Source organism: Pseudomonas sp. PWP3-1b2 (assembly GCF_049896045.1).
Lineage (GTDB): Bacteria > Pseudomonadota > Gammaproteobacteria > Pseudomonadales > Pseudomonadaceae > Aquipseudomonas > Aquipseudomonas antarctica_B.
This window is the reverse complement of record NZ_JAFCTN010000002.1, coordinates 154351-253714: the sequence shown is the minus strand read 5'-3', so window position 1 is coordinate 253714 and position 99364 is coordinate 154351. Positions and strand designations below refer to the sequence as shown.

Annotated in this window: 96 protein-coding genes, 8 tRNA genes, 1 pseudogene and 1 riboswitch; of the genes and pseudogenes, 79 read left to right on the top strand and 26 right to left on the bottom strand. The window is 60.3% G+C overall.

Translation table 11 applies throughout. The features are described 5' to 3' along the window. Positions 1-474 precede the first annotated feature (474 nt). The 8 genes from ACP7A2_RS02430 (at position 475) to ACP7A2_RS02395 (ending at position 8092) form a co-directional block, all read left to right on the top strand. Positions 475-1686 carry a YeeE/YedE family protein gene (locus ACP7A2_RS02430; protein ID WP_426132937.1) on the top strand — a complete coding sequence of 404 codons (1212 nt, stop codon included), beginning with the start codon at positions 475-477 and terminating at the stop codon, positions 1684-1686. Between the two features lie 31 nt (positions 1687-1717). Next, on the top strand, positions 1718-2593 hold the full coding sequence (locus tag ACP7A2_RS02425; protein WP_426132936.1) for a LysR family transcriptional regulator: 876 nt from the start codon (positions 1718-1720) through the stop codon (positions 2591-2593). 110 nt (positions 2594-2703) lie between these two features. Beyond that, positions 2704-3129: a VOC family protein gene (locus tag ACP7A2_RS02420; RefSeq protein WP_426132935.1), complete on the top strand. Its 426-nt coding sequence runs from the start codon at positions 2704-2706 to the stop codon at positions 3127-3129. A gap of 101 nt (positions 3130-3230) precedes the next feature. Beyond that, the gene (gene pxpB / locus ACP7A2_RS02415) at positions 3231-3998 is read left to right on the top strand and encodes a 5-oxoprolinase subunit PxpB (RefSeq protein ID WP_426132934.1); all 768 of its coding nucleotides are present in this window, start codon (positions 3231-3233) and stop codon (positions 3996-3998) included. After that, positions 3995-4933 (top strand): biotin-dependent carboxyltransferase family protein, encoded by a 939-nt coding sequence (locus ACP7A2_RS02410; RefSeq protein ID WP_426132933.1) that lies wholly within the window; start codon positions 3995-3997, stop codon positions 4931-4933. The genes pxpB and ACP7A2_RS02410 overlap by 4 nt, the downstream gene beginning before the upstream one ends. A 173-nt stretch (positions 4934-5106) precedes the next feature. Beyond that, the gene (locus ACP7A2_RS02405) at positions 5107-6447 is read left to right on the top strand and encodes an MFS transporter (RefSeq protein WP_426132932.1); all 1341 of its coding nucleotides are present in this window, start codon (positions 5107-5109) and stop codon (positions 6445-6447) included. Between the two features lie 114 nt (positions 6448-6561). Then, positions 6562-7104 (top strand): cysteine hydrolase family protein, encoded by a 543-nt coding sequence (locus ACP7A2_RS02400; protein ID WP_348058205.1) that lies wholly within the window; start codon positions 6562-6564, stop codon positions 7102-7104. A gap of 4 nt (positions 7105-7108) precedes the next feature. Beyond that, a complete protein-coding gene (locus tag ACP7A2_RS02395; protein WP_426132931.1) occupies positions 7109-8092 on the top strand; it encodes a GlxA family transcriptional regulator in 984 nt (327 codons plus the stop codon). Here the strand turns inward: ACP7A2_RS02395 and ACP7A2_RS02390 are convergent. Together ACP7A2_RS02390 and ACP7A2_RS02385 are read right to left on the bottom strand one after the other, a co-directional pair. Beyond that, a complete protein-coding gene (locus ACP7A2_RS02390) occupies positions 8063-8230 on the bottom strand; it encodes a DUF2986 domain-containing protein (protein WP_426132930.1) in 168 nt (55 codons plus the stop codon). The genes ACP7A2_RS02395 and ACP7A2_RS02390 overlap by 30 nt on opposite strands. A 65-nt stretch (positions 8231-8295) precedes the next feature. After that, positions 8296-9495, bottom strand: a complete 1200-nt coding sequence (locus ACP7A2_RS02385; RefSeq protein WP_426132929.1) for an MFS transporter — start codon at positions 9493-9495, stop codon at positions 8296-8298. 115 nt (positions 9496-9610) lie between these two features. On the opposite strand from ACP7A2_RS02385, the gene ACP7A2_RS02380 reads away from it, so the two are divergent. Next, entirely contained in the window at positions 9611-10537 is a 927-nt protein-coding gene (locus ACP7A2_RS02380) for a LysR family transcriptional regulator (RefSeq protein WP_426132928.1), read from the top strand. 249 nt (positions 10538-10786) lie between these two features. Here ACP7A2_RS02380 and ACP7A2_RS02375 read toward each other — a convergent pair whose 3' ends face one another. Then, complete coding sequence (locus ACP7A2_RS02375; RefSeq protein WP_426132927.1) at positions 10787-11815, bottom strand: alpha/beta hydrolase family protein; 1029 nt, start codon at positions 11813-11815, stop codon at positions 10787-10789. A gap of 163 nt (positions 11816-11978) precedes the next feature. Between ACP7A2_RS02375 and ACP7A2_RS02370 the strand changes: the two genes are divergently transcribed. Next, positions 11979-12392, top strand: a complete 414-nt coding sequence (locus ACP7A2_RS02370) for a DoxX family protein (protein ID WP_426132926.1) — start codon at positions 11979-11981, stop codon at positions 12390-12392. A gap of 91 nt (positions 12393-12483) precedes the next feature. On the opposite strand, the gene ACP7A2_RS02365 is transcribed toward ACP7A2_RS02370, so the two are convergent. Continuing rightward, complete coding sequence (locus ACP7A2_RS02365; protein WP_426132925.1) at positions 12484-12822, bottom strand: hypothetical protein; 339 nt, start codon at positions 12820-12822, stop codon at positions 12484-12486. 123 nt (positions 12823-12945) lie between these two features. Between ACP7A2_RS02365 and msrA the strand changes: the two genes are divergently transcribed. From msrA to ACP7A2_RS02350, 3 genes are all read left to right on the top strand, one after another. Further along, positions 12946-13452 (top strand): peptide-methionine (S)-S-oxide reductase MsrA, encoded by a 507-nt coding sequence (gene msrA / locus ACP7A2_RS02360; RefSeq protein WP_426132924.1) that lies wholly within the window; start codon positions 12946-12948, stop codon positions 13450-13452. A 174-nt stretch (positions 13453-13626) separates the two neighbouring features. Beyond that, the gene (locus ACP7A2_RS02355) at positions 13627-14160 is read left to right on the top strand and encodes a GNAT family N-acetyltransferase (RefSeq protein WP_426132923.1); all 534 of its coding nucleotides are present in this window, start codon (positions 13627-13629) and stop codon (positions 14158-14160) included. Then, entirely contained in the window at positions 14160-14819 is a 660-nt protein-coding gene (locus ACP7A2_RS02350) for a hypothetical protein (protein ID WP_426132922.1), read from the top strand. The genes ACP7A2_RS02355 and ACP7A2_RS02350 overlap by 1 nt, the downstream gene beginning before the upstream one ends. Positions 14820-15096: 277 nt before the next feature. Here the strand turns inward: ACP7A2_RS02350 and ACP7A2_RS02345 are convergent, their stop codons facing one another. From ACP7A2_RS02345 to ACP7A2_RS02330, 4 genes are all read right to left on the bottom strand, one after another. Continuing rightward, entirely contained in the window at positions 15097-15348 is a 252-nt protein-coding gene (locus tag ACP7A2_RS02345; RefSeq protein ID WP_426132921.1) for a DUF6124 family protein, read from the bottom strand. A 322-nt stretch (positions 15349-15670) separates the two neighbouring features. Continuing rightward, complete coding sequence (locus ACP7A2_RS02340) at positions 15671-16921, bottom strand: flavin-containing monooxygenase (protein ID WP_426132920.1); 1251 nt, start codon at positions 16919-16921, stop codon at positions 15671-15673. Between the two features lie 150 nt (positions 16922-17071). After that, positions 17072-17512: a type II 3-dehydroquinate dehydratase gene (locus ACP7A2_RS02335; RefSeq protein ID WP_426132919.1), complete on the bottom strand. Its 441-nt coding sequence runs from the start codon at positions 17510-17512 to the stop codon at positions 17072-17074. A gap of 17 nt (positions 17513-17529) precedes the next feature. Continuing rightward, entirely contained in the window at positions 17530-17952 is a 423-nt protein-coding gene (locus ACP7A2_RS02330) for a RidA family protein (protein WP_426132918.1), read from the bottom strand. Between the two features lie 187 nt (positions 17953-18139). On the opposite strand from ACP7A2_RS02330, the gene ACP7A2_RS02325 reads away from it, so the two are divergent. From ACP7A2_RS02325 to argE, 10 genes are all read left to right on the top strand, one after another. Next, complete coding sequence (locus tag ACP7A2_RS02325) at positions 18140-19291, top strand: MFS transporter (RefSeq protein WP_426132917.1); 1152 nt, start codon at positions 18140-18142, stop codon at positions 19289-19291. A gap of 39 nt (positions 19292-19330) precedes the next feature. Further along, complete coding sequence (locus tag ACP7A2_RS02320) at positions 19331-20593, top strand: MASE1 domain-containing protein (RefSeq protein WP_426132916.1); 1263 nt, start codon at positions 19331-19333, stop codon at positions 20591-20593. 46 nt (positions 20594-20639) lie between these two features. Next, positions 20640-21989, top strand: coding sequence for a hypothetical protein (locus ACP7A2_RS02315; protein WP_426132915.1), 1350 nt, complete (start codon positions 20640-20642; stop codon positions 21987-21989). A gap of 248 nt (positions 21990-22237) precedes the next feature. Then, a complete protein-coding gene (locus ACP7A2_RS02310) occupies positions 22238-23212 on the top strand; it encodes a LysR family transcriptional regulator (protein WP_426132914.1) in 975 nt (324 codons plus the stop codon). A 319-nt stretch (positions 23213-23531) separates the two neighbouring features. Then, complete coding sequence (locus tag ACP7A2_RS02305; protein WP_426132913.1) at positions 23532-25049, top strand: amino acid ABC transporter permease/ATP-binding protein; 1518 nt, start codon at positions 23532-23534, stop codon at positions 25047-25049. Positions 25050-25074: 25 nt separating this feature from the next. Continuing rightward, complete coding sequence (locus ACP7A2_RS02300; protein ID WP_426132912.1) at positions 25075-25947, top strand: phytanoyl-CoA dioxygenase family protein; 873 nt, start codon at positions 25075-25077, stop codon at positions 25945-25947. A gap of 44 nt (positions 25948-25991) precedes the next feature. Next, a complete protein-coding gene (locus ACP7A2_RS02295) occupies positions 25992-26822 on the top strand; it encodes an ABC transporter substrate-binding protein (RefSeq protein WP_426132911.1) in 831 nt (276 codons plus the stop codon). Positions 26823-26876: 54 nt separating this feature from the next. Beyond that, a complete protein-coding gene (locus ACP7A2_RS02290) occupies positions 26877-27608 on the top strand; it encodes a class II aldolase and adducin N-terminal domain-containing protein (protein ID WP_426132910.1) in 732 nt (243 codons plus the stop codon). Positions 27609-27617: 9 nt separating this feature from the next. Beyond that, positions 27618-28295 (top strand): DUF1028 domain-containing protein, encoded by a 678-nt coding sequence (locus tag ACP7A2_RS02285; protein ID WP_426132909.1) that lies wholly within the window; start codon positions 27618-27620, stop codon positions 28293-28295. Beyond that, positions 28292-29443, top strand: coding sequence for an acetylornithine deacetylase (gene argE, locus ACP7A2_RS02280; RefSeq protein WP_426132908.1), 1152 nt, complete (start codon positions 28292-28294; stop codon positions 29441-29443). The genes ACP7A2_RS02285 and argE overlap by 4 nt, the downstream gene beginning before the upstream one ends. Before the next feature lie 158 nt (positions 29444-29601). Here the strand turns inward: argE and ACP7A2_RS02275 are convergent, their stop codons facing one another. Continuing rightward, on the bottom strand, positions 29602-30528 hold the full coding sequence (locus tag ACP7A2_RS02275) for a LysR family transcriptional regulator (protein ID WP_426132906.1): 927 nt from the start codon (positions 30526-30528) through the stop codon (positions 29602-29604). A gap of 145 nt (positions 30529-30673) precedes the next feature. On the opposite strand from ACP7A2_RS02275, the gene ACP7A2_RS02270 reads away from it, so the two are divergent. The 3 genes from ACP7A2_RS02270 to ACP7A2_RS02260 all read left to right on the top strand — a co-directional run bounded on the left by ACP7A2_RS02270 (position 30674) and on the right by ACP7A2_RS02260 (position 32734). Next, positions 30674-31684, top strand: coding sequence for a zinc-dependent alcohol dehydrogenase family protein (locus ACP7A2_RS02270; RefSeq protein ID WP_426132944.1), 1011 nt, complete (start codon positions 30674-30676; stop codon positions 31682-31684). A 364-nt stretch (positions 31685-32048) separates the two neighbouring features. Continuing rightward, a complete protein-coding gene (locus ACP7A2_RS02265) occupies positions 32049-32351 on the top strand; it encodes a type II toxin-antitoxin system RelE/ParE family toxin (RefSeq protein WP_426132905.1) in 303 nt (100 codons plus the stop codon). 2 nt (positions 32352-32353) lie between these two features. After that, positions 32354-32734, top strand: a complete 381-nt coding sequence (locus tag ACP7A2_RS02260; protein WP_426132943.1) for an addiction module antidote protein — start codon at positions 32354-32356, stop codon at positions 32732-32734. 215 nt (positions 32735-32949) lie between these two features. On the opposite strand, the gene gudD is transcribed toward ACP7A2_RS02260, so the two are convergent. Together gudD and ACP7A2_RS02250 are read right to left on the bottom strand one after the other, a co-directional pair. Next, entirely contained in the window at positions 32950-34284 is a 1335-nt protein-coding gene (gene gudD / locus ACP7A2_RS02255) for a glucarate dehydratase (RefSeq protein WP_426132904.1), read from the bottom strand. A 19-nt stretch (positions 34285-34303) separates the two neighbouring features. Further along, positions 34304-35665, bottom strand: coding sequence for an MFS transporter (locus ACP7A2_RS02250; protein ID WP_426132903.1), 1362 nt, complete (start codon positions 35663-35665; stop codon positions 34304-34306). A 338-nt stretch (positions 35666-36003) separates the two neighbouring features. On the opposite strand from ACP7A2_RS02250, the gene ACP7A2_RS02245 reads away from it, so the two are divergent. The 8 genes from ACP7A2_RS02245 to ACP7A2_RS02210 all read left to right on the top strand — a co-directional run bounded on the left by ACP7A2_RS02245 (position 36004) and on the right by ACP7A2_RS02210 (position 43831). Continuing rightward, a complete protein-coding gene (locus ACP7A2_RS02245) occupies positions 36004-36714 on the top strand; it encodes a FadR/GntR family transcriptional regulator (RefSeq protein WP_426132902.1) in 711 nt (236 codons plus the stop codon). A gap of 24 nt (positions 36715-36738) precedes the next feature. After that, positions 36739-37434 (top strand): tRNA (adenine(22)-N(1))-methyltransferase, encoded by a 696-nt coding sequence (locus ACP7A2_RS02240; RefSeq protein ID WP_426132901.1) that lies wholly within the window; start codon positions 36739-36741, stop codon positions 37432-37434. A 101-nt stretch (positions 37435-37535) separates the two neighbouring features. Further along, entirely contained in the window at positions 37536-38762 is a 1227-nt protein-coding gene (locus ACP7A2_RS02235) for a DUF1444 family protein (protein ID WP_426132900.1), read from the top strand. 266 nt (positions 38763-39028) lie between these two features. Further along, entirely contained in the window at positions 39029-39601 is a 573-nt protein-coding gene (locus ACP7A2_RS02230; protein WP_426132899.1) for an ATP phosphoribosyltransferase regulatory subunit, read from the top strand. Between the two features lie 76 nt (positions 39602-39677). Beyond that, positions 39678-39977 (top strand): DUF3144 domain-containing protein, encoded by a 300-nt coding sequence (locus ACP7A2_RS02225; RefSeq protein WP_426132898.1) that lies wholly within the window; start codon positions 39678-39680, stop codon positions 39975-39977. 256 nt (positions 39978-40233) lie between these two features. Continuing rightward, the gene (locus tag ACP7A2_RS02220; RefSeq protein ID WP_426132897.1) at positions 40234-42291 is read left to right on the top strand and encodes a methyl-accepting chemotaxis protein; all 2058 of its coding nucleotides are present in this window, start codon (positions 40234-40236) and stop codon (positions 42289-42291) included. Positions 42292-42614: 323 nt separating this feature from the next. Next, entirely contained in the window at positions 42615-43241 is a 627-nt protein-coding gene (locus tag ACP7A2_RS02215; protein ID WP_426132896.1) for a glutathione S-transferase family protein, read from the top strand. Between the two features lie 158 nt (positions 43242-43399). Continuing rightward, positions 43400-43831 carry a GNAT family N-acetyltransferase gene (locus ACP7A2_RS02210; RefSeq protein ID WP_426132895.1) on the top strand — a complete coding sequence of 144 codons (432 nt, stop codon included), beginning with the start codon at positions 43400-43402 and terminating at the stop codon, positions 43829-43831. Positions 43832-43924: 93 nt separating this feature from the next. Here the strand turns inward: ACP7A2_RS02210 and ACP7A2_RS02205 are convergent, their stop codons facing one another. Then, a complete protein-coding gene (locus ACP7A2_RS02205; protein ID WP_426132894.1) occupies positions 43925-44287 on the bottom strand; it encodes a hypothetical protein in 363 nt (120 codons plus the stop codon). 219 nt (positions 44288-44506) lie between these two features. Beyond that, positions 44507-44947: a hotdog fold domain-containing protein gene (locus ACP7A2_RS02200; RefSeq protein ID WP_426132893.1), complete on the bottom strand. Its 441-nt coding sequence runs from the start codon at positions 44945-44947 to the stop codon at positions 44507-44509. Between the two features lie 137 nt (positions 44948-45084). Here ACP7A2_RS02200 and ACP7A2_RS02195 point away from each other — a divergent pair, with 137 nt between their 5' ends. Together ACP7A2_RS02195 and ACP7A2_RS02190 are read left to right on the top strand one after the other, a co-directional pair. Next, positions 45085-45702: a TetR/AcrR family transcriptional regulator gene (locus tag ACP7A2_RS02195; RefSeq protein ID WP_426132892.1), complete on the top strand. Its 618-nt coding sequence runs from the start codon at positions 45085-45087 to the stop codon at positions 45700-45702. A 105-nt stretch (positions 45703-45807) separates the two neighbouring features. Further along, on the top strand, positions 45808-46671 hold the full coding sequence (locus tag ACP7A2_RS02190) for a hypothetical protein (RefSeq protein WP_426132891.1): 864 nt from the start codon (positions 45808-45810) through the stop codon (positions 46669-46671). 247 nt (positions 46672-46918) lie between these two features. Here ACP7A2_RS02190 and ACP7A2_RS02185 read toward each other — a convergent pair whose 3' ends face one another. From ACP7A2_RS02185 to ACP7A2_RS02170, 4 genes are all read right to left on the bottom strand, one after another. Next, positions 46919-47614, bottom strand: coding sequence for a DUF1963 domain-containing protein (locus ACP7A2_RS02185; protein WP_426132890.1), 696 nt, complete (start codon positions 47612-47614; stop codon positions 46919-46921). Then, positions 47611-47892: a hypothetical protein gene (locus tag ACP7A2_RS02180; RefSeq protein ID WP_426132889.1), complete on the bottom strand. Its 282-nt coding sequence runs from the start codon at positions 47890-47892 to the stop codon at positions 47611-47613. Before ACP7A2_RS02180 ends, ACP7A2_RS02185 begins: the two co-directional genes overlap by 4 nt. Before the next feature lie 207 nt (positions 47893-48099). After that, positions 48100-48510, bottom strand: coding sequence for an ASCH domain-containing protein (locus tag ACP7A2_RS02175; protein WP_426132888.1), 411 nt, complete (start codon positions 48508-48510; stop codon positions 48100-48102). A 285-nt stretch (positions 48511-48795) separates the two neighbouring features. Next, positions 48796-49275 carry a DUF6882 domain-containing protein gene (locus tag ACP7A2_RS02170; RefSeq protein ID WP_426132887.1) on the bottom strand — a complete coding sequence of 160 codons (480 nt, stop codon included), beginning with the start codon at positions 49273-49275 and terminating at the stop codon, positions 48796-48798. 268 nt (positions 49276-49543) lie between these two features. On the opposite strand from ACP7A2_RS02170, the gene ACP7A2_RS02165 reads away from it, so the two are divergent. Then, positions 49544-49777: a hypothetical protein gene (locus tag ACP7A2_RS02165; RefSeq protein ID WP_426132886.1), complete on the top strand. Its 234-nt coding sequence runs from the start codon at positions 49544-49546 to the stop codon at positions 49775-49777. Between the two features lie 3 nt (positions 49778-49780). On the opposite strand, the gene ACP7A2_RS02160 is transcribed toward ACP7A2_RS02165, so the two are convergent. Next, entirely contained in the window at positions 49781-50020 is a 240-nt protein-coding gene (locus ACP7A2_RS02160; protein ID WP_426132885.1) for a DUF6124 family protein, read from the bottom strand. 442 nt (positions 50021-50462) lie between these two features. On the opposite strand from ACP7A2_RS02160, the gene ACP7A2_RS02155 reads away from it, so the two are divergent. The 6 genes from ACP7A2_RS02155 (at position 50463) to ACP7A2_RS02130 (ending at position 54234) form a co-directional block, all read left to right on the top strand. Then, positions 50463-51035, top strand: coding sequence for a nucleotidyltransferase family protein (locus tag ACP7A2_RS02155; RefSeq protein ID WP_426132884.1), 573 nt, complete (start codon positions 50463-50465; stop codon positions 51033-51035). 96 nt (positions 51036-51131) lie between these two features. Next, complete coding sequence (tspO, locus tag ACP7A2_RS02150; RefSeq protein WP_426132883.1) at positions 51132-51572, top strand: tryptophan-rich sensory protein TspO; 441 nt, start codon at positions 51132-51134, stop codon at positions 51570-51572. Then, positions 51572-52540 carry an alpha/beta hydrolase fold domain-containing protein gene (locus ACP7A2_RS02145; protein WP_426132882.1) on the top strand — a complete coding sequence of 323 codons (969 nt, stop codon included), beginning with the start codon at positions 51572-51574 and terminating at the stop codon, positions 52538-52540. Before tspO ends, ACP7A2_RS02145 begins: the two co-directional genes overlap by 1 nt. Positions 52541-52974: 434 nt before the next feature. Further along, a complete protein-coding gene (locus ACP7A2_RS02140; protein WP_426132881.1) occupies positions 52975-53442 on the top strand; it encodes a DUF1203 domain-containing protein in 468 nt (155 codons plus the stop codon). A 73-nt stretch (positions 53443-53515) separates the two neighbouring features. Beyond that, positions 53516-53740: a hypothetical protein gene (locus tag ACP7A2_RS02135; RefSeq protein ID WP_426132880.1), complete on the top strand. Its 225-nt coding sequence runs from the start codon at positions 53516-53518 to the stop codon at positions 53738-53740. After that, positions 53737-54234: a GNAT family N-acetyltransferase gene (locus ACP7A2_RS02130; protein ID WP_426132879.1), complete on the top strand. Its 498-nt coding sequence runs from the start codon at positions 53737-53739 to the stop codon at positions 54232-54234. Before ACP7A2_RS02135 ends, ACP7A2_RS02130 begins: the two co-directional genes overlap by 4 nt. A gap of 49 nt (positions 54235-54283) precedes the next feature. Here ACP7A2_RS02130 and ACP7A2_RS02125 read toward each other — a convergent pair. From ACP7A2_RS02125 to ACP7A2_RS02115, 3 genes and pseudogenes are all read right to left on the bottom strand, one after another. Next, positions 54284-54955 (bottom strand): annotated as a pseudogene (locus tag ACP7A2_RS02125) (ABC transporter ATP-binding protein); the annotation flags it as partial. 89 nt (positions 54956-55044) lie between these two features. Then, entirely contained in the window at positions 55045-56049 is a 1005-nt protein-coding gene (locus ACP7A2_RS02120; protein WP_348060989.1) for an iron ABC transporter permease, read from the bottom strand. Continuing rightward, positions 56046-57056: an ABC transporter substrate-binding protein gene (locus tag ACP7A2_RS02115; RefSeq protein ID WP_426132878.1), complete on the bottom strand. Its 1011-nt coding sequence runs from the start codon at positions 57054-57056 to the stop codon at positions 56046-56048. Before ACP7A2_RS02115 ends, ACP7A2_RS02120 begins: the two co-directional genes overlap by 4 nt. Before the next feature lie 112 nt (positions 57057-57168). Further along, positions 57169-57362: riboswitch (cobalamin riboswitch) on the bottom strand. A gap of 118 nt (positions 57363-57480) precedes the next feature. Here ACP7A2_RS02115 and ACP7A2_RS02110 point away from each other — a divergent pair. From ACP7A2_RS02110 to ACP7A2_RS02100, 3 genes are read left to right on the top strand one after another with little or no spacing between them, the layout of a single operon-like run. Continuing rightward, entirely contained in the window at positions 57481-57915 is a 435-nt protein-coding gene (locus ACP7A2_RS02110) for a hypothetical protein (RefSeq protein ID WP_426132877.1), read from the top strand. Next, positions 57912-59390 (top strand): RAD55 family ATPase, encoded by a 1479-nt coding sequence (locus tag ACP7A2_RS02105; RefSeq protein ID WP_426132876.1) that lies wholly within the window; start codon positions 57912-57914, stop codon positions 59388-59390. The genes ACP7A2_RS02110 and ACP7A2_RS02105 overlap by 4 nt, the downstream gene beginning before the upstream one ends. A gap of 9 nt (positions 59391-59399) precedes the next feature. Then, positions 59400-60416, top strand: a complete 1017-nt coding sequence (locus tag ACP7A2_RS02100) for a sensor histidine kinase (RefSeq protein ID WP_426132875.1) — start codon at positions 59400-59402, stop codon at positions 60414-60416. A gap of 288 nt (positions 60417-60704) precedes the next feature. On the opposite strand, the gene ACP7A2_RS02095 is transcribed toward ACP7A2_RS02100, so the two are convergent. Next, positions 60705-62087: an aldehyde dehydrogenase family protein gene (locus ACP7A2_RS02095; RefSeq protein WP_426132874.1), complete on the bottom strand. Its 1383-nt coding sequence runs from the start codon at positions 62085-62087 to the stop codon at positions 60705-60707. A gap of 104 nt (positions 62088-62191) precedes the next feature. Between ACP7A2_RS02095 and ptrR the strand changes: the two genes are divergently transcribed. Continuing rightward, the gene (gene ptrR, locus ACP7A2_RS02090; RefSeq protein WP_426132873.1) at positions 62192-63064 is read left to right on the top strand and encodes a putrescine utilization regulator PtrR; all 873 of its coding nucleotides are present in this window, start codon (positions 62192-62194) and stop codon (positions 63062-63064) included. A 105-nt stretch (positions 63065-63169) separates the two neighbouring features. Here ptrR and ACP7A2_RS02085 read toward each other — a convergent pair whose 3' ends face one another. Both ACP7A2_RS02085 and ACP7A2_RS02080 read right to left on the bottom strand, forming a co-directional pair. Then, positions 63170-63379 (bottom strand): hypothetical protein, encoded by a 210-nt coding sequence (locus ACP7A2_RS02085; RefSeq protein WP_426132872.1) that lies wholly within the window; start codon positions 63377-63379, stop codon positions 63170-63172. Positions 63380-63694: 315 nt separating this feature from the next. Then, positions 63695-64891, bottom strand: a complete 1197-nt coding sequence (locus ACP7A2_RS02080) for an amino acid aminotransferase (protein ID WP_426132871.1) — start codon at positions 64889-64891, stop codon at positions 63695-63697. A 341-nt stretch (positions 64892-65232) separates the two neighbouring features. On the opposite strand from ACP7A2_RS02080, the gene uvrB reads away from it, so the two are divergent. From uvrB to ACP7A2_RS02020, 12 genes are all read left to right on the top strand, one after another. Beyond that, entirely contained in the window at positions 65233-67248 is a 2016-nt protein-coding gene (gene uvrB, locus ACP7A2_RS02075; RefSeq protein ID WP_426132870.1) for an excinuclease ABC subunit UvrB, read from the top strand. A gap of 206 nt (positions 67249-67454) precedes the next feature. Then, positions 67455-68936, top strand: a complete 1482-nt coding sequence (gltX, locus tag ACP7A2_RS02070; protein ID WP_426132869.1) for a glutamate--tRNA ligase — start codon at positions 67455-67457, stop codon at positions 68934-68936. 147 nt (positions 68937-69083) lie between these two features. Beyond that, a tRNA-Ala gene (locus ACP7A2_RS02065) sits at positions 69084-69159 on the top strand. A 78-nt stretch (positions 69160-69237) separates the two neighbouring features. After that, positions 69238-69313, top strand: a tRNA-Glu gene (locus ACP7A2_RS02060). Positions 69314-69363: 50 nt separating this feature from the next. After that, a tRNA-Ala gene (locus ACP7A2_RS02055) sits at positions 69364-69439 on the top strand. A gap of 77 nt (positions 69440-69516) precedes the next feature. Continuing rightward, positions 69517-69592, top strand: a tRNA-Glu gene (locus ACP7A2_RS02050). 274 nt (positions 69593-69866) lie between these two features. Further along, positions 69867-70406, top strand: coding sequence for a TetR/AcrR family transcriptional regulator (locus ACP7A2_RS02045; RefSeq protein WP_426132868.1), 540 nt, complete (start codon positions 69867-69869; stop codon positions 70404-70406). Positions 70407-70551: 145 nt separating this feature from the next. Further along, positions 70552-70986 carry an acyl-CoA thioesterase gene (locus tag ACP7A2_RS02040; protein ID WP_426132867.1) on the top strand — a complete coding sequence of 145 codons (435 nt, stop codon included), beginning with the start codon at positions 70552-70554 and terminating at the stop codon, positions 70984-70986. A 55-nt stretch (positions 70987-71041) separates the two neighbouring features. Beyond that, positions 71042-72007: a tRNA dihydrouridine synthase gene (locus ACP7A2_RS02035; RefSeq protein WP_426132866.1), complete on the top strand. Its 966-nt coding sequence runs from the start codon at positions 71042-71044 to the stop codon at positions 72005-72007. Between the two features lie 379 nt (positions 72008-72386). Continuing rightward, entirely contained in the window at positions 72387-73454 is a 1068-nt protein-coding gene (locus ACP7A2_RS02030; RefSeq protein ID WP_426132865.1) for a hypothetical protein, read from the top strand. A gap of 76 nt (positions 73455-73530) precedes the next feature. After that, positions 73531-74496, top strand: a complete 966-nt coding sequence (locus ACP7A2_RS02025; RefSeq protein WP_426132864.1) for a hypothetical protein — start codon at positions 73531-73533, stop codon at positions 74494-74496. 108 nt (positions 74497-74604) lie between these two features. After that, entirely contained in the window at positions 74605-75819 is a 1215-nt protein-coding gene (locus tag ACP7A2_RS02020) for a hypothetical protein (protein WP_426132863.1), read from the top strand. A 2-nt stretch (positions 75820-75821) separates the two neighbouring features. Here the strand turns inward: ACP7A2_RS02020 and ACP7A2_RS02015 are convergent, their stop codons facing one another. Continuing rightward, positions 75822-79100 (bottom strand): sensor domain-containing protein, encoded by a 3279-nt coding sequence (locus tag ACP7A2_RS02015; RefSeq protein ID WP_426132862.1) that lies wholly within the window; start codon positions 79098-79100, stop codon positions 75822-75824. A 66-nt stretch (positions 79101-79166) separates the two neighbouring features. After that, positions 79167-80057, bottom strand: a complete 891-nt coding sequence (locus tag ACP7A2_RS02010; RefSeq protein WP_426132861.1) for a LysR family transcriptional regulator — start codon at positions 80055-80057, stop codon at positions 79167-79169. Between the two features lie 145 nt (positions 80058-80202). Here ACP7A2_RS02010 and leuC point away from each other — a divergent pair, with 145 nt between their 5' ends. The 20 genes from leuC (at position 80203) to ACP7A2_RS01910 (ending at position 99361) form a co-directional block, all read left to right on the top strand. Further along, positions 80203-81621 carry a 3-isopropylmalate dehydratase large subunit gene (gene leuC, locus ACP7A2_RS02005; protein ID WP_426132860.1) on the top strand — a complete coding sequence of 473 codons (1419 nt, stop codon included), beginning with the start codon at positions 80203-80205 and terminating at the stop codon, positions 81619-81621. Positions 81622-81631: 10 nt separating this feature from the next. Beyond that, complete coding sequence (leuD, locus tag ACP7A2_RS02000) at positions 81632-82276, top strand: 3-isopropylmalate dehydratase small subunit (RefSeq protein ID WP_003234333.1); 645 nt, start codon at positions 81632-81634, stop codon at positions 82274-82276. Between the two features lie 137 nt (positions 82277-82413). Further along, positions 82414-83178 (top strand): class I SAM-dependent methyltransferase, encoded by a 765-nt coding sequence (locus tag ACP7A2_RS01995; RefSeq protein ID WP_426132859.1) that lies wholly within the window; start codon positions 82414-82416, stop codon positions 83176-83178. A gap of 52 nt (positions 83179-83230) precedes the next feature. Further along, a complete protein-coding gene (gene leuB, locus ACP7A2_RS01990) occupies positions 83231-84313 on the top strand; it encodes a 3-isopropylmalate dehydrogenase (RefSeq protein ID WP_375067440.1) in 1083 nt (360 codons plus the stop codon). A 64-nt stretch (positions 84314-84377) separates the two neighbouring features. Further along, entirely contained in the window at positions 84378-85490 is a 1113-nt protein-coding gene (asd, locus tag ACP7A2_RS01985) for an aspartate-semialdehyde dehydrogenase (RefSeq protein ID WP_375067442.1), read from the top strand. 241 nt (positions 85491-85731) lie between these two features. Next, a complete protein-coding gene (locus tag ACP7A2_RS01980) occupies positions 85732-86742 on the top strand; it encodes an aspartate-semialdehyde dehydrogenase (RefSeq protein WP_426132858.1) in 1011 nt (336 codons plus the stop codon). A gap of 162 nt (positions 86743-86904) precedes the next feature. Further along, positions 86905-89499: a FimV/HubP family polar landmark protein gene (locus ACP7A2_RS01975; protein ID WP_426132857.1), complete on the top strand. Its 2595-nt coding sequence runs from the start codon at positions 86905-86907 to the stop codon at positions 89497-89499. A gap of 144 nt (positions 89500-89643) precedes the next feature. Then, on the top strand, positions 89644-90468 hold the full coding sequence (gene truA / locus ACP7A2_RS01970; protein WP_053128844.1) for a tRNA pseudouridine(38-40) synthase TruA: 825 nt from the start codon (positions 89644-89646) through the stop codon (positions 90466-90468). A gap of 63 nt (positions 90469-90531) precedes the next feature. Continuing rightward, entirely contained in the window at positions 90532-91164 is a 633-nt protein-coding gene (locus ACP7A2_RS01965; protein ID WP_426132856.1) for a phosphoribosylanthranilate isomerase, read from the top strand. Between the two features lie 244 nt (positions 91165-91408). Further along, positions 91409-92329, top strand: a complete 921-nt coding sequence (accD, locus tag ACP7A2_RS01960) for an acetyl-CoA carboxylase, carboxyltransferase subunit beta (protein WP_426132855.1) — start codon at positions 91409-91411, stop codon at positions 92327-92329. After that, positions 92326-93633, top strand: a complete 1308-nt coding sequence (gene folC / locus ACP7A2_RS01955; protein ID WP_426132854.1) for a bifunctional tetrahydrofolate synthase/dihydrofolate synthase — start codon at positions 92326-92328, stop codon at positions 93631-93633. The genes accD and folC overlap by 4 nt, the downstream gene beginning before the upstream one ends. Then, positions 93617-94279, top strand: coding sequence for an SPOR domain-containing protein (locus ACP7A2_RS01950; protein ID WP_375067451.1), 663 nt, complete (start codon positions 93617-93619; stop codon positions 94277-94279). The genes folC and ACP7A2_RS01950 overlap by 17 nt, the downstream gene beginning before the upstream one ends. A 245-nt stretch (positions 94280-94524) precedes the next feature. After that, the gene (locus ACP7A2_RS01945; RefSeq protein WP_348061300.1) at positions 94525-95082 is read left to right on the top strand and encodes a CvpA family protein; all 558 of its coding nucleotides are present in this window, start codon (positions 94525-94527) and stop codon (positions 95080-95082) included. Positions 95083-95123: 41 nt separating this feature from the next. After that, a complete protein-coding gene (purF, locus tag ACP7A2_RS01940) occupies positions 95124-96629 on the top strand; it encodes an amidophosphoribosyltransferase (protein ID WP_348061302.1) in 1506 nt (501 codons plus the stop codon). 65 nt (positions 96630-96694) lie between these two features. Next, on the top strand, positions 96695-97906 hold the full coding sequence (locus ACP7A2_RS01935; RefSeq protein ID WP_426132853.1) for an O-succinylhomoserine sulfhydrylase: 1212 nt from the start codon (positions 96695-96697) through the stop codon (positions 97904-97906). 11 nt (positions 97907-97917) lie between these two features. Then, positions 97918-98682 (top strand): SDR family oxidoreductase, encoded by a 765-nt coding sequence (locus tag ACP7A2_RS01930; protein WP_426132942.1) that lies wholly within the window; start codon positions 97918-97920, stop codon positions 98680-98682. A 107-nt stretch (positions 98683-98789) separates the two neighbouring features. Beyond that, a tRNA-Val gene (locus tag ACP7A2_RS01925) sits at positions 98790-98865 on the top strand. A gap of 55 nt (positions 98866-98920) precedes the next feature. Then, positions 98921-98997 (top strand) — tRNA-Asp (locus ACP7A2_RS01920). A 105-nt stretch (positions 98998-99102) separates the two neighbouring features. Continuing rightward, a tRNA-Asp gene (locus ACP7A2_RS01915) sits at positions 99103-99179 on the top strand. A gap of 105 nt (positions 99180-99284) precedes the next feature. Then, positions 99285-99361: transfer RNA gene (locus ACP7A2_RS01910), tRNA-Asp, on the top strand. Positions 99362-99364: the final 3 nt, after the last annotated feature.

The window sequence follows — 99364 nt, the reverse complement described above, 5'->3', positions numbered from 1 at the left end:
GGGTCAGCCCATTCATCCATCAACTGACCCACCGCCTTCGCGAGCAAGCCCGCTCCCACAGTTTTGACCGAGTAAGACTTCAATACCTCTACACACTGTTGAGCCTTTCAAGGTCTTTAGTTAGGACAGGCGATTAGTACCCCTGTGGCGAGCGGGCTTGCCCCGCGTTGGGTTGCGAAGCGACCCTAAAAGGAAGAATGCGGTGAGTCAGGCACTCTTCGGCTGCTGTATTTGGGGCTGCTTCGCAGCCCAACGCGGGGCAAGCCCGCTCGCCACGGGGTACTAATCGCCTGTCTACCTAAGACCTTGAAAGGGCTGGCCGTAAGAGCCGAACCCCTATCAGCCATTGCCCAAACCACGAATCTGTACGCAAAAACCCAGCCCATTAAAAACAGGTGTCGATACCTACACCTCAACGCCCGTTTATACTCAACCCCCTCGCAATCAACCCCATTCAAACCAAGCGGATCCCCCATGAGCACCACTGTCCCCATCACCCCCACGCGCAAGCCGGCCGCGCCGCTGTTGGCTTTCATCATCCTGGTGCTCGGCGCGCTGTTCCTGCAAAACACCGTCGGCTCACGCCAGGTGCTGTTACTGGTGGTCGGCGCCGCGCTGGGCCTGACCCTCTACCACGCCGCGTTCGGCTTCACTTCCGCCTGGCGCGTCTTCCTAAACGACCGTCGTGGCGCCGGCCTGCGTGCGCAGATGGTCATGCTCGCGGTGGCGGTCGTGCTGTTTTTCCCGGCACTGGGCGCGGGCACATTGTTCGGCCAACCCGTCGTCGGTCTGGTGGCGCCTGCCGGGGTCTCGGTGGTCTTCGGTGCGTTCATTTTCGGCATCGGCATGCAGCTGGGCGGCGGTTGTGCGTCAGGCACCCTGTTCACCGTAGGCGGCGGCAACGCGCGCATGCTGGTGACGTTGTTGTTCTTCATCTGCGGTTCATTGATCGCCACCCATCATGTGGATTGGTGGTTCGCACTGCCGGCATTCCCGGCGGTGTCCATCGTCAAAAGTTTCGGGGTAATACCAGCGCTGGTCTTGAGCCTGGCCGTGTTCGCCTTGATTGCACTCATCACTGTTCGCCTCGAAAAGCGCCGCCATGGCCAGCTCGAAGCCGGCGTGAGCAGCGAACACATAGGCCTGCGCCGTTTCCTGCGCGGGCCGTGGCCGCTGGTGTGGGGCGCAATTGGCCTGGCCCTGCTCAACTACGCCACGCTGGCATTGGCCGGGCGCCCATGGGGCATCACGTCGGCGTTCGCGCTGTGGGGCGCCAAAGTGGCGAGCGGCCTGGGTGTGGACGTTTCCAGTTGGGCGTTCTGGCAAATGCCGGGCAACGCCAAGGCCCTGGCCGCGCCGGTATGGGAAGACATCACCAGCGTCATGGACGTGGGCATCATCCTCGGCGCGCTGTTGGCCGCAGGCCTGGCCGGGCGTTTTGCGCCAAGCCTGAAAATTCCGCCGCGCTCGCTGGTGGCGGCGGTGATCGGCGGCCTGCTGCTGGGTTACGGCTCGCGCCTGGCCTATGGTTGCAACATCGGCGCGTATTTCAGCGGCATCGCTTCGGGCAGCCTGCATGGCTGGGTGTGGCTGGTGGCAGCATTTATCGGTAACGGCGTGGGCGTGCGCTTGCGGCCATTGTTCTTTGCGGGCGAGCGGCCGCAGGTGGCATTGAGCGGTTGCTGAGCGGTTAAACCTCTAGCGGTAAGGTGCCAGGATGATTCGAGAGTTAAGAACCTTTGTATCCGCCGCCCGGCGCGGCACCTTTGCCGCCGCCGGGCAGCAGGTCGGGCTGACGCAATCGGCGGTGAGCGCGCAAATCAAACACCTTGAGGACGCGCTGGGGGTCAAGCTGTTCGACCGCACCGGCCGCTCGGCAACGCTCAATTCGGCAGGGCAGCGGGCGGTGCCGATGGCGGAAGAAATCCTCGATATTTTCTCGCGCATGGGCACCCCCGACAGTGCGAACAACTTCCACGGCTCCCTGCGTATCGGCGCCATCGGCAGCGTGCAAACCGGCATCCTGCCCCAGGCGCTGGTGGCCCTGAAGCGGCGCGCGCCGTTTATCGAGGTGAGCCTGGTGCCCGGCGTCTCACTGAACCTGCTCAGCCAGGTGGATGCCGGGGAGCTGGACCTGGCGATCATGATTCACCCGCCGTTCAACTTGCCTAAAGACCTGAATATTGAAGTCATCGCGCGCGAGCCGTTTGTGCTGATCACCGCCAAGGACGTGGAGGGCGACGACCCGTTGCAGATCCTGCGCGAACAGCCCTTCGTGCGTTACGACCGGGGCTCGTTTGGCGGGCGTCAGGTGACCCAGTTTCTCAAGGAACAGAAGATCCAGACTCAGCAAGCCCTTGAGCTCGACGAGCTGGACGCCATCGTCAAGATGGTCCGCAGTGGCCTCGGAGTGTCACTGGTGCCCCTGGCAGGTTTGTGGCTGGAACACGGCAGCGACGTGCGGGTTTTGCGATTGGACACGCTCACCTTCTATCGCGAAATCGTCTTGCTGACCAAGTACACCCAGCGCCAATTGCCGCTCTTCACGTTGTTCAGGTCGTGCGTCATGCAAGTGCTGAGTGCGCCGAAATAGCGCGCAAGCATCGAAATTATTGAAGCTCAGGGCGAAAGATATGCGCTTTATCCGCTAAGGGTTCTGGTGAAGAATCAAGTTCTAAACAACAGAACTTGCAGGTAACCGCCGTGAGCCTTTCGCCCTTTCATCTAGCTATTCCCGTCTACGACCTCGCCGCCGCTCGCCACTTCTATGGCGACGTGTTTGGCCTCCGCGAAGGCCGCTCCAGCGCGCAGTGGGTGGACTTCGATTTCTACGGCCACCAGCTGGTTATCCACGAACACCCCAAGACTGAATCCCAGGCGTCGGTGCACTCCAACCCGGTCGACGGCCATGACGTGCCGGTCCCGCATTTCGGCATCATCCTGCAGTGGGATCAATGGGAAGCGTTGGCCGACCGGCTGCGAGCCCGCGAGACCCAGTTCGTGATCGAACCTTACATCCGCTTCCAGGGCCAGGTCGGCGAACAAGCCACCATGTTTTTGTTTGACCCGTGTGGCAACGCCCTGGAGTTCAAGGCGTTCAAGGACATGAGCCAACTGTTCGCCAAGTAAGTGTGACCTGCGCGACCGTCGCCAGCAGAGCGACGGCGTTAACAATAGGTGAAGCCTGACCGGGCGGATCTTGATGGCTGCCGCCTGCGAGAAACGACGTTATGTCTGACGTTAACTGTGATGCCCGTAATCCGGTGCGAGCCGAGCCGTCCTGGCGGTTCGAGCCGTGTGGCGACAGCTGCATCGTGGTGGTGTTTGCCACGCTGTTCAGTGCGCAGGCGAACCGCCGCGCGGTGGCGTTCAGCGCGGCCCTGCATGAGCGGTTGGTGCAGGGTTCTCTCACCGGCGTCACCGATGTCATCCCCGCGATGGTGTCGGTGGGCGTGCATTATTCCCCGGCTATCTTCGCAACGCGGTCTCCCGACTCAGTGCCTTATGACGCGGTTGTCGAGCTGCTCGACAAGGCCCTGACACAGCTGCAAACCGCGCCACGCACAACGCCCAGGCGCCTTGAAATTCCAGTGTGCTACGAGGGCGACTACGCGCCCGATCTGCTGGGTATCGCCACCGCCTGTGGCATGACCCCAGGCGAAGTGATTGCCGTACACACTGCGCAGTGGGTCGACGTGTTAATGGTGGGTTTTGCGCCGGGCCATCCCTACATTGGCATGCACGAACCCGCGCTGAAGCTGGCGCGTCGGGCTGTGCCGCGCACGCTGGTCAACAAAGGCAGCGTGGGCCTGGCCAACTGTCAGAGCGTTATTTACCCCTCTGATTTGCCCGGCGGCTGGAACATTGTCGGGCGTACGCCGTTAACGATGTTTTCACCCGCCAATGAGCCACCTTGCCTGCTCACCGGGGGCGATAAAATCCGTTTTGTGCCGATCACGGCCCGTGAGTTCGCGCTGATGGCGGGAGCGCTGCCATGACCGTCAAGGTGATCCGGCCCGGGCTGTTTTCGTCGTTTCAAGACACCGGCCGCACGGGCTTCCAGCACTGGGGCGTGCCGGTCAACGGTGCGATGGATCCCGACGCTCATGCGCTGGCGAACCTGTTGGTCGGCAACCCGATCAGCACGGCTACATTGGAAATGACTGTTCAAGGCCCGCAGCTGTGCTTTCAAGCCAGGGCATTGATCGCCCTTGCAGGCGCCGACCTGGGTGCAAGTTTGGACGGTGTGGCGCTGAAACCGGGCCATTCCGCCGTTGTTAAGCCGGGTGCCACGCTACGTTTCGAAAAACGCGAATACGGTGCGCGTGCTTACCTGGCCGTCAGCGGCGGTTACCTGCTCGACCCGGTGATGAACAGCTGCAGTACCTACAGCCGAGGCAGCTTTGGCGGGCTCCATGGCCGGGCGTTGAAAGCCGGTGACGTGATCCCGATCAGTTCGTCGTTTGCCAACCCGCCGCGCTTGAACATCCCTGCCGGGTTGCTATACGCCGCGCCCAGCCAACCTGTGACAGTGCGCGTGCTGCAAGGGCGCGAATGGGCCGACTTCAGCGAAACCGCCCGGCATGACTTTCTCAACGAGCCCTACCAGATGACCGCCGCCTCGGACCGCATGGGTTACCGCTTGGACGGCGCCGCTCTGGACCTGACCGAGCCCACCCAGCTGCTGTCGCAAAGCGTGGCGTTTGGCACCGTGCAAGTGCCCGCTGGCGGCCAACCGATCGTATTGATGGCGGACCGGCAAACCACCGGCGGCTACCCCCGCATCGCCCACGTGGCGAGTGTGGATTTGCCCAGGCTGGCGCAACTGATGCCGGGCGATGAAGTGCGATTTTCACTGATTGACGTGCGCACGGCGCAGCAGCTGTTGGTGGCCCGCGCGCGCACGCTCAAACGACTGGAGACGGCCCACTAAAACACACACCGTCGCTACCCAATAATAAAAACAGGAGCGCTACATGAACCAGCCCACGTTCACCTTTCTTACTGTCGAGCATTAAAACCTCTCGGTTCCCGATGGGGTTACTTCTGGGTGGAGCACTCCACCTCAATAACTCAAATGACCAGCGGTCAGAGTGGAAGGTGTTTATGTCTCGAGTTTTATCTACGGCGGCCCCTGCGGCCAGTTTCGATACGCCGGCTACAACGGCTCAAAACAGCACCACCAAAATCGCCAGGCGCGCGGCCATCGCCGCTGCCACCGGCACGGCGGTGGAGTACTACGAGTTCGGTGTGTACGGCTTTATGGCGACGATCATCGCGCCTTTGTTCTTTCCCAGTGACAACGCCGCTGCCGCATTGCTGGCGACCCTCGCGGTGTTTGGCAGTGCGTTTTTGATTCGGCCGCTGGGCGGTATTTTGCTCGGGCGCCTGGCGGACCGCATAGGCCGGCGCAGCGTGTTGTTGAGCACGGTGATCGGCATGGGCACCGCAACGGCGGCCATAGGGCTGTTACCGACGTCTGCCCAAGTGGGCATTGTCGCGCCGATCCTGCTGGTGCTGATTCGGCTGATCCAGGGCTTTTTCGCCGGCGGTGAAGTCATCGGCGCGGCGGCGTTTCTGGCCGAGTCATCGCCCAAAGGCCGACGCGGCTTTTACGGTGCATTCACTCCGGTCGGTGTGGCGATTGGCGGTTCGATGGCGGCGATTATCTGCGGCATCACCACCGGGTTGGCCGATGCCGAGCAGCTGCAAGCCTGGGCGTGGCGTATTCCGTTTTTCCTCGCCATTCCCTTGGTGATCTTCTCTTGCATCATGCGTCACAACGTAGAAGAAACGCCTGAGTTCAAAGCCTTTCTTGCCGTGGAAAAACCGCCCACTGCACCGGTCCGCGAGGTGCTCACCCAGAACCTGCCTGCGGTGCTGCGCGTGGTGGTGTTCGCCTTCGCGCAGAACGCCGGTTACTACATCGGCCTGGTGTTCATGAACATTTACCTGACCACCTACCTGCACTTCGAAAAATCCAAAATCTATTGGGTGATAGCCGGGATCAGCCTGTGCATGGCGGCGATGATGCCGTTCTGGGGCGGCTTGTCCGATCGCATCGGGCGCAAGAAGGCCTTGGCCATCGGCTTTGTCGGTTACGCGGTGCTGGTGATTCCGATGATGGTGTTGATGAACAACAGCAGCCTGTTGATTGCGGTCATCGCGTTTTTTGTGGCGACGTTGCCGATGCCGGTCATTCAGTCCGTGGGTTACCCCACCTACGCCGAGCAGTTTCCAACCCGCGTTCGCTACACCGGCATGGCCATCAGCATCAACCTGGGGGCGATTTTGGGCGGCGGCATTACGCCTTACATCGTCACCTCATTGATTGGTTCCACCGGCAATTTGCTGGTGCCGGGGTTCTTCATGGCCGGGGCGGCGGTGTGCGCATTGGTGGCCTTGGTCACCTTGCGGGAAACCTCACAGGGCGACCTTCGGCGCTGAAGGACGATGTCCGAATACGTCCTCAAGTGGTCCGGCGTGCGTCTGTCAGCGGTGCGGTATTGTCCTTAGCATGGCTTGCATCAGCCTTTCACAGGCACGCCAGGAGGACTCACCATGCAGCGCAAAGCCTTGATCGTTATCGATGCCCAGCATTCCTTTCGCCATTCCACCTATTGGTCTGAAAATGACCTGCCGGGTTACCTGGAAAAACAGCAAGCCCTGATCGACGGATGTGTTCAACAGGGCATCCCGGTGGTACAAGTTTTCCATGTTGAGGAGCAGGGGCATTTTTCCATGGCATCGGGTAACGTCAGGGCCTTGAGCGAATTATCGATCAACCCCGACCTGATCATTCACAAGCGCTACCACAGCGCCTTCGCCGGCACGCCCCTGGCCGCGCGGCTTACCGAGATGGGCGTCACGTCGTTGATCATCAGCGGCATCCGTACCGAACAGTGCTGCGAAACCACCACGCGCCAGGCCTCGGACAGTGGCTTTGCCGTGGACTTCGTCAGCGAAGCCACGCTGACCTTTGCGATGACCCACGCGCGCAGTGGCCGGGTTTACACCCCGGCCGAGATTCGCGAGCGCACCGAGCTGGTTCTGGAGGAGCGTTTTGCCCGTATCCTCACCGTCGCCCAAGCCCTGGAGAGTTGAACCCGTGAGCGTGCCGGTACTGTTCGTGTTGTTGCCCAATGTGCTGATGCTGGACCTCGCAGGCCCGGCGGAAGTGCTGCGCCTGGCCGCGCAAATCGAGGACCCGGCGGCGGTGGATTTCGACTTGCAATACGCCAGCCCCGTGGCGGCGCTGCAAACCTCCATCGGCTTGCCCCTCAGCGGTTTGGCGGCGCTGCCACAGAACCTCGCGCCCGGCACGCTGGTGGTGTTGGTGGGCTCCACGTCGAAGGTGACGAAAGCACGGCAGCAGGCATTTGAGTCGGCGAGTAATACGCTGGTGCAGTGGCTGCAAACTGTTTTCGCACCCTCGGGCGAACGGCTGGTGTGCGTGTGCGCCGGTGCATTGACCGCCGCGCGGGCGGGGCTGCTCGATGGTCGCCAATGCACCACGCACCATGCGCTGTGCGAGACGTTGCAGGCCATGGCGCCCAAGGCGAAGGTGCTGGAAAACCGCCTGTACGTCACCGACGGCCCGATCAGTTGCAGCGCCGGGATCACGGCAGGTATCGATTTGATGCTGCACCTGGTAGCCGAACTGGCCGGGCCGCGGCTGGCCAGCGCCGTTGCGCGGGACATGGTGGTGTACATGCGCCGCAGCGGCGCCGACCCGCAGTTGTCGCCCTGGACGTGGGGCCGTGACCATTTGCATCCGGCGGTGCATCGGGTGCAGGACGCCCTCGCAGCAAACCCCGGTGATGCCTGGACCGTCACGCGCATGGCAGACCTGGCCTACACCAGCAGCCGCCACCTGGCGCGGTTATTCCAGGAACATGTGGGTGTCAGCCCCCTGGATTACCTGCACCAGCTGCGGTTGGCGGTGGCCCGCGCGTTATTGGCGGAATCGAACCTGGACATGGAGGCGGTGGCCGAACGCGCAGGGTTTGGGTCGGCGCGTCATTTGCGGCGTATCTGGGGCAAATACGAGAAGGGCACTCCTTCAGCTGGGCGTGTCGCCGGTTTCGGCTGAGTCTGGCGTGGCCTCGGCCGCCAGTTTCAGGCGGTCGGCTTTGCTGATGTAGATGTCTTTGTTTTTCGGTGCGAGTTTGGCGCTGGCCTTTTTGGCTTTGGCCTTGAAGAGCTGCTTCAGTTTCTTTTGGCGATTCATGGGTGGCTACTCAGCGGTTAATGGCCTGAATGATATCAGCTTAATAAACCGCGTCAGAACCCTGCTTAGTCGGCGGCAGTTGTGACTTCCCCAGCCAATGAAACACCGAGGAAATACAACAGCCCCCCGGCCAGGACGAACAGCACCAGCAGGTAGAAAATGTAGTGCGCCGGCTGCGTGGCCAGCACAAACCCACACAGCACCGGCCCCAGCGCGGCGCCGACATTGCTCAGGTTTTGCGCGGCGTAGTACATGCCGCGCAGGTGGCGGGGTGCGATGTTGTCGATGAACATGTATTCGGCGGGGAATACGATGATTTCACCCACCGTGAAAACCGCCATCGACACCGCCCAGAACATCAGCGTGGTCGACAGCGCAAAACCGCCCAGGCCAAGGGCAAACATGCCTAACCCACCCGCGAGCCACAGGTTCAGGTGCTTATGGGTGATTCGCTTACCGAGGCTGTATTGCAGGCCGATCACCATCAGGGCGTTCGTCGCAACGAGGGTGCTGATGATTTCATAGGTCGCCTGGGGCGTAGTGGTGACGACCAGGTATTGCGAGAGATACGCCGTGAACTGGCCGAACACCACGGCGCTCAGCACTCCACCGAGGGTAAAGCACACCAGCCGATAATCGCGCAGCAGCACGCGGCCCACCGCCAGAAACGGTATTTTTTCGCCGGTCTCACCCGTCGCCAGGCGTCTGTCGCCCCACACGAAATAGATAAAAAAGAACCCCGCACCCAGCCCTGCAGACATCAAAAAAGGCAGGCTCATATCGATCCCCGCCAAGCCCGCCCCCACAAATGGCCCGACGGCGTAACCGATGTTGGTCAGCGTGTATTTGATCGAGAACACTTCACCGCGCTGGTCCACCGGGACCAGGCTGGCAAAGGCCGATTTCACCGCGATGTCGATGACGGAATACGCCAGGTTCACCGACACCAGGCAGCCGTAGAACAACCACAACTCGGGCGCGACAAATGCCCCGAGAAAGCCTGCGGTGAATATGCCGCAGAACGTCAGGATAAGCCGGTAACTCGACATCCGGTCCACCAGAAAGCCGCCATACAGACTCAACAACGAGCCGATGATCAAGGTGCTGCCGATTACCAGGCCAATGTCGGCAACGCTCAAGCCAAAGTTGCCCGCCAAGTAAATCACCAGGTAGGGCAGGGTGATCGCGCGGGCAAGGGTCAACACCAGTGAGGCAGACAGCAGCAGGTTGAGGGTCGAAGGGTAATGTCTAAGCGTCGCCAGCATCCGTGCCTCATTGTCGGGTTGTATAAAGTCCGAGCAGCTTACTGTTGACTGCGTTTCTGATTTAGGATGTTTTTTACCGAGATACAAGAACTGAAATCATCAATCAAGGATGGCCATGTTTTCCTCCGAACGCTTGAAAGGGATCGACGTATTCGTCTGCGTCGCGCAGTTCGGCAGCTTCACGGCAGCCGCCGAGAAATTGAACCTCACCGCGTCGGCCATCAGTAAAAGCGTGGCCCGCCTGGAAAAACGCCTGGGCGTGCAACTGTTTCAGCGGACCACGCGCAAACTGGCGCTGACGGATGCCGGCACCGCGTTTCTGCGCACCTGCACCGGCGTGCTGGCCGACCTCGAAGAGGCCGAGGTGTCACTCCAGAGCGAAAACACCGAGCCGCGCGGGCGGGTGCGCATTGACTTGCCCAGTGCGTATGGCCGCGCACAGGTGTTGCCGGTGCTGCTGCAGTGTGCGAAAGCGCACCCCTTGCTTATGCCGCACATCACCTTCAGCGACGGCTACATCAACCCGCTGGAGGAAGGCGTCGATATCGTGGTGCGTATCGGCCATGCAGACGCCTGGCCGCCAGCAGTGGAGCATCGCCTGCTCGCTCAGGAACGGCACTTGTTTTGCGCATCGCCGGGCTATCTGGCGCGGCGCGGCACGCCGTTGTCGGAGCGGGATTTGGACCACCACCAATGCCTCGCCTATGGCTGGGTCGACGGCCGGATCAGCCCCTGGCGCTATGCGGGCGAGAACGGCGCGACCCTGCGCAGGCAAGTTACCCCGCACCTGGTGCTGGGGGTGGGCGATGGTTTGGTGATGGCTGCTGAGGCGGGTTGCGGTATTGCGCAGTTGCCGTCGTGGTCGATACAGCGACAGTTGGAGGCGGGGACGCTGGTGGAGGTGCTGCCGCAGTTGGCGATTCAGGGAATGGATATCTATGTGGCATGGGTTAAAAGCCGCGCGGCGCTGCCAAAGGTTCGGGTGGTGGTGGAGGCGCTGATTGAGGGGTTGGGCGCGGTTAGCGTTTCGGCCTTTGCTTGAAACGGGCTGGCGGAGTGGGTCAGGCGGTATCTCTGTTGGCAGTGCCGCCGTCTTCGCAGGCAAGCCAGCTCCCACAGTAGAACTGCATCGCTGGCAAGAAAGTGTTAGGCACGATGGCACTGTGCCCTAACAAAAACTGCAAGTCCCCTGTGGGAGCTGGCTTGCCTGCGATGGCGGTGTAACAGACGATATCGCTGCTGACAGTGCCGCCGCCTTCCCAGGCAACCCAGCTCCCACACTGAGCCTGAACTACTTCGCCAAAAACTCCGAAATCAGCCCGATCACCTGTTGCTGAATCACCTCCCGTGGCCGCGCGCCTTCGCCATCCCGGCAAATCATGCCGTCCCCCGGCGAACCCTCTTCAATCAACGCAATCGCCCCTGGCTTGCATATCGGCATAAAGCTGAAGTGGTTGGCGTCGCTGATTGCCACGTAAGTCGTCGACGCTTTGGGCAACCGCCTGGCCAAGTCGGCAGATTCCAGTTCGGCAGGCATATCCTCCGAGGGTGCGCCGCCGGCAATCACCAGCGCCGGCACCGGCAGTTTGGCCAGGCTGGCGTCGGTGAAGCCGCGTGACAGGCCCAGGTCCAACGACACAATGGCGGTGACGCGCTTGTCACTCAAGTCGGCGGCCAAGTGAGCCTTCAAGGCGGGTGTTCCGGCAGGGTTCATCTCATGGTAGGCAATGCAGCCACCCAACTTAGGGTGTGCGTCGCAGTCGCGGCTGAACAGGTCGGGGTCGAAGCGTGCGCCGGCGATTTCCAGCGCGGTCCAGCCGCCGAGAGAATGGCCAATCACGGCAATCCGGTGTTTCTCAACCGCGCCAAATTGCTTCGGCTGCGCCAGCACCGCATCAATCGCGCGGCTCAGGTCGGCGGGGCGCTTCCATACCTGCGCGGCGGCCTGCGGTTCGCGGTTTTTGGTGGTGGTGCCCGGGTGGTTAACCGCCGCCACGATGTAGCCCTTGTGCGCCAATGCACTGGCCAACCACACCTGTTTGCCCCAGTTGCCACCGTAACCGTGGGACAGCACAACCAAGGGATGCGCGCCTGCCGCTGGCGGTGCATCGGGCACACCGAGGGCGCCGATAAAGACCACGGTGTCAGCAATCAACTCGGGTTTGGCAGTCGTTTTAGCCGGGTACCACACCACCAGTTCCAGTGGGTTGTTGTGTTGCGCATCGTGAAGGGTCTCGGTGCGAAAACCGATGGGGCTTTCTGCTGCAATTGCAGGCGTAGCCAGGGCCAGCAAAAGCAGGGCGGTGAGGGCGTTTTTCACTGTTATTATCGTCCTTGATTATGTGTCGGCGCATCATGCCTTGAAATTCGAAGCGAGCGCATCCCCCCCGCGCGAACGAAAGTAGATGCTGCGAACGAGTGGAATTGACTAAGGTTAAGCAACTGCCAATCACAAACCCACCCCCCCTAAAGAGAGCGAAGCCATGCGATACACCCTGTTCGAGCGTCAACGCGACCTGATCATCCTGATTGCCCGCATCCTGCTGATGCTGCTGTTCGTGACCTCCGGCTGGGGCAAACTCACCGGGTTCAGCGGCACCGTCGAGTACTTCACCTCCATCGGCGCACCGCTGCCCTCCATCGCCGCCTCGGTGGCCGTGCTTATGGAGTTCGGTGTCGGCATCCTGCTGCTGATCGGTTTCTACACACGGCCGCTGGCGTTGTTGATGGCCCTGTTCGTCCTGGGTACGGCCATCATCGGCCACCACTTCTGGGACATGGTCGAACCGGCCAAATCGGCCAACACGGTTCAGTTCTTCAAGAACATGAGCATCATCGGCGGACTTTTGCTGCTCAGCATGACCGGAGCGGGGCGTTATTCCCTTGATCGTCGATAAACCGGGGAAGCTGATGCGCGACTGAAACGTTGCCTGAGTGCATCAAGCTTTTCTTGGGAGGAGAATCGGGGAGAGGTCCCGATTCTCTTACTCACCACAGCAATGCTTCAACTTCGTCGTATTTATCCGCCACCTTCAAGAAAACGTCCGCCCAGCCGCTGCTCAGGCTCACCTCTTGCAGCGGGCCGGTTGCGGCAAACAGCACCGCTAGGCTCATCTTTTCAGGCAAGCCGCCAGACTTGAGTGTGCTGAGCAAGCCAACTAACTCTGACGTTGCGTGAGCTTCGTTCTCCCAGCTGGACCAGCAGAAGTCGTTGTCGGGGAGTGAAATCAGCTCAATAGCGGCTTCAAGTACGTGGATGAGACTCTCAATGGGATCGTCCCGATTGATCTGGCTGTGAATCAACGCCTTCGTGCGATCCAGCTTCATAACGTGGCGAACCCCTCATCGTGTGCACAGTGAAGCAGCATAGCGAAGATAGGCGGCATGCCCACCTTGGTATCCGCCAACCCGGCCCCATAACTACACCTGTATCCACTGAGGTGACCGACCATGACCAACCCAACCGAAACCGCCATCCTCGCCGGCGGCTGCTTCTGGGGCATGCAAGACCTGTTGCGCCGCTACCCCGGCGTGCTGCACACGCGCGTCGGCTACACCGGCGGCGACGTGCCTAACGCCACCTACCGCAACCACGGCACCCATGCCGAAGCGATTGAAATCGTGTTTGACCCGGCCGTGATCACGTACCGGCAGATTCTTGAGTTTTTCTTCCAGATACACGACCCCAGCACGCCTAACCGTCAGGGCAATGATCTAGGGCCTGGCTACCGCTCGGCGATCTATTACCTGAGCGAGCAGCAGCGCGAGGTTGCCAAAGACACCGCTGCCGACGTCGATGCGTCGAAGCTGTGGCCGGGCCCCGTGGTGACCGAGATCGAACCGGCGGGGCCATTCTGGGAAGCGGAGCCGGAGCATCAGGATTATCTGGAGCGCATACCGAATGGCTACACCTGCCACTTCATTCGGCCGAACTGGAAGCTGCCGAAGCGCGATTGACCGTAGGGCCGTTAAACCCGGCGCCTGGAAAACCAGCCCCGTAAAAAGCCCAACCTCGCGTTGGGCTTTTTTGCGTCTGCACGGCGTTGGGGTCTGTTCATCGATACGTCAGATTGGGATGCTATGACGGTACATCTCCAGCAAGCACTCTGTGTCCGAAGAAGGAATACTTCGATGATCCGTCACGCATTACCCTCCGACGCCAAAGCCATTGCCCACGTGCATGTCAGCAGTTGGCAACAAGCGTATCGCGACCTCATGCCTGCCGACTATTTGAACTCGCTGAACGCGACGCTGGCTCAGCGGGAAGCCAATTGGATACGCGCGATTGAAGCGGGTGAGCTAAAAGTATGGGTGGCTGAACTGAATGAGCAGGTTGTGGGTTGGATATCAGTTGGCGCCAGCCGGGATAGCGATGTTGCCGAGGGCAATATAGGCGAGGTCATGGCCATCTATGTGTTAGCGGAATACTGGCACACGGGTACGGGTCTGGCATTGTGGAATGCAGGCTTGCAGTGGTTGAGAGAGCAGGGCTATCAGTGTCTGACGCTTTGGGTTTTGACCGGCAATGAACGGGCTATTCGGTTTTATCGCAGGGCAGGATGCAGTGAGGAAACAGGCAGTGAGCGCACGCTTGAGAGGGGCGGTATGTCGCTGGTGGAAGTGAGGTATCGACTCCCTTTTGTCCCATTAATCAAGGAAGCATGATGCAAGCCCCAACCTTTTCCATTGTCCGGATAGACCAGATCCACGAGATCATTGCGCCCGTTGTAGAGCCATTTTTGCAGCCGCTGGGTTTTGAGGTGCAAGCGCCTCTGACGTGGCTACGCAGTGAGGATGCGCCGATTCGCCAGATTTTTTGCCTCAAGCAGTGGAAGGGAGGCGCGCTGGCGCCTGCGTGGGGGCTGTCGCTGGATTTCGTTCCACATCTTTCCGGCAATCAAATCAAATGGCACCGAACGCCCAAATCGGCGCGACTTGATCTGACGTGGGATGTGCGCGATCGAGCGATGGACATTTCCTATATGTACGGGCCCGAAGTGACTGCGCGCGATGCCCCGCGCATTTTGGGAGCCGCCGTGGCGAAGGCTGAAACCTTCTGGAGCAGTGCCCGCGCGGTATCAGATCTGCCTCAAGCGTTTGAACAGGTGAAGCAACATCTGTCGTCCGGCGGGGTGGGGTTTTACAACTACGTGCAACACCCGCTTGCCTACGCGTTTGTACTGGCCATGAATGGCAAACCCGATGCTGCTGAAGCGGAGCTTCAGCGCTTTACGGCGAGCCTTTCAGTGCAAGCCACTGAAAAACTGCATGCCGTATTTGCCGATTTGGTCCGCCGGGAAGGGCACGTGCATGGAAAGGCTTGATCGCTTGAACGAGTGTCTGCAAGCGCATGACTGTGTTATTTCGATCAACATAGCCCGGATTTTTCACGTTTAGTGAGGCGAATTTTGAGGGAGCAATACGCTAGAGAAGAGAGGAGACGTGTCGCTGGTCCAGGTGATTTATCGATGCGTTTGATATAGCTAGTTCAACCAGCACGGAATGCCTGGACGCTCAAGCAAGAAAACCGTCGGAAACCACCGAGTCGTCCTGACGAAATTTAAACGACTCGGCGGTTTGTCGGCTTACAGCGCTGAAATGTCAGCTTTGCGCTACCGAGACCTCTCGCTCCATCAGCTTATCTATCAACAAAACCCCCAGCTCACTTAACTGGTGAATCGCCAACGCTACATCGCGTTGCTTGCCCGTCAAATCCTCAGAAAGATCGAGCAGCAAGGCGGTTACCGAAGAAAAGGTTTCATAGCTGTTGGCGATCAGGGTTTCACTGCTTGCGTCGGCGGCGACGCTGAACAAGCCGGGTGGTGGAGGCGGGTTGGGCGTGACTTTATGCATGTGTGTTGTACCTGATTAGGGCCAACACCTCTTCGCTACTAAACAAAGGGGTGGCAGCTGTGCACAGGTTAGTAGACCGGGGAAACACACAAAGCCGGCGCGCCCGAGGGCGCCCTGCGCACAGCCACCATCAAGTACAGACAAAAACATCTGAGGGATGGGGCTCATGCACTTTATGTTGTCACGCAGGCTACTAAACCCGATCACTGAGTTTTCAGCGACCGGGCAACCTTAGAGACGCCCACTCCAGCGCACAAGCCGGCGGATTCTGACGCACGCGTAGGCAAAGGAGCAAGGCGCTGTCGCCTCGGACTTTTCTGTTTCAGGGCTTGCTGTAGGACATGTACTCATTCTGCAAAACAATATGGTCGGCCACGTACTTCGCGTCGTGCCACACGCCGTAGATAAACGACGAGGCACGGTTGACCAGGTTGGGCAGGCCGAGGAAGTAAATCCCGCTCTGCGCCGAGATTCCACGCTTGTGGAACGGCTCGCCTTTTTCGTCGAAGGCGTCGACTTGCAGCCAGCTGAAATCGAACTTGAAGCCCGTCGCCCACAGAATGGTGGTCACGCCAACCTCGGCCAGGTTCAGGCTGAGCGTGGGGTTTACCAGGCATTCGGGGTCGGGCAGCAGTTCCCAGGCTTCGGGTTCCTGGGGGAAGGGCAAGCCATTGGCTTCGATGTAGGCGTCGGCGTCGCGCAGCACGTCAAAGTAGGCGCGGTCGCCTTCGGCCACGTTGGCGGCCAGGCCCGGTTCGAAGGTCATGACGCCGTCGTCCCAGTTGCGGGTGACGCCGACGAGGTGGACGCCCTGGTGGGCGAGTCGGCGGAAGTCCACGGTCTTACCGCCTTCGTAGCCACTGACGGCAAAGGCCACGTGCTTTTTCTTCGGCTGGATTTTGACTTCGTCCCACAAGCCCAATGCCCCCAGCCACCAGCAATAGTCGCGGCCACGGTAGGCGCGGGGCGGGCGGTAGTGTTCGCCCACGGAGAGGTAGACGGTTCTGCCGGCCTTTTGCAGTTCTTCGGCGATTTGTGAGCCGGAGGCACCGGCGCCGATGACGAGTACGGCGCCTGCGGGCAGTTGGCCGGGGTTTTTGTAGGTGGAGGAGTGCAGTTGGTGCAGCGGTGCCGAGGCCGGAACGATGGCGGGAATGGACGGGCGCTGGAACGGGCCGGTGGCGGCGACCACGTTGATGGCTTCGATCACGCCGGCCGAGGTGGTGACTTTGAAGCCGGGGCGGCCCACGTGGCGTTCCACTTGCAGCACTTCCACACCGGTGCGCACCGGCGCTTGCAGTTTGTGAGCGTAGGCTTCGAAGTAGTCGGCCATGCGCTCTTTCGGCGGGAAGGCTTCGGGGGAAATGCCTTCAAACGTGAGGCCGGGAAAGCGGTCGTGCCAGGCTGGGCCATTGGCGACCAGCGAGTCCCAGCGCTCGGAGCGCCAGCGTTCGGCGATGCGGTGGCGCTCAAGCACGATGTGCGGCACGCCCATCAGGGAAAGGTGTTCGCTCATGGCAACCCCGGCCTGGCCTGCGCCGACGACCAAAGTGTTGATGGTTTCTACTGACATGGGGGGTTCCTGAGTAAAAGATTTATGGGCAACGCCGGGGCTCGAAGGTGGGAGCTGGCTTGCCTGCGATGCGGGCACCACGGTGCATCAGGCAGACCGGGTTGATGCCATCGCAGGCAAGCCAGCTCCCACATTGGAGCGGTGGTGTACTTACGGTTTGAGCAAGGCGGCCACCGCAGTCAGGGCCAGTTCATAACCCAGTGCCCCCAACCCTGCGATCACGCCGGTGGCGGCTTTGGACACGTAGGACTGATGCCGAAAACTCTCGCGCTTCCAGATATTGCTCATGTGCGCTTCGATGATCGGGCCGTTGAACGCCAGCAGCGCATCCAGTATCGGCACCGAGCTGTAGCTCAACCCGGCGGCATTGATCACGATGGCGTCACCCTTCAGCCGGGCCTCTTGAATCCAGTCCACCAGCACGCCTTCGTGGTTGCTTTGGCGAAAGTGCAACGTCAGCCCCAGCTCGCTGGCGTGGCGGTGGCAACGCGCTTCGATGCCTGCAAAACTCTCGCTGCCGTAGGTGCCGTTCTGGTCCAGCCCGTAGAGGTTGGCGTTAGGCCCATTGAGGAAAAACACGCGGTGGCTCATGGCGTACTCCAGGCTATTCAGGGCTGCCAGTCATCGGGCACCACGGCGATCACGTCGATTTCCATCAGCCATTCCGGCTGGCCCAGGCCGGAAATCACCAGCCCGGTGGAGATCGGGAACACGCCTTTGAGCCACTTGCCGACCTCCTGGTACACCGGCTCGCGGTAGCGCGGGTCGATCAGGTAGGTGGTGGTTTTGACGATGTGCGACAGGTCGGAACCGGCTTCCTCAAGCAGTTGCTTGACGTTTTTCATGGCCTGCTCGGCTTGGGCGCGCGGGTCGCCGAGGCCGATCAGGTTGCCGTCGAAGTCGGTGCCGATCTGCCCGCGTACATAGATGGTGTTGCCAGCGCGAACGGCCTGGCACAGGTCGTTGTCCAGCGCCTGGTTGGGGTAGGTCTGTTTGGTGTTGAACATGCGGATGCGGGTGTGGGTGGGCATGGCGTCGACTCATCGCAAGCGGGATGAAAACAGCTTCACACCGCTCCGGTTCTGGCGAAACCAGCATTTGTGCGGGGTAGTGCTTAGGAAAAACCGAAGCCGGTGCCTTATAGTTCGGTATCAACGCCGCACCCCTTGATTACGGGTCAATGACTGACGCCTGGCACTCACCAAAACAAGGACGCCGATGAAAATTCTGATGGATAACCGTAACAAGCTGCTCATTACCCTGACCGTGATGATTTTTGGATTGAGTTACGGTTTGAGCGCGCCCTTGATTGCAATCAAGTTGACCACTGCGGGCTTCAGCGAGGTGTACGTTGGCATCAACGCCGCGATGCATGCGGTGGGTGTGTTTGCCATCGCGCCCTTTCTGCCGATGCTGTGCCGTCGGTTCAGCCCCAGGCTGTTGTTGGGGTTTTCGCTGGGCGCGCTGGTGGTGTTGTTGGCTGCATTCCCTTTCGTTCCCATCGAAGCCTGGGTTTTACTGCGCCTGGGCCTTGGGCTGTTCAGCGAAATCATCATGGTGGTGTCGGAAACCTGGCTGAACCACACCACAGTGGAGCAGGCGCGGGCAAAAACCATGGCGATGTATGTGGCCAGCCTGTCGCTGGGGTTTGCCCTGGGGCCGTTCATTCTGTCCTGGGTGGGCAATGCGTCGTCGGCGGCCTTCCTTGTCGGCAGTTTGATTACACTGCTCGCCGGCCTCTCACTGCTCGGGATCAAAACCGATGGCCGCCCGATTGCCCACGAAAAGGGCCGCCCGCTCTCACTGTATGTGCGCATCGCACTGCTTGCCCTGGTGGCGGCTGCACTGAACGGCGCCCTTGAAAGCGCCGGCATGAACATGCTGGTGATTTACGCGATCAACGTGGGCTGGCCGGTGCAGCAGGCCACGTGGTTGCTGTCTATGCTGTTGTGTGGCGCGATCGTTTTGCAGTTGCCGATTGGCTGGCTCGCCGACCGCATGGACCGCCGTCGCCTGGTCATCGTGCTGTCGGCGCTTTCAGCGGTAGGCGCGCTGATCTGGCCGTTGGCACTGACGCAGCGCTGGCTTTCGTATGGGCTGTTGTTCGTGTGGGGCGGTGTGTTTGTCGGGATTTATACGGTGGTGGTCACGCAGGTCGGTGAGCGTTTCAGCGGCACCGAACTGGTCGGGGTTTACAGCGCACTGTCGGTTGCCTGGGGCATTGGCGCGCTGTTGGGACCGGTATTGGCCGGTGTCTCGATGCAATTGGGCCTCCACGGTTTGCCCTTGCTCACCGCCGCACTGTGCGCACTGTTCACGCTGTTTGCCGTGAGGCACAAACAGCCCACACACACGCCCCCTCAGGCGTGAACCCGCAGCATCCTTATTATTGAATTGGAAAAAAACGTCGTGATCCTACCCAGGGCTTTATTGCAAGCCGCCACCTTATTGATGTGGGCGCTGGCCTATTACGTGACAGGCCTTATTTCACTTGAGTTCGATGACCCTGTTTCCCAGGTGGCCGTGGTGTGGTTCCCGGCGGGCGTGGCCGTTTCGGCGTTCCTCATCTCGCAACGTTCGCGTTGGCCACTGCTGTTTGTGGTGCTGCTGACCACGCGAATCGTTCTGGAATACCTGTGGCGACACGACTGGGCCTCTACACTGGTGCATTCGGGCCTGTCCCTGAGTGCGGCCCTCTGCATTGCCTGGCTGGTGCGCCGCTTTGCCCGGCCCAATGACGATTTGCACGCCATTGTGCTGTGGATAATTGCCACCGTGGTGGTGTGCGCACTGCAAGCTGCACTGATCGGCGCCTGGCTGTCCCTTGCGCGCGACGTGCCGCTGCAGCGCCTGCTGTGGGTGATATGGATCGCCAACATCACCGGGGTTATTTTCAGCACGATTGCGATCATGAGCCTGCTGCATGTCGATCTGAATATCTATCGCACCGGGTGGCTGGCCAGGCTCAGCGGAGTGATCGCCTTTTTCCTGATGTGCCTGAGTACCTGGTTTATCTTTGGCGTCGATTCTCCGTGGTTAAAGTCCAGTATTACCGACTCGGCCGGGTCTGCCATGAACTTTGCGCTGGCGTGTATTCCGATCATCTTTTGCGTGGTTGTTTCGGTCACCTGGGGCGGGCGAGGGGCGACGCTGGCCTTGCTGACGCTGGCGACTCTGGTGATTCATCACACCGACATGGGGCAAGGGCCGTTTTTCCTCAAGGGGCTGAACCCGGGTGAACCACTGTTGTTAGCCCAGTGCTACCTGTGCGCGACGGCCTTGTTGCTGGTTTTTCTGCGGGTGCTGGCCAAGTCAGCGCGACGTTACGACCTGGACACCGGCCGGGCGGCGGGTGAGGGGGTGATGTACCGCTTGCACCCCGTGTCAGGCGAGATTTACTGGGACGACAACCTGCGTGAGGTGCTGGGCATCGACGCGCCGGTGTTGTCGACCATCAACGACGTGCTTGAACGCGTAGACCCCAATGACCAGGAAAAACTTCGGCAACATTGGTCCACTCAGCAGCGCAGGCAGGGCGGCGCCTCGCTGACGTTTCGCATCACGGCGCAGGGTTCGGATACGCGGGTTATCTGCGATAACACGCCGGGCCTGATTGCAGATTCCAGCGGTGAGGTGATCGTGGGCAACTGGCAGATCAGTCACTACGAATGATGATGCAGCACTTTGATTGGCAACCTTGGTACCAGGGAAACAACTCATGATTCAAATCGCATTGCTGTTGTTTGGCGCAGAATTCGTCCGCTCCAGAGCCAAATTCATCGGTGGTCTGGGTTTACTGTGGGGCGTGATGGGCGCCGGCGTGCTGATCGACGGCATGGACGGGGTGTTGTATTTCCCGATGAAGGCGTTCGGCATTCTGCTGCTGTTGGAAAGCCTGATCACACTGAGCGTCGCGTCAAGCGGTATCGGTGCGCAAAAGGCCGTGCTGTTTTTCAAGGGCGGCGTGTGCTTCTTCGTGTCCCTGTTGATTCTGGCCAACAAGACCTACAGCAACCTGTTACTGGCGATTATTTTCGGCTTCTCCTACTTCATTTTTGGCTTGCTGGTGATCACGTCGGCGTTTGTCGTCAGGTACCCGCATTGGCGCTTTTCAGTGGTTACCGGCAGTGCCAAGGTGATCTTCGCCCTGTTGCTGTTCACGCCTTACCCGGTGGGCTACCAGTCAACGGTGTCGTTTTTCATCGGGTCATTGATGATCGTCAGCGGCATCAGTGCCCTGCGAGTGGCCAGGCGCGCCAGTTTACTGGTGCGTGGCACGTCCTCGTTTGAGCTGCTGACGCCCCGTGCACCGGTCATGAGCCTCACTATAAAGTCGGCGGTCAAACCGGAACTCGTCACGGTAGCTGCCAACCCGCCAAGCCATGAGCCTTTGGTGGTGCATATCTGGACGCCGGAGGGCACGGCGGAAAATACACCGGTGCCGCGACCGATCATCAACCGCTACATCGCCGCAGTGGACAGCCAGGGCGTGATTTCCACTGGGCACGCAGCCCTAGAGTTGCAGCCCTCGATCTATATCAGCCTGTACCCCGCCGCCGATATCGACCGCTCGCCGTCGGAGTTCTTCCGGATACTCAAGGCCACCCGGGACAATGATGTGCCGGGTACCTTTCAGCCTGACTATGCGAAAGAGGCGGCCGATTGGTGTGAGTCGGACCGCAAGATACTGTTTCACCACTACAACAGCAGTGCCCTTGAGCATTTCTGGATGAACTACAGCCTCGACAACCGCTACAACCTCACCTACCGCAACTGTTCCAGCACCGTCGCCTATGCGCTCGAGGCATCCCTGGATGGCGCGCTGGCCTTTCGCAGCGAGCGCTGGCGAGACTGTTTGCGCACCCTGTTCATGCCTGAACTCTGGATTGCAGCGCAAGTGCGCAGGCGTGCGCTGACCATGGCCTGGACCCCAGGCCTGGTGATGGATTACGCCAGGGCGCTGCGAGCCGTCGTGCACCCGGTGCCGCAGTCCTGGTTTCAGCGCATGCCGTGGAAGGCGCGTCACGTTGATACCCTTTCAAACGACGCGCCAGGCGGCCCAAAGTAAAAACCCACCCGGATACGGCAACTGTGGCGAGCGGGCTTGCCCCGCGTTGGGTTGCGAAGCGACCCCAAAACCCAACGGCCGAAGAGTGCCTGATTCACCGCATTCTTCCTTATAGGGCTGCTTCGCAGCCCAACGCGGGGCAAGCCCGCTCGCCACGGGGTACTTATCGGCTGTTCTTCTTGGCTGGCAGCACCCGGCACGAACCCTGCAACAGCGTCCACGTAGCCTATTGTTGCCGTGGAGGCGTGATGCTCAGTCGAATTACTCAACGCCAGCTGGAATATTTCGTCGCGTCCGGCGAGGCGGGCAGCATCAGCGCGGCGGCGGAGCGCATCCATGTGTCGTCGCCGTCGATCTCGGCGGCGATCACCCATATGGAGGCGGAGCTGGGCATTCAGCTGTTTGTACGCCACCACGCTCAGGGCATTTCCCTCACGGCCGTGGGGCGCCAGGTCATGCAGGAAGCCAAGCTGATCCTGGAGCAGATGAACAACCTTTACACCATCGCCTCGGAGTCGCTGAATACCGTGCGCGGGCCGTTGCGGGTGGGCTGTTTGGAGTCGCTGGCGCCGATGATCACGCCGGAACTGGTGTTTGGTTTTGGCCGCGCGTTTCCCGGCGTACGCCTGACTCAGGCCGAAGGCAACCACGAGGAGTTGCTCGAAAAACTGCGCAGCGGCGAGCTGGATATCGCCCTGACTTATGACCTGGTGACCAGCCCCGACATCGACTTTCAACCCCTGGCGCATCTGCCGCCGTACGTGATGGTCGGTGAATATCACCCGCTGGCGAGCCTGCCGGCAGTCAGCATGCAGGACCTTGAGGCGTACCCGGTGGTGCTGCTCGACACGCCCTGGAGCCGTGACTATTTCCTCAGCCTGTTCATGCAGGCGGGCACCACGCCGAACATCATCATGCGCTCCACCAACCTCGAAACGGTGCGCGCGATGGTGGGCAATGGCATTGGCTATTCATTTGCGAATGCGCGGCCTAAATCCAACGTGTCCCAGGACGGCAAACGGGTCATTCGCCTGCGCCTGGCGGGCTCGCACCGGCCGATGCGCCTGGGCTACGCCACGGCCAGCAACACGCAGCTGTCGCGCGTGGTGTCGGCGTTTGCCGAGCGCTGCCGCATGTTTGTGTCCGACCAGTACATCCCCGGCATGGCCCCGCCGAGCTTTTTTGATCCGCACGCGGTGCGGGTGTTGAGTGGTGTGAGCTGAGAGCGCACCAATAAGTGGCGCGCTCGTTGTTAGTGAATCGGGCGCGCACCATTTTGGGCGATGCACCCAACCCTCAGAACACTGCCGATCAAATGTGGGAGCTGGCTTGCCTGCGATAGCGGTCCGCCGGTGGATTGAGATGCCAACAGACCGACCCCCCAAGCAGGCAAGCCAGCTCCCACAGGGGGTCCAGGCTGTGTTCAGTGCTGCATAGGTTCTGCCTACCCAGTGCCCCGGCTTTTACGAATTGACCCCAACCGCCTCCCGCCACGACTCTGAACCCATCGATGTAGATCAACTTATTCAGGGCACCACGACGATGACATTCGACTGGCACTACATGTTTGGTTTACTCAGCGATGCCGAGTTCTGGCGCGCGACGTGGACGGTCATCAAACTCAGTACCCTGACCTGGCTCTTGAGCATCGCGTTGGGCTTCCTGCTGGCCCTGGCCAAACAATCCAAAAGCCCGCTGCTCAGCCTGCCGGCGCGCGCCTACATTTGGCTGTTTCGCAGCCTGCCACTGCTGGTGCTGCTGATCTTCATCTACAACTTGCCCCAAGCGCTGCCCGGCACCTCAGCGGTGCTGGCCGACCCGTTCTGGTCCGGCCTGCTGGCGCTGGTGATCTGCGAAACCGCCTATGTGGCCGAGATCCATCGCGGCGGTTTGCTCTCGATTCCCAAGGGGCAGGGCGAAGCCGCGCGGGCATTGGGCTTGAGGTTCTTTGGTAGCCAAATCCGCGTGGTGATTCCCCAGGCCTTGCGCGTTGCGTTGCCGTCGTTGGCCAACGAATACATCTCCATCGTCAAGCTCACCTCCCTGGTGTCGGTGATCTCCCTCACTGAAATCCTGATGGTCGGCCAGCGCCTGTATTCGCAGAACTTTCTGGTGATCGAAACCATGGCGGCGGTGGCGTTTTTCTACGTGTTTATCGTCACCGTGTTCGACTTTTTGCTCAAACGCCTGGAGCGCTTCCTCGACGTTAACCAGCGCAATGTCTCCCGCGTGCCGGACGCGGCGGTGCTCGCCCTGGCCACCCAACAACGCCCGGCAATAACGCGCCCCGCCAGCACCGGCGTTGCCGCGCTGCAAGCCTCGCGGTTGCACAAGGCTTACAACGACATTGAGGTGCTCGGCTCGGTCAATTTGCAGGTGCAGCCCGGTGAAGTGGTGTCGGTGATCGGGCCGTCGGGCTCGGGTAAAACCACGCTGATTCGCCTGCTCAACGGCCTTGAGCAACTGGACAACGGCGAGATTCATATCAACGGCCTGCCGTTCATACACCTGAATAAATCCGGCGCGCTCAAACCCCAGTACATCGAGCACGCCGAGCACCGCTTGAACATCGGCATGGTGTTCCAGAGCTTCAACCTGTTCCCGCATTTGAGCGTGCTCGACAACCTGTTGATGGCGCCCAAATACCATCGCCTGGGAACGACCTCCGAGCTGAAACAACAGGCCTACGCGTTGCTGCACAAGGTGGGCATGCTCGACCACGCCTGGAAGTACCCGCACCAGTTGTCCGGCGGCCAACAACAACGCGTGGCGATTGCCCGCGCCTTGATGATGCGCCCGCAAATCATGCTGTTCGACGAGCCGACCTCGGCCCTCGACCCGGAAAAAGTCAACGAAGTGCTCCAGGTCATCGAAGCCCTGGCCGGGGAGGGCATCACCATGGTGATCGTCACCCACGAGATGAATTTCGCTTTCAAGGTCTCTGACCGCATCGTCTTCATGGAGAAGGGCCGCGTGGTCTGCGACGACACGCCGGTTGCCTTGCGCAGCGGCCACAACCCACGCGTGGAGGCGTTCCTCAAGGACGTCTCGCTGGCGTGACCCTTTAACGTTGAGGAACCAGAAAATGATCGGGCAAGCGCAAATCGAACAATTCCAGCGTGACGGATATTTGGTGGTGCAAGACGTGCTGTCACCTGACGAAGTGGCCGCACTGCAACATGACTTCGATCAGTGGGTGGAAGAAAGCCGCCGCCACACTGAAGGCTGGGGCGCCACGGTGGATGGCCGCGCGCGGTTTGATCTGGAGGGTGATCACCGCCCGGATCACCCGTCGCTGCGCCGGGTCAGTTCACCCACGGAGATTTCCCCGGTGTATGAACGCGTAGCGTTGCAGTCGCGCATGGCGGCGATTTCCGCACAGCTGATTGGCGCCGGCGGCACGCGTTTTCATCACAGCAAGATCAACTCGAAACTGCCGCACACCGCGACCCAGGTGAAGTGGCACCAGGACTTTCTGTTCACGCCGCACAGCAATGACGACATCGTCACCGCCTTGCTGATGGTCAGCGAAGTCACCCCGCAAAACGGGCCGCTGAATGTGATACCCGGCAGCCACAAAGGCCCGCTGTGGTCGCACTGGCAGAACCAGCGCTTCACCGGTTCTGTGGACGATGCAGTGGTTGAAGAACACTGCCAGCAAACGGTGGCCTGTTACGGCCCGGCCGGTTCCGTGTGCTTTATGCACACGCGCCTTTTGCATGCGTCAAGCCCTAACGAGACCGAACTGCCGCGCACCCTGTTCATCAGCGTCTACGCCGCTGAAGACGCGCTGCCATTTGGCGAAAACCCGCTGCCAAGCGCACACGCCGGCCTGCTGGTGGCCGGTGAAGAAAGCGGCCTGGTGCGCTCCACGGACAACCACATGCGCTTGCCGCAAAAACCCCGTGGTGCGTCCTTTTTCGTGCAACAGGCCGGTCAAGACTCCGCCACTGCCTGACTGCTTAACCCACGAGCTTCCCAAAACCCTTGCAGGTAATGACCATGACAGCGTTTCGTAAAAGTGTTCGCCCCTTTGCCGTGTGCCTGCTGGGCGCTGCGGTTGCACTGACGTCGTTGGCCGCTTCGGCGTTCCAGCAGGAAGGCAAGATCATCGCCGGTTCCGACGTGACCTTCTTCCCCTATGAATACATGGACAACAACAAGCCGGCGGGCTTTGACATCGAGTTCATGGAAGGCCTGGGCAAGGTCATGGGCCGCAAGGTCGAGACCCTCGACACGCGCTTCCCCAACCTGATCACCGGCCTGCAAGCCGGGCGTTTTGACGTGACCAACTCGTCGATGTACATCACTGCCGAGCGGATCAAAGTCATCGATATGATCCCGTACCTGAAAAGCGGCGAGTCGATCCTTACCCTCAAAGACAGCGCCTACCAGCCCAAGACCCCGGAAGATTTCTGCGGCCACAAGCTTGGCTCCATGGGCGCCACGTCCTGGCTGGCGCAAATGCACAAGCTGTCGGATGAATACTGCGTGGCCAAGGGCTTGAAGCCGATCGCCATCAGTGAATACAGCACCGACCCGCAAACCACTCAGGCGTTGCTGGCTCACGCGGTTGAAGCGCAGATCACCGACGCCGCCGTTGCCCGTGGCGTGATCGACAAGCTCGGCAGCCGTGTGGTGATTTCCTCCGACACCCTGATCTACCCGGTGCTCAACGGCTTCGGCGTGAAGAAGGGCAATGACGAGGTGAAAAAAGCCCTGGTCGATGGCCTGGCGAAATACCGCACCACCCCTGAGTACGCCGCCTTGCTCAAGAAGTACAACTTCCAGGCACCCACTGACGCCGACATCGCCGAACTGATGCCGAAGTAACTCTATCGCGCGCGCCGCAGCCCGCTGCGGCGCGCGCCCTGCGGAGACCGATTCATGGCGTTATCCCTTGAAGAACAGGCGCGCATTGATCTGGCGGCGACCTTTCGCATCATTGCCCATGTGGGCATGCACGAAGCGGTGGCCAACCACCTCAGCGCTGCCGTGTCCGCCGATGGCAAACAGTTTTTGCTCAACCCCAAGTGGAAGCATTTTTCGCGCATTCGAGCGAGTGACTTGCTGCTGCTGAACGCGGACGACCCGGCCAGCGCTGACCACCCGGACGTGGACGCCACCGCCTGGTCGATCCATGGGCAGATTCACCGCCTGTTGCCGCACACCCGCGCCGTGCTGCACTTGCACCCCATCTACACCACCGCCGTGGCTTGCCTGGCCACGCCGCACATCCCGCCGATCGACCAGAACACCGCCCGCTATTTCAACCGTGTGGCGGTGGATGAACTCTACGGCGGCATGGCCGACACCGAAGCCGAGGGCGCACGTTTGGCCGGGTTGCTCGACGGCAAAAGCCGCCTGCTGATGGGCAACCACGGCGTGATGGTCACCGGCGTGTCCATCGGCGAAGCGTTCGACGACATCTGGACCCTGGAGCGCGCTTGCCAGATTCTGGTTACCGCGTGGTCCACCGGGCAGCCGTTGCGCGTGCTGTCGGACGAAGTGGCAGAGAAAACCGCGCGGGGCTGGGAAGGCATTACGGACTTCTCGCGTCAGCACTTTGAAGAGATGAAGCAATTGATGATCGACGCCGACCCTTCGGTGCTCGACTGAGGGCTTTTTATGACGTTTTCCGTTGTCGCTCGCTGCGCCGAAACGGGCCAGTTGGGCATTGCGATCAGCTCTTCCAGCATTGCCGTGGGGGCGCGTTGCCCGTGGCTGCGGCCCGGTGTGGGCGCGGTGGCGTCGCAGAACATCACCTTGCCGAGCCTGGGGCCGTCTGTGCTGGATCGGCTGGAACAGGGCATGGCGCCGATTGAGGCGTTGGCCAGGGCGCTTGAAAACGAAGAACACCACGAATACCGCCAGGTAACCGTGATTGACAGCGAAGGCCGCACCGCGCATTTCAGCGGTGCACACACCCTCGGCATTCACGCGGCACTGAGTGGCGAGCAATGCGTGGCCGCCGGGAACATGCTCGCCAACCCCGGCGTGATCGAAGCCATGGTGCTCGCGTTCGAAAACGCCCCCGGGCACCTCGCCGACCGCTTGCTCGCGGCCATGCACGCGGGCCAGGCCAAAGGCGGCGAAGCCGGGCCGGTGCATTCGGCGGCGTTGGTGGTGGTGGACGACCTGCTGTGGCCCATCGTCAACCTGCGCGTGGACTGGGCTGATGAAGAGCCGATCCGCGCCCTTGATCAGCTCTGGCAAGCCTATCGCGGGCAACTGCAGGATTACATCGACCGCGCCCTCAACCCGCAACAGGCGCCGGGCTATGCCGTGCCGGGAGATGACCGATGAGCAACAGCCGCGACCTGCTCGCGCAACTGGTGCGCTTCGACACCACCAGCCGCGAATCGAACCTGGCCTTGATCGACTTTGTGCGCACGTATTTGCAAGGCCATGGCGTGGCCTGTGAGCTGGTGTTCAACGAACACAAGAGCAAGGCCAACCTGCTGGCGACCATCGGCCCGGCCGACGTGCCCGGCATTGTGCTGTCTGGCCACACCGACGTGGTGCCGGTGGACGGCCAGCGCTGGAGCGTGGCGCCGTTCGACCTGACGGAACAGCACGGCAAGTTGTACGGCCGTGGCACGGCAGACATGAAAGGCTACATTGCGTGTGTGCTGGCAAGCGTGCCGGCACTGGTTGCGGCGTCGCTGCGCATGCCGGTGCATATCGCGCTGTCTTACGACGAAGAAGTGGGCTGCCTCGGCGTGCGCTCGCTGATCGAGCGGTTTCACGCGCAACCGGTCAAACCGCTGCTGTGCGTGATCGGCGAACCCACCGAACTCAAACCGGTGCTGGGCCACAAAGGCAAATTGGCGATGCGCTGCGAAGTGCACGGCGCAGCCTGCCATTCGGCGTACGCGCCGTCGGGCGTCAATGCTATCGAATACGCCGCGCGGTTGATCGGTGAGCTGGTGCGCTTGGGCGAAACACTTAAGGCGCCGCAGCACCGGAATGCGCGTTTCGATCCACCGTTTTCCACCGTGCAAACCGGTGTCATCTCAGGCGGCAAAGCACTGAATGTCGTCCCGCAGAACTGCAGCTTCGACTTTGAAGTGCGCTCGCTGCCGGCCCAAAACCCATGGGAGGTGGCCGACCAGTTGCGTGACTATGCGGAGCACACCTTGCTGCCCGTCATGCACGCGGTCAGCGCAGACAGCGCGATCAGTTTCAATGAGTTATCCAGCTATCCGGGCCTGGCGACGTCGGTAGAAAGCCAGGCGGCCGAATGGGTTGCGCAGTTCTGTGGTTCCCGGGATTACGGCACCGTGGCCTTCGGCAGTGAAGGCGGGCTGTTTGACCAAGCGGGCATTCCTACCGTGGTCTGCGGGCCGGGGAGCATGGAGCAGGGGCACAAGCCGGATGAGTTCATCAGCCTTGCACAACTGCAAGCCTGTGATCAGATGCTGGCGCGGGTGCTTGCATTTGTGAGCCAGTAATACCAACACCTGTTCCAAGCCATGCACCGGCTAAAAATGTGGGAGCTGGCTTGCCTGCGATAGCGGTGGGTCAGCTCACCCCTGTTTGACTGGTAGATTGCTATCGCAGGCAAGCCAGCTCCCACATGGGATGTGGGATGTTTTATCGGGCGCTACCTCTAACGGATGGCGTAGGGCTCCAGCCACTGGGTATGAATCTGTGGAAAGCGCTCCAGCAACCACTGCGTAAAGGCTTGCACCTGCGGCGCAATGTGGGTGCGGCTCGGGTACAGCAGCGTCACCGGTCTGGGGGCGGGGCGATAGGGCGCGAGGATTTCTACAAGGTCGCCGTTGGCCAGGTGATGGCTGACTGAAATGCCCAGCGCTTGAATGATGCCGAAACCCGCCACCCCACATTGAACATAGGTGTGCGATTCGGTCACGGTGATGGCGGCCTGACTGACATGCACGTGGTCCGCGCTGTCCACTCGAAAATGCCAGGGCAGGATCCGGTTGCTGTGGCCAGACAGATAACTGACGCCCTGATGCGCCGCCAGCGCTTCTATTCGCTCAGGTTCACCGTGAGCCTGCAGGTAAGCGGGCGCGGCGCAAGTGATCAAGGTCGCCATGCCCACGGGCCGCCCCACCAACGTCGAGTTCGGTAAATCGCCGATGCGCAGTGCGCAGTCCACCCCTTCGCCCACCAGGTCCACGGTCCGGTCGGTGACGCCGAGTATCAGGTTGATGCCTGGAAAAGTGCTGGCGAATTCTTTAAGGCTGTCGATGAATTCGATTTGCGCAAAGGCGGTCGGGATGTCGACGCGCAGCCGACCACTGAGGGTCGCCCCGGTGGGGTCAAACATGGAGGTTGCGTCAGCAATGTTGCCGAGAATTTCCTGCACCCGCCCATAGAACCGCTCGCCTTCAGCGGTGAGCGTGACTTTGCGCGTGGTGCGCTGGAACAAGCGCACGCCCAGCGACGACTCCAGCTCTTGAATGGCGCGGGTAACATGCGGGCGGCCGATGGCCAGGGACTCGGCGGCCTTGGTGAAGCTGCCGAGTTCAGCAAGCCGAGCGAATAAGCGCATCGATTGGAGCAGTTCCATGGGCGACCCTGGTGACGGTGTTGGCTATGACTATTGCTTGAGAATAGAACAATCCTGTCCATTTCTGCGTATTTATTGCCTTCGTCAAACGGCGAATGATGTGTTCAAGGCAATGCCGCCTCTCACGTCACGCGGGGAATACGTTATGAAGGCTTGGTTACTCAGAGAATTCGGGCTCGACAATCTGCACATGGGTGAAGTGCCTACGCCAACACCAAAGCCCGGCGAACTGCTGGTCAAGGTGGGCGCCGTTTCGCTGAATTTTCGCGACAAGGTCATCGTGGATGGTATGTACGAACCGCACACAGTGCCAAAGGATTTGATTCCGGTAAGCGATGCTGCCGGTACTGTGGTCGCGGTGGGTGATGGAGTGTCGCGCTTCAACGTCGGCGATCGCGTGAACTCGCATTTGTATTCACGCTGGCTGGACGGTGAACCTGGCCCGGATGAGCGGGACTACTGCTTTGGTTCCCCGCTGCCTGGCGGGCTGGCCGAGTACATGATCATCCACGAGGACAGCGCGGTGCGCGCCCCCGATAACATGAGCGACGAAGAGGCTGCCACGTTGCCGATTGCTGCGCTGACGGCCTGGTACTCACTGGTGGATTTCGGGCAGGTCCAGCCTGGGCAGACCGTCCTGGTCCAGGGCACCGGTGGGGTCTCCATCTTCGCTGTGCAAATGGCAACAGCGCTGGGGGCCAGGGTGATCGCGACGTCCAGCAGCGACCAGAACCTGCAAACCGTCATCGACTTGGGCGCAGTGGCAGGTATCAACTATCGGACCACGCCTGCCTGGGAGGAAGAAGTGCTGAAGTTGACCGAGGGCAAGGGCGTTGACCTGCTGCTTGATGTCGCCGGTGGCAATGGCATCAACCAGTCGGTGGCAGCCACCAAGGCCGCCGGACGCATCGCGCAGATTGGATTCCTGACGGGGCAGACCGTGCAATTGAACCTGATGCCGCTGATATTTCGCCAAACCACCCTTCGCGGCATCGCCGTCGCACCGCGCTCATCATTTGATCGGATGAACGCGTTTTTGAACGAGCACAAGATTCGCCCGGTGATCGATCAGGTCTACTCGTTCGAACAGGCGCGCGAAGCTTATGCGCATCTGGCCAAAGGCGCATTTGGCAAGGTGGTTATCAAGATCGCTTAAATAACCCTCGGTCCCTTGGCGAGGGCGCAAGCTCGCGCTGGGTTGCGTAGCAGCCCCAAAACCGCAAAACGCGGTAGGCCAGGCTTACCGCGTCGGCTGATCAAGGGCCGCTGCGCGCCCCAGCGCGAGCTTGCTCCCTCGCCACAGGGGCCGGCGAGGGTGTTGAGGTGGTAGATCTGATGGAACGATTGCGCGCAACCCCGTTATTTGATCGGGCGCTTTAAGCGGTTGGAGAAACACGCGCTCATAGTATCGAACGGCTGCTCCTGCGGGGGCTGGACTAGGATTTTTTAACCCGGAGTTCACCGGGTTTGAAAATTCACTAGCATCGGCAAGGAGTAGCCAGTAGGCTACAAGTGAAATCTTGACTAATTTGATCGGCAGGACGCCGGAGTTCGATACATGGCTCGACGGTATGAGGGACGTTTGCGGGAAAACGGCGGTTCTGACTCGATTGGACCGCGCCGAAGAAAACAATTTTGGTGATTGCGAACCCGTAGGCGAGGGCTTGAGTGAAATGCGTGTTTTTGTCGGGCCCGGCTACAGGATTTACTTTGTACGCACGGGCATCACTGCTTACCTGATGCTGTGGGGCAGTGACAAAACCGACCAGAACAGAGGAATCAGGCGGGCAAGAGAAATCCTTGAAGCCCTGAGAGGTACATGAAAATGAGCAAATCCACATTCAAACCCGAGGACATGCCGATCCTCGATCTTGATACATCCGGTACCAGCGTTTACGAAGCGTCGCGCTTCCTCGACAGCCCGGAGGTGATCAGCGCGTATTTGGCGCAAAGCATGAAGTCGCAAGACCCGCAGATACTGATGAAGGCGCTTGCCGAGGTCGCCAAAGCCCAGGGCGTGAACAAAGTGGCGGAGGCTGCCGGGATCAATCGGGAGAGCCTTTACAAAACGCTGAAAGGCGGCTCGAAAACCCGTTATGAGACTGTCCAGAAACTTATGTTGGCGCTAGGAGTGGAACTTACCGTGCAGCCGATTGCACCCAGGAAAACGGCCAGGGCAAAATCGACAGCAGCCAGTAAACCCTGATTTGCTGTGGCGAGCTGGCTTGTTGTGGCGAGCGTGCTTTCTGTGGCGAGCGGGCTTGCCCCGCGTTGGAGTGCGAAGCGCTCCCCATTCAAACGGCACGGTGTAACTGATAAACCGCGTCGTCAGGTTTCAGGGCTGCTTCGCAGCCCAACGCGGGGCAAGCCCGCTCGCCACAGAAAGCCCACGCCCCACAGGTACTGTGTTCGCAGGGGGCCCTAACGCACCAGGCAAGGCTGCTTGTTATTGAAGCGCCAGCCGGGAATCAAAAACTGCATCGCCACGCTGTCATCCCGCGCGCCGAGGCCCATGCCTTTGTAGACCTCGTGGGCCTTCGCCACGGCGTCCATATCGATATCCACGCCCAGGCCGGGCTTGCTCGGCACCTTCACATAACCGCCTTCGATCTTCAGCGGTTGCCTGGTCAGACGCTGGCCGTCCTGCCAGATCCAATGGGTGTCGATGGCGGTGATATCGCCTGGTGCGGCGGCGGCGACCTGAGTAAACATCGCCAGGGAAATATCGAAGTGGTTGTTGGAATGCGAACCCCAGGTCAAACCCCAGTCGTTACACATCTGCGCCACGCGCACCGAGCCTTGCATTGTCCAGAAGTGCGGGTCGGCGAGGGGGATGTCCACCGATTGCAACTGGATCGCGTGGCCCATTTCTCGCCAGTCGGTGGCGATCATGTTAGTGGCGGTTTTCAGGCCCGTGGCGCGGCGGAATTCGGCCATGACTTCGCGGCCCGAGTAGCCGTTTTCCGCACCGCACGGGTCTTCGGCGTAGGCGAGTACGTGGTGCTGGTCGCGGCACAGGCGGATGGCTTCTTTGAGTGACCAGGCGCCGTTCGGGTCGAGGGTGATGCGTGCATCCGGGAAGCGTTCGGCCAGCGCGGTGACGGCTTCGATTTCGGCATCGCCGCTCAAGACGCCGCCTTTGAGTTTGAAGTCGTTGAAGCCGTATTTGGCTTTGGCGGCTTCGGCCAGGCGCACCACCGCGTCGGCCGTCAGGGCTGTCTCGTGGCGCAGGCGAAACCAGTCATCATCGGCGTCCGCCTCGTTGCGATAGGCCAGGTCTGTGGCGGTGCGATCACCGACGTAGAACAGGTAGCCGAGCATCTTCACCGCGTCGCGCTGCTGGCCTTCGCCGAGCAAGGCGGCCACCGGCACTTCGAGGAACTGGCCCAGCAAATCGAGCAGTGCCGCTTCCATCGCCGTGACCGCGTGAATGGTGATGCGCAGGTCAAAGGTTTGCAGGCCGCGACCGGCAGAATCCCGTGAGGCAAAGGTGGTGCGCATTTGGTTGAGGATGCGCTGGTAGTGGCCAATGGGTTGGCCCACCACCAGGCTGCGCGCGTCTTCCAGGGTTTGGCGGATGCGTTCGCCGCCGGGTACTTCGCCCACGCCGGTGTTGCCGGAACTGTCTTTGAGAATCACGATATTGCGCGTGAAGTACGGCCCGTGGGCGCCGCTCAGGTTCAGCAGCATGCTGTCATGGCCGGCAACCGGGATGACCTGGAAATGGGTGACGACAGGTGACGTTGAAGTGCTCATGGCAAGTTCCTGAATACGCTTAAAGAGGTTTGCTGATGGCGGCGCCCGTGGGCACAACGCTCGGCGAAGCCTGAGGGGCAGAGGGCGCGGTTTTGGCGAAAAACACCAGGATCGCGGCGATCACCGACGTGCCGGCCAGCCCATAAAGGCCGCCCTGGATCGAACCGGTGGTCTGCTCCAGAAAACCAAAGGTCGTCGGTGCTACAAACCCGCCCAGGTTGCCGATGGAGTTGATCAGCGCGATCACGGCGGCGGCGATGCGCGCGTCCAGATACCCCTGGGGAATCGGCCAGAACAGCGACGAGGCCGACTTGAAACCGATGGCCGCAAAGCAGATCGCAACAAAGGCAAAAATCGGCCCGCCCGTGGTGGACATGAACATCCCCGCAGCCGCAATCAGCAGCGCAGCGGCGACCCAGGCTTGCTGGAACCTGAATTTTCCCGACAGCGAGGCAAAGGTGTACATGGCAATGATCGAGATCAGCCACGGGATCGAGTTGAAGAAACCCACCTGTATATCGCTCAAGTCGCCCATCTTTTTGATGATGCTCGGCAGCCAGAACGTTGCGGCGTAGATCGTCAACTGGATGCAGAAGTACAAGGCGCAGAACAGCAGGATCTGACGGTCCTTGAGCAGCTTGCCAAGGGTTGGTTTGACCGTGGTCAGCGCTTCACGCTCGCGCTGTTCCTGATCAATCGCGCCGACCAGTGCGTCCTGCTCTTCGCGGGTCATCCAGTCGGCGTCATGGGGTTTGGAGTCCAGCCAGAACCACACGAAGAACCCCAGCGCCACCGAGGCCAGGCCTTCTATGGCAAACATCCACTGCCAGCCATGGAAGCCGAAGCCCTCTATCTGCAACAGCGCGCCTGAGAGCGGGCCGGAGATCAGCGAGGCCACCGCCGAACCACTCAGAAAGATCGCAATGGCCTTGCCGCGCTCAACCCCTGGCAGCCAGCGGGTGAAGTAGTAGATCACGCCAGGGAAGAATCCCGCCTCAGCCACGCCGAGCAGGAAACGCAGGATGTAGAACTGGGTTTCGTTCTGGATGAACGCCATCAGCGTGGCGACGATGCCCCAGGTGAACATGATGCGGGTCAGCCAGATACGCGCGCCGACTTTTTGCAGCAGCATGTTGGAGGGCACTTCGAACAGCGCGTAGCCGATGAAGAACAGCCCGGCGCCCAGGCCGTAGGCGGCCGCGCCGATGCCGAGGTCATGCTCCATGTGCGTGCGCACGAAGCCTATATTGACCCGGTCGATGTAGTTGAGGATGAACATGATCACGAACAGTGGGAGCACATGGCCCTTCACTTTGCTCACGGCGCGCGCGAGCACTGAATCGTTTTCTGGTGCGGCAGATGCATGGCTTGAATTGTTCACAATTCAAAACTCCCCCTGATTATTTTTATGCGGGTTTGCGTGTTTTGTTGATAGACATCATACAAGTGGTTTTCCGGGGATCGCAATGCGGTGGCGGATGTATTTGTTCTTATAACGGCGAATGCTGAATGGGTGTTTTGGTTATTTGACCAATGGATATTAGGGTTTTGTAGCTTTTTAGGTGGCGATTCAGGCAGGTGATTCCCGGTTGGCGCGAAGGTCGGAGTTCTTGGGGTTGTGGGAGTTTAAGGTTGGTTGTCATACAAGTTGATTGGTTTTCGAATCAGTTCAACGAGGGTGTTAAGCTCGCACCAGCCCAACCCCGTGGACCCGTCGCGATGCCCATTGATAGCGCAACCCTTGTTCGTAAACGTTCCAACAATCTCGCCCAGGGCGTGGTCGAGGCGCTGACCCAGCGCATCCTGCTTGGGCAGCTCAAGCCTGGTGAAAAACTGCCGTCGGAATCGACCATCGTGCGGGAGCACGGTGTGAGCCGAACCGTGGTTCGCGAGGCCATCTCCAAGTTGCAGGCGTCGGGCCTGGTGGAGACGCGTCACGGCATCGGCACCTTCGTGCTGGAGCCGCACGCTCAGCAAGGGTTGCGCTTGCACGTGGACACCGTCGCCAGCGTGCGCAACATGCTCGAACTGCGCCTGGGCCTGGAGGTGCAAGCCGTGGCGCTGGCCGCGTTGCGCCGGTCTGAGGAGCAACTGGCGCAGATGCGCGCAGCACTGGATGACTACCAGGCCTCGCTGGCCAACAACGACAGTTGCGTGGAAGAGGACAAGCGCTTTCACCAACTGATCGCCGAGGCCACCGGCAATACGTTTTTCACCGAGATCATGCTGCATTTGGGCAATGCGATGATCCCGCGTACGCAGGTCAAGGGCGCCGAGCGCGGGGGGGCCGACTTTGCCAAGCTGGGCCAGTTGGCGAACCTGGAACACGAGGCGATCTTCAACGCGATCAAGCGCCAGGACCCGGACGCGGCGCGGGCGGCCATGGTGCTGCACCTGACCAATAGCCGTGACCGCTTTTCGGGTGAGTAATTTTTCAGTGACAAGGAACAACCGTTGAACGAACACACATTATCCAGGCGCCTTGAGCGCGTGGCGGCGAACGTGCCCGTTGGCGCGCGTCTGGCGGACATCGGCTCGGACCATGGCTACCTGCCGGTGGCAATGATGCGCCGGGGTTTGATCGCAGCGGCGGTGGCGGGGGAGGTGGCAGCTACGCCCTTCCACGCAGCCCAGCGCACCGTGCGCGATAACGGCCTGGAAAAAAGCATTACTGTGCGGTTGGCCGACGGCCTCGCGGCGATCGAGGTTGGCGACGGCATCACCGCCATCAGCATCTGCGGCATGGGCGGCGAGACGATTCGCGACATCCTCGACAACGGCAAGGCGCACCTCGCCGGCCACGAACGCTTGATCCTGCAACCCAACGGCGGCGAGCAACCGTTGCGCCACTGGCTGATGCACAACGGTTACCGAATCCTCAGGGAAGAGTTGTTGCAGGAGAACCGCTTCTACTACGAGATCATCGTCGCCGAACGTGCGCAACCGGTGACCTACACCGATGAAGAACTGTACTTCGGCCCGCTGCAATTGCAGGCGCGCAGCCCGGAGTTCCTGGCCAAGTGGCAGCGCATGCTGCGCCAGAAGCACAAGACCTTAGCCAGCCTTGAGCAGGCGAAGCAGTGGGTGCCGGAAGACAAGGTGCAGGAAATCGCCCGGCAGGCGCGGTGGATCACGCAGTTACTGGCCTGACCGGGTAACAGTGAACTCGACCACGCAACACGGGTCGTTATTTAACCCTGTCCCTTGCATCGCCGAGGATGGACCGCTCGCACTCATGGAGGAACCTGCGCATGTTTGGCACCTTGATCGACAAGCTCTTCAATCGCCCCCTGACCGAGGCGGCCTTCGCCCAGAAAGTCATCAAGGCTGCCCGCCAGGTGGGCTTCAGCGGGCCGCTGGTGTATGTGCCCAAGGAGTTTCGCCTCGACCACGGTGACGGCGGCGGCTTCTTTAACTTGCATAACGCCTTTCGTGACTACCAGAACGCCGAGAAGTCGCGCAAAGCCGCTGTGTTGAATGGGTATGCGTCGACGCTGCTCAACTACCGCAAGAACGCGCCAGAGCGCTTCGAAGACGTGAGGCCACTGTTGCGGCCCGTGATTCGCAACCTGGCGATGCTTGAAGAGGTGCGCCTGTACAAGGTGCGCACTGATGGCTGGGATACGCCGCGCAATGCTGTCCACCGATCTTTGGGTAAAGACTGCGTGATCTTGTTGGCGGTGGATTATCCCGAAACCACTTCAACCCTTACCGATGGCCCGAAAGAGAGCTGGGGGGTGAGCCTAGACGAGGCATTGGCGGCAGCGCAGAGCAACTTGCGCGAAACCACCCCGGACGCCTTCGAAGAAATTGTGCCCGGGCTCTACCTCGGGCGCTGGAACGACAGCTATGACACCAGCCGCGTGCTGCTGCCGGATGTATTGCAGCGCGCCCCCATCAAAGGGCGCCCGGTGTTCATGATCCCGACCCGCGATGTGCTGATGGTCACCGGCGACAAAGACGAGGATGGCATTCGGCACATGGTCGAGGTCTGCTTCAAGGCCATGGAAAACGGCCGCGTCGTCTCCAGCCAGGTCTATACGTATCAGGATCAACGGATCGTACCGTTTGCCACTCAGGACGAAGCACTCCTGGCGCGCATGGCAAGCCTGGAACACGTGCTGCTGGAAGGCAATTACCGCTCGCAGAAAGAGCAACTCGACACGATCCACGCTGAGCAGAACACTGAATTATTCGTCGCGACGTACACGCTCTTCGAGTTGACGGACGGCAGCGGCAAGACCTTCTCGGTGTGCAGCTGGACCGAAGCGGTCGACACCTTGCTGCCCAAAACCGACCGCGTCGCATTGGTCCAGCTGCAATCCGATGGCTCGGCCAGAACCCGGCTTTTCGCCTGGGAAGAGCTTGAGGCCAAGGCAGGTGAACTGTTGCAGCCATTCGACACTTACCCGCCACGCTACAGGACACTGGGGTTTCCCACGGCTGAGCAGTTGGGTGAGATGACGCGGTTGGATTAGTGTCAGCTTGTAACTTTTCCTACAACTGTGCAAGGATCGCCCCATGACTCAATTCCTGCAAAGCAACCGCCATCACCACCACGGACCTTCTCCCAGGCGCCGCGGTTGCTTGCACTCACTGTTTGAACAGAACCTCTGATCACTCATTGAACCCAAACCAAGGCGCCCACGGCGCCTTTTTTATTGCCTGTAAAAAATGGAGATTTACCCCATGACCATGCTACGCGGAACGCGAATTGTGACCGGAAAAGAAGCCTCAACGATGCGTGAAATTGAAGGCCGTTTTCGGAGCTACCTTCATCGAAGCGGGCGCTGAAGAAACCATCGTGCCAGCGCTGTGGGGCCAGGACACGTTTATCGAAAAAGCCGGCGGCAGTGAAATCATCGGGCAGATGTGGGCGTTCGACGACAAGGCGGGCCGCCAGTGTTGCTTGATCCCCGAGGCCACCGCGCTGTTCCAGGAGCGCAACGCTGAATTACTCGGCGGACGACGCGAGGCGATGTTTTTCTACGTGGCACGCTGTTACCGCTACGAGCGCCCGCAAGCCGGCCGTTATCGTGAGTTCACTCAACTGGGGCTGGAGATTCTAAGCCCCGAACCGGTTGTGGCGTTGCAGCGTAGCCAAGCCCTTTGCAGCGGTTTTCTGGACTCCCTGGGGCTCGACTATCAGCTCAATTGCGCAGTGAAACGTGGGTTGAGTTACTACCTTGAAGGCAACGGCTTCGAAGTGCGTTGCCCCGCGTTAGGTGCACAGCAGCAGGTGGTGGGCGGTGGTGCCTACCGCGAGGGCGCAGGATTCGGTATCGGGCTTGAACGGCTGGTGCTCGCATTGATGTGACAGTGCAGGCGCCTGCAAACCGGCGGCCGGATATGCTCCAATGGCCGCCATCATTTGTTCATCCGGAACCTTCATCATGGCCCAAACCACCGACCAAGCCTTTTACGACCGGGCCGACGCCCATATCGAGCTGTCGAACGAGCAGCTTAAAACCTGTGAAAACCTCGGCGAGGTCAGCGCCTCGATGATGTTTGGCACCACGCGTTTTAACGCCTGGGCCAGTGCGCGCAACTTCAAGTCCGGCGCTGAAATGGCCGATGCGCGGGAGGCGATGTTGAAGTATTTCTGCGATCAGTACCGGATGATGCTGGAGGACAATCTGGATGATCACATCAATAATTTCAGTCAGTACATGCTTGTGAAAACAGCTGGCTGATCGTTGCACGGGGCGGTTAAGCAGGTCACCGCTGCGAAGTGTTACAGCATTGGTAGTCGTAACTGAGTGCTTTCGCCCCATTTTCGCGCACGCAATGCCTCTTTTTGAACGTGGAGCCGCCTATTTCGTGGTCTGCTGGCAGCGGCCCGTATCTTGCTAGAGCCAAGCTAATCAATGACATGGCATTTTGCCGTTATTCATTTCAAGGCTTCACCCACGCGTGCACCGTGTGGGTTGTTTTAGGGAGTGGTCGGCCATGCACAGTCTTTTATCACCCGGTATCCGCCTGCTCGGACGGTTCGGTTTCGCGCGCAAATTCCAGATCCTGTTTTTCCTGTTCATGCTGCCGCTGGCCGGGAGCCTGTGGATGATCGGCCAGGACTATCGCGAAAAATTAGCGGTTATTTCCAGCGAGCAGTCCGGCGTTCGCCAGCTGCTGTCCCTGGACACGCTGGATGACCAATTGACCGCGCAACGCAATTTGGCCGCGCGCTGGAAGGCATTGGACATCTTGCATACGCCAACGCCAGCGGCCAAGGCGGCGATGGACAAGGTGGACGCCGCAAGCCCGGCAATTACCCAAAGCCTGCAAGCCTTGGGCGATGCGCTGAAAAAACACAACGCCAGCGCCGACACTCTGGCGCGTTTCGAGGCGTTGCAGGCCACGGTCAAGGGCATGGACACCCAGTCTCTGCGCGCAGTGGGCTGGTGGCCGGACGGTTACGACCGCTTCACCGCTGCGCTGACCGCGATGCAAACGTTGCGCGAGCAGATTACTCAAGACGCCGGGCTGATTCTCGACCCTTGGCTGGAAACCTATTTGCTGATGCAGATTTCCACCCAGCACGCGCCAGACCTGATCGAGCGCATCGGCCGCACGGCGAGTGTTGGTGAGTCGTCCATCGCGTCGGGGCAGTTCACCCTGCAAAGTCGCCTGCAGATGCGTGACCTGCGCAGCCGTATCGGCGACGCGCGCGACCAGTTGGTCAAGGCCGCCGCCTCGCTCAAGACCAAGCGCTACGCGGGGCTTGAGCCTTGGACGGCGCAGTACGAGAGCAGCCTGCAATTGCTCGACAGCGAGCTGAAAGCCCTGGACGACGGTGTGTTTGGCGGCACCATCAAGCTCGACACCGCAGGCTTCGACCGCAGTATCGACAGCGTGCTCGGCGCCCTGGGTGCATTGCGCAGCCAGTCGCTGACGTCGCTGGATGAGCGCCTGGGCTACTACCGCGACCGCTCGCTCAAGCAGTTCATCCCGGTGGTGGCGACGTTCAGCCTGCTGGCGCTGGCCGCGTTGTACCTGTTTATCTGCCTGCAAGCTTCGATTCGCCGCAGTGCCAGCGGCATCACCACGCTTGCCGAGTCCCTGCGCGACGGCAACCTGTGTGTCGAAGTGGCGGTGGAAGGCCGCGATGAACTCGCCGCCATCAGCACCGCGCTGAACGTTGCGGTGGTGCAGTTGCGCACCAGCCTGCTGGGCGTGAATCACGAAACCCAGCAGCTTGGCTCGACGGTGCTGACCCTCAACTCGCAGTCGGGCAGCACCCTCACCGAAGTCGAAGACCAGCAGCAACAAATCAGCCAGATTGCCGCCGCCGCGACGCAATTGGCAGCCACGTCCATGGGCGTCGCCAGAAGTTGTGAGCAAGCCTCAGACAGCGCCCAGCACACCCGGCAAATTGCCGAAGACAGCAGCCGCGACAGCCAACGCACCACGGCCAGCATCCAGCAACTTAATCAGCGCCTGACTGACACGGCCAATGCGCTGGAACAAGTCAGCCAGCAAGGGCAGCAGATTCAGTCGGTGGTCGACACCATTCGCGGCATCGCCGAACAGACCAACCTGCTGGCGCTGAACGCCGCCATCGAAGCCGCCCGCGCGGGCGAGCAGGGCCGTGGTTTTGCCGTGGTGGCCGATGAAGTGCGCAGCCTGTCGCAGCGCACCCAAGCCTCGACAGCTCAGATCGCCGGCACCGTGGACAGCCTGCGCGCCACCGTGAGCCAGGCCGTGAGCCTGATGGGCGCTGCGTGCAACCAGGCGCTGACCGATGCCGAATCCGTCACCGGCCTGGGCACCCGCCTGGGCGAGATTGCCGGCGCGGTGCAAAAAGTCACCGATACCCTCGCGCAAATTGCCGCTGCGGTAGAAGAGCAAGCCGCTACTGCGGACGAAGTCAGCGGCAATATCCAGCAAGTCGACCAAGCCGCAGGCCGCCTGCTCGAAGGCGCCCGCGCCGTAAACCAGGCCGCCGACACCCTTAGCAAAGGCAGCCGCGCCCTGAGCGACAACACCGCCCGCTTCCGCCTGGCTTGATCAGGCTCTTGTGGTTAGTCGGCTTGTTGTGGCAAGTGGGCTTGTTGTGGCGAGCGGGCTTGCCCCGCGTTGGGCTGCGAAGCGGCCCCAAACCCTGCCACCCCGATTTAACTGAAAGATCGCGGTGGTCCTGATGGGGCCGCTTCGCAGCCCAACGCGGGGCAAGCCCGCTCGCCACAACAGGCCCGCTCACCACGACAGGCTCGCTTCCCACAACAAGCCCGGCAACCCCCGTTCTCAAACACCTGCAACTTCCGGGCACTCCACCGCCCGCGCGCAGTCTGCTGATATACCTTCAACGCTCGACTCACGGAGCTGTCCCCATGATCACTGTCCACCACCTCAACAACTCCCGCTCACAACGCATCCTCTGGCTGCTCGAAGAGCTCGGCCTGCCTTACGACATAAAACGCTATCAGCGCGACCCGAAAACCAACCTCGCCCCACCCGAACTCAAAGCCATCAACCCGCTGGGCAAGTCGCCGGTCATCGAGGATGGCTCGCTGGTATTGATCGAGTCCGCCGCGATCATCGACTACCTTATCCGCCGCCACGGCCAGGGCCGCCTGCAGCCCGACCCTGCCACCGCCACCTACGACAAATACGTGCAATGGCTGCACTTCGCCGAAGGCTCGGCCATGCTGCCGCTGATGCTCAACCTGTACGTTGGCCGCCTGGGTGAAGCAGGCGCGCCGTTGCATCCACGTATCGAGTCGGAAATCGCCAACTACCTTGGCTATTTGAACGACGTGCTGGCGGATACGCCCTACCTGCTGGGTGACGAGTTGAGCGGCGCCGATATCCAGCTGAGCTTCATCGGCGAAATCGCCGGGGCGCAAGGCAAGTTGCAGGCGTACCCAAACCTCGCCGCGTGGGTGCACCGCTTCCAGGCTCGCCCGGCTTACCGCAAAGCGGTGGAGCAGGGCGGCGAATACGCGTTCGCAAAATAAGTCGAACCACCCAAAGGAAGGCAGGCGGCGTGGTCTGTCTTCTTTGCGGGTGCCGATGACAAAGTATCTCCACACTTTTATGCTCTCCTGACTTTCCATCCTTCAGGAAACCACCTGTGGCCGCGCCATCTCCTGGACAACCGTCGATACCCCACTGTTTGCGCAAAGCCGTCATCACCGACCTGCCGTTGATTTACCGAGGTGAGCGCGAATACATCCAGCGCTGGGAACCCAGTCATGAAGATGGCTGGCTGCGTCAGTCCGAACGGCACCTTGCCAATTGGGTAGAACACTTTGACCGCCTGGTGATTGCCAGCGTCGACGGGCAATTTGCAGGTTATTGCCTGTGGATGCCGGAAGACGGCCGCGCACTGCTTTGTACGATTGGCGTGAGTGAGCAGTACCGCTGCAGAGGGCTGGGCGCCGCCTTGTTAAAGGCCTACACAGATGAGGCTCGGCAAGCAGGATTTTCTCGTTTGACGTTGAGCGTGCGCGAAGACAACCCGGCCAAACGGCTCTACCAAAAAGCCGGTTTTCTGCAAGCAGGCGCGGACGCCAATGGCTACCTGAGATTTGAACTGGAGACTTAATCCCAGCCACACCTCAGATCAACTGTGGGAGCTGGCTTGCCTGCGATGAGGCCCTGGCAGACAGCCCACAAAAACGTATCAACGCGCACCTCTTCAGCGCGACGCTTGTGCCAAACGCGCTCGCCAATCGCCGCCATGCCTGGCCGTGCATTCTTCTTCCGAGTCGAAGCGAATGCAGCGTTCCATCGGCACGGGGGCCACTTCGGCGTCGAGGAGTGCAGCGCTGGTCAATTCGCGCATGCGTTCGCCGGCGCCGGCTGCCAGGGCGTGTTCCTTGTTGGCGAGGGTGTCGAACACCCATATCACCCGCAGGCTTCGGGGAAAGTTGGCGTAGTCGACAGTGTGGGTCAGCCAGTCGAAGCCCGGTATTTCGGTTTTTGCGGTCTCGCAGGCTTCAGTGAGGGCAACGACCAGTCGGCGCTCGAGGCGGGCATTGTCGCGTTGGGTAGGCGGCATCAAGGGCTCCTTGGTTTATCTAAGTCAGGCATCTATCGCTGCTCAAAGGCAATCTTCAGCCTCAAGCCCATACACAGCGTGCCGCTGATTTTACCTTCCCACCGACGCAATCCGCGAAGCCCATTGAAACCTCGAAACGGGCGGGTGATTTCCAGGGCTAGTCTTGGCCCACAGTAATCCTCAGCTTACCCCCAAATGCAACACGCCCGCCCACGCGGCTCAACCGAGTTTTACGTTCATCGTAATGCTCGCCGTAAACACCTTGACCCCGCCCTCATCAAAAATCTCCACCGGGACAAACTTGTCGCCAGCCGTTTGCCAATCAATACCGCTGCCATCGGCAACCGCGCGAATGTCCGACTTGGCCTTCGCCAAATACTCAACGGTCATGCCCTTGGGAATCCATTTGGCCCCGGCGGGAATCGACACGTCCGTCATCGTGCCGCCCGCCAACTCGGCTGCGTTGCACAAGGCGATGGCGTGCACGGAGGCCAAGTGGTTGGTGATTTCTTTGCGAAACGGCACGTTAACCACCGCGTGCCCAGGGCGCAGCTCGGCGATGTGCGGCGCGATGGTGCTGAAGTAGGGGGCCACCTGGCAGGCCATCTGACTGAATGCAGCAGGGCCGATGCTGTTGAACATGCTTAGAAACTGGCTCATGGACTGTCCTCAAAAAATGGGTTAACAGAATAAAATTCTGTAACGGAACAATATTCCGTAAATTTGCGGAGTGTCAAGCCATGCCTTCTCTGCCAACCGATGTACCTTTAGACTTCGTACATTTGGCGAGCCCTTTCATGCACGCACCTGATCTGATCGAGCGCACCTTCCCGGGCCGGCGCAGCGAGCTCAAGCGCAGCATCCTGCGCCAGGCGCTGGCCTGTTTTAACGAGGTGGGCATCGAAGCCACCAATATCGAAACCATCCGCGCGTTATGCGAGACCAGCGTGGGCGCCATCTACCACCACTTCGGCAACAAGGAAGGCATCGTCGCGGCGCTGTTTTTTGCCGCGCTGGAAGACCAAAGCGCGCTGCGTGACCGCTATCTGCAAAAGGCTGACAGCCCTCACGACGGCATCGTGGCGCTGGTGCAAAGCTACGTGGAATGGGTGACCGAGCAGCCCGACTGGGCGCGTTTCGTCTTTCAGAGCCGCTTCGCGGTGGCCAACGGTTCGTTCAAGGACGAACTGCTGTCACGCAACAAGCTGCGCAACCAGCAGTTAGCGGACTGGATGAGCGTGGAGGGCCGCAAGGCGCATTTCAGCCACATTCCTGCCGAGCTCTTGCCGTCGTTGATCATCGGCTCAGCGGAAAGCTACTCACGCGCCTGGTTGTCGGCACGGGTGAAGAAAAGCCCGCGTGAGTATGGGCAGGTGCTCGCCGAGGCGGCGTGGCGGTCAATCTGCCCGGATTAAAGTGTTCGGGTGAACAGCGTGATGGCGCCAGTTGTTGTTTGATTTGCTGGTCGCGATTAAAAAGTGCTGTTTTTGACCAGTAGACGTTTTTAACAGGGAGCCACGATGATTGACCTGAAGCAGGATGCCTTAACGATTGCACACTTCAATCAACAGTTTGATGCGTTGGTTGGCCGACACAAAGAGGCGGTGCTTGCAGCGTTCAACAACGAGCATCAGCGCATCATCAGCCGCCACTACCTGAACGTTCTGCGTGAGCTCTGCCAGCAGGGCTGTAGAAGTCTGCACGCCAAGGCGTTCTCCACGTTGGAGGCCCTGAGCCGCGTGATCATGGAGCAGTCTGCCAACCTGCTTTATGTCGGCATGGATGACGGCGCTAATGCGTTGGCACTGCTGCGCAGCAGCAAGCAATTGACCGTAGGCAGCGGCAGGAACTGGGCAACTTACTTGGATGCACAAGGTGCGCACAATCCTGCCGCGCGGGCGCGACAAGCGAGTGGCGAGGCCCAACTGGCGCTTTTCGACGAGCGCTACCCAGAGGCCGTAAGCTACCGCTACCCCCGAGGCGGACGCCTGTTCACGGCCCTGGGCTGGGAAAATCACTACCACGCCTTTTATTCGCCGCTGTGCGATTCCGTCCATAGCTATTCTGACGATATGTCGGCTCTGGTCGGTTTCGCCGACCTGTATGCGCAGTCCCCGCAGGAGGGCGAGCGCCTACTGCGCTACTGGAACAAAGAACGCCAGCGCCTGGCGACGTACCACTACGCGATAGCCCTCGGCCTGCGCGCCGAGGCGTTCAGCCGGTTGTTTAACCTGCTGCTTCCCGAAGTCGAAGATGACGCCGCCGAAGGCATCTTCAAACCATTGAATGACTTGATCATCCGCCACGACCGGTTTGATCACGACCGGTTGGATGAGATGAAAGATGACGGTGCGGTATTTGATGATTTTGCTATTCACACCTGATGTTGTTGCGCTTGGGTGAAGGCATCAAGAGCGCCGTCGGCGTTACGGTCGTGACCCGGTCCGTGCTTTGGCAACTGATACCAAACGCATGGCTGCGGCGAGTAACTTGCCGCAGGTGTTTGCGCTGATGACCGTGTGGGAAGCCGAGGGGTTGGTGGGACGTCAGTGTGCCGGCTGGCGGTGCAGCGAAGGAGTTGCTGAGGCTGGGGTTAGTGAGATGAAGGGACGGTGGTCTTACCCTTATTTACTAAAAAAAATCATAGTAAAGCGCCCATTCCCCCGTGACGGCGTGTTTCCAGAACATCAGGCTGCCACCGTCCACTACATTCAGATTGATTTTCGCGTCAGATGAAATTTGGAACACAAATTCGAAGCCTTCACCCGGATCAACGCCCGATTGGCAGAACGATGGGTAACCACCCATTTTGTGTTCATAAGTGTGGGTCACCATGTCGTAATAGCCCTTTATCTTGCCAGCGCGTTCCAGCTTGAGTATTTCGTCCTCAAGGTCAGACGGGACGCCGCCGCCATCCCACAGTGGAAAGTCCTCCGGTACCACTTCAGCCTTTAACGGGAATGGCTTGAGAAATGCGCCCCCCACCGGCAGAGTTTTACGCACCAGCACGTCATCCGGCCCATATTCGCGAATCAACCAGTTATCACCCATGGGCTCAAAACCCTCCGGAAACGGGTTTGAAATAAACAGCGTCAAGACGCGGACGTTGCCCAGCACCTGGCTGTTGAAGGGTAGGGCGGGCAAATAGAACTGTGCGTAGGGAAACAACGGTTCCCCGTTTTTATTGGTCGGAACGCCTTCGTCGGGGCGAAACAGGAAGACGTTGCCCAACCAGCTTTCTTCATCACTACCCACAGGGCGAAAGCCGCCAGCGATGAGTTTCAAGGCCGGGCGGGCCAGGCGTTGTTTGATTTCCTGAATAGTCATGGTGCTGAAGTCTGTGAAACGACTGTCCCCGAGCTTTTTTGAATCGAGTCGCGTACCCGTTGCCACTCATTCCAGCAGTCCTCGGCGACGATATCCGGATAGCCGCGCTGCTCTTCCATCGCCAGTGCAGTGCTGAAAGTCAGCGTCATACAGGTGGCTTGGTCCCGGATGTCACACACTTCAACTTCTGTGAGGGGCACGCCCTTTTTGTGCTCGGCTGCGGTGAGCACGGCCACAAGGGCCGGTACGAACACCAGGCAGAGTGGTTCGGTAGACATCGACTTTCTCCCTGAATGATTGGGGTAAATGGAGAGGGCACCCGCCCTGCAGGCGTTAACCAAAGCGCCAGTGTAAACGTGCTGATCTTCTCTTACGCGGGTTCTGGCAACCGCTCGCTCTCTGCGTATGAAAGCGCCTTGGCAATCGCGTCTCTTTGATTAATTTTTAACGGGTTCAAATGGCGTGAGGTGGTCTGAATCTCGCTCTTATAATCTTTCCGTCAGCTCAAATTCTTCTGCCACCAGTTCCATCGCCTCGTCGAACGAGCCTTCTCTTTGGAAAAAGTCTCTATGGCCTTGCTTCCAGTAGCTGAGGCTGAGATCCCCTTCGCCTTCCTTTTTTGCAAAATTATGATCCACGTCGCAGTAACGAATTATACGTAATGAAATAACTCTGATTACACACACGGGTTCACGTTTGCTGTTGAGGATGATGCTGTAACTGCCGAGGCTGGGTGACTCATGGTCGTGTTTGAAAGACGAAAATGAGCTACAGCTGGCTGTTTTTATTCCTTTAACAACAAGCTCTGCCAGTTCATCTGCCATTTCTGGAGAGTCCCCGAATTGCAATGCAATGGCTTCGGGGTACTTGATCTTTAAGTTATCAATCGTGGTCATGAATAAATCCCTATAAATCATGTCAATGACGACAGCGAATATGCATGAAATACCGACGGCACTGAGCTAACCATCAGGCTGGGCGCTCTTCATGTTCTAAACACCAGCGTATTTGGAAAGCTTGAAGGAATAACTATTGTTGAGAACGTTCCGTTGCTTGAGGGGGATTTTGAGGATTTGGCTATACAGTCCACAACAGTCCTGGTTGAAAAGCTGATGTGAGTATTTACGGAAAGCTCTTTTTTCGCAGACAGCAGCTCCCTGGGGCTGGTGTCTGCGAAACGCTCAGTGGCTTATGCGCTTCAGATGAGTGATGGCCAGGAAAATAGTTGGCCCATCAGGTGGCGTGGGTGCTCGATAGCAACCCAGCGCGTTCAGGTGGTGCACCACAACAGCGGCCAACTCCCACGCCATCCCCTCATCTTCGAGGGCTATCGCCTCTTCAGCGCCAAAGCATTCAGCGCCCGAGAGGGTCTGCAGTTGCTTGAGCGACAGTGCTTTTTCACGAAGCGCAGAAGGCACCGTGGGGTTGCTCCAGGCCCACATCCAACTGGAACGCTTGGGTGCGAACGAGCCGATGTTGAGGATGTGCGCTTCGACTGACAACCGGTCGTTCTCATCGAAGAATTGGAGAGTAGCGGTCTCCTGATCCAGCCACCAGCGAGCCATGTTGCCCAGCCCGTAATCACGATTGAGTTGCTCTTGCTTGTCCCTCAAGGCCGACATGGCTGTTTCCAGGAGGCTTTCAAAAGTTTGTTTCAGCATCGGTTCGTCCTTGGCTCTCTATTTAGACTTTTAGCAAATGTTTTTCCTGAAGCAGAGTCACTCATTCTCCTTGGTGAAGCAATCGCGGTGAAACAACGTTGATAGTCTTTTACAAGCGACCGGAATTAGCCGCTTTTGACTGATTGCTGCCCGCTGCAACTGCCCGCAACAACCCAAAACCAGCCCCTTTCCACCCAAACAGGTCTACCATGCCACCCCGGCAGTGGTTCTACGCATCACCGCCCTCCATTTTTTCAAGGTACCGCCAATGTCCATCGACCAAATCTCCCTTCCTAAAGGCGTAGGCCCTCACGCCACCAAGCTGCTCGACGCCATCACTGGCGCGTCCACCCACGAAGAACTCAACCGCGCTGGCGGCAAGGCCGAGGGTTTTGTGTTGGGGCTGGAGGCGTCCAAGGCCATCAAAAGCCAAATCGCCGAGTCGTTGTATGTGGCTTACGACGACGCGGCGAGCAATCGCGCTAGTGAATTGAAGGGCTAGTCATCAGCCAGGGCAGGGTGCTTCGCGGTCGAGGAGTTTGGCCGTGAGGAGCACGCCCAGTTCGCTCAGTTGATGAATGGCCAGCGCGATGTCGCGGTGTTTGCCGCTCAGGTCTTCGGACAGGTCGAGCAGTAGGGTGCTGACCGAGGTGAAGGTTTCGTAGCTGTTGGTGATCAGGGTTTCGGTGCTGGCGTTCTGGATGACGCAGAAGAGGGTGCTTGAATCCGGCGTGACGTTATTCATCTAGATATCCTGGAATGGGCCGCCACCTCGCCGCTACTAAACGGAATGGGTGGCAGCTGTGCGCAGGTTAGTAGACCGGTGGATATCTAAAGCCGGCGCGCCCGAGGACGCCCTACGCACAGCCACCATCAAGCACAGACGCAATGTCTGATTGATAACGCTCATGCACTTATAGATACCCGACTCAGGCTACTAAACCCGATCACTGAACAATTCAGCGACCGAGCAACCTTAGAGACGGCCACCCCCGCGCACAAGCCGGCGGATTCTGACGTACGCGTAGGCAAAGGAGCAAGGCAACGACGCTTTGTTGCGCACTTCCCGGCAAGTTCCTACAGGCAATGTCCTCCCCTCGTAAAAAAAACGCCGCCCTTCACAAAACCCTTTCTCGCGTTGTTATAAAGTTGGCCCTTGGATCTGCCTCGATCATCAAGGACCCGCCATGACATTGACCGTCAACACCCTGCTCGAACTGGCCATGGCCAACCCCATCAACGCTGAAATCACCGCGCGCCTGCCAGCCCTCGGCGTGGACCAATGCATGCTCACGGCAGGCTGCCTGTTTCAGGCGGTTTGGAACCATCAGTCGAATTTGCCTGCCGACCAGGGGGTGAAGGACTACGACGTTTTTTATTTTGATACCGACCTCTCCTACGAGGCGGAGGACAAGGTCATTCGTGCGGCCGAGGCGTTGTTTGAGGATTTGGGCGTAAACGTTGAGGTGAAGAATCAGGCGCGGGTTCATCTTTGGTATGGCCAGCGGTTTGGCCGGCCCTATCCGCAGTTGCACACGGCCAGGCAGGGCGTTGATCGCTATCTGGTGGCGGGCACGTGCATCGGGTTGGAGATTGAGACAGGCGAGGTGTATGCGCCGTATGGGTTGGAGGATGTGGCGCAAGGGGTGTTGCGGATTAATCCGCATCATCGGGAGCCGGAGCTGTTTGCGGTGAAGGCCCGCAGTTATCAGGCGCGGTGGCCCTGGCTCAGGATAGTGACGCCGGATCAGGCTTTTTAAAAAGCTGTCAGCACAGTTGCTCCGAGCGTGGATCGCAATGAACTTTTACCCGCGTGTTGGGCGTCCAAGTTTGAAATGATCAGCAAAGGACAGACGATGACCTTCTTTATTTTCCTGCTAGCCTGCGCCGCCGCCGCGAGTACCGGCATTATTTTCAAGCCGGGTGCGTGGTATGAATCCCTGGTAAAACCGAGCTTTACGCCGCCCAAATGGTTGTTCCCGGTGGCGTGGACGATCATTTATGTGCTGCTGGCCTGGGCCGGTTACCGGTTGAGCCTGATACCGGGCAGCCAGATGGTGCTGGCGCTGTGGGCGGCGCAGATTGCGTTGAATACGCTGTGGACGCCGGTGTTCTTCGGCGCGCATCGCCTGTTCGCGGGGATGGTGGTGATCGCGCTGCTTTGGGTGACAGTGGCGACCATGGTGGTGCTGGCCGTGCGCCTGGATTTGATCACGGGGTTGATCCTGTTTCCGTACCTGGTGTGGCTGAGTGTGGCGGCGGCGTTGAATTTTTCGATTTTGCGGAATAACCGTTGATGGCCCATACAACCTGGCCTGCCAGCGAGCCTGAGCTGGAGCAGATGCGCGCATTCAATAAAAAGCTCGCATGGATGCCGCGTTTTAAAATTCGCAACCGCGTCACGCCGCGCCTGATTCAGGCGCTGCTGCGCGTCAGTCAAAAGGTCAAAAAGCAACACCCGGCGCACACCCGGCTGGTCAGCGTGGGCGGGGTGCAAGTGCCGGTGCGTATTATGCGGCCAGCGGGTGAAGCCAAGGGCGTGGTGCTGGATATCCACGGCGGCGGCTGGGTGATTGGCAATGCGCAAATGGACGATGACCTGAACCTGGGCATGGTGCGCGCGTGCGACGTGGTGGTGGTGTCGGTGGATTATCGGTTGGCGGTGGACACGCCGGTTGAAGGGTTGATGGAAGACTGTCTGGCGGCTGCGCGTTGGTTGCTGAGTGAGCCCGAGTTTGCGCAGTTACCGGTGATTGTCGTCGGTGAGTCGGCAGGCGGGCACCTGGCGGCGGCGACGTTGCTGGCGTTGAAGCAATGGCCCGAATTGCTCGCGCGGGTGAGCGGGGCGGTGCTGTATTACGGGGTTTACGATTTGACCGGTACGCCCAGCGTGCGTGCGGCAGGGCCGGACACTCTGCTGCTGGACGGGCCAGGGATGGTTGAGGCACTGCGCATGCTGACGCCGGGGTTGAGTGATGAAGCACGTCAGCAGGCGCCGTTGTCACCGTTGTACGGTGATTTTACGGGGCTGCCGCCGGCGCTGATGTTTGTGGGGGCGCTGGACCCGTTGAAGGATGACACGCTGCTGCTGGCTGAGCGGTGGCCGTCGGCGCAGGCGCATTTGCTGCCGGAGGCTGCTCATGGGTTTATCCATTTTCCGGTGGCCATGGGCGCGGGGGTGTTGCGGTATAGCCGAGATTGGATCACGCAGCAGATCGATGCTTTCCATGCGGGTGGGAAGTCCTCGCAGGATTTTGCGAGGTAGCCTCAAACGGTCAGTACGTCAGCCCGTAGATTTCTTCCGTGTGGTCAATGAGTGTTCGTGGCAGCAGCCCCCTTTTTAGCGGGCCGCTTGCCACCACTCTAAATACCAGCCCTTTTCAGGTCTTTGGACTTCGGCGGTATATGGCTGATACCAGCCCGTTAAGGTCGAATACTGTCCCTGTGGCGAGCGGGCTTGCCCCGCGTTGGGCTGCGAAGCAGCCCCATAACCAGCGACCGAGGCGCATCTGACTCACCGCGTTCTTCCTTTCAGGGTCGCTTCGCAACCCAACGCGGGGCAAGCCCGCTCGCCACACAGTGCTTATCGCCTGTTCTACCTGACGACCTTGAAGCTATTTAAATTTCGCCGCAAGAACCGGATAGTCACCACTGCCAAGGTTGCCGCTTCATAAGCGCTCACCTCAATAGGCACTCCTCATGAACTTGCGCATCACCGGCCTCGCCCCGGACCCTTTCCGCCCACTGTTTGGCCTGCCCGATGCTGAACTCGCCGCGCGTGGCATCAGGCGTTATCGCGTCGACTGTCAGCCGGGCTTTCCTGATCGTATAGAAATGAAGGACGCCGAGGTGGGCGAAACGGTGTTGCTGCTCAACCATGTGTGCCAGCCTGCTGACACGCCGTACCGCGCGTCCCACGCGATTTTCATTCGGGAGTGGGCAACACAGGCCTACGATGCGGTAAATGAGGTGCCTGAGGTCATGCGCGTGCGGTTGCTGTCGCTGCGGGCGTTTTCGCAGGAGGGCATGATGCTGGACGCGGAGGTGGTGGAGGGGCGGGTGATGGAGCCTGTGATTGAGCGGATGCTGGCTGATCCGCAGGTCAGTTACATTCATGTGCACAATGCCAAGCAAGGGTGTTATTCGGGGCGGGTGGATCGGGCTTAGGGGAGTTGAACTAAAAAGCTGATCATCGAGTCAGGTTAATCAGGTGTTCTACTTCCATCATAAGGACTTCCCCATGCGCGAATTCACTCTGCATTACCTGTTCAATGGCGAGCCCCGCACCCATGTGTTTGAGCTCAAACAGCCTGAATTGGCCGTTCATGAGGCCGCGATGCATCTGCTGGCGCTGCACGTGGGCGATGCCGAGAACAGCCTGGTCATGCCGACGGCGGACGCTACTCCAGAGGAAATTGTGCAGAAGGCGCAGGGGTTGGGGATAAGCCAGATCAAGGTTGTATGAGCGCGCGGCCTGTCATTCGGGCGGCCACTGGCGCCGATATTCCTGAGGTGTTGACCTTTGTCTTGCAGGCCCGTGCCGAGCTTTTTCCGAAGCTCAGCGGCGCTGGAATGCCGGATGATTTGGCGCGGTTTGAGGCGGTCTATCTTGGTGGGGGCGGGACATTTCTGGTCGCCTGGGATGAGGGTCGGATCGTCGCGGCTGTCGGTTATTTGCCGTACGACGGGCGATTTCCCCAGCTCAACTACAGGGGTCGAAAGACGGCGGAAGTGGTGCGGCTGTTTGTGCTCCCGGCGTTGCGTCGTTTTGGTCTGGCGGGTGAGTTGTATCGTGCGCTGGAGGGAATGGCGCGGGCGGATGGGGTTGAGGTGATGTACCTGCACACTCATCCATTTCTGCCTGGGGCGATTGATTTCTGGGTTCGGCAGGGGTTCGACATTATCGACATCGAAGCTGATCCGGTGTGGCAGACAACCCATATGCAGCGGGTGCTGTAGTTCTCCAAGGGTGGGAGCTATGGTGTTTTGGACGTCTGTGGTCAGGTCGTTAGTTGGGGCGCAGCCGCAGTATTTGCGCGCCGTCGAACGGGTCTGTCAGGTAGTGCGCCTGCACGCCGAAGGTGTCTTGCAACCTCTGCGGTGTCAGCACTTCCAGCGGTTTGCCCAGCGCGACTAATTGCCCGCGATCGAGCACGGCCAAACGATCGCAGGTGAGCGCCTGATTCAGGTCATGCAGGGCAATCAGGGTGGTCACCGGCAGCGCTTGCACGCCTTTCAAAATGCCTAATTGATGCTGAATGTCCAGGTGATTAGTCGGCTCGTCCAGCAGCAAAATCTGTGGCCGTTGCGCCAGCGCGCGGGCGATGTGGACGCGTTGGCGTTCGCCGCCGGAGAGGCTGCGCCAGGCTCGTTGGCTCAGGTGGGTGGCGTCCACGTCATGCAAGGCTTGACGCACGATGGCGTCGTCTTCGCCAGACCACGGGCTGAGTGCCGACAACCATGGTGTGCGGCCCAACGCCACGGCGTCGAACACGCGAATGGCGTCGTCGGTATCAGCCTGTTGTTCCACCACCGCGAGTTGTTGCGCGATGGCGCGGCGGGACAAATCACCCAGGCGCCGCCCCCCCAACCGCACTTCGCCGGATGCGGGCGCGCGCAACCCGGCGAGCAACTTGAGCAGGGTGGATTTGCCCGAGCCGTTCGGCCCGACAATCCCCAGGGTCTCGCCCGATTCAATGTCCAGGTGAACATCGCGCAGCAATTCAGCCTCACGCACCTTGAAGCCCAGCCCGCGGCAACTCAGCACACTCATCGCGCATTCCTCCGGCCAATCAGGATCAGCGCAAACACCGGTGCACCGACCAGTGCGGTCACCACACCGACCGGAATCACCTGGCCCTTGATCAGCGTGCGCGACAGCACGTCCGCCGCAATCAAAAACAACGCGCCGCCCAATGCGCTGGCGGGTAACAGGCGCGAATGCCCGGTGCCCAGCAGCAGGCGCACGGCATGCGGAATCACCAGACCCACAAAGCCGATAGAGCCGACAATCGACACCATCACCGCCGTCACCAGCGCCGCGCAACCCACCAGTACGAACTGCACGCGGCGCACCGGAATGCCCAGGGACGCCGCCGAGTCAGTGCCGAAGGTAAACGCATCCAGCGCGCGACGGTGCCACAGGCACACCGCCAAACCCGCCACCGCCACCGGCACCGCCAGCCACACCGACGGCCAGCGCACGCCGCTGAGGTTGCCCAGCAGCCAGAACATGATGCCGCGTGCCTGCTCGGAACTGGCCGACTTGGTGATCAGGAACGCAGTCAGCGCGTTGAACAGCTGCGAACCGGCGATGCCCGCGAGGATGACCTGGCCGGTGCCGCTGGAGGAGCCGCTGGCCCGCGCCAGTAAAATCACCAAGGCGAACGCCGCCATGGCGCCGACAAACGCACCTGCCGACAGTGAAACCAAACCGCCGCCCACGCCGATCAGCGCTACTAACACCGCGCCGGTCGACGCGCCGGCGCTGATGCCCAGCAGGTACGGATCGGCCAGCGGGTTGCGCAACAACGACTGCAGGATCACCCCGCACGTCGCCAGCCCGGCCCCGCACGCGGCGGCGACCAGGGCGCGGGTCAGGCGGTAGTTCCACACCACGCCTTCGTCGATCGGGTCGAGCACATACCCGGCGGCCCACAGTTTGTTGGCGAGCACTTGCAGCACCACCTGTGGCGAGATGGCGGTTTCGCCGATAGCGACGCCGGCGAGGACGGCCGCCAGCAGCAGCGCGAGGGCGAGTAGGCTGCGCATCATTTCGGCAGGTCGTAGCCGTCGATGGCCGTGGCCAGTTGTTCGAGGCCGTCGAACATGCGGATGCTGGCCTGCAACGCGAGGGCGTCGAGGATGATGATGCGGTTGTGTTTGACGGCGTCCATGTTGCGGGTCACTGGGTCGCTGCGCAGGAAGGCGAGTTTCTTTTCATGGTCGTCGGCCGGGTAGCGGCGACGGTCCATGCGTGCGATGACGAGGAAGGTAGGGTTGGCCTTGGCGATGGTTTCCCAGCCGACGGCGGGCCACTCTTCATCGGACTGCACCACGTTGTGCAGGCCGAGGGTTTCGAGCATGAATTGCGGAATGCCTTTATGGCCCGCCACGTACGGGTCGCTGGCCATCTCGGAACTGGAGAACCACACCAGTGCGCTGGCCTGCTTGAGGCCTTTGCTGTGCACGGTGGCGACGGAGTTGGCCAGGCGGGTCTTGAGTGCATCGTTCAGTTGCTGGCCGCGATCCTGTACGTCGAAAATCTCGGCCAGTTGGCTGATGCTCTTGTAGATCGTCGAGATGCGAAACGGCTCCAGCCGGGTGCCGTCGGCGCCGACCAGGTTGTCTTTGCCTTCGCAGTCGGAGGGCAGCAAATAGGTGGGGATTTTCAGCTCGTGGAACTGCTCGCGGGTGCCCACTACGCCCTGCGGGCCCACTACCCATTCCAGCTCGGCGGCCACCAGTTGCGGGCGCTTGGCGATGACGGCTTCGAAGCTGGGCTCGTTATCAGCCAGGCGCTCGATGTTATCGTTCTGCGCCTTGAATTGGGGCAGCACGCTGTTGAACCACAGCGAGGTGCCGACCACCTTGTCGGCCACGCCCAGTGCGTAGAGCATTTCAGTGGCGGCCTGGCCAATGGTAACGCTGCGCGCTGGCGCTGCCTGGAAGGTCAGCGTGCTGCCACAGTTCTGCACGGTCAGCGGGTAGTGAGTCGGGGCCGCGTGGGCCAGGGCACAGAAGCCCAGGCCGGTGAGCAGGGCGGTAACGCGTGGCAGCATGGGGAGATCTCCGTGGACCGTACGTGAAGCTGGGGAGGTACGGTTGGGAAATCCACCCTCAAACGCTGCGGTTGTAGCAGGCGAGGACGTCCTTCCCGGACACCCCGCCGGTTAGTGAGTTACTGGGCCGGCAGGTCTCCTGACTGATGCGTCGTCGCCACGCTCCGGCCTTCCCGAGCAAGGCTCAGTGGCGTGTTGGAGCAGGCTCAGCACCTACAGTTGCGGGGGCAGTTTCGATTGACGTCGCGGGCGGCGTTTCGAATTCCCTATTAGTCCCGTTTGGGAACCGGCGCGGTATGGTAGTCGATCGGGCCGGGCAGGGGGAGCCTCAAAGGCCCGCAAACCAGCTGCTTTAGCCTGCGGGGTCTCTATCTGCTGATAGAGGGTGTAGGCTAAGGGACTGTTCATCAGATATTAGTCAGTCATGTCCACGCTTAGCGAAGAGAGCCGCCGGATCGTAGCTTCTCTGGCGCACCGTGTTGGTCCGCACGCTGACACTGCAAGCATCGCCGAGGCGATTGTGTCGATTTTGCAGGATATGGGCGCTGCACTTGCCCCCATCATCGGCCAGCAGGGAGTTGCCGCGCTGTACCGCCGCAGCCTCCATCTGTGCGTCTCTAACCATCCACGCCTGGCCCGCACCTATGACGGTGTGCTGGCCACGATGGACCTGATTGCCCTCAAATCCGTACTCGTAGAACAAAACCAAACCGATGCGCTGTTTTTCGGTGAGGCGTTGCTGACGAGCCTCTACGAGCTACTGACCACGCTGATCGGGCCCTCACTCACCGCGCGTTTGCTTGCTGACGTGTGGCTGCCTTCTTCGAGCGACACCTCTTCGCAGGAAATTTCGCCATGAGCACCAAAGTGACTATCAACCGTCTTGCCACGGGCGTGCCAGGACTGGACGAGGTCCTGGGCGGCGGCTTGCCGGAGTTTTCGTTCAACCTGATTGCCGGCCCGCCGGGCTGCGGCAAGACCACCCTGGCGCATCAGATGATGTTTGCCCTGGCAACGCCGGAGCGTCCGGCGCTGTTCTTTACCGTGCTGGGTGAGCCGCCGCTGAAAATGCTGCGCTATCAGCAGCAATTCGATTTCTTCGACAATGAAACAATCAACCATTCAATTCGCTATATCAACCTGGCCAGCGACACGCTGGCAGGCGATTTGGATGAGGTGTTGCGGCGCATCGTCAGCGAGGTGGAGAAATATTCACCGGCGCTGGTGTTTGTCGACTCGTTCCGCTCCGTGGTGCTGGCCAGCCAGACTCAGGACAACCCCAACAACAACTTGCCGCAGTTCGTTCAGCAACTGGGCATGTTGATGACCACCTGGCAGGCGACCACCTTCCTGATCGGCGAATATTTCACCGAAACCGACACCAACCCGATTTTCACCGTGGCCGACGGCTTGATCTGGCTGCGCCAAAGCGTTGAGCGCAACTCGATGGTGCGCAAGATGGAAATCATGAAGATGCGTGGCCAGCCAACATTGCCGGGGCTGCACACCTTCCGTATTGCCACCTCGGGCATCAAGGTATTCCCGCCGGCCGCGCGCGACCCGTCAGTTGAATCGCCGCCGACGTTCCCGATCAAACGGCTGAAAATGGGCGTGCCCAAACTCGATGAGATGCTTGGCGGCGGCCTGCCTCGGGGCTATTCGTTGCTGGTGGCCGGGCCTTCGGGTTCGGGCAAGAGTATTTTGGCGTCGACCTTTTTGGCCGAAGGCGCGCGCAATGGGGAAACCGGGGTGATTGCGGTGTTTGAGCAGCGCCCCAACCATTCGCAAAACCCTCAATTGGCGACGTTGATCGAAAACGATCAGGTCGGCCTGGTGGACAGCCGCGCGCCGGACCTGTCTATCGATGAAATCGTGCAATTGCTGCTCAGCGAAATCAGCCGCTTGAAGGCGACGCGCGTGGTGATCGACTCGCTGTCAGGCTTTGAACTGGCACTGGCGCCGACCTTTCGCGCGGATTTTCGCGAGTCGCTGTCGCGCATGGTTACCGCGCTCACCGGGGCCGGGGTCAGCGTATTGATGACCTCGGAGCTGGAAGACCGCTACACCGACTTGCGTTTCAGCCCTTACGGCACCGCCTTTTTAACCGACGCAATCATCGTGCAGCGCTATATCGAGGTCGAGAGCCGTCTGCTGCGCATCATGGCGGTGGTCAAGGTGCGCGCCAGTGCCCACTCCGACGAGCTGCGCCAGTACCACATCGACGACAACGGCCTGCAAATTCGCGACATGCTGCCCGAGCAGGAAGGCTTGTTGGGTGGTCGGCCGACCAAGCAGGTGCCCGCCATTGCGGTGACAGGAGATAAACATGTATGAGCCTGACTCATGAGTGAAAACGGCGGCAAGAATGAGCGTGCGCTGAACACTGCGGCCCACGAACTCTTCCTGCTTGGCCAAAAAACCGTTGAAGCCCGCGCCGTATTGGCCGCCCTGCAACAGCAACTCACGGATGCCAGCGATCGTCTGGTGGACACTCAGCACATAGAGGAAGTGATCGAGGCCAATCAGCAACTGGTGCTGGCGATGCTGTTGGCGCAATCCGACGCCGCAGCGCCTCCGCGCCTGGAGGAACAACGCTTGTACCAAGAGCTGCGCGAAGCGAATGCGCAGTTGGTCATCGCTGCGCTCAGCGCCCAAGACCTTCAGGCCACCGCTGAAAGTGCGCTGGGCCAGCAGAAAAGCATCCTGGCGATGGTGGCGCACGAGCTGCGTAACCCGTTGACGCCAATCAGCATGATCGCCGAACGCATGGTTCGGCTGCCGAGCGACCAGCTACCGCGGATGCGCGAGCTGATCGAGGGGCAAGTGCAGCATATTTCGCAGTTGGTCGATGACCTGTTGGACGTGTCCCGGGTGAGTACGGGCAAGCTGCGGATCAACTGCCGTGACGTCGATATGCTGCAAATCCTGAGGGACGCGATTGACGCCTGTAGCCCGGTCATGCACGCCAAACAGCAGCATTTCACGGCGCAGTTGCCGGAGGGTGTGGTGATGATCAGCGGTGACCCCATTCGCCTCGCGCAGATTCTGCATAACCTGTTGGCCAACTCTGCCAAGTACACCCAGGTGGCGGGCAGCATTGAGTTGTCTGCAAAGGTTGAGGCGCAGACGTTGAAGATCAGCATCTGCGACAACGGCATTGGCGTATCGGCCAAATCGCTGCCGTACATCTTCGACCCGTATGTGCAGGACGAACATGCCATCGGGTTTAACGGCTCGGGCCTGGGGATTGGCTTGACCGTGGTTCGCGAACTGGTAGAAGCCCATGGCGGCAAAGTAACCGCCACCAGCGAGGGCCACGGGAAGGGGAGTGAGTTTGTGGTGAGGCTGCCGCTGTTGTGACTTGCAGGGTTGCCGTGGCGAGCAGCTTTCCTGTGCTGAGCAGGCTCTCTCTGTGGCGAGCGGGCTTCCTGTGGCAGCCGGACTTGCTGTGGCGAGCGGGCTTGCCCCGCGTTGGGCTGCGAAGCGGCCCCAGAACCTGACAATGCGGTCTGTCTGAACGAGCGCGGTGGCCTTGATGGGGCCGCTTCGCAGCCCAACGCGGGGCAAGCCCGCTCGCCACAACAAGCCCGGCTTGCCAAAGCCCACTCCCCCCATTTTAGTCACTAGGCCAAAGCCTCCACGCCTGGCTTACTTGCGATCCAGCCACACCGTCTGTGCATTGCAGAATTCCCGCACGCCAAAGTGCGACAACTCCCGCCCAAACCCGCTTTTCTTCACGCCACCAAACGCCACCCGAGGGTCGGATACGCTGAACGCGTTGACGAATACCCCGCCGGTTTCCAGCTGATCGGCAATATCACGCGCCTTCGCCGAATCTGTGGTGAAGATGCTTGCCGTGAGGCCGAACTCGCTGTCATTCGCCAGCGCCACCGCGTGGTCGGCGTCGCGGGCGGTGATGATCGAGGCCACGGGGCCGAACAGTTCCTGTTTGAACGAAGTCATCTGGTCGGTAACGCCGGCCAGCACGGTCGGCGCGTAGTAGTTGCCGGCGCCGGGTACTTTATTGCCGCCCAGCAATAGGGTCGCGCCTTCTTCGAGGGTGGCCTGGACTTGGCCGTGCAGCTCGTCGCGCAAATCGAAGCGGGCCATTGGGCCGATGTAAGTGGCGGCCGAGGTCGGGTCGCCCATCACCAGCGCGCGGCTGGCCTCGAGGAATTTGGCAGTGAAGGCCTCTGCCACACCGGCCTCGATGATCAGGCGCTTGGCGGCGGCGCAGACCTGGCCGCTGTTCTGGAAGCGACCAATCAATGCGGCCTGCACGGCGGCGTCGAGGTCGGCATCGTTGAGTACGATGAACGGGTCGGAGCCGCCCAGTTCCAGCACGCATTTTTTCAGCGCGGCACCGGCCTGGGAGCCGATGGCGATACCGGCGCGCACGCTGCCGGTCAGGGTCACGGCGGCGACGCGAGGGTCGGCGATGGCGCTGGATACGCCGTCCTGGGTCAGGTTGAGCACTTCAAAAATGCCTTCAGCGAAACCGGCTTTGTGGAAGGCTTGTTGGATCAGGTAGGCGCTGCCCATCACGTTCGGCGCGTGTTTGAGCAGGTAGGTGTTGCCAGCGAGCAGGGTCGGCACCGCCCCGCGCAGCACTTGCCACACCGGGAAATTCCACGGCATCACCGCGAGAATCGGGCCCAGCGGGCGGTATTCGATGTGCGCGGTACCGTTGTCCACCAGCGTGGGTTCCGGGGCGAGCATGGCCGGGCCGTGGGCCGCGTACCACTCGCTGAGTTGCGCGCATTTTTCGATTTCGGCACGGGCCTGGGCGATAGGTTTGCCCATTTCCAGGGTAATCATCTGCGCCATGTCTTCTGCTTGATCACGCAGCGCAGCAGCCAGGGCCAGCAGTAATTCGGCGCGCTGGCCCACCGGCTGGCGGCGCCAGGTACGGTAGGCGCCGGTGGCGCGGTTGAGGGCGGTGTTCAGTTGCGCCTCGGTTTCGTAGGGGTAGCTGCCGACGGTTTCGCCAGTGGCCGGGTTGATCGAGAGAGCGTGGGTAGTCGCGTTCATGGCACCGTCCTGCTGAGTGATTCAAGTTGAGTTCAGCGTACGGGGCTATATCTTTTCTGGAAACTGAATAATATTAAGCAATACGTTCACGATTGGAGAATGATTTGGACCTGGTGCAGCTGGAAATCTTCAAGGCCGTTGCCGAACAAGGCAGCATCAGTGCCGCCGCGCAGTTGATTCATCGTGTGCCGTCGAACCTCACCACGCGCATCAAGCAGCTGGAGCAGGATTTGGGCGTGGAGTTGTTCATTCGTGAGAAGAGCCGCCTGCGACTGTCACCGGCCGGGTGGAATTTCCTCGGCTATGCGCGGCGTATTCTCGACTTGGTGCAGGAAGCCCGCGCGACGGTGGCGGGGGAGGAGCCTCAGGGCGCATTTGCCCTTGGTTCGCTGGAAAGCACGGCGGCGGTGCGTATTCCGTCACTGCTGGCGGCCTATAACCAGAAGCACGCCAAGGTCGAGCTCGACCTGAGTACCGGGCCCTCGGGCACGATGATCGAAGGTGTGCTGTCCGGGCGCCTGGCGGCGGCGTTTGTCGATGGGCCGGTATTGCATGCCACGCTGGAAGGGGTGGCGGTGTTTGAGGAGGAAATGGTGGTGATTGCGCCGCTGCACCACGCGCCGATCACGCGCGGGCAGGATGTGGCAGGGGAGAACATCTATACCTTTCGCTCGAACTGTTCATACCGTCATCACTTCGAACGCTGGTTCTCACAGGACGGCGCAGTACCGGGCAAGATTTTCGAGATGGAGTCTTACCACGGCATGCTTGCCTGTGTCAGCGCCGGGGCCGGCCTGGCGCTGATGCCACGCAGCATGCTGGAAAGCATGCCGGGGTTTACGGCGGTGAGCGTGTGGCCATTGGCGGACAGCTTCCGCCTGTTGAACACCTGGCTCATCTGGCGGCGGGGCACGGTGTCGCAGAGTCTCAACAGCTTCGTAAAGCTGCTGGAAGAACGCAATCTGGTCGCAACCTGAGTCTAATGTGGGAGCTGGCTTGCCTGCGATGGCATCCACTCGGTGTGCCTGATGTACCGAGTCGCCTGCATCGCAGGCAAGCCAGCTCCCACAGGTTGACCGATGTCAGCCGCCGAATTGCACAGTGCCCATCGCCAGTTTGGCCATGATGGCCGTCGCGCCCAGCTGTACCAGCCACAGCGCCAAGCCACCCAGAAATACGCCGAGCGCCACTTGCAGCACCAGGCTTTTCTGGCGCTTGGCTTGCGGGGCGCGCGGGGTGAAGTCGTGCAGTTCGTCGCGGTCGGCGCGCAGGTCCAGGTCGTCGTTTCTCATAAGGCTCTCACGGCAAAGGGGCAATCGGGGTCCAGTCTAGGGGCTGGGGGCTACGCGCAGCGAATTTTTTGCAGGCTGTGCATCTTTTATGGCGATCCGGCTTTTTGTGGCAAACCGCATCCCTGTGGCGAGCGCGCTGGGGCGCGTAGCGGCCCCTTGTTCAGGCACCGCGTTCTCCCAGTAAGTTCACGGTGGCAGGTTTGGGGCCGCTGCGCAGCCCAACGTGAGCAAGCTCGCTCGCCACAGGGGATGCGGTTTGCCCACAAAAAAGGGGAAGCCCATTAATGGCTTCCCCTTTTTCACCGCCGCAAAGGCTTACAACACCTTAACAATCGCCTCGGTCACAGCGCCGATGTTCGACTGGTTCAACGCCGCCACACAGATGCGCCCGGTGTCGAGTGCATAGATGCCGAACTCGGTGCGCAGGCGGGTGACTTGCTCAACGGTCAGGCCGGAGTAGGAGAACATCCCGCGCTGGCGGCCGACGAAGCTGAAGTCCTGGCCTGGCGCAGCCTTGGCCAGTGTGGCGACCATCTGCTCGCGCATGCCACGGATGCGCAGGCGCATCTCGGCCAGTTCGGCTTCCCACTGGGCGCGCAGCTCAGGGTTGGTCAGCACGGCAGCCACGATCGCTGCGCCGTGGGTGGGCGGGTTGGAGTAGTTGGTGCGGATCACGCGCTTGACCTGGGACAGGATGCGCGCGCTTTCTTCTTTGGAGTCGCCGACGATGGACAGTGCGCCCACGCGTTCGCCGTACAGCGAGAACGACTTGGAGAACGAGCTGGACACAAAGAACGTCAGGCCCGATTCAGCGAACAGGCGCACGGCAGCGGCGTCTTCGTGGATGCCGTCGCCAAAGCCCTGGTAGGCCATGTCGAGGAACGCCACCAGGTTTTTCGCCTTGACCACGTCCAGCACGTTTTGCCAGTCGGCCGGGCTCAGGTCGACGCCGGTCGGGTTATGGCAGCAGGCGTGCAGCACCACGATGGACTGTGGCGGCAGGGCGTTGAGGTCTTCGAGCAGGCCGGCACGGTTCACGTCGTGGGTGGCAGCGTCGTAATAGCGGTAGTTCTGCACCGGGAAACCGGCGGTTTCGAACAGCGCGCGGTGGTTTTCCCAGCTCGGGTCGCTGATTGCAACGACGGCGTCCGGCAGCAGCTGCTTGAGGAAGTCAGCGCCGATTTTCAGCGCGCCGGTGCCGCCGACCGCTTGTACAGTGGTGACGCGGCCAGCCGCCAGCAATGGCGATTGCGCGCCGAACAGCAGGGTTTGCACGGCTTTGTCGTAGGCGGCAATACCATCGATCGGCAAGTAGCCACGGGCGGCGTGTTGCGCCACGCGAATGGCTTCCGCTTCGGCAACGGCACGCAAGAGTGGAATCTTCCCCTCCTCGTTGCAATAAACGCCCACGCCAAGGTTGACCTTGGTGGTTCGTGTGTCGGAGTTGAATGCTTCGTTGAGGCCCAGGATTGGATCGCGTGGTGCCATTTCGACAGCGGAGAACAGGCTCATTTTGCGGCAGCTCTATGGGGGAGTGGAGGGACGTGTCGCGCTCCAGCCGAATGCACTAGAGCGGTGCACAAACGGGGAGCTAGTATAGAGGCCATAGAGGCTGAGGGCGACAACCGAAACGGCTTTTCGGCCAAGTTTTTCGGTTTATTTGCCGACCGTTAGTCTTATTGCAACATTGATCCCGGACGGCAGTAAGGCGATTGCCTTGAAACCCGTCACATTCGGCACCACTTCTACAGCTATCATGGTTTTTTCCTGCAACCTGCGATGACTATTCGCGGGTCGCTGAGCTTTTTTCGTCCTGGTGCGGTTGATCCGGGGTGACCTGAAAGAGGTACGTAATGTCGGATTTCCAGCTCGTCACCCGCTTTGAACCCGCCGGCGATCAGCCCGAAGCCATTCGCCTGCTGGTCGAAGGCATCGACGCCGGCCTCGCGCACCAAACGCTGCTCGGGGTGACCGGTTCAGGCAAGACCTTCAGTATCGCCAACGTGATTGCGCAGACAAACCGCCCAACGCTTGTGCTGGCGCCGAACAAAACCCTGGCCGCGCAACTGTACGGCGAGTTCAAGGCGTTCTTCCCGAACAACGCGGTGGAGTACTTCGTTTCCTACTACGACTACTACCAGCCCGAGGCGTACGTGCCGTCCTCCGATACCTTTATCGAGAAGGATGCGTCGATCAACGACCACATCGAACAGATGCGGTTGTCGGCGACCAAGGCATTGCTGGAGCGCAAGGACGCGATCATCGTCACCACGGTGTCGTGCATCTACGGCCTGGGCAGCCCGGAAACCTATTTGAAGATGGTGCTGCACGTCGACCGGGGCGACAAACTCGACCAGCGCGAATTGCTGCGCCGCCTGACGAGCTTGCAGTACACCCGCAACGACATGGGTTTTGCCCGCGCGACCTTCCGCGTGCGCGGTGATGTGATCGACATTTACCCGGCCGAATCCGACCTGGAAGCCATCCGCATCGAGCTGTTTGACGATGAAGTCGAGAGCCTGTCGGCCTTCGACCCGTTGACCGGCGAGGTGATTCGCAAGCTGCCGCGCTTCACCTTCTACCCGAAAAGCCACTACGTAACCCCGCGCGAAACCCTGATGGGCGCGATCGAGGGCATCAAGGGCGAATTGGCGGAGCGCCTGGAATACCTGCGCTCCAACAACAAGCTGGTGGAAGCCCAGCGCCTGGAGCAGCGCACGCGCTTTGACCTGGAGATGATTCTGGAGCTGGGCTACTGCAATGGCATCGAAAACTACTCGCGCTATCTCTCGGGTCGCGACTCTGGGCAGGCGCCGCCTACGCTGTTCGATTACTTGCCGGACGACGCCTTGCTGGTGATCGACGAGTCCCACGTCAGCGTGCCGCAGGTGGGCGCGATGTACAAAGGCGACCGTTCGCGTAAAGAGACCCTGGTGGAATACGGTTTTCGTCTGCCGTCGGCGCTGGATAACCGGCCGATGCGTTTTGACGAGTTTGAAAGCATCAGCCCGCAGACGATTTTTGTCTCGGCCACGCCGGGCAATTACGAGGCTGAGCATGCGGGACGTGTGGTCGAGCAGGTGGTGCGGCCGACCGGTCTGGTCGACCCGCAAATTGAAATCCGCCCGGCGCTGACCCAGGTTGATGACTTGCTGTCGGAGATCGGCAAACGTGTGGCGTTGGAGGAGCGGGTGCTGGTCACCACGCTGACCAAGCGCATGTCCGAAGACTTGACCGACTACCTGGCCGACCACGGCGTGCGCGTGCGCTATTTACACTCGGACATCGACACCGTGGAGCGCGTGGAAATCATCCGCGACTTGCGCCTGGGCACCTTTGATGTGCTGGTGGGGATCAACCTGCTGCGTGAGGGGTTGGACATGCCGGAAGTCTCGCTGGTGGCGATTCTGGACGCGGACAAGGAGGGCTTCCTGCGCTCCGAGCGCTCGCTGATCCAGACCATTGGCCGGGCGGCGCGTAACCTCAATGGCCGTGCGATTCTCTACGCCGACCGCATCACCGGCTCCATGGAGCGGGCGATTGGCGAGACCGAGCGCCGTCGCGACAAGCAGATTGCCTTTAACCTCGAGAATGGCATCACGCCCAAGGGCGTGTTCAAGGACGTCGCCGATATCATGGAAGGCGCCACCGTGCCCGGCTCGCGCAGCAAGAAGCGCAAGGGCATGGCCAAGGCGGCCGAGGAAAACGCCAAGTACGAAAACGAACTGCGCTCGCCGAGTGAGATCACCAAGCGCATTCGCCAGCTGGAAGAGAAGATGTACCAGTTGGCGCGCGACCTGGAGTTTGAGGCGGCGGCGCAGACGCGCGATGAGATTGGCAAGTTGCGCGAGCGTCTTTTGGCTGTTTGATCTGTAGTGCCTGGCCTGGCCTTATCGCAGGCAAGCCAGCTCCCACTTTTGATTGTGTTCACACTTCAAGATGTGGGAGCTGGCTTGTCTGCGATGGCAACACCAAGGTACTCCTGAATCACCCAAGCTGGAGCCCAACCACCTGTGGCTGTTACCATTCGCCCCTTGTTTGAATTTTCAGCTCCATCGCCCATTCGAGACCTGCCATGACCACCGTCCGCACGCGCATTGCGCCATCGCCTACTGGGGATCCCCACGTCGGCACTGCTTACATCGCCTTGTTCAACTACTGCTTCGCCAAGCAGCACGGCGGTGAATTCATCCTGCGGATCGAAGACACCGACCAGGTGCGTTCCACCCGTGAGTCGGAACAGCAGATTTTCGATGCCTTGCGCTGGTTGGGCATTACCTGGGCTGAAGGCCCGGACGTTGGCGGCCCGCACGGCCCGTATCGCCAGAGCGAGCGCAGCGACATCTACAAGCAATACACCCAGCAACTGGTCGACATGGGCCATGCGTTCCCGTGCTTCTGCACCGCAGAAGAACTCGACCAGATGCGCGCCGAGCAGCAAGCCCGTGGCGAAACCCCGCGCTACGATGGCCGCGCGCTGTTGCTGTCGAAAGAAGAAGTGGCTCAGCGCCTGGCGGCTGGCGAACCGCATGTGATCCGCATGAAAGTGCCGAGCGAAGGCGTGTGCGTGGTGCCAGACATGCTGCGCGGTGACGTCGAGATTCCGTGGGACCGCATGGACATGCAGGTGCTGATGAAGACCGACGGCTTGCCGACGTACTTCCTGGCCAACGTGGTCGACGACCACTTGATGGGCATCACCCACGTGCTGCGCGGCGAAGAATGGCTGCCATCGGCGCCGAAACTGATCCTGCTTTACGAGTACTTTGGCTGGGAACAGCCGCAGCTGTGCTACATGCCGCTGCTGCGTAACCCGGACAAGAGCAAGCTGTCCAAGCGCAAGAACCCGACGTCGGTCACGTTCTACGAGCGCATGGGCTTCATGCCCGAAGCAATGCTCAACTACCTGGGCCGCATGGGCTGGTCGATGCCCGACGAGCGCGAGAAGTTCTCGCTGCAGGAAATGGTCGATAACTTCGACCTGTCGCGCGTTTCGCTGGGCGGGCCGATTTTCGACATCGAGAAACTGTCGTGGCTTAACGGCCAATGGCTGCGTGACTTGCCAGTGGAAGAGTTCGCCAGCCGCGTGCAGCAGTGGGCGTTGAACCCCGAGTACATGATGAAGATCGCGCCGCTGGTGCAGGGCAGGGTGGAAACATTCAGCCAGGTCGCACCGTTGGCCAGTTTCTTCTTTGCCGGTGGCGTGAACCCGGATGTGAAGCTGTTTGAGTCCAAGAAACTCTCCGGCGACCAGGTTCGTCAGTTGATGCAGTTGATTCTGTGGAAGCTCGAAAGCCTGCGTCAGTGGGAGAAGGATGCGATCACTGCAACGATTCAAGCAGTGGTTGAGTCGCTGGAATTGAAATTGCGCGATGCCATGCCGTTGATGTTTGCCGCGATCACCGGGCAGGCCAGTTCGGTGTCGGTGCTCGATGCGATGGAAATTCTCGGCCCGGACCTCACGCGTTTCCGTCTGCGCCAAGCCCTTGATTTGCTTGGTGGTGTGTCGAAGAAAGAAAACAAAGAGTGGGAAAAGCTGCTGGGCGCTATCGCCTGAGCAAGCGCTTGAAACGACGAAACCCCGGTTTTCCGGGGTTTCGCCGGTAAGTGATTGTTATCCCGGCAAAAAACTTTGGAAATTGTTGAAAATAAATTTGACACACTTCCAAACCGCCATTAAGATTCGCCCCGTCCTCACCGACGAGGGGCTATAGCTCAGCTGGGAGAGCGCTTGCATGGCATGCAAGAGGTCAACGGTTCGATCCCGTTTAGCTCCACCAATTTACAGGTTCAAGGTCTGGCCACACCGTCCTTGAATCGATCAGTTCTCAGCGCTGATCTGATGTACAGAAGGTTTTGTCCCCTTCGTCTAGTGGCCTAGGACACCGCCCTTTCACGGCGGTAACAGGGGTTCGAGTCCCCTAGGGGACGCCAGTTTCAACAAGCAGTTCGAAAGGTCTGCTGCGTCGCGAGACGAAAAATCCGGGGCTATAGCTCAGCTGGGAGAGCGCTTGCATGGCATGCAAGAGGTCAACGGTTCGATCCCGTTTAGCTCCACCAATTTACAGTTCCAGGGTTCCGGCCACACCGTCCCTGGATCGATCAGTCTCAGCCTGATCAGTGTACAGAAGGTTTGTGTCCCCTTCGTCTAGTGGCCTAGGACACCGCCCTTTCACGGCGGTAACAGGGGTTCGAGTCCCCTAGGGGACGCCACGATTACCCGCTCTGCGGGATTTTTAAGGGTCATTCAATTATTGAATGGCCCTTTTGTTTGTCTGGCGTTTGGGTTTTCCGTGTTTGATTGCTGCAGCAGCGCCTTAACCAGTGTGGGCGGGATGTCATTGCCATTCTGGTTGATCAGGGTTTAGAGCCGCCGTTGGCGCCATCAATCGTCAGCTTGCGGCCCGCTCAGACGAGTGGTCATATCGATGGCTTGCCAAATATTATTATGCCAATAATATTAAACCCATGAGAAACGGAGGCTTTGATGAGCGATAAAAAAGCGCAAACCCGCGAACGCATTTTGCAGGCTGCCAGCGCCGCATTGATCCAGCGCGGCCCGGCCGAGCCGAGTGTGGGTGAAGTCATGGGCGCCGCAGGGCTTACGGTTGGCGGCTTCTACGCGCATTTTGAAAGCAAGGACGCGCTCATGCTGGAGGCCTTCACCCAGCTGCTGGCCCGGCGTCGCGCGTCGATCGACGACATAGACGAGCAACTCTCTGGCGAAGAACGCAGGAGCCTGGTGGCCGCGTTTTACCTGTCGCGTAAACACCGCGACTCAACCACCCAAGCCTGCCCGATACCGGCCACCGTCGGCGAGATGAGCCGCCTGCCGGACGAGTTTCGCGTGGCGCTGAACGAGCACTGCGAGCTGATGGCCGCCCAATTGGCCGCCACCCCTGAAGACACCGACAAAGCCCTCGCAGACATGGCGCTGATGATCGGCGGCCTGGCCCTGGCGCGTGCCTTGGGGCCGGGCGAGTTGTCCGACCGCGTGCTGCGCGCAGCCAAATCGGCGGTACGCTGAAAAGCAGTCGCACAACGGGCGCATTTTGCGCCGAGCGCACGTTTGGCGTTTATCTGGGAAGTGGAATTGACCTTCGCCATGCCGCTCAAGCGATGCACGACGCCTGATACACTGCCCCGCCGACATTAATCGACTGGAGCAAGGCATGGGCTGGGATTTGGCAACGCCGTTTATCATCGACCTGCAGGTTGGCGCCGACGATATCGACGGCCTGGGGCACGCCAATAACGCGGTGTACGTGTCCTGGCTGGAACGCTGCGCCTGGCGCCATTCCCAGCGTTTGGGGCTGGACCTCACCGAATACCGCCGGCTGGACCGCGCCATGGCCGTGGTGCGTCATGAGATCGACTATCTCGCGTCGGGCTACGAGGGCGATGAGCTGCAACTCGCCACCTGGATCGTCGATTGGGACCAGCGCCTGAAAATGACCCGGCGTTTCCAGCTGGTACGCCCCCGCGACGGCGCAACACTGCTGCGTGCGCACACCACCTTTGTTTGCATTGAGCTGTCTTCCGGCAAGCCCAAGCGTATGCCGGCTGAGTTTCTCGACGGTTATGGCCCCGCACTGACAGGGGGTTAACGGTTGCTTCAGGAAACCCAGTAAACTGCGCCACGATTTTTGTTGAGTGTTTTCCATGCAAATTGCTTTGGCGCCCATGGAGGGGTTGGTCGACAACATCCTGCGGGACGTGTTGACCCGTGTGGGCGGTATCGACTGGTGCGTGACCGAGTTCATCCGTGTCAACGAGCGCCTGCTCACCCCCGCGTATTTCCACAAGCTCGCCCCGGAACTGCTGCACGGCGCCCAGACCGCTGCCGGCGTGCCGCTGCGTGTGCAATTGCTCGGCTCCGACCCGGTGTGCCTGGCGGAAAACGCCGCGCTCGCCTGTGAGTTGGGCTCCCAGGTGATCGACCTCAACTTCGGTTGCCCCGCCAAGACCGTCAACAAGTCCCGAGGCGGTGCGGTATTGCTCAAAGAGCCGGAGCTGCTCAACAGGATCGTCGAACACGTGCGCCGCGCCGTCCCCGCGCATATCCCCGTGACTGCCAAGATGCGCCTGGGCTTTGACAGCCCGGACGGCGCGCTGGTGTGCGCCACGGCCCTGGCCGAAGGTGGCGCGGCGCATATCGTGGTGCATGCGCGCACCAAGGCCGACGGCTATAAGCCGCCGGCTCACTGGGAGTGGATTCCGCGGGTGCAGGATGTGGTCAAGGTGCCGGTGTTCGCCAATGGCGATATCTGGAGCGTCGAAGACTGGAAGCGTTGCCGCGAAGTCAGCGGCGCCGAAGACATCATGCTGGGTCGCGGCCTGGTGGCGCGCCCCGACCTGGCGCGGCAGATCGCGGCGGCAAAGGCGGGCGAAGAGGTGGTGGAAATGACCTGGGCGCAGATGCAGCCGATGCTCCAGGAGTTCTGGACCCAGTCGGTGGCGCAGCTCACTGAACGCCAGGCGCCCGGCCGTTTGAAGCAGTGGCTGGCGATGCTGACGCGCAATTATCCAGAGGCGGTTGAACTGTTTACGGCGATGCGTCGCGAGACCGACTTGCAGCAGGTCAGCCGGCTGTTGGGCATGGCTCACCCGGCGATAGTTGCCGCGTAAACTATCAAATATATATATAAAAGTTTCATTCAGTTTACAGAAGGCGCCATTGGCGCCTTTTTTGTGCGCTAGCATAATTGCTTATTGCAGCCATTGCATAATGATGTCTGTAAGTTGCGCGAGTCGGGGTTTATGAGCGTGTGTGTCAGGTTAATGGCATACGAAACGCGTGCGCAAAGGACCTTTGCTCATAAAGCCATGAGAAAAAGTCTGAATATTTATTTTGGTTTCCTTATATGAAACGTGATTTCTGGAACTCGCCGGAATAAAACCCCACGAACCTAGGGACTGGAGGCAATGCTGATTGCTTCCACGTTTTAAAGACACTCTTTGCCGGCTCGTTAATAGAGTCGCGTCTGACTGAATAAGGAACTTTGTTATGTCTCTCTCTATAAGCACGCCCGCCTTCGTTAACGTTGATAACGGCCACCTTGATCAACCTCTGCACACGCCTGCCACACTTAACCTGCCGTCGGTAACGCAGACGCATACGGATAATACTTTCCACCCGCCAAAGGGTGAAGTTACGGTTGACGCAGGCACCCTTAACAAGTTGTTCGATATGCTGGAGCTTGTGTTCAAGGCTCTGCGGGAAATGTTTGCCGGTAAGCAATCAAAGTCCAGCGTATTGCCTGACAAGGCTGACGTGCCGGCCACAGAGCTGGAAGTTGGCAAGCTGCCGCCGAGCGTCAAGGCAAACGAATTGCTGGCAGTGAAGGGTGAATTGCCCAAGCAGCAATCGGTGCCGCTTACCTCGTTGCAGAGTACGCCTGATTCCGCCGGCACCATTGATGCAGCGTTAGTCGGGATGCCTGCCTTGGTGCGGGATACCCCCAAGCACTCGCCGGGGTTGATTGCGCTGCCTGTGACCGAGTCCGACGCCATCGATAGCCATGATCACAACACAAACGACCTGCCAGTCACCCGGTGGAGCACGCTCAGGCCGCAGTTGAACGCGGTGTTGCCTGCGGCGCCCAAGCCAGAGGTCACCGTGACCAATGATGCCAAGGCCAATGTGAATGTGAATGTAAACATCGATCACTGCCACTGCCCTGAGACAGGCTTGCCGCTGAACAATGGGCTGACATCACGGGTCCTGCCGGATGTACGCTTGGTGCCTGCCCCTCCTCATGTTGACGTAACGTCCGAAACGACGCCGCCGATTGAGCCTCAGATAACTCCAAAACCTGCGCAGGAATTGCCGCTGCCCGTCACGTCTGAGGTGGGGCTGCACACCGAGGATGACGTGAAGCGCGACCCTGCATTGAGTGTGACGCCTGAAACCCCGCCCGTTGACAATAAAATGACCCCGCAGCTTGATGGCAAGGTTACCTCGGAGCACCAGCCTGACGAGCCGCCGCTTGATGTAACGAGCCCAGGGCCTTCTGAAGATTACGTTGACCAAGAGGAAGGGCACTTTAATGCCCGCTCCAACTTCAAGTTCTAACAAACTACACCTCGTTTAAATTTTTTGAATAGCGCAGGTGCCTCTCCGAACTGTCAGCTCGGAGAAGTACCTGCTTATGGAGAAATATATGCGTTGTTGTTCGGTCGATCGTAGTATTCGTAGTTTGGATGTGCACCATGCGCCTGTCATGAATACTACAAATAAGATGGCTCGGTATAACTCAATCCACAGCAGTCGTAACAAGGTGCGGTATAAGCCAGCCGATAACGGAATGCATCAACGCTCCAGGTTGATCGCTGGATTCAACCCATTTTCCTGGCTGAAAACGTCTGTCTTGTCGTTTTTTAATAAGTTTTCCTCCTTTACAAGCGGGGCGCCTATCAATGCACTTGCCAATACAAGCCCGCGATTGGAGCGAACCCTTCAAACAGTTCCCGAATTTAAACCTGAACGGGCGACTTCCAAACTTGACCCTGCCGGATACATTCCGGGTCTTTCAACTAAACGCAATGGCGAAAAGCCCAACGACATCTTCGGCGGCTTTCGCCAGGGGCCGGACGGCAACTGCGTGACGGTATCCGCCATCAAGGCCGCGATGCACCGCTTTGGGCAAAGCCCTACGGATATCTACAAGGCGGTCACAAAAGTCGCCGGAGGGTACCGAGTGATCATGCGCGACGACTTTGCCCTCGGCCTCACTGACCATGAATTGAGGCTCGGCGCACGCGGTGCAAGGTTTGTCGGGGCCGACAGGGAAATGCTCAAGGATGCGCAGTTTTTGTACGCCGTCAGTGCCAAACGTGCACAGATGGAAAACAACGACGGTACGGCGAGCAGCAGCTTTTATGCAGCGATGCGCAGTTTGAACGACAGGGAAGATGAGCTCGGGCCGGGGGAAGGATTCTTGCGCCTGGGTCTGCGCAAGCATATGCGCACAGTGAGCGCACATGACCTTGCCCGTGGGCTGGTCGGCATGAGCAACCGAGCGGGGCATTCGGCTGCCGTGATCAACGGTCGCGAGGAGTTATGGGGCACGCGCGGCCGTGCACCCTGGCGCGGTGATGCAATCGCCCTGGTCTGACCGCTACCCAGTCATTTTTCTGTTTACTTCAAAGGATCAGCAGGTATGAATCTCTCAATTGCACATCGACCATGGGCTGCAGAGCCAGGGCCGCGCGCAGACCGTTCATTGCACGCCACACATGAAAAATCAGCAGCACTTATTCCCGCATTCAGCGCGAGTGAGCGGCGTTTCGACGAAAGCTTTGAAACCAGCACCCATGCGGCGGTCATCAAAATGATGATGATGACCTTCGGCCGAACGCCGGTCGATATGTTCGATCAGGTCAAGCCGGTTGTCGGCGGGTATGCCATCACCATGAAGGATGAGTTCAAACTTGGATTAACCTGTCGGGAACTGAAACAAGCAGCTGCTGCGTCGAGGTTCACAGGGGCAGACAACGCAGCGGTGCGAGACGCCAATTTCGTGTTCGCAGCGTTTGTGAAGCGCAAACAACTGACAGGCGGCTATCCCGATTTTGCGTCCGCGCTGGCGGAAACACTCAAGGGCGAGTTCACTCTCCATTGCTTGAAAGGCATGGGGGTTTCCGGGCTCGCCCAGTACGTACCGCTCCAGAACATGGTGGGCAAGGACGTGGTGGGTGTGTTGGACACGCATTACCGGGCGAGTGCACTGGTCGTTGACGGGGTGAAGCGTGACCCGGGTGATACGTACCCTGTGGATCGAGGCTACGGTTATCGCTTGCTCAAGTTCACCGACGCTGTGCAACCCCGTGACTCCGTAGCGGTATCTACGGTAGCAGTCGGGCTGAAACCCAAGAATATCTGGTCCGGCTTTTATCAAGGCGCTGAAGGCAATTGCGTCACCGTGTCGGCGATCAAGGCGGCCATGATGCGGTTCGGGCAAAACCCGGCTGGCATCTATACGCACATCGGTGCAACGCCAGGCGGGTATGAAGTGACCATGCGTGATGGTTTCAAGCTGGCGTTGAGCCATGACGAACTGGACAGGGCCACACGCGGCTCAAACCTGTGCGGCAGTGATACGGCGATGCTCAAGGACGCCAACTTTTTATATGCCGTCAGCGCCAAGCGCGCGCAGTTGGAGAACAACGACTTTCGCGGCAACCAAAGCTTTGAGGTGGCCATGGAGACCTTGAACGATGGCGAATACCCAGGGCAATCCCTGCGCAGGTTGGGGCTTTCTGCCTATGTCAGGGACTCGAACGTGGCTGAACTGGCCAGCGGCGCCATCGGCACCCTGGCCGATAACAGTCATTCAATGGCGGTGATCGGGGGCGTACTGGACTACTACGGTCAGCGCTATAGCCTGGCGTCATCCGAATGGATGAACAGCAGTTATCGCGCGCTCAAACTCGTCTGAGCCTACCCCAGCAATCGCCTGAACTCCTCGATCGGCAACGGCCGACTGTGCAAGTAACCCTGAAACACATGGCAGCCGAGCTTTTGCAGGAAGGCCAATTGTTCCAGGGTTTCTACGCCTTCAGCGATCACGTCGAGGTTCAGGCTGCGCGCCATGGCCACGATGGCGCGGATGATTTCGGCGTCGTTGGGGTCATGGGTGGCGTCGCGTACAAAGGATTGGTCGATCTTCAGCGCATCCACCGGCAGGCGCTTGAGGTAGGTCAGCGAAGAGTAGCCAGTGCCAAAATCATCCATGGCAAAGCTCACGCCGAGCTTTTTCAGGCGACGCATTTTCAGCACGGTGTCGTCCATGTTCTGAATCACGATGCCCTCGGTGATTTCCAGCTTCAACAGGCTGAAGGGCAACTGATGCGTCTTGAGGCTGCGTTCCACCCGTTCCACAAAGTCGTTCTGGCGAAACTGCCGGGGGCTGATGTTCACGCACAGGCTGAAATTCAGCGGGTCCACCAGGCCTTCGGCAATCAACTGCGCAAAGGCCCCGCAGGCTTCATCTAGGATCCAGGTGCCGACTTCGAGAATCAGGCCGCTGTCTTCCAGCACCTTGATGAATTCGGTGGGTGACTGCGCGCCCAGTTGGGGATGCTGCCAGCGCACCAGCGCTTCGGCGCCGATGATCTTGTTGCCGCGTGCGTCCACTTGGGGCTGGTAATGCACGCTGAACTCGCCACGGGACAGGGCCAGGCGCAAGTCAGTTTCCATGCGCAGGCGTTCGCTGGCGGTTTTTTGCATGCTGTTGTGAAACATCTGCGTGGTGTTACGCCCCGAGTCCTTGGCGCGGTACAGGGCAATGTCGGCGCGCTTGAGCAGGTCGGCCGGGGTCGAGCCGTGATCGGGAATCAGCGCCACGCCGATGCTGGGCGTGACCTGCAAGCGATGGCCATCGAGAAACATCGGCTCCGAGAGCAATTCACGCAGGGTGTCAGCCAGCACCTGCACCTGGTGGGTGACTTCGGTGCGTGAACCTTCGAGGCCACTGAGCAGCACCACGAATTCATCACCGCCCAGGCGCGCCACCGTGTCCTCTGTGCGCACGCTGGCTTCCAGGCGCGCCGTGACGATTTTCAGCACCGTGTCGCCCACCGGGTGGCCGAGGGAATCGTTGATGTGTTTGAAGTGATCCAGATCCAGGAACAGCAGGGCGCCGCGCAGGTCGTGGCGCTTGAGCAGGGCGATTTGCTGGCTCAGGCGGTCCATCAGCAAGGCGCGGTTGGGCAGGTTGGTCAGCGGGTCGTGATAGGCCAGGTGGCGAATCTGCGCCTGGGCGTTTTTCAGCAGGCTCACATCCCGCGCGGTGAGGAGCAGGCAGGGGGTTTCGTTGAGGGTGATCGGTTCTACCGAAACCTCAACTGAGAGTATGTCGCCTTGTTTGTTGTGCCAGAGCATTTCCAGGTGGTGAATGCGGCCCTTGATCTGCAGTTCGGCCAACAGCGCGGAACGCTGGTTTTCGTCTGCCCAGATGCCGATCTGGTACAGCGTCAGGCCGATGGCTTCTTCGGCGCGGTAGCCGGTCAAGCGGCAGAAGCCGTCGTTGACCTCCACATAACGGCCGGTGTCACGCTCGGTGATGGAGATCGCATCGGGGCTGGAATGAAAGGCTTTGGCGAACTTCTCTTCACTGGCTTTCAGGGCAGCTTCCGAGCGCTGTTGCTGGGTGATATCGCGCAGAGTAGTGACGATGCACGGCTGGTTGCCCACCTTGATCAGCCGGCTGGAGATCACGCAGGTCAGGAGCTGCCCGTTCTTGTGATGCACCACGATGGCCACATTGCTCAATGACTGCTCGCGGATCACTTGTTCGATACGTTGCAGGCGCTTGCTCGAATCGTCCCACAGGCCGATTTGTTCGGCGCTTTTTTCGATAACCTCTGCGGCGGTCCAGCCGAAGGTCAGGGTAAACGCCGGGTTGATCTCGATAAACGCGCCGCTCTCCAGGCAGGTGACGCAGATCGGGTCGGGGCTGGCCTGAAACAGGCTGGCGAATTTTTCTTCGGAGGCCGTCAGGCGCTGTTCGCGCTCTACCTGGTCAGTGATGTCCAGCAGCGTGCCGGCCATGCGCAGTGGTTTGCCGGCGTCATCGCGGTACAGGCGCGCGCGGCTTTCCAGGTAGCGCGCGCTGCCGTCTTCCATCTGCACGCGGTAGGTCAGTTGGTAATTGCCATTCGCGCCCTCGCGCAGGCTGCGATAAGCATTGCGCATGCCCTCGCGTTCTTCATCGGACACGCCTTCAAAAAACGCATCGAAGGGTTCGTGAAAGGGCTCCGGCGGCAAGCCGTGCAGTTGCGCCGCGCGAGCCGAGCCATAGAGCATGCCGCTGGGGATGTGCCAGTCCCACGTGCCGAGTTGCGCCGAATCCAGCGCAAGGTCGAGGCGATCCTGGCTGTCCTTCAGCGCTTGCTCGGCGTTTTTGCGTTCCGTGGTGTCGACGAAGGTGCTGATCAGGTAAGCCTCACCCTCCAACTCAACCTTTTGCGCGCTGAGGGTGCCGTCGTGAACCTGCCCGGTACTCGCGCAAAACTGCACCTCCATAGTGATCGGTTCGCCTTTGCGCTGGGTGGCCTTGACCAGCAGCGCGCGCTGTTCTGGATAGCGCCACAGGCCCAGGTCCAGCGTGGTTCGACCGATCACATCGGCCAGTGGCCAGCCGAACAGCACCTCGAAATAGTGGTTGGCCTCGCCGATCCGCCCATCGGACTGGCGCGTGAGCAGGACCATGTTCGGGCACAGGTGGAACAGTGTGGCGAAGCGCTTTTCGGAGCTGCTCAGGGCACTCTCGCGGTCCCGCTGGTGGGTAATCTCACGAATCACGCCGATCATTCGACGTCGTCCGGTCTTGTCCGGGACCAGGCTGCCGTTGACTTCCAGCCAGTGCAGGCTGCCGTCGGGCCACTGGATACGATGGTGCATCGCATGCTCGAACGGCTCGCCGGCCAGCACGGCATGAAACGCCCTCAGCACTCGTGCGCTGTCCTGAGGCGCCAGCAGGTCGAGGTAATCAAGGTCTTTGGGCAATGGCTGCCGGGGGTCGAAGCCGAATAGCGCCTGGGTACCGCGTGACCAACTGATGCGCCCGGTGTCGATCTCCCAACACCACGCACCGAGCCGTGCAGCATTCAGGGCGGCCAGCAGTTGCGGGGCGCTGTCCCAGCTTTGCTCGGCCTCTTGAGGGTCACCGGCGTAGACGCGGGGCAACGGTGGCACGTGATCGACGGGGTTGCGCATTATCAAAGGGCCTTGGCTCAATGGGCATTTGGCGCGGCTTTTATCAGAGCTTCAGGCCGCACAGCTTCATGCCGGTACCCCTGGCAGATCGACCTGTGCATCCAAAAGGCTCATGAAAGCTCTCGCAGCGTTCGACAGCGTCCTTTCTGTGTGCACGATATAGCCTAGCTGGCGACTGAGCTGTATGCCCGGCAAAGCGATACTTGCGACCTGATCATCGAGCATGGTGCGCGGCAACACGCTCCAGGCCAGGCCGATCGACACCATCATCTTGATAGTTTCCAAATAGTTAGTGCTCATCGCGATGTTTGGCGTCAGGCCCTGGGCCTCGAACAGACGGCTGACAATATGGTGGGTAAAGGTGTTGCCGCCGGGAAAAACCGCCGGGTGGCCCGCGATATCCGCAAGGTTGACGCGGCCATGGCTGGTCAAACTGTGTTCCGGGGCCACCACGAAATCCAGCGGGTCGTCCCAGACCGGAGTGGCACGCACGAGATGGTGCGGGTCGGGCGCCAACGTGATCACTGCGACTTCGGCGCGGCCGTGGAGGATTTCTTCGTAGGCAACTTCCGAATCGAGGAACTGAATATCCAGCGCCACGTTCGGGTATTCACGGGTAAAGGTGCGCAGGATCGGCGGCAGGCGGTGCAGGCCGATGTGATGGCTGGTGGCCAGGGTGAGTCGGCCGCTGACCTCGCCGGTCAGGTTGGTGAGGGCGCGGCGGGTGTCGTCGAGCACGTTGAGAATCTGATAAGCACGCGGCAGCAGGGCGCGGCCGGCCTCGGTCAAACCGACTTCGCGGCCCAAGCGGTCAAACAATCGCACCTTTAATTGCTGCTCCAGCCCGGCGATGCGCTTGCTGATGGCCGGTTGCGTCAGGTGCAAGCGTTCACCAGCACCGGAGAAACTACCGGTCTCGGCGATGGCGATAAAAGCGTTGAGGTTGGCCAGGTCCATGGTGGTATTCCAGTTGGTTATCCAAAGCATAAAAAATATGAATTTGAGTTATTTAATGTAGCGCCATACCATCAGCCTCACAAGCCAAAGGGTTATTGAATGTCTCAAGACCCGGGGCATAGAAACACCTGATGAGGACCGCGTGATGGCCGGCAAAACGCTTTACGACAAGCTTTGGGATTCCCATGAAGTGAAACGGCGCGACGATGGCTCGTCGCTGATCTATATCGACCGTCACATCATCCATGAAGTGACCTCGCCTCAAGCGTTCGAAGGCCTGCGGCTGGCCGGGCGCAAGCCTTGGCGCGTCGACTCGATCATCGCCACCCCGGACCACAACGTGCCGACCACCCCGGAGCGCAAGGGCGGGATCGAGGCCATCGTCGACACCGTGTCGCGTTTGCAGGTGCAAACCCTCGACGACTACTGCGATGAATATGGCATCACCGAATTCAAGATGAACGACGTGCGTCAAGGCATCGTTCACGTGATCGGCCCTGAGCAGGGCGCCACCTTGCCGGGCATGACCGTGGTCTGCGGCGACTCCCACACCTCCACCCACGGTGCGTTCGGCGCCCTGGCCCACGGCATCGGCACTTCGGAGGTGGAACATGTGTTCGCCACCCAGTGCCTGGTCGCCAAGAAAATGAAGAACATGTTGGTGTCGGTCGAAGGCAAGCTGCCGTTCGGCGTGACCGCCAAAGACATCGTGCTGGCCGTGATCGGCAAAATCGGCACCGCCGGCGGTAATGGCCATGCCATCGAATTCGCCGGCAGCGCGATTCGCGACCTGTCCATCGAAGGCCGCATGACCATCTGCAACATGTCCATCGAAGCCGGTGCCCGTGTCGGCATGGTGGCAGCGGATGAAAAGACCATTGAATACGTCAAAGGTCGCCCCTTCGCACCGGCTGGCGCTGAATGGGATGCTGCGGTAGAAGCCTGGAAAGACTTGGTCTCCGACGCCGACGCGGTGTTCGACACCGTGGTTGAGCTCGACGCTGCCCAGATCAAGCCGCAAGTCAGCTGGGGCACTTCGCCGGAAATGGTGCTGGCTGTCGATCAGAACGTACCGGACCCGGCCAAGGAAACCGACCTGGTCAAGCGTGGTTCCATCGAGCGCGCCCTGAAGTACATGGGCTTGAAAGCCAATCAGGCGATTACCGACATTCAGTTGGATCGCGTGTTTATTGGTTCCTGCACCAACTCGCGGATTGAAGACCTGCGCGCTGCGGCAGTGATCGCCAAGGGCCGCAAAGTCGCCTCGACGATCAAGCAAGCCATCGTGGTGCCGGGTTCGGGCCTGGTCAAAGCACAAGCCGAAGCCGAAGGCCTCGACAAGATTTTCCTCGAAGCCGGTTTTGAATGGCGTGAGCCTGGCTGCTCGATGTGCCTGGCCATGAACCCGGACCGTTTGGAGTCGGGCGAGCATTGCGCCTCCACCTCCAACCGTAACTTCGAAGGGCGTCAGGGCGCTGGCGGGCGTACCCACCTGGTCAGCCCGGCCATGGCCGCTGCGGCTGCCGTCAACGGTCGTTTCATCGACGTTCGCGAATTGATCTGAGGAATACCCGATGAGAGCTTTTACCCAACACACAGGTCTTGTAGCGCCGTTGGACCGTGCCAACGTGGACACCGACCAGATCATCCCGAAGCAGTTCTTGAAGTCGATCAAGCGCACCGGTTTCGGCCCGAACCTGTTCGATGAGTGGCGCTACCTGGATGTGGGCTATGCCTACCAGGACAACTCCAAGCGCCCGTTGAACAAGGACTTTGTGCTCAACGCCGAGCGTTACCAGGGCGCCAGCGTGCTGCTGGCGCGGGAAAACTTCGGTTGCGGCTCCAGCCGTGAGCACGCGCCGTGGGCCCTGGAAGAATATGGCTTTCGCAGCATCATCGCGCCGAGCTACGCCGACATCTTCTTCAACAACAGCTTCAAGAACGGCTTGCTGCCGATCATCTTGAGCGACGCCGAAGTGGATGAACTGTTCAAGCAAGTGGAAGCCGACGTGGGCTACCAGCTGACCGTCGATCTGGCCGCGCAAACCGTGACCCGTCCGGATGGCAAGGTGTACCACTTTGAAGTGGATGCTTTCCGTAAGCACTGCCTGATCAATGGCCTGGATGATATTGGCCTGACCTTGCAGGACGGTGATGCGATTGCCGCGTTTGAAGCCAAGCACCGGGCCAGTCAGCCCTGGTTGTTTCGCGATGCTTGATTGGCGGTAGACCGTGCGGGCCCCATCGCGGGCAAGCCCGACTCCCACATTTTGACTTGTGAATACAGTCAACTGTGGGAGCTGGCTTGCCTGCGATAGCGCCCGTACCAACACCCCAAAACCCAAGGAAAACCACCATGACCAACACCGCCCACACCCAAGTCGTGCAAAAACAATTCGGCGAGCAAGCCTCGGCTTACCTGAGCAGTGCCGTGCACGCCCAAGGCACCGAATTCGCGCTGCTCCAGGCCGAACTGGCCGGGCAGGGCGGCGCACGACTGCTGGATTTGGGGTGCGGTGCCGGCCATGTGAGTTTCAACGTAGCACCGCTGGTTAAAGAAGTGGTGGCCTACGACCTGTCCCAACAGATGCTCGACGTGGTTGCCGCCGCCGCAAAAGATCGTGGCCTGAGCAACATCAGCACTGTGCACGGCGCTGCCGAAAGCCTGCCATTCGCCGATGGCGAATTCGACTTCGTGTTCAGCCGTTATTCGGCTCACCACTGGAGTGACCTCGGCGTGGCCCTGCGCGATGTGCGCCGCGTGCTCAAGCCAGGTGGCGTGGCGGCCTTTGTTGACGTGTTGTCACCTGGCAGCCCGCTGTTGGACACTTACCTGCAAACCGTCGAAGTGCTGCGCGACACCAGCCATGTGCGCGATTATTCCGCCGGCGAATGGATGCGTCAGCTCAGCGAAGCCGGTTTGCATGTACGTAACAGCAGCTGCCAGCGCCTGCGCCTGGAATACACCTCGTGGGTCGAGCGCATGCGCACGCCCCAGGTACTGCGCGCCGCCATCCTTGAGCTGCAAAAGGCGATGGGCCAGGAAGTGCGTGATTACTACGAGATTCAAGCCGACGGCACCTTCAGCACCGACGTGCTGGTGGTGTTTGCCGAACGCTGATTAATTTTCCCGACCTGCCCATGGGCGGGTCGTTTGATGAAATGAGGAACCCATGAGCAAGCAGATTCTGATTCTCCCTGGCGACGGTATTGGTCCGGAAATCATGGCCGAAGCGGTCAAAGTCCTGGAATTGGCCAACACCAAGTACAGCCTGGGTTTTGAGCTGAGCCACGACGTGATCGGCGGCGCGGCCATCGACAAGCACGGCGTGCCGCTGGCCGATGAAACCCTGGAGCGCGCCCGCGCGGCCGACGCCGTGCTGTTGGGCGCGGTAGGTGGCCCGAAATGGGACAAGATTGAGCGTGACATCCGCCCTGAGCGCGGCCTGCTGAAAATCCGTGCGCAACTGGGCCTGTTCGGCAACCTGCGTCCGGCCATCCTTTATCCGCAACTGGCTGACGCGTCGAGCCTGAAGCCGGAAGTGGTGGCGGGCCTGGACATCCTGATCGTGCGTGAGCTGACCGGCGGTATCTACTTCGGCTCGCCACGCGGTGTGCGCGAGTTGGAGAATGGTGAGCGCCAGGCCTACGACACCCTGCCGTACAGCGAGAGTGAAATTCGCCGTATCGCCCGTGTCGGTTTCGATATGGCCCGCGTGCGCGGCAAAAAGGTCTGCTCGGTCGACAAGGCCAACGTACTGGCTTCCAGCCAACTGTGGCGTGAAATCGTCGAAGAAGTCGCCAAGGATTACCCGGACGTCGAACTGAGCCACATGTACGTCGACAACGCGGCCATGCAACTGGTGCGCGCACCGAAACAGTTTGACGTGATCGTCACCGACAACCTGTTCGGCGACATCCTGTCCGACCAGGCCTCGATGCTCACCGGTTCCATCGGCATGCTGCCGTCGGCGTCCCTGGACACCAACAACAAGGGCATGTACGAGCCGTGCCACGGTTCGGCGCCAGACATCGCAGGGCAGGGCATTGCCAACCCGTTGGCGACCATTTTGTCGGTCTCGATGATGCTGCGTTACAGCTTCAACCTGAGCGACGCGGCCGATGCCATCGAGAAGGCCGTGAGCCTGGTGCTGGACCAGGGTTTGCGCACTGGTGACATTTGGTCACAGGGTTGCACCAGGGTTGGGACGCAAGAAATGGGCGACGCAGTAGTCGCCGCGCTACGGAATCTGTAATCTCTGCGGCCCGCTTGCAGTTGTTGCTGCAAGGCGGCCCACTTTTTAACAAGGTGTAGTTGCGATGAAACGTGTAGGTCTGATCGGTTGGCGCGGTATGGTCGGTTCCGTGCTCATGCAGCGGATGCTGGAAGAGCAGGATTTCGATCTTATTGAGCCGGTGTTCTTCACCACGTCGAACGTGGGTGGCCAAGGGCCTTCCGTGGGCAAGGATATCTCTGCGCTCAAGGACGCCTACAGCATTGAAGAGCTGAAAACCCTCGACGTGATTTTGACCTGTCAGGGTGGCGACTACACCAGCGAAGTGTTCCCCAAGCTGCGTGAAGCCGGCTGGCAGGGTTACTGGATCGACGCCGCGTCGAGCCTGCGCATGCAGGATGACGCGGTCATCGTTCTCGACCCGGTCAACCGCAAGGTTATCGATCAGCAGCTGGATGCCGGTACCAAAAACTACATCGGTGGCAACTGCACCGTCAGCCTGATGCTGATGGGCCTGGGCGGCTTGTTCGAAGCCGGCCTGGTTGAGTGGATGAGCGCCATGACGTATCAGGCAGCCTCCGGCGCCGGCGCGCAGAACATGCGTGAACTGATCAAGCAGATGGGCGCTACCCATGCAGCCGTTGCTGATCAACTGGCGGACCCTGCCAGCGCGATTCTGGATATCGACCGTCGTGTGGCTGAGGCCATGCGCAGCGAGGCGTATCCGACCGAGAACTTTGGTGTGCCATTGGCGGGTAGCTTGATTCCGTGGATCGACAAGGAACTGCCGAACGGCCAGAGCCGTGAAGAGTGGAAAGCGCAGGCTGAGACCAACAAGATTCTGGGTCGCTTCAAGAGCCCGATTCCGGTGGATGGCATTTGCGTGCGCATCGGCGCCATGCGCTGCCACAGCCAGGCACTGACCATCAAACTGAACAAGGATGTGCCGATCGCCGATATCGAAGGGTTGATCAGCCAGCACAACCCTTGGGTTAAGTTGGTGCCGAACAACCGTGATATCAGCATGCAGGAGCTGAGCCCCACCAAGGTGACAGGGACCTTGAATGTGCCGGTCGGGCGTTTGCGCAAGTTGAATATGGGCAGCCAGTTCCTGGGTGCGTTCACCGTGGGTGATCAGTTGTTGTGGGGCGCTGCAGAGCCTCTGCGTCGTATGCTGCGGATTTTGCTGGAGCGTTGATTGTTTAGGGCTGTAAGAAAAACCCGCGACTGGTAACAGACGCGGGTTTTTTATTGCCTTTGAGTCTCTCATCGCAGGCAAGCCAGCTCCCACACTTGAATGTGTTTGCACATTCAAAATGTGGGAACTGGCTTGCCTGCGATAGGGCCATCAGCCCCACCACAAAAAACTGGGCCAATTGCCTCCCCCCCCAGCCACCCGGTAAAGTGCCGCTCCCCCCGCTATGCCCGAGGCAACTCCCATGACCCAGACCTTTGACATCGCCGTAATCGGCGCCACCGGCACTGTCGGCGAGACCCTGGTGCAGATCCTCGAAGAGCTGAGTTTCCCGGTAGGCACTCTTTACCTGCTGGCCGGCAGCAACTCGGCTGGCGCATCGGTGCCGTTTCGTGGCAAGAACGTGCGGGTCAAGGAAGTCGATGAATTCGACTTCAAAAAGGCGCAGTTAGCCTTCTTTGCCGCCGGCCCTGCGGTCACCCTGAGCTTTGCCCCGCGTGCTATCGCCGCCGGCTGCTCGGTGATCGATCTGTCCGGCGCCTTGCCCGCCGATCAGGCGCCTCAAGTGGTCCCGGAAGCCAACGCCCATATCCTCAAAGGCTTGAAAAAGCCCTTCCAGCTCGGCAGCCCGAGCCCGTCGGCGACCAACCTGGCGGTAGTCCTTGCGCCATTGCGCGGTTTGCTGGACATCCAGCGCGTCAGTGTGACCGCCAACCTGGCCGTATCGGCCCAGGGCCGTGAAGCGGTCAGCGAATTGGCGCGTCAGACCGCCGAGCTGCTCAATGTGCGCCCGCTGGAGCCGAAGTTCTTTGATCGGCAGATGGCCTTCAACCTGTTGGCACAAGTCGGCACCCCGGATGCTCAAGGTCATACAGCCCTGGAGAAACGTCTCGTACACGAACTGCGTGCCGTGCTGGAAACTCCATTGCTGAAGATTTCCGCAACCTGCGTTCAAGCCCCGGTGTTTTTTGGCGATAGCTTGACTGTGTCGTTGCAATTGGGCGCGCCGGTTGATTTGGCTGCGGTGAACCGCTTACTCGACGCGGCGCCAGGTATCGAGTGGGTGGAAGAGGGCGATTACCCTACTGCCGTGGGCGATGCGGTCGGTCAGGACGTGGTGTATGTAGGACGTGTCCGAGCGGGGGTGGACGACCCGGCGGAACTAAATCTGTGGCTGACGTCAGATAACGTACGCAAAGGCGCCGCGCTGAACGCCGTTCAGTTGGCTCAGTTGTTGATAAAAGACCTTACGTAAAAGATACTTGGCGTCAATTTGTAGATTGATTCTAACCAAGCGCTATGCTTGGGCCCAAGCAGGAACAGTTGCGCGTCGGTGACCTATCGGCTCGCCATGCCTTATGGCAGCGGTTACCAACCTTCTCGCAAGCCGGGGAGTGTTCAGACAAAGGATGAGGCTATGGTTCAAGTTCGCAAACTGGTGTTAGCAATAGCGGCCGCCTCGGCGCTGTCCTCCGGTATGGCGCAGGCGCTGCAGCTGGGGGAGATGACCCTCAAGTCGACGTTGAACCAGCCCTTGTCGGTGGAAATCGAATTGCTCGATGTCGGTGGCCTCACGGCTGCCGAGATCACCCCGAGCCTGGCCTCGGCCCAGGCGTTTGTGGATGCGGGCGTGGACCGCCAGGCATTTCTCAATGACCTGACGTTTACCCCGGTGGTTAACCCCAATGGTCGCAGTGTGGTGCGTGTCACCTCCAGCAAGCCGTTGCCCGACTCCTACGTACGCTTCCTGCTGCAGGTGCAATGGCCCAATGGCCGCCTGATGCGTGATTACAGCGTGTTGCTCGACCCGGCCAAGTTCGAACAGCCGGCGCCGACCGCCAACGCGCCCGCCGCCGCGCCGCGTTTGAGCGCGCCTGGCAACACCGCCCCTACCGTAAGCAAAAACACCGCCCCTGCCGTAAGCAAATCTGCCCGTCACACCACGACTTCGCGCGACACCTTGTGGGAAATCGCCGCGAAGAACCGCAACGGTGGTTCGGTCCAGCAGACCATGCTGGCCATCCAGGCGCTTAACCCGGACGCGTTTATCGACGGCAACATCAACCGCCTGAAAACCGGCCAGGTGCTGCGCCTGCCGGATCGCGTGCAGGCAACGAGCCTGCCGCAGCCTCAGGCGATTGCTGAGGTGGCCGCGCAAAATGCGGCCTGGCGTGAAGGCCGTCGTACGGCCGGCAACCAAGCGCAGGGCAAGCCACAACTGGACGCTACCAAACGCACCGAGGCGGGGGACGCGCCGTCGAGCACCGCTGCCAAGGACAACTTGAGCCTGGTTTCGGCGGAGTCCTCCAAGAAAGGCGCAAAGGGCAAGGCCGCGGATGATCGGGCGCTGAGCGACAAGCTGGCGATGACCCAGGAACAACTGGACACCACTCGCCGCGACAACGAAGAGCTGAAAAGCCGTGCGGCGGACCTGCAAAGCCAGTTGGACAAGCTGCAAAAGTTGATTCAGCTGAAAAACGATCAACTGGCCCGTTTGCAGGCTGAAAAAGGTGATCCGGCCGCCCAGGCGACTGCGGCCATGCCTGCCCAATTGGCCGGTGAGCCCGCCGCCACTGCTCCCGAGGAGCCAGCAGCGACGCCTGCTGCCGTAGCGCCAGTACCAGCGCCCGAGCCGATCAAGCCGGATGCCGCGCCTGCCAGCACTGAAGGCAAGTTCAATGACCTGCTGACCAACCCGATCGTGCTTGGCGTGATCGGCGGTGCAGCCGGCTTGATTGTGTTGTTGCTCCTGTTGCTGTGGGCGCGCCATCGCAATGCCCGCCTTGAAGAGGAGAAACACCTGCGGATGGCGCGAGCCCTGGCGGAGGAGCCCGTGTTCACCTCAAGCGTGGATCACGACCTGCCAGCGGACAGCTTCGAAGGTTTGGAAGTCCCGCCACCTAACGTCAAGATGGCCGCAGCGCCGGTAGCCGCTCCGGTGGTCGAGCCGGTAGTTGTGCCGACCGTGGCTTCCGTCCTCGCGCCCCTGGCCGTTGCAGTCGCTCCGCAAAACTCCAGCGATGCGCTGGCACAAGCTCAATCGCATATCGACCGTGGTCATCTGAACCAGGCTGCGGATGTTCTTCAACAAGCGATCAAGCACGAGCCCAAGCGCAGCGATCTGCGTTTGAAATTGCTGGAAGTGTACGGCCTGCAAGGCGATAAGGACGGCTTCGTCGCCCAGGAGCGTCAACTGGTGGCCAATGGTCAAAACCATGCCCAGGTTGAGCAGCTCAAGAGCCGCTTCCCGGCCATGGCCGTGATGGCCGCTGGTGTGAGTGCCGCCGTCGCTGCGGCAGCCCTGGACGCTCAGTACGTCAGGGACCTGCTGGAGGATAAGCCTGCTGCACCGGCTGCGGAGCCCGACGCATTCGACACTGATTTCGACTTGAGCCTGGACGACCTGGAAGCGGCCTCGCCTGCCGTGGTTCGCCCGGAAGATGAACTGAGCTTTGAGTCGGTGCTGCAACAGCAGACCGACGCCAAGGCCAGCCCGGACGATTTGTCTGATTTCGACCTGGACTTGCAGCTGGAAGCGCCGGCTTCTACGCAGTCCGATGACGACTTCCTCTCGGGCCTTGAAGACCAGATGAAGGACGTGCCTGCGGTTGAGCCGCCGACGTTGACGCCTGCCGCACTAGACGACTTCGACCTGCCGGAAGACTTCGACCTGTCCCTGGCCGACGAGCCTGCGGCTGCGGCCGCTGCAAAGCCGGATGGCTTCGCGTCGGAGCTGAATGACGTCAATGCCGAGCTGGATCGGTTGTCCCAGAGCCTGGAACATCCGCCTATCGAGCCGTCCTTCACCGCAGAAGATGCAGCGCTGGGGGATGATGAGCCGGAATTCGATTTCCTCTCCGGCACCGACGAGGTCGCCACCAAGCTGGATTTGGCTCAGGCGTACATCGACATGGGTGATACCGACGGTGCGCGCGACATCCTTTCCGAGGTGCTGACCGAAGGCAATGACGGCCAGCGCGGTGAAGCCAAGGAAATGCTGGGTAAAATCTGAAGGTTGATGCAAGTCCAGTGTGGGGCAGTGCCAGGCACGTCAACAAAAGCGCCCCTCGTGCGGCTGTCGCCTTTATAATGGCCGCCTTTGCGCAACTCATCAGGCTCTCAGTTCTTGGCAAATATAGATAACGCGGCCGCCGAAATGGCGGCCGCAGGCTTTTACCGCATCGCCCTCGGCGTGGAATACAAAGGCTCGCGCTATCGCGGCTGGCAACGCCAGGCCTCTGGCGTGTTGACGGTGCAGGAAACCTTGGAAAAGGCCCTGTCGAAAGTCGCCGATTCGCCGGTGTCCTTGATGTGTGCCGGGCGCACCGACGCTGGCGTACACGCCTGTGGCCAAGTGGTGCACTTTGATACCCAGGCCGAACGCACCATGAAAGCGTGGGTGATGGGCGCCAATATCAATCTGCCCCATGACGTCAGCGTCAGTTGGGCCAAGGTCATGCCTGCGCATTTTCATGCGCGCTTCAAGGCCATCGCCCGGCGTTACCGCTATGTGATCTACAACGATCAGATTCGCCCGGCGCACCTCAACGAAGAAATCACCTGGAACCACCGCCCGCTGGATGCCGAGCGCATGGCCGAGGCTGCGCAGCATCTGGTCGGGGTGCATGATTTCAGCGCCTTCCGCGCCGGCCAGTGCCAGGCCAAATCGCCGATCAAGGAAGTCCATCATCTGCGCGTGACCCGTCACGGCAAGATGATCGTGCTGGATATCCGTGCCGGGGCGTTCCTGCACCACATGGTGCGCAACATTGCCGGCGTGTTGATGACCATCGGCACGGGCGAGCGCCCGGTGGAGTGGGCCAGGGAAGTGCTGGAAAGTCGTGTGCGCCGCACTGGCGGTGTGACCGCGCATCCGTTTGGCCTGTACCTGGTGGATGTGGAGTACCGCGACGAGTTCGAGCTGCCGCAACGTTTCATCGGGCCACACTTCCTCACAGGTTTCAGCGAACTTGGCGGCTGACGCCCGGAATAGCTTTTGTTACCATCCGGGACTTTCCCGGTCAAACCCTGAGGTTTCCACGACATGCCAGCCGTTCGCAGCAAGATTTGCGGGATTACCCGCATAGAAGACGCGCTGGCGGCAGTCGAGGCGGGGGCGGATGCCATTGGTTTGGTGTTTTACGCCAAAAGCCCCCGTGCGGTGAATGTGTTGCAGGCACGCGCGATCATCGCCGCGCTGCCGCCGTTCGTGACCACCGTGGGCTTGTTCGTCAACGCCAGCCGCTGCGAACTGAACGAAACCCTGGATGCGGTACCGCTGGACCTGCTGCAGTTTCACGGCGACGAGAGCCCCGACGAATGCGAAAGCTACGGGCGCCCATACATCAAGGCGCTGCGCGTCAAGGCCGGGGATGACATTGCCGCCGCGTGTGCTGCCTACGCCGGCGCTCGCGGGGTTCTGTTGGACACCTATGTTGAAGGCGTACCCGGCGGTACCGGCGAAGCGTTTGACTGGTCGCTGATTCCCGAAGGCCTGAGCACGCCGATTATCCTGGCTGGCGGGCTTAATTCGGGCAATGTCGGCGCGGCGATCGAGCAGGTTCGGCCCTACGCCGTGGACGTCAGCGGCGGGGTAGAGCAGAGCAAGGGCATCAAGGATCACAGCAAGATTCGCGCATTCATGCACGCCGTGCGCAACAGCAGTGGCGGGATGTGACGGCTGGCAGTCTGCCGCCGTCCATAACTACCACTGTGTAAAACAGCCCGGCGCCGCCTGTGGGTGGGCCGGAAATGAAGTGGCAACCCTGCGCTGGCAGGTTGTCTGGAAGGCTGAGGACGCAGGCGGGAATTGGCAGGTCGAACGTCTGACCCCGTCCCGCAAGCATCATCGCCACATATGAATTTAGCTCAAGGGCATACGCGGGGCTGTGTTCAAGCCACCGGTACTGGAGAAAGAAAGCATGAGCAACTGGTTAGTAGACAAACTGATCCCTTCGATCATGCGTTCCGAGGTAAAGAAAAGCTCGGTTCCTGAAGGTCTGTGGCACAAGTGCCCTTCCTGCGACGCGGTGCTGTACCGCCCGGAGCTGGAAAAGACCCTGGACGTTTGCCCCAAGTGCAACCATCACATGCGTATCGGCGCCCGCGCGCGTATCGACATCTTCCTGGATGCCGATGGCCGTGCCGAGCTGGGTGCTGACCTGGAGCCGGTTGACCGTCTCAAGTTCCGCGATGGCAAGAAGTACAAGGACCGCCTGACCGCTGCGCAGAAGCAGACCGGTGAGAAAGACGCGCTGATTTCCGTCAGCGGCAAGCTGCTGGGCATGCCAGTGGTGGTGTCGGCCTTTGAGTTCTCGTTCATGGGCGGCTCCATGGGGGCCATCGTTGGTGAGCGTTTTGTTCGCGCTGCCAATTACGCCCTGGAAAACCGTTGCCCGATGATCTGCTTCGCCGCCTCCGGTGGTGCGCGGATGCAGGAAGCCCTGATTTCCCTGATGCAAATGGCCAAGACCTCTGCGGTATTGGCGCGTCTGCGCGAAGAAGGCATTCCGTTCATCTCTGTTTTGACCGACCCGGTTTACGGCGGCGTTTCCGCCAGCCTGGCAATGCTGGGTGACGTGATCGTCGGCGAGCCAAAGGCGCTGATCGGTTTCGCCGGCCCACGCGTTATCGAACAGACCGTGCGTGAAAAGCTGCCGGAAGGCTTCCAGCGCAGCGAGTTCCTGCTGGAACACGGCGCGATCGACCTGATCATCCCGCGCGGTGAGCTGCGCCCACGCCTGGGTAACCTGTTGGCGCAAATGATGGGCCTGCCGAGTCCGGTATACGTCGCGCCTAAAATCGAGCCAATCGTTGTTCCGCCGGTGCCTGCAAACCTATGACCCAACGTACCCTGGGCGAATGGCTCGCCTACCTTGAGCAGTTGCATCCGTCCGCCATCGACATGGGCCTGGAGCGCTCGCAACAGGTAGCGGCCCGCCTTGGGTTGGGCCGTCCGGCACCGCGTGTGATCACGGTGACCGGCACCAACGGCAAAGGCTCGACCTGCGCCTTCGTCGCGGCGCTGCTGCAAGCCCAAGGGCTTAAAGTGGGCGTGTACAACTCTCCGCACCTGCTGCGTTACAACGAGCGGGTGCAGCTCAATGGCGTTCAAGCCACTGACGAGCAGCTCTGCGAAGCCTTCGCCGCACTCGACGTGGGGCGCGGCGAGATTTCCCTGACTTACTTTGAAATGGGCACCCTGGCGGCTTTCTGGCTGTTCGAGCGTGCGCAGTTGGATGTGGTGGTTCTGGAAGTCGGCCTGGGTGGGCGCCTGGACACGGTCAACGTGGTCGATGCCGACCTTGCGCTGATCACCAGCATCGGCGTCGATCATGCTGAATACCTCGGCAACACCCGCGAATCCGTGGCGTATGAAAAAGCCGGAATCTTCCGCCAGGGCAAGCCTGCGTTGTGTGGTGATACTGATCCGCCCCATACCTTGCTCGACAAGGTGCGCGAGCTGGACTGCCCGTTCTACCTGCGCGGTCGCGAATTCAACCTGGAGATTGGCAGTCAGCATTGGCAATGGCGCGGGCGCGATGTGCGCGGGAACGTCGTCCAATTGCGTGATTTGCCCCTGCTGAACCTGCCGATGGAAAACGCGGCGCTGGCGTTGCAAGCCTATTTGCTGCTGGACCTGCCATGGAATGCCGAGCAGATTGCCGCGACATTGCTGGCGACCCGTATTGTTGGGCGTTTGGACCGTCGTGCATTCGAGTGGGAGGGCAAGCGCCTGAACCTGCTCATGGATGTAGGGCACAACCCGCATGCTGCCGAATACCTGGCGCAACGCCTCTCGCGTACGCCGCCGACGGGCCGCCGCCTGGCGGTGTTCGGGCTGTTGGCCGACAAAGACCTGGGCGGTGTAGTTGCGCCCTTGCTTGGCGATGTCCAGTCCTGGGCAGTAGCGCCGCTGGATACGCCGCGCAGCCGCCCGGCCGTTGAGTTGGAAGTGGCCTTGCAGAACCTTGGCGCGCCGGTGGCGTCGTATGCAAGCGTTACTGCCGCCCTTGAGGCGCAATGCGCGCAAGCGACGCCCGAGGACGAGATACTGTTGTTCGGGTCATTTTATTGTGTTGCCGAGGCGCTTGAGTGGTTGGCCCGGCGCTCCACGGAGGAAGCTGCAGATGGCATTACTGGATAGCGCATACAAGCAGCGAATGGTCGGAGCCCTGGTGTTGGTGGCGTTGGCAGTGATTTTTTTGCCGATGCTGTTTTCCCGTCAGGACGAACAGCGTCAAGTGGTGGTAGAAGCCCCGGCTGCGCCACAGGCACCTGTCATGCCGCAGGTTCAGGTTGAGCCAGTAGTGGTGCCCGAGCCGCAAGCCCTGCCACAGGAGCCAGTACCGTCTGACGTGGAGGTCGCCCAGCAACAGGCGCCCACGATGCCGGTGCAGCCGAGCGTGCCAGTGGTCAAGCCGGCGCCAGCGCCAGCACCGGTTGTCGCTGCCAAACCTGCCGCGCCAGCGCCTGCACCCAAGCCCGTAGCGCCGCAGCCTGCCGCACCGGGCAAACCGGACGTGGGCCAGAGCCGCATTGATCCGAATGGTCTGCCGATCAGTTGGTCGATCCAGTTGGCCAGCCTGGCCAACCGTGAAAGCGCCGATGCGTTGCAGAAGAAGCTGCGCGCCCAAGGTTATAACGCCTATATCCGCAGTGCTGATGGCAAGAACCGTGTGTTTATCGGGCCGCTGATCGAGCGTGCCGAGGCGGATCGCCTGCGTGACCTGTTGGGTCGCCAGCAGAACCTGAATGGGTTTGTGGTGCGGTTTCAGCCGGAACGCGGTTGAGTTACTGCCGGTTCAGTCTGGCAATACGGTCTGAATGTGGGAGCCGGGCTTGCCCGCGATGAAGGCGCCGAGATGTGACAGTCACGCCACGGTGAAGCTATCGCAGGCAAGCCAGCTCCCACATTGGTTATGGGTTGGTCTTAAGATAGCCAACCCATTGATTTGCAAAGCACCCGCAATCACAGCTTACCGATAGCCCGGCGCTCTGCTAAAATGCGCCGCCTCATCTGTCCGTAGGCTGCACTGTGCCATTTACCTGGGTTGACTGGGCGATCGTTGCAATCGTCGCCATCTCCGCTTTGATCAGTCTAAGCCGCGGCTTCGTAAAAGAAGCACTGTCGTTGCTGACCTGGATCATCGCAGGAGTCGTCGCCTGGATGTTCGGTGGTTCACTGTCGGTTTACCTGGCCGGGTACATCGAAACACCTTCGGCTCGCGTCATCGCGGGCTGCGCCATCATGTTCATCGCCACGCTGCTGGTGGGAGCAATGGTCAATTATCTTATTGGCGAGTTGATACGTGTCACCGGCCTCTCCGGGACCGATCGATTTCTCGGCATGGCCTTCGGCGCCGCGCGTGGCGCGTTGCTGGTGGTTGTGGCGGTCGGGCTGTTGAGCCTGGGGCCAGTACAGCAGGATTCGTGGTGGCAAGAGTCGGTACTCGTGCCAAAATTTCTATTGGTTGCAGATTGGTCCAAAAACCTCATTTTGGGGTGGAGCAGTCAGTGGCTGGCCAGCGGAATCAGCATACCCGCTGATCTTCCGTTCAAGGAACACCTCTTACCGGCCAAAACGCCTCAGTAAGTTGGGTTCAGTCAAGATTCATTAAGTAGGGGTTGCGTCGCATGTGTGGCATCGTCGGTATCGTCGGTAAGTCGAACGTGAATCAGGCGCTGTATGACGCGCTAACCGTCCTCCAGCACCGCGGCCAGGACGCTGCCGGTATCGTAACCAGCCATGACGGCCGGTTATTCCTGCGCAAGGACAATGGTCTGGTGCGTGACGTGTTTCATCAACGTCACATGCAACGCCTCGTCGGGCACATGGGCATTGGCCATGTGCGTTACCCGACTGCCGGTAGCTCGACCTCGGCCGAAGCTCAGCCGTTCTACGTCAACTCGCCTTACGGCATCACCCTGGCGCACAACGGTAACCTGACCAACGTTGAACAGCTGGCCAAGGAGATTTACGAATCTGACCTGCGCCACGTCAACACCAACTCCGATTCGGAAGTGTTGCTCAACGTGTTCGCCCACGAGCTGGCCCAGCGCGGCAAGCTGCAACCGACCGAAGAAGACGTGTTCGCCGCCGTGACTGACGTGCACAACCGTTGCGTCGGCGGTTATGCCGTGGTGGCGATGATCACCGGTTATGGCATCGTCGGTTTCCGCGACCCCCATGGCATCCGCCCGATCGTGTTTGGCCAGCGTCACACCGACGAAGGCGTCGAGTACATGATCGCGTCCGAAAGCGTGTCCCTGGACGTGTTGGGCTTCACTCTGATTCGCGACCTCGCGCCGGGCGAAGCGGTGTACATCACCGAAGACGGCAAGCTGCACACCCGTCAATGCGCTGTAGCACCGAAGCTCACCCCGTGCATCTTCGAACACGTCTACCTGGCGCGTCCGGATTCGATCATCGACGGTGTTTCGGTCTATAAAGCACGCCTGCGCATGGGCGAGAAGCTCGCCGACAAGATCCTGCGCGAGCGTCCAGAACACGACATCGACGTGGTGATCCCGATTCCGGACACCAGCCGTACCGCCGCGCTGGAACTGGCCAACCACCTGGGCGTCAAGTTCCGCGAAGGCTTCGTGAAAAACCGTTACATCGGTCGTACCTTTATCATGCCGGGCCAGGCAGCGCGCAAGAAGTCGGTGCGCCAGAAGCTCAACGCCATTGAGCTGGAGTTTCGCGGCAAGAACGTGATGCTGGTGGATGACTCCATCGTGCGTGGCACCACCTGCAAGCAGATCATCCAGATGGCCCGCGAAGCCGGCGCGAAGAACGTGTACTTCTGTTCCGCAGCCCCAGCCGTGCGTTACCCGAACGTGTACGGTATCGACATGCCGAGCGCCCACGAGCTGATCGCGCATAACCGTTCGACCCAGGACGTGGCTGACCTGATCGGCGCGGACTGGCTGATCTATCAGGACCTGCCGGACCTGATCGAAGCGGTCGGCGGTGGCAAGATCAAGATCGAGCAGTTCGACTGCGCCGTGTTCGACGGCAAGTACGTGACCGGTGATGTCGACGAGGCCTACCTGAACAAGATCGAGCAGGCGCGTAATGACTCGTCGAAGATCAAGACCCAGGCGGTCAGCGCGATCATTGACCTGTATAACAACTGAGTAAACACCGGCCCTGAGGGGCCGGTTTTGTATCTTAAATAAAGCGTTGAGAGAGGAGTCGCAGCATGAGTCAGGAATGGGATGCCGGTCGGCTGGACAGCGACCTCGATGGCGTAGCTTTCGATACCCTGGCTGTGCGCGCCGGCCACCACCGCACCCCGGAAGGTGAGCACGGTGAGCCGATGTTCTTCACCTCCAGCTACGTGTTCCGTACCGCCGCTGACGCCGCTGCGCGTTTTGCCGGTGAAGTGCCGGGCAACGTGTATTCGCGCTACACCAACCCGACCGTGCGTGCGTTTGAAGAGCGTATCGCGGCCCTGGAAGGCGCTGAGCAGGCGGTCGCCACGGCCACCGGCATGGCGGCGATTCTGGCGGTGGTAATGAGCCTGTGCAGCGCTGGCGACCACGTGCTGGTGTCGCGCAGCGTGTTCGGTTCGACCATCAGCCTGTTCGAGAAGTATTTCAAGCGCTTCGGTATTGAAGTGGATTACGTGCCGCTGGCGGATCTTTCCGGCTGGGACGCGGCGATCAAGTCCAACACCAAGCTGCTGTTCGTCGAGTCGCCGTCCAACCCGCTCGCCGAGTTGGTGGATATCGCCGCGCTGTCGGAAGTCGCTCACGCGAAAGGCGCGATGCTGATCGTCGACAACTGCTTCTGCACGCCTGCGTTGCAGCAACCGTTGAAGCTGGGCGCGGACATTGTGGTGCACTCGGCCACAAAATTCATCGACGGCCAGGGCCGTTGCATGGGCGGCGTGGTTGCCGGTCGTAGTGAGCAAATGAAAGAAGTTGTCGGCTTCCTGCGCACCGCCGGCCCGACCTTGAGCCCGTTCAACGCGTGGATCTTCCTCAAAGGCCTGGAAACCCTCAGCCTGCGAATGAAGGCCCATTGCGCCAATGCTCAGGCCCTGGCCGAGTGGCTGGAGCAGCAGGACGGCATCGAGAAGGTGCATTACGCAGGCCTGAAGAGCCACCCGCAGCACGCGTTGGCCCAGCGCCAGCAGCGTGGCTTCGGTGCAGTGGTGAGCTTTGAAGTGAAGGGCGGCAAAGACGGCGCCTGGCGCTTTATCGATGCGACGCGCCTGATTTCGATCACCGCCAACCTGGGTGACAGCAAGACCACCATTACCCACCCGAGCACGACGTCTCATGGGCGCCTGGCGCCGCAGGAGCGTGAAGCCGCCGGCATCCGTGACAGCCTGATCCGCATCGCGGTGGGCCTGGAAGATGTCGCCGATTTGCAAGCTGACCTGGCTCGCGGGCTGGCGGCCTTGTGATCGAGTGGTCCATGGAGACGGCGCCGGCCGGTAACGGTCGCGTGGCGCTGGTGACCGGTGCGGCGCGGGGTATCGGCCTGGGGATCGCCGCGTGGCTGATCAGCGAAGGCTGGCAGGTGGTGTTGACCGACCTGGACCGCGAGCGCGGTTCCAAGGTGTCCAAGGTGCTGGGCGAAAATGCATGGTTTATCACCATGGACGTGGCCGACGAGAAGCAGGTGGCCCAAGGTGTCGCTGAAGTGCTTGGGCAATTTGGTCGGCTGGATGCGTTGGTGTGCAATGCAGCGGTGGCTGACCCGCGCAATATCACCCTGGAAAGCCTGGACCTGGCGTACTGGAACCGCGTGTTGGCGGTGAACCTCGGTGGGCCGATGCTGCTCGCCAAACACTGTGCGCCGTACCTACGCGCTCACGGTGGCGCGATTGTGAATCTGGCGTCGACCCGGGCGCATCAGTCGGAACCCGACACGGAGGCTTATGCCGCGAGCAAGGGCGGCCTGCTGGCGCTGACGCACGCTCTGGCGATGAGCCTGGGGCCAGAGGTGCGGGTCAATGCTGTCAGCCCTGGCTGGATCGATGCGCGGGATCCGGCAGCGCGTCGCGCAGCGCCGTTGACCGACGCCGATCACGCCCAGCATCCAGCGGGGAGGGTGGGGACGGTTGAAGATGTGGCGGCGATGGTGGCGTGGTTGCTGTCGCGTCAGGCGGGGTTTGTTACCGGGCAAGAGTTCGTGGTGGACGGCGGCATGAGCAAGAAGATGATTTACAGCGAGTAGGGCCGGTAGCGGTCTTGAAGCAATTTTGCCTTTTTCAGAAAAACTTCAAGCAGGCTATTGACTTAGGTCCGCTACCTGCGTAAATTTCGCGGCCTCAACGAAGCAAAGGGTGATTAGCTCAGCTGGGAGAGCATCTGCCTTACAAGCAGAGGGTCGGCGGTTCGATCCCGTCATCACCCACCACTTCTTGAGAGTTTTGCCTTCGGGCAAGACGCAACGTTAAAGGTTGCACCGACGCGCAGCGGTAGTTCAGTCGGTTAGAATACCGGCCTGTCACGCCGGGGGTCGCGGGTTCGAGTCCCGTCCGCTGCGCCATATTTTCCAGGTCTGATGTGTCAGGCTTGAGATTGAACAGCCAAGGCTGAACAATCAGATGTTTAAAGACGGTTGAGGGTTTACGCTCAGCCGGTCAAGCGATACGCAGCGGTAGTTCAGTCGGTTAGAATACCGGCCTGTCACGCCGGGGGTCGCGGGTTCGAGTCCCGTCCGCTGCGCCATATTTTCCAGGTCTGATGTGTCAGGCTTGAGATTGAACAGCCAAGGCTGAACAATCAGATGTTTAAAGACGGTTGAGGGTTTACGCTCAGCCGGTCAAGCGATACGCAGCGGTAGTTCAGTCGGTTAGAATACCGGCCTGTCACGCCGGGGGTCGCGGGTTCGAGTCCCGTCCGCTGCGCCATAT

What these genes read in the sequence shown, in the direction of transcription:
- ACP7A2_RS02430 (WP_426132937.1), top strand. Translation starts at nt 475, where the DNA reads ATGAGCACCACTGTCCCCATCACCCCCACGCGCAAGCCGGCCGCGCCG.
- ACP7A2_RS02425 (WP_426132936.1), top strand. Translation starts at nt 1,718, where the DNA reads ATGATTCGAGAGTTAAGAACCTTTGTATCCGCCGCCCGGCGCGGCACC.
- pxpB (WP_426132934.1), top strand. Translation starts at nt 3,231, where the DNA reads ATGTCTGACGTTAACTGTGATGCCCGTAATCCGGTGCGAGCCGAGCCG.
- ACP7A2_RS02410 (WP_426132933.1), top strand. Translation starts at nt 3,995, where the DNA reads ATGACCGTCAAGGTGATCCGGCCCGGGCTGTTTTCGTCGTTTCAAGAC.
- ACP7A2_RS02405 (WP_426132932.1), top strand. Translation starts at nt 5,107, where the DNA reads ATGTCTCGAGTTTTATCTACGGCGGCCCCTGCGGCCAGTTTCGATACG.
- ACP7A2_RS02400 (WP_348058205.1), top strand. Translation starts at nt 6,562, where the DNA reads ATGCAGCGCAAAGCCTTGATCGTTATCGATGCCCAGCATTCCTTTCGC.
- ACP7A2_RS02390 (WP_426132930.1), bottom strand. Translation starts at nt 8,230, where the DNA reads ATGAATCGCCAAAAGAAACTGAAGCAGCTCTTCAAGGCCAAAGCCAAA.
- ACP7A2_RS02385 (WP_426132929.1), bottom strand. Translation starts at nt 9,495, where the DNA reads ATGCTGGCGACGCTTAGACATTACCCTTCGACCCTCAACCTGCTGCTG.
- ACP7A2_RS02380 (WP_426132928.1), top strand. Translation starts at nt 9,611, where the DNA reads ATGTTTTCCTCCGAACGCTTGAAAGGGATCGACGTATTCGTCTGCGTC.
- ACP7A2_RS02370 (WP_426132926.1), top strand. Translation starts at nt 11,979, where the DNA reads ATGCGATACACCCTGTTCGAGCGTCAACGCGACCTGATCATCCTGATT.
- ACP7A2_RS02365 (WP_426132925.1), bottom strand. Translation starts at nt 12,822, where the DNA reads ATGAAGCTGGATCGCACGAAGGCGTTGATTCACAGCCAGATCAATCGG.
- msrA (WP_426132924.1), top strand. Translation starts at nt 12,946, where the DNA reads ATGACCAACCCAACCGAAACCGCCATCCTCGCCGGCGGCTGCTTCTGG.
- ACP7A2_RS02355 (WP_426132923.1), top strand. Translation starts at nt 13,627, where the DNA reads ATGATCCGTCACGCATTACCCTCCGACGCCAAAGCCATTGCCCACGTG.
- ACP7A2_RS02350 (WP_426132922.1), top strand. Translation starts at nt 14,160, where the DNA reads ATGCAAGCCCCAACCTTTTCCATTGTCCGGATAGACCAGATCCACGAG.
- ACP7A2_RS02345 (WP_426132921.1), bottom strand. Translation starts at nt 15,348, where the DNA reads ATGCATAAAGTCACGCCCAACCCGCCTCCACCACCCGGCTTGTTCAGC.
- ACP7A2_RS02340 (WP_426132920.1), bottom strand. Translation starts at nt 16,921, where the DNA reads ATGTCAGTAGAAACCATCAACACTTTGGTCGTCGGCGCAGGCCAGGCC.
- ACP7A2_RS02335 (WP_426132919.1), bottom strand. Translation starts at nt 17,512, where the DNA reads ATGAGCCACCGCGTGTTTTTCCTCAATGGGCCTAACGCCAACCTCTAC.
- ACP7A2_RS02330 (WP_426132918.1), bottom strand. Translation starts at nt 17,952, where the DNA reads ATGCCCACCCACACCCGCATCCGCATGTTCAACACCAAACAGACCTAC.
- ACP7A2_RS02325 (WP_426132917.1), top strand. Translation starts at nt 18,140, where the DNA reads ATGAAAATTCTGATGGATAACCGTAACAAGCTGCTCATTACCCTGACC.
- ACP7A2_RS02315 (WP_426132915.1), top strand. Translation starts at nt 20,640, where the DNA reads ATGATTCAAATCGCATTGCTGTTGTTTGGCGCAGAATTCGTCCGCTCC.
- ACP7A2_RS02310 (WP_426132914.1), top strand. Translation starts at nt 22,238, where the DNA reads ATGCTCAGTCGAATTACTCAACGCCAGCTGGAATATTTCGTCGCGTCC.
- ACP7A2_RS02305 (WP_426132913.1), top strand. Translation starts at nt 23,532, where the DNA reads ATGACATTCGACTGGCACTACATGTTTGGTTTACTCAGCGATGCCGAG.
- ACP7A2_RS02300 (WP_426132912.1), top strand. Translation starts at nt 25,075, where the DNA reads ATGATCGGGCAAGCGCAAATCGAACAATTCCAGCGTGACGGATATTTG.
- ACP7A2_RS02295 (WP_426132911.1), top strand. Translation starts at nt 25,992, where the DNA reads ATGACAGCGTTTCGTAAAAGTGTTCGCCCCTTTGCCGTGTGCCTGCTG.
- ACP7A2_RS02290 (WP_426132910.1), top strand. Translation starts at nt 26,877, where the DNA reads ATGGCGTTATCCCTTGAAGAACAGGCGCGCATTGATCTGGCGGCGACC.
- ACP7A2_RS02285 (WP_426132909.1), top strand. Translation starts at nt 27,618, where the DNA reads ATGACGTTTTCCGTTGTCGCTCGCTGCGCCGAAACGGGCCAGTTGGGC.
- argE (WP_426132908.1), top strand. Translation starts at nt 28,292, where the DNA reads ATGAGCAACAGCCGCGACCTGCTCGCGCAACTGGTGCGCTTCGACACC.
- ACP7A2_RS02275 (WP_426132906.1), bottom strand. Translation starts at nt 30,528, where the DNA reads ATGGAACTGCTCCAATCGATGCGCTTATTCGCTCGGCTTGCTGAACTC.
- ACP7A2_RS02270 (WP_426132944.1), top strand. Translation starts at nt 30,674, where the DNA reads ATGAAGGCTTGGTTACTCAGAGAATTCGGGCTCGACAATCTGCACATG.
- ACP7A2_RS02260 (WP_426132943.1), top strand. Translation starts at nt 32,354, where the DNA reads ATGAGCAAATCCACATTCAAACCCGAGGACATGCCGATCCTCGATCTT.
- gudD (WP_426132904.1), bottom strand. Translation starts at nt 34,284, where the DNA reads ATGAGCACTTCAACGTCACCTGTCGTCACCCATTTCCAGGTCATCCCG.
- ACP7A2_RS02245 (WP_426132902.1), top strand. Translation starts at nt 36,004, where the DNA reads ATGCCCATTGATAGCGCAACCCTTGTTCGTAAACGTTCCAACAATCTC.
- ACP7A2_RS02235 (WP_426132900.1), top strand. Translation starts at nt 37,536, where the DNA reads ATGTTTGGCACCTTGATCGACAAGCTCTTCAATCGCCCCCTGACCGAG.
- ACP7A2_RS02225 (WP_426132898.1), top strand. Translation starts at nt 39,678, where the DNA reads ATGGCCCAAACCACCGACCAAGCCTTTTACGACCGGGCCGACGCCCAT.
- ACP7A2_RS02220 (WP_426132897.1), top strand. Translation starts at nt 40,234, where the DNA reads ATGCACAGTCTTTTATCACCCGGTATCCGCCTGCTCGGACGGTTCGGT.
- ACP7A2_RS02215 (WP_426132896.1), top strand. Translation starts at nt 42,615, where the DNA reads ATGATCACTGTCCACCACCTCAACAACTCCCGCTCACAACGCATCCTC.
- ACP7A2_RS02205 (WP_426132894.1), bottom strand. Translation starts at nt 44,287, where the DNA reads ATGCCGCCTACCCAACGCGACAATGCCCGCCTCGAGCGCCGACTGGTC.
- ACP7A2_RS02200 (WP_426132893.1), bottom strand. Translation starts at nt 44,947, where the DNA reads ATGAGCCAGTTTCTAAGCATGTTCAACAGCATCGGCCCTGCTGCATTC.
- ACP7A2_RS02195 (WP_426132892.1), top strand. Translation starts at nt 45,085, where the DNA reads ATGCACGCACCTGATCTGATCGAGCGCACCTTCCCGGGCCGGCGCAGC.
- ACP7A2_RS02190 (WP_426132891.1), top strand. Translation starts at nt 45,808, where the DNA reads ATGATTGACCTGAAGCAGGATGCCTTAACGATTGCACACTTCAATCAA.
- ACP7A2_RS02185 (WP_426132890.1), bottom strand. Translation starts at nt 47,614, where the DNA reads ATGACTATTCAGGAAATCAAACAACGCCTGGCCCGCCCGGCCTTGAAA.
- ACP7A2_RS02180 (WP_426132889.1), bottom strand. Translation starts at nt 47,892, where the DNA reads ATGTCTACCGAACCACTCTGCCTGGTGTTCGTACCGGCCCTTGTGGCC.
- ACP7A2_RS02175 (WP_426132888.1), bottom strand. Translation starts at nt 48,510, where the DNA reads ATGACCACGATTGATAACTTAAAGATCAAGTACCCCGAAGCCATTGCA.
- ACP7A2_RS02170 (WP_426132887.1), bottom strand. Translation starts at nt 49,275, where the DNA reads ATGCTGAAACAAACTTTTGAAAGCCTCCTGGAAACAGCCATGTCGGCC.
- ACP7A2_RS02165 (WP_426132886.1), top strand. Translation starts at nt 49,544, where the DNA reads ATGTCCATCGACCAAATCTCCCTTCCTAAAGGCGTAGGCCCTCACGCC.
- ACP7A2_RS02160 (WP_426132885.1), bottom strand. Translation starts at nt 50,020, where the DNA reads ATGAATAACGTCACGCCGGATTCAAGCACCCTCTTCTGCGTCATCCAG.
- ACP7A2_RS02155 (WP_426132884.1), top strand. Translation starts at nt 50,463, where the DNA reads ATGACATTGACCGTCAACACCCTGCTCGAACTGGCCATGGCCAACCCC.
- tspO (WP_426132883.1), top strand. Translation starts at nt 51,132, where the DNA reads ATGACCTTCTTTATTTTCCTGCTAGCCTGCGCCGCCGCCGCGAGTACC.
- ACP7A2_RS02145 (WP_426132882.1), top strand. Translation starts at nt 51,572, where the DNA reads ATGGCCCATACAACCTGGCCTGCCAGCGAGCCTGAGCTGGAGCAGATG.
- ACP7A2_RS02140 (WP_426132881.1), top strand. Translation starts at nt 52,975, where the DNA reads ATGAACTTGCGCATCACCGGCCTCGCCCCGGACCCTTTCCGCCCACTG.
- ACP7A2_RS02135 (WP_426132880.1), top strand. Translation starts at nt 53,516, where the DNA reads ATGCGCGAATTCACTCTGCATTACCTGTTCAATGGCGAGCCCCGCACC.
- ACP7A2_RS02130 (WP_426132879.1), top strand. Translation starts at nt 53,737, where the DNA reads ATGAGCGCGCGGCCTGTCATTCGGGCGGCCACTGGCGCCGATATTCCT.
- ACP7A2_RS02120 (WP_348060989.1), bottom strand. Translation starts at nt 56,049, where the DNA reads ATGATGCGCAGCCTACTCGCCCTCGCGCTGCTGCTGGCGGCCGTCCTC.
- ACP7A2_RS02115 (WP_426132878.1), bottom strand. Translation starts at nt 57,056, where the DNA reads ATGCTGCCACGCGTTACCGCCCTGCTCACCGGCCTGGGCTTCTGTGCC.
- ACP7A2_RS02110 (WP_426132877.1), top strand. Translation starts at nt 57,481, where the DNA reads ATGTCCACGCTTAGCGAAGAGAGCCGCCGGATCGTAGCTTCTCTGGCG.
- ACP7A2_RS02105 (WP_426132876.1), top strand. Translation starts at nt 57,912, where the DNA reads ATGAGCACCAAAGTGACTATCAACCGTCTTGCCACGGGCGTGCCAGGA.
- ACP7A2_RS02100 (WP_426132875.1), top strand. Translation starts at nt 59,400, where the DNA reads ATGAGTGAAAACGGCGGCAAGAATGAGCGTGCGCTGAACACTGCGGCC.
- ACP7A2_RS02095 (WP_426132874.1), bottom strand. Translation starts at nt 62,087, where the DNA reads ATGAACGCGACTACCCACGCTCTCTCGATCAACCCGGCCACTGGCGAA.
- ACP7A2_RS02085 (WP_426132872.1), bottom strand. Translation starts at nt 63,379, where the DNA reads ATGAGAAACGACGACCTGGACCTGCGCGCCGACCGCGACGAACTGCAC.
- ACP7A2_RS02080 (WP_426132871.1), bottom strand. Translation starts at nt 64,891, where the DNA reads ATGAGCCTGTTCTCCGCTGTCGAAATGGCACCACGCGATCCAATCCTG.
- uvrB (WP_426132870.1), top strand. Translation starts at nt 65,233, where the DNA reads ATGTCGGATTTCCAGCTCGTCACCCGCTTTGAACCCGCCGGCGATCAG.
- gltX (WP_426132869.1), top strand. Translation starts at nt 67,455, where the DNA reads ATGACCACCGTCCGCACGCGCATTGCGCCATCGCCTACTGGGGATCCC.
- ACP7A2_RS02045 (WP_426132868.1), top strand. Translation starts at nt 69,867, where the DNA reads ATGAGCGATAAAAAAGCGCAAACCCGCGAACGCATTTTGCAGGCTGCC.
- ACP7A2_RS02040 (WP_426132867.1), top strand. Translation starts at nt 70,552, where the DNA reads ATGGGCTGGGATTTGGCAACGCCGTTTATCATCGACCTGCAGGTTGGC.
- ACP7A2_RS02035 (WP_426132866.1), top strand. Translation starts at nt 71,042, where the DNA reads ATGCAAATTGCTTTGGCGCCCATGGAGGGGTTGGTCGACAACATCCTG.
- ACP7A2_RS02030 (WP_426132865.1), top strand. Translation starts at nt 72,387, where the DNA reads ATGTCTCTCTCTATAAGCACGCCCGCCTTCGTTAACGTTGATAACGGC.
- ACP7A2_RS02025 (WP_426132864.1), top strand. Translation starts at nt 73,531, where the DNA reads ATGGAGAAATATATGCGTTGTTGTTCGGTCGATCGTAGTATTCGTAGT.
- ACP7A2_RS02015 (WP_426132862.1), bottom strand. Translation starts at nt 79,100, where the DNA reads ATGCGCAACCCCGTCGATCACGTGCCACCGTTGCCCCGCGTCTACGCC.
- ACP7A2_RS02010 (WP_426132861.1), bottom strand. Translation starts at nt 80,057, where the DNA reads ATGGACCTGGCCAACCTCAACGCTTTTATCGCCATCGCCGAGACCGGT.
- leuC (WP_426132860.1), top strand. Translation starts at nt 80,203, where the DNA reads ATGGCCGGCAAAACGCTTTACGACAAGCTTTGGGATTCCCATGAAGTG.
- leuD (WP_003234333.1), top strand. Translation starts at nt 81,632, where the DNA reads ATGAGAGCTTTTACCCAACACACAGGTCTTGTAGCGCCGTTGGACCGT.
- ACP7A2_RS01995 (WP_426132859.1), top strand. Translation starts at nt 82,414, where the DNA reads ATGACCAACACCGCCCACACCCAAGTCGTGCAAAAACAATTCGGCGAG.
- leuB (WP_375067440.1), top strand. Translation starts at nt 83,231, where the DNA reads ATGAGCAAGCAGATTCTGATTCTCCCTGGCGACGGTATTGGTCCGGAA.
- asd (WP_375067442.1), top strand. Translation starts at nt 84,378, where the DNA reads ATGAAACGTGTAGGTCTGATCGGTTGGCGCGGTATGGTCGGTTCCGTG.
- ACP7A2_RS01980 (WP_426132858.1), top strand. Translation starts at nt 85,732, where the DNA reads ATGACCCAGACCTTTGACATCGCCGTAATCGGCGCCACCGGCACTGTC.
- ACP7A2_RS01975 (WP_426132857.1), top strand. Translation starts at nt 86,905, where the DNA reads ATGGTTCAAGTTCGCAAACTGGTGTTAGCAATAGCGGCCGCCTCGGCG.
- truA (WP_053128844.1), top strand. Translation starts at nt 89,644, where the DNA reads ATGGCGGCCGCAGGCTTTTACCGCATCGCCCTCGGCGTGGAATACAAA.
- ACP7A2_RS01965 (WP_426132856.1), top strand. Translation starts at nt 90,532, where the DNA reads ATGCCAGCCGTTCGCAGCAAGATTTGCGGGATTACCCGCATAGAAGAC.
- accD (WP_426132855.1), top strand. Translation starts at nt 91,409, where the DNA reads ATGAGCAACTGGTTAGTAGACAAACTGATCCCTTCGATCATGCGTTCC.
- folC (WP_426132854.1), top strand. Translation starts at nt 92,326, where the DNA reads ATGACCCAACGTACCCTGGGCGAATGGCTCGCCTACCTTGAGCAGTTG.
- ACP7A2_RS01950 (WP_375067451.1), top strand. Translation starts at nt 93,617, where the DNA reads ATGGCATTACTGGATAGCGCATACAAGCAGCGAATGGTCGGAGCCCTG.
- purF (WP_348061302.1), top strand. Translation starts at nt 95,124, where the DNA reads ATGTGTGGCATCGTCGGTATCGTCGGTAAGTCGAACGTGAATCAGGCG.
- ACP7A2_RS01935 (WP_426132853.1), top strand. Translation starts at nt 96,695, where the DNA reads ATGAGTCAGGAATGGGATGCCGGTCGGCTGGACAGCGACCTCGATGGC.
- ACP7A2_RS01930 (WP_426132942.1), top strand. Translation starts at nt 97,918, where the DNA reads ATGGAGACGGCGCCGGCCGGTAACGGTCGCGTGGCGCTGGTGACCGGT.